The 112224-nt window shown below is 71.2% G+C and carries 105 protein-coding genes, 1 tRNA gene and 2 pseudogenes (2 of these 108 running past the window's edge); 48 read left to right on the top strand and 60 right to left on the bottom strand.

The features are described 5' to 3' along the window. Window positions 1-264, top strand: the end of a protein-coding gene (locus GWK15_RS13025; protein ID WP_168041763.1) for a DUF3489 domain-containing protein. It extends 633 nt beyond the left edge of the window; the window shows 264 of its 897 coding nt (coding positions 634-897); the start codon falls outside the window, past its left edge; it ends in the stop codon at window positions 262-264. Then, a complete protein-coding gene (locus GWK15_RS13020; RefSeq protein ID WP_168041762.1) occupies window positions 264-968 on the top strand; it encodes a recombinase family protein in 705 nt (234 codons plus the stop codon). The genes GWK15_RS13025 and GWK15_RS13020 overlap by 1 nt, the downstream gene beginning before the upstream one ends. A gap of 88 nt (window positions 969-1056) precedes the next feature. Here GWK15_RS13020 and groL read toward each other — a convergent pair whose 3' ends face one another. From groL to GWK15_RS12980, 8 genes are all read right to left on the bottom strand, one after another. Continuing rightward, entirely contained in the window at window positions 1057-2703 is a 1647-nt protein-coding gene (gene groL, locus GWK15_RS13015; RefSeq protein ID WP_168041761.1) for a chaperonin GroEL, read from the bottom strand. Between the two features lie 51 nt (window positions 2704-2754). Then, window positions 2755-3069, bottom strand: coding sequence for a co-chaperone GroES (groES, locus tag GWK15_RS13010; protein WP_168041760.1), 315 nt, complete (start codon window positions 3067-3069; stop codon window positions 2755-2757). Window positions 3070-3363: 294 nt separating this feature from the next. Next, window positions 3364-3795: a hypothetical protein gene (locus GWK15_RS13005; RefSeq protein WP_168041759.1), complete on the bottom strand. Its 432-nt coding sequence runs from the start codon at window positions 3793-3795 to the stop codon at window positions 3364-3366. Beyond that, window positions 3792-4196 carry an SAM domain-containing protein gene (locus tag GWK15_RS13000; protein WP_168041758.1) on the bottom strand — a complete coding sequence of 135 codons (405 nt, stop codon included), beginning with the start codon at window positions 4194-4196 and terminating at the stop codon, window positions 3792-3794. Before GWK15_RS13000 ends, GWK15_RS13005 begins: the two co-directional genes overlap by 4 nt. Further along, a complete protein-coding gene (locus GWK15_RS12995) occupies window positions 4183-5487 on the bottom strand; it encodes a site-specific DNA-methyltransferase (protein ID WP_168041757.1) in 1305 nt (434 codons plus the stop codon). The genes GWK15_RS13000 and GWK15_RS12995 overlap by 14 nt, the downstream gene beginning before the upstream one ends. 407 nt (window positions 5488-5894) lie before the next feature. Then, window positions 5895-8495 carry a DUF3987 domain-containing protein gene (locus tag GWK15_RS12990; protein WP_168041756.1) on the bottom strand — a complete coding sequence of 867 codons (2601 nt, stop codon included), beginning with the start codon at window positions 8493-8495 and terminating at the stop codon, window positions 5895-5897. A 208-nt stretch (window positions 8496-8703) separates the two neighbouring features. Next, a complete protein-coding gene (locus GWK15_RS12985; protein ID WP_168041755.1) occupies window positions 8704-8904 on the bottom strand; it encodes a helix-turn-helix transcriptional regulator in 201 nt (66 codons plus the stop codon). 165 nt (window positions 8905-9069) lie between these two features. Beyond that, window positions 9070-10284, bottom strand: coding sequence for a hypothetical protein (locus GWK15_RS12980; protein ID WP_168041754.1), 1215 nt, complete (start codon window positions 10282-10284; stop codon window positions 9070-9072). 295 nt (window positions 10285-10579) lie between these two features. Here GWK15_RS12980 and GWK15_RS12975 point away from each other — a divergent pair, with 295 nt between their 5' ends. Genes GWK15_RS12975 through GWK15_RS12965 form a run of 3 tightly spaced genes read left to right on the top strand, consistent with a single transcriptional unit; the run spans window position 10580 to window position 12827 of the window. Beyond that, window positions 10580-11089, top strand: coding sequence for a DUF2924 domain-containing protein (locus GWK15_RS12975; protein ID WP_168041753.1), 510 nt, complete (start codon window positions 10580-10582; stop codon window positions 11087-11089). 26 nt (window positions 11090-11115) lie between these two features. Beyond that, on the top strand, window positions 11116-12438 hold the full coding sequence (locus GWK15_RS12970) for a recombinase family protein (protein WP_168041752.1): 1323 nt from the start codon (window positions 11116-11118) through the stop codon (window positions 12436-12438). Beyond that, window positions 12435-12827, top strand: coding sequence for a hypothetical protein (locus tag GWK15_RS12965; RefSeq protein ID WP_168041751.1), 393 nt, complete (start codon window positions 12435-12437; stop codon window positions 12825-12827). Before GWK15_RS12970 ends, GWK15_RS12965 begins: the two co-directional genes overlap by 4 nt. A 140-nt stretch (window positions 12828-12967) precedes the next feature. On the opposite strand, the gene GWK15_RS12960 is transcribed toward GWK15_RS12965, so the two are convergent. Continuing rightward, window positions 12968-13522, bottom strand: a complete 555-nt coding sequence (locus tag GWK15_RS12960; RefSeq protein WP_168041750.1) for a cupin domain-containing protein — start codon at window positions 13520-13522, stop codon at window positions 12968-12970. Window positions 13523-13652: 130 nt separating this feature from the next. On the opposite strand from GWK15_RS12960, the gene GWK15_RS12955 reads away from it, so the two are divergent. Next, entirely contained in the window at window positions 13653-14837 is a 1185-nt protein-coding gene (locus GWK15_RS12955) for an alpha/beta fold hydrolase (protein ID WP_168041749.1), read from the top strand. Window positions 14838-14907: 70 nt separating this feature from the next. Here GWK15_RS12955 and GWK15_RS12950 read toward each other — a convergent pair whose 3' ends face one another. Further along, entirely contained in the window at window positions 14908-16461 is a 1554-nt protein-coding gene (locus GWK15_RS12950; protein ID WP_168041748.1) for a winged helix-turn-helix domain-containing protein, read from the bottom strand. On the opposite strand from GWK15_RS12950, the gene GWK15_RS12945 reads away from it, so the two are divergent. After that, a complete protein-coding gene (locus GWK15_RS12945; protein ID WP_168041747.1) occupies window positions 16460-16858 on the top strand; it encodes a hypothetical protein in 399 nt (132 codons plus the stop codon). The two genes, GWK15_RS12950 and GWK15_RS12945, sit on opposite strands and share 2 nt — an antisense overlap. A gap of 302 nt (window positions 16859-17160) precedes the next feature. Here the strand turns inward: GWK15_RS12945 and rsgA are convergent. The 3 genes and pseudogenes from rsgA to GWK15_RS12930 all read right to left on the bottom strand — a co-directional run bounded on the left by rsgA (window position 17161) and on the right by GWK15_RS12930 (window position 19279). Further along, window positions 17161-18078 (bottom strand): annotated as a pseudogene (gene rsgA / locus GWK15_RS25970) (ribosome small subunit-dependent GTPase A). 258 nt (window positions 18079-18336) lie between these two features. Next, the gene (locus GWK15_RS12935) at window positions 18337-18873 is read right to left on the bottom strand and encodes a hypothetical protein (RefSeq protein WP_168041746.1); all 537 of its coding nucleotides are present in this window, start codon (window positions 18871-18873) and stop codon (window positions 18337-18339) included. 331 nt (window positions 18874-19204) lie between these two features. After that, window positions 19205-19279: transfer RNA gene (locus tag GWK15_RS12930), tRNA-Gly, on the bottom strand. A 141-nt stretch (window positions 19280-19420) separates the two neighbouring features. On the opposite strand from GWK15_RS12930, the gene GWK15_RS12925 reads away from it, so the two are divergent. The 6 genes from GWK15_RS12925 (at window position 19421) to GWK15_RS12900 (ending at window position 23393) form a co-directional block, all read left to right on the top strand. Then, on the top strand, window positions 19421-20392 hold the full coding sequence (locus GWK15_RS12925) for a Bug family tripartite tricarboxylate transporter substrate binding protein (protein ID WP_168041745.1): 972 nt from the start codon (window positions 19421-19423) through the stop codon (window positions 20390-20392). Then, window positions 20393-20902, top strand: coding sequence for a prolyl-tRNA synthetase associated domain-containing protein (locus tag GWK15_RS12920; protein WP_168041744.1), 510 nt, complete (start codon window positions 20393-20395; stop codon window positions 20900-20902). It begins immediately after the preceding gene. Between the two features lie 191 nt (window positions 20903-21093). After that, window positions 21094-22032 (top strand): tetratricopeptide repeat protein, encoded by a 939-nt coding sequence (locus GWK15_RS12915; RefSeq protein ID WP_168041743.1) that lies wholly within the window; start codon window positions 21094-21096, stop codon window positions 22030-22032. Window positions 22033-22039: 7 nt separating this feature from the next. After that, window positions 22040-22705, top strand: a complete 666-nt coding sequence (locus GWK15_RS12910) for an LON peptidase substrate-binding domain-containing protein (protein WP_168041742.1) — start codon at window positions 22040-22042, stop codon at window positions 22703-22705. A 125-nt stretch (window positions 22706-22830) separates the two neighbouring features. Beyond that, entirely contained in the window at window positions 22831-23028 is a 198-nt protein-coding gene (locus tag GWK15_RS12905) for a Trm112 family protein (RefSeq protein WP_168041741.1), read from the top strand. Further along, window positions 23028-23393 carry a gamma-butyrobetaine hydroxylase-like domain-containing protein gene (locus GWK15_RS12900; protein ID WP_168041740.1) on the top strand — a complete coding sequence of 122 codons (366 nt, stop codon included), beginning with the start codon at window positions 23028-23030 and terminating at the stop codon, window positions 23391-23393. The genes GWK15_RS12905 and GWK15_RS12900 overlap by 1 nt, the downstream gene beginning before the upstream one ends. Window positions 23394-23505: 112 nt before the next feature. Here GWK15_RS12900 and GWK15_RS12895 read toward each other — a convergent pair whose 3' ends face one another. Then, window positions 23506-24528, bottom strand: coding sequence for an enoyl-CoA hydratase/isomerase family protein (locus GWK15_RS12895; protein ID WP_168041739.1), 1023 nt, complete (start codon window positions 24526-24528; stop codon window positions 23506-23508). Window positions 24529-24613: 85 nt separating this feature from the next. Here GWK15_RS12895 and GWK15_RS12890 point away from each other — a divergent pair, with 85 nt between their 5' ends. From GWK15_RS12890 to trpA, 13 genes are all read left to right on the top strand, one after another. Continuing rightward, window positions 24614-25714, top strand: a complete 1101-nt coding sequence (locus GWK15_RS12890; protein WP_168041738.1) for an ABC transporter ATP-binding protein — start codon at window positions 24614-24616, stop codon at window positions 25712-25714. A 147-nt stretch (window positions 25715-25861) separates the two neighbouring features. Further along, window positions 25862-26905 (top strand): ABC transporter substrate-binding protein, encoded by a 1044-nt coding sequence (locus GWK15_RS12885; protein ID WP_168041737.1) that lies wholly within the window; start codon window positions 25862-25864, stop codon window positions 26903-26905. 160 nt (window positions 26906-27065) lie between these two features. Then, window positions 27066-28247: an ABC transporter permease gene (locus GWK15_RS12880; RefSeq protein WP_168041736.1), complete on the top strand. Its 1182-nt coding sequence runs from the start codon at window positions 27066-27068 to the stop codon at window positions 28245-28247. Beyond that, a complete protein-coding gene (locus GWK15_RS12875) occupies window positions 28247-29032 on the top strand; it encodes an ABC transporter permease (RefSeq protein ID WP_168041735.1) in 786 nt (261 codons plus the stop codon). The genes GWK15_RS12880 and GWK15_RS12875 overlap by 1 nt, the downstream gene beginning before the upstream one ends. A 371-nt stretch (window positions 29033-29403) precedes the next feature. Beyond that, window positions 29404-31116, top strand: coding sequence for a 30S ribosomal protein S1 (gene rpsA, locus GWK15_RS12870; protein WP_168041734.1), 1713 nt, complete (start codon window positions 29404-29406; stop codon window positions 31114-31116). Window positions 31117-31325: 209 nt separating this feature from the next. After that, a complete protein-coding gene (gene sppA / locus GWK15_RS12865) occupies window positions 31326-32240 on the top strand; it encodes a signal peptide peptidase SppA (protein ID WP_168041733.1) in 915 nt (304 codons plus the stop codon). A gap of 52 nt (window positions 32241-32292) precedes the next feature. Beyond that, the gene (gene ihfB, locus GWK15_RS12860; RefSeq protein ID WP_168041732.1) at window positions 32293-32616 is read left to right on the top strand and encodes an integration host factor subunit beta; all 324 of its coding nucleotides are present in this window, start codon (window positions 32293-32295) and stop codon (window positions 32614-32616) included. Next, entirely contained in the window at window positions 32616-32924 is a 309-nt protein-coding gene (locus GWK15_RS12855) for a lipopolysaccharide assembly protein LapA domain-containing protein (RefSeq protein ID WP_168041731.1), read from the top strand. The genes ihfB and GWK15_RS12855 overlap by 1 nt, the downstream gene beginning before the upstream one ends. Then, entirely contained in the window at window positions 32924-33637 is a 714-nt protein-coding gene (pyrF, locus tag GWK15_RS12850; protein ID WP_168041730.1) for an orotidine-5'-phosphate decarboxylase, read from the top strand. Before GWK15_RS12855 ends, pyrF begins: the two co-directional genes overlap by 1 nt. A 5-nt stretch (window positions 33638-33642) precedes the next feature. Next, complete coding sequence (locus tag GWK15_RS12845; protein ID WP_168041729.1) at window positions 33643-34281, top strand: phosphoribosylanthranilate isomerase; 639 nt, start codon at window positions 33643-33645, stop codon at window positions 34279-34281. 52 nt (window positions 34282-34333) lie between these two features. Beyond that, window positions 34334-35305, top strand: coding sequence for a dienelactone hydrolase family protein (locus tag GWK15_RS12840; protein ID WP_168041728.1), 972 nt, complete (start codon window positions 34334-34336; stop codon window positions 35303-35305). Between the two features lie 126 nt (window positions 35306-35431). Continuing rightward, a complete protein-coding gene (gene trpB / locus GWK15_RS12835) occupies window positions 35432-36670 on the top strand; it encodes a tryptophan synthase subunit beta (RefSeq protein ID WP_168041727.1) in 1239 nt (412 codons plus the stop codon). Further along, complete coding sequence (gene trpA, locus GWK15_RS12830) at window positions 36667-37497, top strand: tryptophan synthase subunit alpha (RefSeq protein WP_168041726.1); 831 nt, start codon at window positions 36667-36669, stop codon at window positions 37495-37497. Before trpB ends, trpA begins: the two co-directional genes overlap by 4 nt. 122 nt (window positions 37498-37619) lie before the next feature. Here the strand turns inward: trpA and GWK15_RS12825 are convergent, their stop codons facing one another. The 8 genes from GWK15_RS12825 to GWK15_RS12790 all read right to left on the bottom strand — a co-directional run bounded on the left by GWK15_RS12825 (window position 37620) and on the right by GWK15_RS12790 (window position 45687). Then, window positions 37620-38585, bottom strand: a complete 966-nt coding sequence (locus GWK15_RS12825) for a patatin-like phospholipase family protein (protein WP_168041725.1) — start codon at window positions 38583-38585, stop codon at window positions 37620-37622. 53 nt (window positions 38586-38638) lie between these two features. After that, window positions 38639-39607: a DUF2950 domain-containing protein gene (locus tag GWK15_RS12820; RefSeq protein ID WP_168041724.1), complete on the bottom strand. Its 969-nt coding sequence runs from the start codon at window positions 39605-39607 to the stop codon at window positions 38639-38641. An 11-nt stretch (window positions 39608-39618) separates the two neighbouring features. Next, window positions 39619-41319, bottom strand: coding sequence for a DUF3300 domain-containing protein (locus GWK15_RS12815; RefSeq protein ID WP_168041723.1), 1701 nt, complete (start codon window positions 41317-41319; stop codon window positions 39619-39621). 87 nt (window positions 41320-41406) lie between these two features. Beyond that, window positions 41407-41997, bottom strand: a complete 591-nt coding sequence (locus tag GWK15_RS12810; protein ID WP_168041722.1) for a GNAT family N-acetyltransferase — start codon at window positions 41995-41997, stop codon at window positions 41407-41409. Then, a complete protein-coding gene (hisH, locus tag GWK15_RS12805; RefSeq protein WP_168041721.1) occupies window positions 41994-42653 on the bottom strand; it encodes an imidazole glycerol phosphate synthase subunit HisH in 660 nt (219 codons plus the stop codon). The genes GWK15_RS12810 and hisH overlap by 4 nt, the downstream gene beginning before the upstream one ends. 16 nt (window positions 42654-42669) lie before the next feature. Further along, window positions 42670-43047, bottom strand: a complete 378-nt coding sequence (locus GWK15_RS12800; RefSeq protein ID WP_168041720.1) for a DUF2628 domain-containing protein — start codon at window positions 43045-43047, stop codon at window positions 42670-42672. 2 nt (window positions 43048-43049) lie between these two features. Continuing rightward, a complete protein-coding gene (hisB, locus tag GWK15_RS12795; RefSeq protein WP_168041719.1) occupies window positions 43050-43664 on the bottom strand; it encodes an imidazoleglycerol-phosphate dehydratase HisB in 615 nt (204 codons plus the stop codon). Window positions 43665-43707: 43 nt separating this feature from the next. Then, window positions 43708-45687, bottom strand: coding sequence for a methyl-accepting chemotaxis protein (locus GWK15_RS12790; protein ID WP_168041718.1), 1980 nt, complete (start codon window positions 45685-45687; stop codon window positions 43708-43710). A gap of 112 nt (window positions 45688-45799) precedes the next feature. Between GWK15_RS12790 and hslV the strand changes: the two genes are divergently transcribed. Further along, complete coding sequence (hslV, locus tag GWK15_RS12785) at window positions 45800-46366, top strand: ATP-dependent protease subunit HslV (protein WP_168041717.1); 567 nt, start codon at window positions 45800-45802, stop codon at window positions 46364-46366. Between the two features lie 303 nt (window positions 46367-46669). After that, complete coding sequence (gene hslU, locus GWK15_RS12780; RefSeq protein ID WP_168041716.1) at window positions 46670-47995, top strand: ATP-dependent protease ATPase subunit HslU; 1326 nt, start codon at window positions 46670-46672, stop codon at window positions 47993-47995. A gap of 201 nt (window positions 47996-48196) precedes the next feature. Here the strand turns inward: hslU and aspT are convergent, their stop codons facing one another. The 5 genes from aspT to GWK15_RS12755 all read right to left on the bottom strand — a co-directional run bounded on the left by aspT (window position 48197) and on the right by GWK15_RS12755 (window position 56558). Next, complete coding sequence (gene aspT, locus GWK15_RS12775; RefSeq protein WP_168041715.1) at window positions 48197-49885, bottom strand: aspartate-alanine antiporter; 1689 nt, start codon at window positions 49883-49885, stop codon at window positions 48197-48199. A 24-nt stretch (window positions 49886-49909) separates the two neighbouring features. Continuing rightward, window positions 49910-51610, bottom strand: a complete 1701-nt coding sequence (locus tag GWK15_RS12770) for an aspartate:alanine exchanger family transporter (protein ID WP_168041714.1) — start codon at window positions 51608-51610, stop codon at window positions 49910-49912. Window positions 51611-51622: 12 nt separating this feature from the next. Further along, on the bottom strand, window positions 51623-54334 hold the full coding sequence (locus GWK15_RS12765; RefSeq protein ID WP_168041713.1) for an aminotransferase class I/II-fold pyridoxal phosphate-dependent enzyme: 2712 nt from the start codon (window positions 54332-54334) through the stop codon (window positions 51623-51625). 142 nt (window positions 54335-54476) lie between these two features. Next, window positions 54477-56117 (bottom strand): porin, encoded by a 1641-nt coding sequence (locus GWK15_RS12760; protein WP_168041712.1) that lies wholly within the window; start codon window positions 56115-56117, stop codon window positions 54477-54479. Window positions 56118-56321: 204 nt separating this feature from the next. Then, window positions 56322-56558, bottom strand: coding sequence for a hypothetical protein (locus GWK15_RS12755; RefSeq protein WP_168041711.1), 237 nt, complete (start codon window positions 56556-56558; stop codon window positions 56322-56324). Window positions 56559-56808: 250 nt separating this feature from the next. Between GWK15_RS12755 and GWK15_RS12750 the strand changes: the two genes are divergently transcribed. The 4 genes from GWK15_RS12750 to GWK15_RS12735 all read left to right on the top strand — a co-directional run bounded on the left by GWK15_RS12750 (window position 56809) and on the right by GWK15_RS12735 (window position 60848). Beyond that, window positions 56809-58389, top strand: coding sequence for a tetratricopeptide repeat protein (locus tag GWK15_RS12750; protein WP_168041710.1), 1581 nt, complete (start codon window positions 56809-56811; stop codon window positions 58387-58389). 149 nt (window positions 58390-58538) lie between these two features. Then, a complete protein-coding gene (locus GWK15_RS12745) occupies window positions 58539-58994 on the top strand; it encodes a hypothetical protein (protein ID WP_168041709.1) in 456 nt (151 codons plus the stop codon). 38 nt (window positions 58995-59032) lie between these two features. Beyond that, window positions 59033-59947, top strand: coding sequence for a polyphosphate kinase 2 (gene ppk2 / locus GWK15_RS12740; RefSeq protein WP_168041708.1), 915 nt, complete (start codon window positions 59033-59035; stop codon window positions 59945-59947). Window positions 59948-59972: 25 nt separating this feature from the next. Beyond that, complete coding sequence (locus GWK15_RS12735) at window positions 59973-60848, top strand: hypothetical protein (RefSeq protein ID WP_168041707.1); 876 nt, start codon at window positions 59973-59975, stop codon at window positions 60846-60848. Between the two features lie 279 nt (window positions 60849-61127). Here the strand turns inward: GWK15_RS12735 and GWK15_RS25665 are convergent, their stop codons facing one another. Both GWK15_RS25665 and GWK15_RS26680 read right to left on the bottom strand, forming a co-directional pair. Further along, entirely contained in the window at window positions 61128-61664 is a 537-nt protein-coding gene (locus GWK15_RS25665) for a transposase (protein ID WP_209442178.1), read from the bottom strand. Window positions 61665-61669: 5 nt separating this feature from the next. Further along, a pseudogene (locus tag GWK15_RS26680) lies at window positions 61670-61864 on the bottom strand (transposase); the annotation flags it as partial. Window positions 61865-62259: 395 nt separating this feature from the next. Here GWK15_RS26680 and GWK15_RS12725 point away from each other — a divergent pair. The 4 genes from GWK15_RS12725 (at window position 62260) to GWK15_RS12710 (ending at window position 66069) form a co-directional block, all read left to right on the top strand. Further along, window positions 62260-62601, top strand: a complete 342-nt coding sequence (locus tag GWK15_RS12725) for a penicillin acylase family protein (RefSeq protein WP_168041706.1) — start codon at window positions 62260-62262, stop codon at window positions 62599-62601. 317 nt (window positions 62602-62918) lie between these two features. Further along, window positions 62919-63218, top strand: coding sequence for a hypothetical protein (locus GWK15_RS12720; protein WP_168041705.1), 300 nt, complete (start codon window positions 62919-62921; stop codon window positions 63216-63218). Next, window positions 63215-64336: a hypothetical protein gene (locus GWK15_RS12715; RefSeq protein ID WP_168041704.1), complete on the top strand. Its 1122-nt coding sequence runs from the start codon at window positions 63215-63217 to the stop codon at window positions 64334-64336. The genes GWK15_RS12720 and GWK15_RS12715 overlap by 4 nt, the downstream gene beginning before the upstream one ends. Continuing rightward, complete coding sequence (locus tag GWK15_RS12710) at window positions 64333-66069, top strand: recombinase family protein (protein ID WP_168041703.1); 1737 nt, start codon at window positions 64333-64335, stop codon at window positions 66067-66069. Before GWK15_RS12715 ends, GWK15_RS12710 begins: the two co-directional genes overlap by 4 nt. Here the strand turns inward: GWK15_RS12710 and GWK15_RS12705 are convergent. Continuing rightward, window positions 65996-66868, bottom strand: a complete 873-nt coding sequence (locus GWK15_RS12705; protein WP_168041702.1) for a hypothetical protein — start codon at window positions 66866-66868, stop codon at window positions 65996-65998. The two genes, GWK15_RS12710 and GWK15_RS12705, sit on opposite strands and share 74 nt — an antisense overlap. A gap of 163 nt (window positions 66869-67031) precedes the next feature. Between GWK15_RS12705 and pgi the strand changes: the two genes are divergently transcribed. Continuing rightward, a complete protein-coding gene (gene pgi / locus GWK15_RS12700) occupies window positions 67032-68672 on the top strand; it encodes a glucose-6-phosphate isomerase (protein WP_338147244.1) in 1641 nt (546 codons plus the stop codon). A gap of 95 nt (window positions 68673-68767) precedes the next feature. Here pgi and GWK15_RS12695 read toward each other — a convergent pair whose 3' ends face one another. The 3 genes from GWK15_RS12695 to GWK15_RS12685 are packed head-to-tail and all read right to left on the bottom strand — an operon-like array spanning window position 68768 to window position 71093. Further along, window positions 68768-69478 (bottom strand): lysophospholipid acyltransferase family protein, encoded by a 711-nt coding sequence (locus GWK15_RS12695; protein ID WP_168041701.1) that lies wholly within the window; start codon window positions 69476-69478, stop codon window positions 68768-68770. Beyond that, window positions 69478-70455 (bottom strand): phosphatidate cytidylyltransferase, encoded by a 978-nt coding sequence (locus tag GWK15_RS12690; RefSeq protein ID WP_168041700.1) that lies wholly within the window; start codon window positions 70453-70455, stop codon window positions 69478-69480. The genes GWK15_RS12695 and GWK15_RS12690 overlap by 1 nt, the downstream gene beginning before the upstream one ends. Beyond that, the gene (locus tag GWK15_RS12685; protein ID WP_168041699.1) at window positions 70452-71093 is read right to left on the bottom strand and encodes a CDP-alcohol phosphatidyltransferase family protein; all 642 of its coding nucleotides are present in this window, start codon (window positions 71091-71093) and stop codon (window positions 70452-70454) included. Before GWK15_RS12685 ends, GWK15_RS12690 begins: the two co-directional genes overlap by 4 nt. 214 nt (window positions 71094-71307) lie before the next feature. Between GWK15_RS12685 and mutL the strand changes: the two genes are divergently transcribed. Next, complete coding sequence (gene mutL, locus GWK15_RS12680; protein WP_168041698.1) at window positions 71308-73095, top strand: DNA mismatch repair endonuclease MutL; 1788 nt, start codon at window positions 71308-71310, stop codon at window positions 73093-73095. 113 nt (window positions 73096-73208) lie between these two features. Here the strand turns inward: mutL and GWK15_RS12675 are convergent, their stop codons facing one another. Both GWK15_RS12675 and GWK15_RS12670 read right to left on the bottom strand, forming a co-directional pair. Beyond that, window positions 73209-74588: an ATP-binding protein gene (locus GWK15_RS12675; RefSeq protein WP_168041697.1), complete on the bottom strand. Its 1380-nt coding sequence runs from the start codon at window positions 74586-74588 to the stop codon at window positions 73209-73211. Between the two features lie 16 nt (window positions 74589-74604). Next, complete coding sequence (locus GWK15_RS12670; RefSeq protein WP_168041696.1) at window positions 74605-75660, bottom strand: penicillin-binding protein activator; 1056 nt, start codon at window positions 75658-75660, stop codon at window positions 74605-74607. Window positions 75661-75794: 134 nt separating this feature from the next. Between GWK15_RS12670 and rsmI the strand changes: the two genes are divergently transcribed. Continuing rightward, a complete protein-coding gene (rsmI, locus tag GWK15_RS12665; RefSeq protein ID WP_408891894.1) occupies window positions 75795-76634 on the top strand; it encodes a 16S rRNA (cytidine(1402)-2'-O)-methyltransferase in 840 nt (279 codons plus the stop codon). A gap of 91 nt (window positions 76635-76725) precedes the next feature. Here the strand turns inward: rsmI and GWK15_RS12660 are convergent, their stop codons facing one another. Continuing rightward, window positions 76726-77160: an anti-virulence regulator CigR family protein gene (locus GWK15_RS12660; protein ID WP_168041694.1), complete on the bottom strand. Its 435-nt coding sequence runs from the start codon at window positions 77158-77160 to the stop codon at window positions 76726-76728. 294 nt (window positions 77161-77454) lie between these two features. Between GWK15_RS12660 and GWK15_RS12655 the strand changes: the two genes are divergently transcribed. Beyond that, window positions 77455-78525, top strand: coding sequence for a class I SAM-dependent methyltransferase (locus tag GWK15_RS12655; RefSeq protein WP_168041693.1), 1071 nt, complete (start codon window positions 77455-77457; stop codon window positions 78523-78525). Between the two features lie 74 nt (window positions 78526-78599). On the opposite strand, the gene holA is transcribed toward GWK15_RS12655, so the two are convergent. The 3 genes from holA to leuS are packed head-to-tail and all read right to left on the bottom strand — an operon-like array spanning window position 78600 to window position 82735. Beyond that, the gene (gene holA, locus GWK15_RS12650) at window positions 78600-79625 is read right to left on the bottom strand and encodes a DNA polymerase III subunit delta (RefSeq protein WP_168041692.1); all 1026 of its coding nucleotides are present in this window, start codon (window positions 79623-79625) and stop codon (window positions 78600-78602) included. A gap of 4 nt (window positions 79626-79629) precedes the next feature. Next, window positions 79630-80139, bottom strand: a complete 510-nt coding sequence (gene lptE, locus GWK15_RS12645) for an LPS assembly lipoprotein LptE (protein WP_168041691.1) — start codon at window positions 80137-80139, stop codon at window positions 79630-79632. Next, window positions 80129-82735, bottom strand: a complete 2607-nt coding sequence (leuS, locus tag GWK15_RS12640; protein ID WP_168041690.1) for a leucine--tRNA ligase — start codon at window positions 82733-82735, stop codon at window positions 80129-80131. Before leuS ends, lptE begins: the two co-directional genes overlap by 11 nt. A gap of 97 nt (window positions 82736-82832) precedes the next feature. Here leuS and GWK15_RS12635 point away from each other — a divergent pair, with 97 nt between their 5' ends. Next, entirely contained in the window at window positions 82833-83903 is a 1071-nt protein-coding gene (locus tag GWK15_RS12635) for an alpha/beta fold hydrolase (protein WP_168041689.1), read from the top strand. 222 nt (window positions 83904-84125) lie between these two features. Here GWK15_RS12635 and GWK15_RS12630 read toward each other — a convergent pair whose 3' ends face one another. From GWK15_RS12630 to GWK15_RS12615, 4 genes are all read right to left on the bottom strand, one after another. Then, complete coding sequence (locus GWK15_RS12630) at window positions 84126-84686, bottom strand: DUF3576 domain-containing protein (protein WP_168041688.1); 561 nt, start codon at window positions 84684-84686, stop codon at window positions 84126-84128. A 117-nt stretch (window positions 84687-84803) separates the two neighbouring features. Continuing rightward, window positions 84804-86240, bottom strand: coding sequence for a porin (locus tag GWK15_RS12625; RefSeq protein ID WP_168041687.1), 1437 nt, complete (start codon window positions 86238-86240; stop codon window positions 84804-84806). A gap of 172 nt (window positions 86241-86412) precedes the next feature. Next, complete coding sequence (locus tag GWK15_RS12620; protein ID WP_338147243.1) at window positions 86413-87069, bottom strand: thiamine phosphate synthase; 657 nt, start codon at window positions 87067-87069, stop codon at window positions 86413-86415. A gap of 11 nt (window positions 87070-87080) precedes the next feature. Next, complete coding sequence (locus GWK15_RS12615) at window positions 87081-89117, bottom strand: tetratricopeptide repeat protein (RefSeq protein ID WP_168041686.1); 2037 nt, start codon at window positions 89115-89117, stop codon at window positions 87081-87083. A gap of 135 nt (window positions 89118-89252) precedes the next feature. Between GWK15_RS12615 and GWK15_RS12610 the strand changes: the two genes are divergently transcribed. Beyond that, window positions 89253-89927 carry a YggS family pyridoxal phosphate-dependent enzyme gene (locus GWK15_RS12610; protein WP_168041685.1) on the top strand — a complete coding sequence of 225 codons (675 nt, stop codon included), beginning with the start codon at window positions 89253-89255 and terminating at the stop codon, window positions 89925-89927. Window position 89928: 1 nt separating this feature from the next. Here the strand turns inward: GWK15_RS12610 and GWK15_RS12605 are convergent, their stop codons facing one another. The 3 genes from GWK15_RS12605 to GWK15_RS12595 are packed head-to-tail and all read right to left on the bottom strand — an operon-like array spanning window position 89929 to window position 92240. Further along, window positions 89929-91593 carry a SulP family inorganic anion transporter gene (locus tag GWK15_RS12605; RefSeq protein ID WP_168041684.1) on the bottom strand — a complete coding sequence of 555 codons (1665 nt, stop codon included), beginning with the start codon at window positions 91591-91593 and terminating at the stop codon, window positions 89929-89931. Window positions 91594-91609: 16 nt separating this feature from the next. Further along, window positions 91610-92053 (bottom strand): Rrf2 family transcriptional regulator, encoded by a 444-nt coding sequence (locus GWK15_RS12600; RefSeq protein ID WP_168041683.1) that lies wholly within the window; start codon window positions 92051-92053, stop codon window positions 91610-91612. 31 nt (window positions 92054-92084) lie between these two features. After that, window positions 92085-92240 (bottom strand): hypothetical protein, encoded by a 156-nt coding sequence (locus GWK15_RS12595; protein ID WP_168041682.1) that lies wholly within the window; start codon window positions 92238-92240, stop codon window positions 92085-92087. A 154-nt stretch (window positions 92241-92394) separates the two neighbouring features. Here GWK15_RS12595 and trpS point away from each other — a divergent pair, with 154 nt between their 5' ends. Beyond that, window positions 92395-93396, top strand: a complete 1002-nt coding sequence (trpS, locus tag GWK15_RS12590; RefSeq protein WP_168041681.1) for a tryptophan--tRNA ligase — start codon at window positions 92395-92397, stop codon at window positions 93394-93396. Window positions 93397-93521: 125 nt separating this feature from the next. Here trpS and GWK15_RS12585 read toward each other — a convergent pair whose 3' ends face one another. Genes GWK15_RS12585 through secB form a run of 3 tightly spaced genes read right to left on the bottom strand, consistent with a single transcriptional unit; the run spans window position 93522 to window position 95823 of the window. Further along, on the bottom strand, window positions 93522-94172 hold the full coding sequence (locus GWK15_RS12585) for an HAD family hydrolase (RefSeq protein WP_338147242.1): 651 nt from the start codon (window positions 94170-94172) through the stop codon (window positions 93522-93524). Further along, a complete protein-coding gene (hemH, locus tag GWK15_RS12580) occupies window positions 94169-95266 on the bottom strand; it encodes a ferrochelatase (protein WP_168041679.1) in 1098 nt (365 codons plus the stop codon). Before hemH ends, GWK15_RS12585 begins: the two co-directional genes overlap by 4 nt. A 53-nt stretch (window positions 95267-95319) precedes the next feature. Then, window positions 95320-95823, bottom strand: coding sequence for a protein-export chaperone SecB (secB, locus tag GWK15_RS12575; protein ID WP_168041678.1), 504 nt, complete (start codon window positions 95821-95823; stop codon window positions 95320-95322). Window positions 95824-96064: 241 nt separating this feature from the next. On the opposite strand from secB, the gene GWK15_RS12570 reads away from it, so the two are divergent. Beyond that, window positions 96065-97048, top strand: a complete 984-nt coding sequence (locus GWK15_RS12570) for a Bug family tripartite tricarboxylate transporter substrate binding protein (protein ID WP_168041677.1) — start codon at window positions 96065-96067, stop codon at window positions 97046-97048. On the opposite strand, the gene GWK15_RS12565 is transcribed toward GWK15_RS12570, so the two are convergent. The 3 genes from GWK15_RS12565 to pnp form a co-directional block, all read right to left on the bottom strand. Further along, window positions 97017-97982, bottom strand: a complete 966-nt coding sequence (locus GWK15_RS12565) for a glycosyltransferase family 2 protein (protein WP_168041676.1) — start codon at window positions 97980-97982, stop codon at window positions 97017-97019. The two genes, GWK15_RS12570 and GWK15_RS12565, sit on opposite strands and share 32 nt — an antisense overlap. 11 nt (window positions 97983-97993) lie before the next feature. Then, complete coding sequence (locus GWK15_RS12560) at window positions 97994-99394, bottom strand: NAD(P)H-dependent flavin oxidoreductase (RefSeq protein ID WP_168041675.1); 1401 nt, start codon at window positions 99392-99394, stop codon at window positions 97994-97996. Window positions 99395-99482: 88 nt separating this feature from the next. Next, entirely contained in the window at window positions 99483-101714 is a 2232-nt protein-coding gene (gene pnp, locus GWK15_RS12555) for a polyribonucleotide nucleotidyltransferase (protein WP_168041674.1), read from the bottom strand. Window positions 101715-102232: 518 nt separating this feature from the next. Here pnp and GWK15_RS12550 point away from each other — a divergent pair. Then, window positions 102233-102856 carry a hypothetical protein gene (locus tag GWK15_RS12550; protein ID WP_168041673.1) on the top strand — a complete coding sequence of 208 codons (624 nt, stop codon included), beginning with the start codon at window positions 102233-102235 and terminating at the stop codon, window positions 102854-102856. A gap of 7 nt (window positions 102857-102863) precedes the next feature. On the opposite strand, the gene GWK15_RS12545 is transcribed toward GWK15_RS12550, so the two are convergent. Beyond that, window positions 102864-103667 (bottom strand): helix-turn-helix domain-containing protein, encoded by an 804-nt coding sequence (locus GWK15_RS12545; RefSeq protein ID WP_168041672.1) that lies wholly within the window; start codon window positions 103665-103667, stop codon window positions 102864-102866. 57 nt (window positions 103668-103724) lie between these two features. Here GWK15_RS12545 and GWK15_RS12540 point away from each other — a divergent pair, with 57 nt between their 5' ends. Beyond that, window positions 103725-104975: an MFS transporter gene (locus tag GWK15_RS12540; protein ID WP_168041671.1), complete on the top strand. Its 1251-nt coding sequence runs from the start codon at window positions 103725-103727 to the stop codon at window positions 104973-104975. Between the two features lie 16 nt (window positions 104976-104991). Here GWK15_RS12540 and GWK15_RS12535 read toward each other — a convergent pair whose 3' ends face one another. Both GWK15_RS12535 and GWK15_RS12530 read right to left on the bottom strand, forming a co-directional pair. After that, window positions 104992-105603 (bottom strand): Maf family protein, encoded by a 612-nt coding sequence (locus tag GWK15_RS12535; RefSeq protein WP_245211623.1) that lies wholly within the window; start codon window positions 105601-105603, stop codon window positions 104992-104994. Then, window positions 105600-106496: a pyruvate, water dikinase regulatory protein gene (locus tag GWK15_RS12530; protein ID WP_168041670.1), complete on the bottom strand. Its 897-nt coding sequence runs from the start codon at window positions 106494-106496 to the stop codon at window positions 105600-105602. The genes GWK15_RS12535 and GWK15_RS12530 overlap by 4 nt, the downstream gene beginning before the upstream one ends. A 299-nt stretch (window positions 106497-106795) precedes the next feature. On the opposite strand from GWK15_RS12530, the gene hemE reads away from it, so the two are divergent. Then, window positions 106796-107854 (top strand): uroporphyrinogen decarboxylase, encoded by a 1059-nt coding sequence (gene hemE, locus GWK15_RS12525; protein WP_168041669.1) that lies wholly within the window; start codon window positions 106796-106798, stop codon window positions 107852-107854. Window positions 107855-107858: 4 nt separating this feature from the next. Here hemE and GWK15_RS12520 read toward each other — a convergent pair whose 3' ends face one another. From GWK15_RS12520 to GWK15_RS12505, 4 genes are all read right to left on the bottom strand, one after another. Continuing rightward, on the bottom strand, window positions 107859-108083 hold the full coding sequence (locus GWK15_RS12520) for a hypothetical protein (protein WP_168041668.1): 225 nt from the start codon (window positions 108081-108083) through the stop codon (window positions 107859-107861). After that, entirely contained in the window at window positions 108083-108790 is a 708-nt protein-coding gene (gene dnaQ / locus GWK15_RS12515) for a DNA polymerase III subunit epsilon (protein WP_168041667.1), read from the bottom strand. Before dnaQ ends, GWK15_RS12520 begins: the two co-directional genes overlap by 1 nt. A 67-nt stretch (window positions 108791-108857) precedes the next feature. Beyond that, complete coding sequence (gene coaE / locus GWK15_RS12510; protein WP_168041666.1) at window positions 108858-109445, bottom strand: dephospho-CoA kinase; 588 nt, start codon at window positions 109443-109445, stop codon at window positions 108858-108860. After that, window positions 109442-110281, bottom strand: a complete 840-nt coding sequence (locus GWK15_RS12505) for a shikimate dehydrogenase (RefSeq protein ID WP_168041665.1) — start codon at window positions 110279-110281, stop codon at window positions 109442-109444. The genes coaE and GWK15_RS12505 overlap by 4 nt, the downstream gene beginning before the upstream one ends. A 157-nt stretch (window positions 110282-110438) precedes the next feature. Between GWK15_RS12505 and GWK15_RS12500 the strand changes: the two genes are divergently transcribed. Further along, on the top strand, window positions 110439-112028 hold the full coding sequence (locus tag GWK15_RS12500) for an ABC transporter substrate-binding protein (RefSeq protein ID WP_168041664.1): 1590 nt from the start codon (window positions 110439-110441) through the stop codon (window positions 112026-112028). 11 nt (window positions 112029-112039) lie between these two features. Here the strand turns inward: GWK15_RS12500 and GWK15_RS12495 are convergent, their stop codons facing one another. Beyond that, window positions 112040-112224, bottom strand: the 3' portion of a protein-coding gene (locus GWK15_RS12495; protein ID WP_168041663.1) for an AzlD domain-containing protein. 136 nt of this gene lie beyond the right edge of the window; only the last 185 of its 321 coding nucleotides appear in the window; its start codon lies beyond the right edge, outside the window; its stop codon occupies window positions 112040-112042.

Genomic DNA, 112224 nt, shown 5'->3' with positions numbered 1-112224 from the left:
ACCGGCACCAAGCAGGAGAGCGTCCTCGCCCTGCTGCGCCGCAACGAGGGAACCACCATCGCCGAGATCATCGACGCCACTGGCTGGCAACCCCACACGGTCCGCGGCTTCCTCGCCGGCCTCAAGCGCCGCGGCATCACGGTCGATGTGCTTGAGCGCGTCCGCCAGGTCGGCCCGAACAAGCAGGGCGCGAGGGGTTCCTACTCGATCTACCGGATCGCAGCGGCGGATGGTCTAGTGACCGCTCCGGCTGAGGCCGGCTGATGCGCCCCAGCGCAAAGGCGCACCGCCTGGCGGTCGGGCTCATCCGGGTCTCGACCGCCGAGCAGGGGCAGAGCGGGCTGGGCCTTGAGGCCCAGCAGGCCAGCATTCGAGCCTTCGTCGCTGCGCAGGGCTGGACGCTGGTGGCGGAGTTTTCCGACATCGCCTCGGGCAAGGACGACCGTCGGCCGGGTTTCCAGGCGGCCCTGGCTCGCTGCCGGCAACTCGACGCGGTGCTGGTGGCGGCCCGCCTCGACCGCATTACACGCCGGGCGCACACGCTGTCGCAGCTGCTGGAGGACGGTATCTCGATCCGGGCGGCCGACATGCCCGGCGCGGACGACCTGATGCTGCGGATCTACGCCGCGATGGCGCAGAAGGAGCGCGAGCTGATCAGCGAGCGGACCCGGGCGGCGCTGGCGGCGGCCAAGGCGCGCGGGAAGGTGTTGGGCGGAGACCGGGGCTACCGACCTGCCGCCGTCCCTTGTGCCGCAGCGGCAGCCCGGGCACGGCGCGAGACTGCGGAGCGGGTCGCGCATCGTCTCATGCTTGAGCTTTGGCGGTTGCGCGCTGAGGGCGTGCTAAGCCAGGCAGCGCTGGCGCGAGCACTGAACGAACGCGGAATGCCGCCCCCGCGCGGCTCGGGACGCTGGACCCACACCACCGTGGCGCGGGTGCTATCAAAAGTCGTCACGTCATCCAGCTGAGCCCCACGCTGTTGATGCGCCTTCCAAACAGGAGGGGCGGGCCCTTCAACTCGCCCCTCCTCAGAACTCAGGCGCGTCCGCGCTGAAATCAGAAGTCCATGCCGCCCATCCCGCCCATCCCAGAGCCGGGCGGGCCGCCTGATGAACCGCTCCGATCCGGACGCTCCGCCACCATCGCCTCGGTGGTGATCAGCAGGGCGGCGACCGATGCTGCTCCTTGCAGAGCGGAGCGGACGACCTTGGTCGGGTCGATGATGCCGGCAGCCACCAGGTCCTTGTACTCGTCGCACTGGGCATCGTAGCCGTACTCGTAGATGTCGGTGCGCAGCACCTCACCGGAGACCACGGCGCCGTCCTGACCAGCGTTCTCGGCGATCTGGCGGAGTGGCGACTGGATCGCGCGGCGCACGATCTCGATGCCCGTCTGCTCGTCCCCGTTAGAACCCTTGAGGCCGGTAAGCTTCGCTGACGCCCGCACCAGCGCGACGCCACCGCCCGGGACGATGCCTTCCTCGACCGCGGCGCGGGTCGCATGCAGCGCGTCGTCGACGCGATCCTTGCGCTCCTTCACCTCGACCTCGGTCGAACCGCCGACGCGGATCACCGCAACGCCGCCCGCGAGCTTCGCCAGACGCTCCTGCAGCTTCTCGCGGTCGTAGTCCGAGGTGGTCTCCTCGATCTGCGCCTTGATCTGGGCAACGCGACCCTGGATGTCGTCCTTCTTGCCGGCGCCGTCGATGATCGTGGTGTTCTCCTTCTCGATCCGCACGGTTTTGGCGCGGCCCAGCATCTCCAGCGTGACGTTCTCGAGCTTGATGCCGAGATCCTCGCTGATCACCTGCCCGCTGGTGAGGATGGCGATGTCCTCGAGCATCGCCTTGCGGCGATCGCCGAAGCCCGGCGCCTTTACCGCGGCGACCTTCAAGCCGCCGCGCAGCTTGTTGACCACCAGGGTAGCCAGCGCCTCGCCCTCGACATCTTCCGCGATGATGAGCAATGGGCGAGCCGACTGAGCCACCGCCTCCAGCAGCGGAAGCATCGTCTGCAGGCCGGACAGCTTCTTCTCGAAGATGAGGATGTAGGGGCTTTCCAGCTCGGCGATCATCTTCTCCGCATTCGTGATGAAGTACGGGGAGGCGTAGCCGCGATCGAACTGCATGCCCTCGACGATATCGAGTTCGGTCTCGACGCTCTTGGCTTCCTCGACCGTGATGACGCCTTCTTTGCCGACCTTCTCCATCGCCTGGGCGATCATCTCGCCGATCTCGGTGTCACCATTGGCGGATACCGCGCCGACCTGCGCGACCTCGGCCGAACTCGAAATCTTCCGGCTGTTCTTCTCAAGATCCGCGACGACCAGAGCGACAGCCTTGTCTATGCCGCGCTTGAGGTCCATCGGGTTCATGCCGGCGGCAACCGCCTTCGCACCCTCGCGCACGATGGCTTGCGCCAGAACGGTGGCCGTCGTGGTGCCATCACCAGCCGTATCGCTGGTTCTTGTCGCGACTTCGCGGACGAGTTGCGCGCCCATATTTTCGAACTTGTCGGAGAGTTCGATTTCCTTGGCGACCGTCACGCCATCCTTGGTGATGCGAGGTGCGCCGAAGCTCTTGTCGAGCAGCACGTTGCGGCCCCTCGGACCCAGCGTCACCTTCACGGCGTCGGCGAGGATGTCCACGCCACGGATCATACGTTCGCGCGCGGAGGCGCCGAACTTCACGTCCTTAGCAGCCATGTGTTTCTACCTCTGAATTTCGTGGTGTCGGGATCGCAGCGAAGCGGCGCCTCAGGCGGCCTTCTTCGCCTCGGCGGTGCCCTCGAGGATGCCCATGATGTCGCTCTCCTTCATGATCAGGAGCTCCTCGCCATCGAGCTTCACCTCGGTGCCCGACCACTTGCCGAACAGGATGCGGTCGCCGGCCTTCACGTCGAGCGGGCGAACCTCGCCCTTCTCGTTGATGGTGCCAGCGCCGACGGCGACGACTTCGCCTTCCTGCGGCTTTTCCTTCGCGGTGTCGGGGATGATGATGCCGCCGCGGGTCTTATCTTCAGCCTCGATGCGGCGAATGAGAACGCGGTCGTGCAGGGGACGAAACTTCATGCGGCCCTCTCCTTGAGCTTCTTGTGGATTGCCCTGGTTCCAAGGGGAGCCGGGGCTGCAATGGCAGCCGCTTGGCACTCTCAGGTGCAGAGTGCCAATCAACTGGGCCTTCCTGATCCAAATGTCCATGATTCATTCGGGTCGTCATGGTGATATTGCGCGGCGACGATCGCGCCACTGGCCGATCTGCCACCGCGTTCGCTGCTGTTCACCACCGACCAACGGTCGTTGCTCGGTGTTGAACAGATGCGATGTGCTGGCGTGGCGGTGGCCTGCTGTCGGCATCGCGGCTGATCATTCCTGCTCGGTGATCGCCCTCGGCGCGTACATCGCGAGCCACTCCTCCTGGCTCGATGGACGCTGCGGCACCCGGATGACGTAGTTCTGCGTCGCCTGCACCGTCGCCTCGATCTCGTGCTTCTCCCGCCAGCCACCCCGCGCCTTCATCCAGAAGATCGCCGCCGCCACGTTGTTCTTCTGCGTCGCCATCGCGAACAGCGCCTTCGCCACCTTGCTGTTTGCCTCCACCTCCGCCTGCTCCAGCTCGTCTCCCAGCCGTGCGGCAAGCTCCGCTTCGTCCATCCGGAGGTACTTCGCGATCTGCCGCCGTGCGACGCCGAGCCCGGCCATCGCCCGCGCCGTGCGCCGCTGGTCCACGCTCAGCGGCACCGACATGGGGTCGGCGTTCGACGCCGGACCAGGATCGCCACCACCAGCGCTGCTCACCGCCCCTCCTTGGCGGCGTCCGCCTCGTCGACGATCTGCACCTCGATGCGCCTGGCCGGCACCCGCCCGCTGCGCGCGATCGCCTCCAGCTGCGCGTCGGTCAGCTGCTCCGGATCGTCGAACACCGGCTTGATCTCGACCTTCTCGCGCCAACCCGCCCGGGCCTTCATCCAGAAGATCGCGGCCGCGACGTTCTTGCCCTGTGTGGCCATTTGGAACAGCGACTGCGCCACCTTGGCGTTGGCCTCCGTCGTCCCGCGGTCGAGTTCCTCGCGGCAGTGCTTGCGCAGGGTCTTGGCGTCGATGCCGAGGAAGGTCGCGATGTCCTCGTGTGGCACCCCGAACCCGGCCATGGTCTTGACCGTCCGCCGCTGCTCGGCGGTGGGTTCATACCGGCGCATGGAAGCCGTTCCCGTCCTCAGGGCCGCCTGTGTGGCCCCCGGGCGCGCCAGCAGGGCCGAGCGCGTCGAACCGCGCCCCGTCCCCCTCCCGCACCGCCGCCTCCCCCGTGAAGGCCTCCCAGCGCGCCACGGCGACGTCGACATAAGCCGGGGAGAGCTCGATGGCGTGGCAGGCCCGCCCGGTCATCTCCGCGGCGATGATGGTGGTGCCCGACCCGGAGAACGGCTCGTAGACCGCCTGGCCAGGCGAGGAGTTGTTCTCGATCGGCCGGCGCATGCATTCGACCGGCTTCTGGGTGCCGTGGACAGTCTCGGCGTCCTCTGACCGCCCAGCGATCTGCCACAGGGTGGTCTGCTTGCGGTCGCCCGACCAATGGCCCTGGCCGCGCACGGCGTACCAGCAGGGCTCGTGTTGCCAATGGTAGTGCCCCCGGCCGAGGACGAGGCGGTCCTTGGCCCAGATGATCTGGGCGCGGATGTCGAAGCCGCAGGCGGTCAGGCTGTCGGCGACCGTGGTGGCGTGCAGGGCGCCGTGCCAGACATAGGCGACCTCGCCGGGGAACAGCGCCCAGGCCTCGCGCCAGTCGGCGCGGTGGTCGTTCTCGACCTTGCCGGTGCGACGGGTGGACCCCAATCCGGCACGGTTCCGCCAGTCCGGATCGTAGTCCACGCCGTAAGGCGGGTCGGTGACCATCAGGCGGGGGCGCACGCCACCCAGCACCGCGGCCACCACCGCCGGGTCGGTGCAGTCGCCGCAGGCCAGGCGATGCCGGCCGAGGATCCAGACGTCGCCCGGTCGGGTGACGGGGTTCTCGGGCAGGGCCGGGATCGCGTCCGGGTCGGTCAGGCCCGCGGTCGGCTCGGCGAGGAAGCTCGCGATCTCGTCGGCGTCGAAGCCGGTCAGGTCCAGGTCAAAGCCGAGGTCCTGCAACTCGGCCAGTTCGAGGCGCAGCAGCTCCTCGTCCCAGCCGGCGTTGAGCGCGAGCTTGTTGTCGGCGAGGACGTAAGCCCGACGCTGCGCCGGCGACAAATGCCCGAGTTCGATCACCGGCACCTCGGCCAGGCCCAGCTTCCGCGCCGCCAACACGCGGCCGTGGCCGGCGATGATGCCGTTCGCACCATCGGTCAGCACCGGGTTGGTAAAGCCGAACTCGCGGATGCTCGCCGCGATCTGCGCGACCTGGTCGTCGCTGTGCGTCCGCGCGTTGCGCGCGTAGGGGATCAGATCCCGTACTCGGACCGTTTTGTAGGCGGGGAAGTTTTGGGACAGCGCGGCGTGCGGTTCAGGCATCTCGAACCCTCCGTTATGGAGTGGCGTCGGGCCCATCGCCGCGACCTCAATTAGATACCGGATCGGGATTCCGCGGCACAATCGACCGCAAATGCGATGCGCTACTCGGCACTACGCTCGGCGCAAAAACCTCGGCCCATCAACCGGCGCGATGTTGCCAATGTTGCTCGCGCGCGCGAGGTACGTGAAGGAATAGCATGAAGGGGAGAGAGTCAGAACGACGCAATGTCTCACGCACGCGAGCAACATTGGCAACATTCGCCGCGCGAGAGGCTCGCGGATATCCGCTTCTCCCTCGGGAACAGCGGAAAGCCTGCGTCTTTCCGCGGCGCGCTAAGGCGCGATCGGCGGATCGGGATGCGCAGGACTAGCACATCGTCCAGGTTCGCCGCTCAACATTGGCAACATCAGGCGCTAGGCGCGCCGCGCCCGCGCAGCCGCTCGCCCATTGCCCGAACAGCCTCCGCGCGAGCCATCCGCTCAGTCTCCGCTCGCGCACTGAACTTCTTGTAGATTGCTGGGTTGATTAGCCAGGCGGAGGGCGGGCGTGCAGAATTGGCCTGGGGCTCGGGCGTAAGCCACCCCATGGCAACCAAGCTCTCCATCACATCCAGCAGTTCCCGCCGCTGTTCGGGAGCACGCAGCGGATGATAGGCCTGCACGATGTCGCGTAGCGCCAAGCGCCTCGACTCGCGCGACAGGATGTATCCTGCGATCCAGCGCGCGTCACCCGTCTGCGCAGTCGCGAACATCAGCGCCTCCGCCCTCAGCAGGTGAGGCAGTAGAACATCGCGCATAAGTGCCGCCACCCGCGCGGCGACATGCTCCCCGACCGTTAGATCGGGCTGCTGTGGCGGCTCATCATCGCGTTGACCATCGGCCGCATCGATCAGGTGGAACAGCAGCGTCAGCCTTGCAAACAGGCCGGGCCATTTTCCGAGAGCGGCCTTGAGTCGGGCAGACGTATCCGGCAACGCAGAGATGGAGCGCGCGAGGTCGTTGATATCGCCCCGATATCGATGGGCGGCCTCAGAAAGCTGCAGGACGACGGGTCCAGCCGGGGGTGCCTCGCACGGCGCGAAGCTCCAGGAGACCGGCATCGGCACAAGGCTGACCAGCGACTCAATCACTCGCTCATACCGCCCGATCGCTAGTCGATCAGGAGCCTGGTCGCGCCCCTCATCCTGCCGGGTCGCCACGCAGTAGATGAAGCGCTGCAGCAGCCCATCGTCGGCGGCCTCCTGCGCAATGCGCTGGATCGGGCCAGGTTGAATGCCACCGAGGACGCATGCAGACCAACTTGGCACAGCGAAACTCCCGCGACCAACACGGTCCACGACATAGCGGCCACCATTGTAGAGTCGGAGATACGCGCCCCGATCGCTGCCGCCTTTGCTGCCAGAACGATACCGATCGAAGCTTGCGATCCATTCGCTCATCTCATCCTGACGAATGAGGACGCGACCGGTGGGAACCTGGTGATGAGCCTGCTCATCGTCCCGAAGGACCTCAGAGAGGGCTTCGATGGTGGTGCCTTCAACCAGGTAACGCGAGCAACGCGGAGCCGGTCCCAGCGATCCTGGATCACCCCCCTCGTCCTTCAGGGTCTTGGCCGCGGTCTTGTAGCGGGCAATGGCGCTCGCGTGCTCCCGGCGAGCCTCCATCTCCAGGTGCTCAATCGGTCTGGTGCAGGCGGCGATCACGGGGGTCTTCAGAATGGAGGGATCCCCGACAATGGCCCCCCAGATGCGCGCAGCCTCTGTCCAGGTCTCGTCGTGGCGCTTCGGTTGAATGCGCCATCTCTCGTGGCTCACGCTGGAGCAGGTCACCAGAGCGGCCAGAGCCACTGCTGTCGGGTCCACGCCCATCCGCTCGGCGGTATCAAATACAAAGGCTCCTAGTGCCTCCGGCAAATGGCGCGGCCGGAGCCTCGGTGCACCGGTCAGCATGTCGTCCGACAGGAAATCGACGGGGTCCGGCCAGTCGCTGGTCTTCGCCGTCTCTGCGTCAATTTCGGCCCGCGCAGTGCGGACGGCGCGGGGAATGTCGTCATAGCGGGACTGCCAACGGCCTGGATGGGCCACATCGTCCTTGGTATCGCGGACCTCCGGCGGCACCCCCTCCATGAGGCCCCGAAGGGTCAGCACAGCCTGGGCGTCCAGCATGCCGCCTTTGAGATAGCGCATCGCCAGGGCCGTAATCGGCGCGTGGTAGTCGGTGCCGGTGACGATGGCGCGGATCAGCTCGGCAGTATCCCGCGCCTCGCCTTCGCTGGACGGCCCCGATCCTGCCTGCCCGGCTCGGCCCTGCCGCTGTCGCCGAGCCGCCCAGGCTTCGCGGAGGCGTTGCTCAGCGTCGCTGAGATCAAGCTCCGCCTCGGTCTCGGCCATGATGCGAACCAAGCGGGGCGTCGCCTTGCGATGCCAGGACCCGGGCCAGCGCATCGGATGGACCATGGGGGTGCTGGTACCGTCCGCGCCGACCAGTTCCTTCGCCATGCTGCGGCAGCTCTTGAGCTTCGCATGGTCCACCGTCTCGCGAGTCGGTTCAGTGAGGCGCCAGTGCAGATGGAGCTTGGGCTCCAACTCACCGGTCTCGGGATTGTGCCACTCGCCGCCGCTGGCGACGATGATCGTAGCCGGACCGAGCAAGCCTTCGAGCTTCATGCGCGCCTCGTCCGGGCGTTGGTCGCATTCGACGCTGAGGGCCAGGCCGTTCTCCAAGTCGGCCTCTGTCGCGCCGCGCGCGTTCGAGAAGGTCGCGATGGGCGGAGCGAACACAACCGGTCTGTCGGTGCCTGCCGCCCGGGTGGCGAAGTCCAAGGCCTCGTCGACCAATGGCGCGAGATCGGTCGAGAGCCGATGCGTCTGGATTCCGAACACCGCGTTGGCGTCGTCGTAGAATGCGCGCAGGGAGACGTAGGTTCCGTCGTCGGCATAGCGGAACAGCGCGGCGACGAAGCGACCGATCTGATCGCGGTCCGCCTGTCGAGGGCTGTCGGCGTTCATCGCGGGGGGGCGCTCTTATCGCCGGAGACTGCAGTTCCCTCTTCTGCCAGACGTCGGCGACGCAGCGCCTCCAGCAGCGCCAGGCCGAAGGTGCCGACCGATGGGCGCGTCGAGAGGGCGGATGCATCTGCCTCTCCATCAGTCCAGCGGCGGCGGAAATGCGGATTGCGGTCCGGGTTGGACATGGCCGCGGCGGTAGCGGCGTCCATCACGGCTCACCCCGCAGCTGGTTAGCCTCGAAGGCCTCGATGTCCTCCAGGCGGTAAACCACCCGCCCGCCGATCTTGAGATACCGGGGCCCCTGATGCAGCCAGCGCCAGCGTTCAAGCGTGCGCGGGCTGATCGTCCAGCGGTGAGCAAGTTCAACCTGGGTAAGGCGGATCGGCGGGAAATGAGTGGTCGTAGCCATGCGCGGCACCTCGCGGTCTGCAGTGATGCCACGCAGGTAGGCTGATCGATTGGGCGAAAATCTCCTGGCCGCAATTCAGTTGGACGCATTGGAATTTCGGCCAACGAGCGCCACAGAAAATGGGGAAATTCCGCCACTCTTGGCGCTTCTTGCGCCAGCGCTGGTTTATTGGCCGCTTTGCGATCGGCCGTCTTTTTCGGCCAGCACCCGTTCGTAGATCTTCGGCAGATGTTTACGAACGGTGCCATGTTCCGGGAACTGCTTGCCGCGCCAAAGGCGCGACGCTTCAACCCGCTTGATGAGTCGCGCTGCAAACTCGGTCGTCCTACCAGGGTGCGCGGGGGCGCCCTGCGGGAAGAGGACTTCCCAGAACTCGCGAAGGGCTTCCTCGATGATGGGCCCTACACCTTTCCTTCCGCGCTTCTGAGACGACGTGGCACCGGGCGAGGCCACCGGGGTATCACTGAACCCGTCGTCGTGCGTATCGGCGATGCTGTCGTGGACCGCACCTACATGAGTTCCGGGTCCGTGACTCACCGTGACGGCGACATACCTAGCGTCGTCGATGGTCACAGTGCCGCGCTGGAAGTCGAAGACGGAATCGGCCGCCCAGACGCCAGGCAGGATCTCAGGCTGCAGTTCACGGCGCGGCTTCGCCATGACGCCTTTCAGATGGAACTCCCCCCGAACCAGACGGGCGCGGAAATCATTCTCCAAACCACCCCACGCTGCCATGAACCTTGTGAAATCCGGCGCTCCCAGCATCCAGCGCTGATCCGACGGCTGCGCGAGATCCTGGGCCTTCGACAACAGCAGATGCGTGGTGAGCCCCGCCATCTCGAACGACGTATGCTGCCGCTCGTGACGGCACACCTCGCTCAACAGGGCGGGATCCGTCCACTCGCGAAGTGCCGCCGCCAGCGGGATGGAACCTGCTGCGTTGCGCGTCGCCCGCTGTCGCTCCTCGAGCGTCCCGGCGCTGGTCCGCGGTCCAGCCGTTACGTCTCGGTAGACGTCCGCGCGAAAAAGGACGGTGTCCCGCCGCGGATAGTACAGCAGTTCGTCAGCCCAGACCGCTGGCAGAGGCTCGGCATCGCGGCGAGCGAGCGGCCATTCCATTCGTCCCCAAAGCACGACTTCTCCCGAAGCTACCATCGTATTGAAGTGGACGAACAGCTGATACCAGGCGCGCTCGAGCGCTTGATACTGTGGGCCCACGCGATCGCGCCGTTTGTCTTTCGGGTGCAGCCGATAGTGAATCACCTCGGCAAGCCAATCGCGTTGATGCTGATCGCATTGGTCTGGGGTGAAGGGCACTGCTGCCGCCTCGACGGCACGCAGCAACTCGGGCTCGGACAAGGCGACGATGGCGTCCGCCAACGGCAGCGGCCCTTGGTGCGGTTTAGATCCCATGTCGGCGTTAGCATTGCCCCCGTCGCGGCGCTGCTTCTCGGGGTCTCCCGATGACCCAGTCGAGTCCGCCGCGTCCTGATGTGCTGCATCACCTCCCTCCACATCTCCGTGATGTGTGTCACATCCTGGCCCTGGGCCTGGTGCGGCTTCGTCGCCGCACTGCCGAGGAGTTCGACCGCGACCTCGGGGCCGGCGGCGAGACTTCGCTACGCTTCACCGCCCACCAGAGCGTGCATGCGGTCCCCTTGGAGAGGACTTCCGCATGACCCGCTACCGCAGCAGCGCCGACGCCATCGAGCCCGTGGCGCGTGCCATCCCGACCATCCCGAAGGACCAGGTCCTCGGCCGGCTCGCCTGGATCAAGACCGCGCCGATCGGCGAGCTCAAGGACGAATGGCGACGGCTCTACGGCAAGGAGCCGCCACCCTTCAGCCGCAGCTACATCACCAGCCGCCTCGCCTACCGGGTCCAGGAACTGGCCTATGGCGGCCTGAAGCCCGAGACGCGGGCACGGCTGGAGGCGCTGGGCGAACAGTTGGACGGCGGCAACGTCGTGCTGCGGCGGATCCGCGCCGACAGCCGGCCGCTGCCGGGTACCCGGCTGATCCGCGAGTACGACGGCGTGCAGCATGTCGTCACGGTCCGGCCCGACGACTTCGAGTACGAGGGCCGGCCATACCGGTCGCTGTCCGCCATCGCCCGGCACATCACCGGCACGCGCTGGAACGGCTGGGTGTTCTTCGGGCTGCGCCAGCCGGGCGGTGGCGCATGAGGCGGAAGGCACCCGCCGGCGAGGTCATGCCGGCAACCACCAGGAAGCTCCGCTGCGCGGTCTATACGCGAAAGTCCACCGACGAGGGCCTCGACAAGGAGTTCAACACCCTCGATGCGCAGCGCGAGGCCTGCGAGGCGTATATTGCCAGCCAGCGTGCCGAAGGCTGGACCCTCGTCAGGGACCGCTACGACGATGGCGGGTTCTCCGGCGGCACCCTGGAGCGCCCCGCGCTGAAGCGGCTCCTGGCCGACATCGAGCGGGGCCTGGTCGACGTCATCGTCGTCTACAAGATCGACCGCCTCTCCCGCTCGCTGATGGACTTCGCGAAGCTGGTCGAGACGATGGAGACGCACGGCGTGACCTTTGTTTCGGTCACGCAGTCCTTCAACACCACCACCAGCATGGGCCGGCTGACGCTGAACATCCTGCTGTCCTTCGCGCAGTTCGAGCGCGAGGTCATTGGAGAGCGGATCCGGGACAAGGTCGCGGCGTCCAAGGCGCGCGGCATGTGGATGGGCGGCAAGGTGCCGCTCGGCTACGATGTCGCGAACCGAAAGCTGGTCGTGAATGAGCCAGAGGCCGCGCGGGTGCGGCGCGTGTTCGAGCTCTTCGTCGAGACCGGCTCAGGCGTCGAGACGGTGCGCCGTCTGCAGGCCGAGGGCGTGACGGCCAAGTCTGGCCGGCCGCTCGACAAGGGCGACGTCTACAAGATCCTGAATCTGCGCACGTACATCGGCGAGGTCACGCACAAGGGGAACGTCTATCGCGGCGAGCACGAAGCGATTGTGCCGCGGGACCTGTGGGATCGGGCGCACGCCATCCTGCAGGCCAGCCCGCGCACCCGTGCCGCGCAAAACCAGCAGCACGCGCCCGCGCTCCTGAAGGGACTGATCTTTGGGATCGATGGCCGCGCAATGTCGCCGACGCACGCGGTGAAGAACGGTCGGCGCTACTGCTACTACGTCGCTCAGCGCGTGCTGAAGGCCGACACGGGCGTGGACGACAGCCTCGTGCGGCGCGTCTCGACCGCCCAAATCGAAGGTGCCGTGATCAGCCAGGTCCGCGCCCTGCTGCGCCAGCCTGAGATCGTGGTGGGCACGTGGCTAGCGGCGCGACGCGAGGCGCCGGACCTGACGGAGCGTGACGTACGCGATGCGCTGCATCGGCTCGATCCCCTATGGGATGAGCTGTTCCCGGCGGAGCAGGCGCGGATTGTTAGGGGGCTGGTGGAGCGGGTGGTGGTTGGGCCCGCCGGCGCCGATATCCGCCTCCGGGTGGAGGGGCTAGCAGGCCTCGTCCGAGACCTCACTGCCATCGCGCCCGCGGCGCTCAGGGCAGCGGCATGACCCAGGCGACCAGCATCACGGTCCAGGTGCCGCTGAGGATCCGGCGGCGGACGGGCCAGAAGACGGTGGTGATGCCGGCCCCGACCGCCGACGCAGGCACGGCCATCACCACACGCGCCGACCCGGCGCTGGTGAAGGCACTGGCCCGGGCGTTCCGGTACCAACGCCTCCTGGACGAAGGGCGCTACGCCTCGATCAGCGAGATGGCCGCGGCGGAGCGGGTCGAGCGTGGCTACCTCGGCACGCTGCTGCGCCTGACGCTGCTGGCACCAGATATTGTCCAGGCAATAGTGGACGGGCGACAACCGGGTGGCGGGACGCTGCCACGGCTGCTGGAGCCGTTGCCGGTGGTATGGGATGCCCAGCGAGAAGCGTTCGCAGCTAACTGAACTGGCCACCGCTGTCGTGGACAGCCGAGAAGGGCGGGAAGCTGACCTAGCGAAGCCTTAACAGCTTGGCCGAGACGCGAGATGTTCTCGACCTCGGCTTCCTGCGCCAGATCAAGACGCGCCCGTCTCAGGCGCGTTGCTCAATGTCCGGTAGTGAATAACTCCGCCAGATCGGCAGGACGGGCCGGCACCTCACCGGGTGGCGCGATCTGGCCGACCAGCAGCCGCGCCGGGGCGGCCTCGGCGTTGCGCAGCACCTGCATCGCAGCGCCGTCGAAGGAGCCTCCGGGCCCGTAGCGCCTTGGTTCGCCGTCACCCGTGTCGCGCGTGATCGTGCCTTCGAGGACAAGCAGCAGCGCTTCGCCGGGAATGGCGTGTGCCGCTGTCTCTGTGCCTGCGCCGATCTGCAGCGCGGTCAGGCGGAAGATGCGGCCATCGGGCAGGGCGACCAGCTCGAGCAACTCGGTCCGATGGGAGGACGGGGGCTCGGCAAGCGCTGAACCGCCGAGAAGCAGCGCCAACGCGACCAGCCCGAGCCGGCGCGGCCAGGTCCCCGCTGCTCCCCGCAGCGCGGCACCCGCCGCCCGCCAGACCCGCCGCTGCGCCAACCGCCGAAGCCGCGCCGCGCAGCGCCGGTGGTGGCCGAGGTTGAGCGCGCCATCTGCGTGCCGCCTGATCCTGAAGCTATCGGACATCGCCTAGCCTCCCAAGCCCCGGCACCGCGCCGCGACGTGGGCGACATCCTGCGCAGGCCCCAACCCGTCTGCTGTGAGACGCCCGCGATTTTCCCTTGAGACACGCCTGATTTTCGGCCCAGCCTGGGCCATGGGGATCCGGTTCGGCGATTGCGAACTCGACGAGGCACGGCGCGAGTTGCGCCGCGGCGGGGCGCTGGTGCCGGTCGAGCCGCAGGTCTTCGACCTTCTCGCCCACCTGATCCGCCATCGCGATCGCGTGGTCACGCGTGACGACATGATCGAGGGCGTCTGGGGCGGACGGATCGTCTCGGAATCCACGCTCTCCAGCCGCATCAATGCCGCCCGCCGCGCCATCGGCGACAGCGGCGAGGCGCAGGCGATGATCCGCACCATCGCCCGCCGCGGCCTGCGCTTCGTGGCCGATGTGACTGAATTGGCCCCGGACGCCGCCAGCCCCGTGCCCAACGCCGCGCCGCCGCGGCAGGAGGTGCGCTTCTGCCGCACCGGGGACGGCGTCACACTGGCCGTCGCCAGTTCCGGGAAGGGGCCGGTCCTGCTGCGCGCCGGCACCTGGCTGACGCATGTCGAGCATGATTGGACCAGCCCGCTCTTCGCGCCGTTGCTGCGCCGTTTCGCCGCGCGCCACCAGCTGGTGCGGTATGACATCCGGGGCTGCGGCCTATCGGACCACGATGTCGGCGACATCTCGTTCGAGGCTTTCCGCTGCGACCTCGAGGCGGTCGCGGCGACGATCGAGGCGCCGCAATTCGCGCTGGTCGCGTCGTCCCAAGGGGCGGCGCTGGCGATCGACTTCGCGGCACGCCACCCGGAGCGCGTGACGCACCTCGTGATCATCGGCGGCTTCGCCCGCGGCCGGCACCGGCGCGGCCAGCCAGCGGAGAAGGACAAGGCGCAGGCTATCCTGACGCTGATGCGCCAGGGCTGGGGCGACCCGCGTTCCGCCTTCATGCGGATGTTCAGCTCGATGTACGTGCCGAAGAGCTCGCCAGAGCAGCTTCATTGGTGGATCGACGCGCAGCGCGCTACGACGAGCGCCGAGGCCGCGGTGCGCATTCGCGAGGCCATCGACGAGATCGACGTGACCGACCTGTTGGCCTCCGTACGTGCGCCGACGCTGGTTCTGCACGGCCGCGGCGACAGCGTCGCACCCTTCGAGGAGGGGCGGCTGATCGCTGCCGGGATCCCAGGCGCGCGCTTCGTTGAGCTCGACAGCGACAACCATGTGGTGCTGGAGGGCGAGCCCGCATGGTCCCGCATGACTGCGGAGATCGAGACCTTCCTTACAGTCTGACTTGGGCGGAGAGCGATCCTTGAATGAGGCAACGACCTGTTCGGAAGCAGGCGCCGCCGGACGGGACGCGCTACGCAGGAATTCCCGCCGCGACCAGCGCGCCGATGAGCTTTTCTCGGAAGGCAGTGTCGCGATACTGACGGATCTGCACGCGGGCGGTGGGGAACAAGGCCAGCATCCGTGCCGCTGCCGCACGCGCCTCTTCCTCGCGCCCCAGCAGCCAGTTCGCGATGATCACGTAGCGGTGGCCGGGCGAGTGGTTCGGTGCGACCTGCACCGCCCGCTCCGCCCATTCAAGCGCGCTCGCGTAGTCTCCTAGTGCGACATGGACGGATGAGAGGCCCACGTGCGTTACTTCGATCGTGGGGTCGAGCGGGCTGAGCCGGAGCGCGCGCTGGAATGCCTCCAGCGCGACCCGCGGCTCGCTGTTGAAGTTGTAGACCCATCCGGCACAGGCGGCGACGACGGCCGAGTTCGGGTTCAGCAACTGAGCCCGCGCCGCTGCTGCCCGAGCGGTGGAATGATCGGCGCCATAGACGGCGAGAGCGTGGGCCGCCAGGGCAAGGGCGAGCGGATCGTCCCGGCCGCTCGCAACCGCCTCGCGCGCATACCGGGCGCCTTCCTCCTGGATCGCGTCGTCGGCCCAGGAGTTCACCGTCATGAAGGCCGTCATGCGCGCCAACTGCGCCTTGCCGAGCGCAAATTCGGGATCGAGTTGGACGGCCGCGCGGAGCAGGCGCAGCGCCTTCTCGTTGCCTTCCCTCGTCAGCGTGCGCTGCCAGTACAGGCCCTGGAGCAGCAGGTCATAGGCACTCAGGCTGCCGGTCGGCTTGGCCTGCGCGCGCCGGATCTCCGCGTGCTGCAGGCTCGGCTCGATGGCGCCCGCGACGGCCTCGGCGACCCGGTCCTGCAGTTCGAAGATGTCGTCGAGCGTGCCGTCGAACCGTTCGGCCCAGAGCTGGTGGCCGGTCTCGGCATCGATGAGCTGGCAGGCGATGCGCACCCTGCCCGCCGCGCGGCGGACGCTGCCCTCCAGCACGTAGCGCACGCCGAGGTCGCGCCCGACCTGGCGCGGATCCACGGCCCTGCCCTTGTAGGTGAAGCTGGAGTTGCGGGCGATGACGTAGAACCAGCGCGCGCGGGAAAGCTGGGTTATCAGTTCGTCGGCGATGCCGTCGGAGAAGTACTCCTGCTCGGCGTCGCTGCTGAGATTGGCGAAGGGCAGCACCGCGAGCGCCGGGCGATCGAGCGGTGCCATGGCCGGCGACGGCGCCGGGGCGGAGTCGGCCGGCGGCGGCGCCGGGTCCGCCGTTGTCTCCAGCAGGTAGCCGCGGCGAGGGACCGAGCGCAGCACCTGCCCGGCCTCGTCGCCGATGGCGCGCCGCGCCGTGCGCACCGCCTGGACGAGGCTATCCTCGGTGACGTTCACGCCGTGCCAGATGGCGTCGAGCAGCGCGTCCTTGCTGAGCGTCCGCCCAGGGTTGCGGGCCAGCATGACGAGCAGGTCGAAGGGCTTGGGGGCCAGCGCGATCTCGGCGCCGTCGGCGCCGCGCAGGCAGCCGCGCGCGGTATCCAACGTCACGCCGCCGATCCGCAGGGCCGGTCCGCTGCTCGCCTCGCCCATGGCGCTCCGGGTGGTTCAGTGCGTCATCACCAAAGCATACGCCGGGCATCGGCGCGACATCGGCGTGCGCTCAGGACGTGGGCGGGTGGTCGGGGCGATGGTTGGGTCCACGGAAGGCAGCCCGCCGACCGGACGGACCCAGGAGTTCCCGATGAGCCTGCACCTCGCCGACGCCTGCCTCGCGACACCGACCGAAACCGCCGGCCTGCCCGTCCTGCGGCGGGCGGCGATGCGCCTGCTCGGATTGGCCGGGATGCTGCGGCCGGCTGCGCTGTTGCGCGCGATGACCCCTTCGGCGCGGCTGTCGGCGCCGGATCTGCGCGATGCGGGTATCCGCGCCGATCAGATCGGCCAGGCGCCGATCTGGGGCCATGGCGGGATCATGTGGCGGCCGTGAGCGAGCGCGATGCTGTGCGCAGGGGGGCAAACCTGTTCGGGACAGGAGCGGTCCTGCTCGCACGAAGGACCGCGTCGGGTCGAAGGCTGCGGTGAAACAACGAGCCGCGAAGGTCTGCTTCTTCCCGGTCAGCGTCCGAAAGCCGCCTGTCTGCTCTCGGCCAGATCCGGCCAGTCAGCTTTGCGCCCACCTCGGGCCTGCCGCGGCTGGGGGAGCTTTCCCAGAAGCGGACATTGGCAACATCAGGCTGCACCCATTCAGCTGGTCGGTCAGGCGCGCACGCCCTAATTGCCGACAGAATTTTAGCAGCACGTATCTCGCAGATGTTTCTTTGTCGCCCGATACCCTCTCTGCAGTGCCGCCACGCGTCGACGTTCGACCTCCTGCGCTATCCGGTCTTTGGTCAGCCCGAACGCCGCCAGCTCCCCGCTCAGCTTCTGGAAGTGCGCCCAGCGGTCGGCGTCGAGGAGGCCCTCGTCCAGCGCGCCGCGGACCGCACAGCCGGGTTCGGTGGTGTGCCCGCAGTCGCGAAACCGGCAATTCCGAGCCAGCTGTTCTATATTGTCGAAGACCGTGCTGAGACCCTCATCCGCGTCAATCAGCCCCACTTCGCGGATGCCGGGCGTGTCGAGGAGTAGCCCTCCGCCAGGGAGCAAGATGAGCTGGCGATGGCTGGTGGTGTGGCGCCCCCGGGAATCCGCCGCGCGGACGTCCTGGGTTGCCATCCGCTCTTCACCCAGCAGGGCATTCACAAGTGTGGATTACCCGACGCCCGATGAGCCGATCAGCACACAGGTCTCGCCCGGCTTGATGTGATCCATCAGGGCGCGCAGTCCGAGCCCCTCACGCACCGAAACGATGAGCACCGAGCAGCCCGCCGCCAGGGTTGAGATCTCCGCGGCCTGGGCCTCGGGTCGCTCGCACAGGTCGGCCTTGGTCAGTACCACCACGGGCCGCGCGCCGCTCTGCCAGGCAGCCGCGAGAAAGCGCTCAAGCCGACGCGGATTGAGGTTAGCGTTCATCGAGGTGACGACGAAAACGACGTCGATGTTGGCGGCGATGACCTGCAGTGTCTGCACACTGTCGGCCGCCCGACGCACGAAGGCCGTGCGGCGAGGCAGGACGGCGTGGATGGTGGCTGTACCTTCGGTGGCGTTCGCAGAAACAGCCACCCAGTCGCCGGCGGCCGGATGGCTCGCCTCCCGGGCCTCGTGACGCATGCGCCCGGAGAGCTTGGCGCTCAGGGTGCCGACATCCGTGGCCACCAGGTTCGCCAGCCGCTGTTGGACGATGATGCGCCCAGGGATGTAGCCGGCTCGGGCATGCAGCTCGAATGCCAGCCGCAGCGCATCTGACCAGCCATACTGCTCGATCAAAAACGGTACCTTTACATGGGGTGGGGAGCCTAGCACCGACCAAGTGGTAAGCTGCCCCTTTTGTCGGTCCCGATCAGGCACACGCGGAAGTGCCCGTCCGATCTACCCGCACTCTGAGCAAGACATCAGTCCACGCTTCTCCCGTGCTGGCTCGATGGCATAGCCGCAGCGCATGCAGTTCGCGCGGTCGTCGGAGGCGTCGAACGGATCAGCGATGCGTCTCGCTGACTTGCGCGTCCGCGGACGGCTTGCCTCTACGGCGGACACGGCCGCAGCCACCGGCGCTTCGTCACGAACCGGCGTGGTTACCTCGACTGCAACCGCTGTCGGCTCCCACATTGGCATCACATGCTTGACCGGCTCTGCCCTCGCGGGCGTCTCTGAATCAACCATGGCCGGAAGCTGCGCCAGAGGTCTGGCGGGAAACCCGTGCTCCCACGTCGCGGCGCGATCGGTGAACGTCAAACGCCGGGGCTGACCCTTGCCCGTCGGTGTGCCACTCGATCGTACGTGCACGACTTCGACGGCCCGGCTGCCCATGGCGCTGCCCCTGCGCGGGATGCTCAGCGTCTCGCGTCGATCGGAGGCGACGGGCTTGTCGTCCTTGAAGCGGGCGAAGACGTGGTCTTTGTCGTCCATGGACGTCCAGTAATGCGGAGGTGTGGCGGCTCGTTGGCGCCGCAGTGAACCTTGATGTGCGATCAACGATTCGCAGAAATGAAAGATTGCTCGGGCGATCGGATTGCTGAAACTCAGCAGGGGCCGCTCAAAAAGGCGACTTGATTTCAACAGCTTAAGCTTGAGGGTAAGATCGGCCTACCCTCAAGGTTTGGAGACTCTTCGCTCTCTCCGGCCCGAATTTCGCGGTAGTTGCGCCTTCGAACCATCAAGGTCCAGGCGCAAACCCCGGCCAAACCTGCGCCTCGGCGCGGTCAGTCCGAAGGGAGAGACAGGTTGTACGAGAGACGATTGGAGCGGGCGAAGGGATTCGAACCCTCGACCCCGACCTTGGCAAGGTCGTGCTCTACCCCTGAGCTACGCCCGCGCTCCGTGCGGAGGCCGGGCTTCTACCATGGTCTTCCGGGATTGCAAGCCACCCCGGGGCGGATTTTCCGCAACCCCTCGACAGCCCAGGAAATCCCGCGCGATCCTGCCGCCAACGGCCCTCGCCGGGAGGACAACGACCATGAACCGCCGCCATCTGCTGGGCCTCACGGCCGGCGCCCTCGCCCTGCCCGCGCTGCGCGGCGCGAAAGCCCAGTCCCTCGACCGGCCGGTGCGCATCATCGTCCCCTTCGCCCCGGGCGGGACCTCGGACATCCTCGCCCGGCTGCTGGCCCCGGACCTCACGCGCGGCTTCGGCCAGAACGTCGTGGTGGAAAACCGCACCGGCGCGGGCGGCAACATCGGCGCCGACGTCGTGGCGAAATCGCCCCCGGACGGCCACACCCTGCTGCTGATCGACGTCTCGACGCTGGCGACCGCGCCTTCGCTCTACACGCGCCTGCCCTTCGACCTGAAGCGCGACCTCGCCCCGGTGACCATGCTGATCTACGCGCCCTACATCCTCGCGGTGCACCCGTCGGTCCCGGCGCGCAACGCCGCGGAACTCGTCGCCTACGCCCGCGCCAACCCGCAGCGCCTGAATGTCGGCCACGCCGGCATCGGCGTCGGCAACCACCTCACCGGGCTGCTGGTCACGCAGCATTGGGGCGCGGACCTCACCCAGGTGCCCTATCGCGGCGGCGCGGCGGCGCTGACCGCCGTCGCGGCCGGCGAATCCCAGATGATCATCAACGGCGCGACCGCGACCGCCCCCTTCTGCAAGCAGGGCACGCTGCGCGCCATCGCCGTCACCGGCCCCGCCCGCCTGTCGGACTTCCCCGACGTTCCGACCTTCCAGGAACTCGGCTGGCCGGCGGCGGACAGCGGCACCTGGCAGGGCATCCTCGCCCAGGGCGGCACCCCCGCGCCGATGGTCAGCCGCCTCGCGGCCGAGATCCGCACCGCCATGGCCGTCCCCGCCACGGCCGAGCGCATCACCGCCCTCGGCGCCGTGAACCGCGTGCAAGGCCCCGACAGCTTCCGGACGTGGCTCGACAACGAGATCGAGGTATGGGGGCGGGTCGTCCGCGCCAACAACATCAAACTGGACTGAATGCCCGAGACACCAGAAGGCCTGCTCGCCCGCCTCGCCGCCGCCGGCATCGCCGCCGAGACCCGCCACCACCCGCCCGTCTTCACGGTCGCGGAAAGCCGGGACCTGCGCGGTGAACTGCCCGGCGGCCACACCAAGAACCTGTTCCTCAGGCCCGCCAAGGGCGACGGCCCCTTCCTCCTCGCGACGCTCGAGGAGGAACGCCAGGTCTCGGTCAACGCCCTCGCGCGCATGGCCAACGCCGGCAAGGTCCGGATGGCGAGCGCCGAGGAACTCATCGCCACCCTCGGCGTCCCGCCCGGCTCGGTCACGCCCCTGGGCCTGGTCAATGCGCGCCCGGACCAGGTCCGCTTCGTCATGGACCGCCACCTGGTCGACGGCTTCGACCGCATCTGGGTCCACCCGCTGACGAACGCGGCCAGCACCGGCCTCGCGCCGGCGGACCTGCTCCGCTTCCTGGCGGGGCTCGGGCACGAGGCGATGCTGCTGGACTTCCCCGAAGGCGCCTGAGAGCGGCCTTCGACCGGCCCGCGCTGCCCTCGGCGGCATCGTTCCATCGTCGGCCGGCGGGGGCACAGGCCGGTGCCGGACCTCCGGATGCGCCACTCGGCGCATTCTCAAACGGGGCCTGAACCCCCTACACGGCTTGCTTCGCGGCCCGGACGGCGCATCTATGCGCCAAGACCTGAGGAATGCCTGCCATGGACGTCATCTTCGACCCCGCCCGCCAGGGCGCGCCCCCCGCCGCCGAGGGCGTGATCAAGGACGGCGACCAGAAGACCTTCATGCAGGACGTGGTCGAGGCCTCCCGCCAGGTCCCCGTCCTGGTGGACTTCTGGGCGACCTGGTGCGGCCCCTGCAAGCAGCTCACCCCCGCGATCGAGAAGGTGGTGAACGCCGCCGGCGGCCGCGTGCGCCTGGTCAAGATCGACATCGACAAGAACCGCCAGCTGGTCGCGCAGCTGACGCAGATGGGCCTGCCGCTGCAGTCCGTGCCCACCGTCGTCGCCTTCTGGCAGGGCCAGATCCTCGACCTCTTCCAGGGTGCCCTGCCGGAATCCGAGGTGAAGCGCTTCGTCGAGGGCCTGCTCAAGGCCGCCGGCGGCCAGATGCCCGGCGCCGACCTGCTGGCCGAGGCCGAGGCCGCCGTCGCCCAGGGCGACCACGCCGCCGCGCTCGAGCTGTTCGGCGCCCTGTCCCAGCAGGAACCCGAGAACGCCAAGGCGCTCGCCGGCGTCGCCCGCGCCCTGCTCGCGCTGAACGAGGAAGACCAGGCGCTCGCGATCCTCGACAGCGCGCCCGCCAAGATCAAGGACGCCCCCGAGGTCGCCGCCGCCCGCAGCGCCATCGAGCTCGAGGTCGAAGGCCGCCGCGCGCGCGCCATGCTCTCCCAGTTCGAGGAGCGCATCGCCGCCAACGCCGACGACCACGAGGCACGCATCGAGCTCGCCGTCGCGCTCAACGCCGCGGGCAACCGCGACGGCGCCGTCGACGCGCTGATCGAGGCGATCCGCCGCGACCGCGCCTGGAACGAGGAAGCCGCCCGCAAGCAGCTGCTGAAGTTCTTCGAGGCCTGGGGCTTCGAGGACCCGGCCACCAAGGCCGGCCGGCGCAAGCTCTCGACCCTCCTGTTCCGCTGAGAGGCCCATGGCCCCCTTCCACCCGCGGATGGCAGACCTGCCGGAGGAGATCGCGGTCTTCCCGCTCCCCGGCGCGCTGCTGCTGCCGCAGGGGAAGCTGCCGCTGAACATCTTCGAGCCGCGCTACCTCGCCATGACGCTCGACGCGCTGGCGAACGGGCGCATGTTCGGCATGATCCAGCCCGACCCGCGCCTGAAGCGCGGCGAGGCCGGGCCGGGGCTCTACCGCATCGGCTGCCTCGGCCGCCTCTCCTCCTTCAGCGAGACGGATGACGGGCGGCTGCTCATCACGCTGACCGGCCTCGCGCGCTTCCGCGTGATCGAGGAGCTACCCCTGGACGAGGGCGGCTATCGCCGCGTCCGGGCGGACTACACCGGCTTCGCGCGCGATCTCGACCTCGGCGCGCCGCCGCCCACGATCGACCGCGCGGAGCTGCTCGGCGCGCTGAAGCCCTATTTCCGCGCCCGCGGCATCGATGCGAACTGGGAGGCGATCGAGCAGATGTCCGACGCCACGCTGGTCACCACCCTCGCCATGGTCTGCCCCTTCGAGGTGCCGGAGAAGCAGGCGCTGCTCGAGGCGCCGGACCCGGCCGACCAGGCGGACATCCTCGTCGCGCTGATGCGCATGGGGGCGGCGGCGAACGCCCCGTCCGAGGGACGGCCCAGCTAGACGCACGCGGAGAGGGGCGCCGCCCGTCTCCGCACTTCACCCGGGCTTCCCCTGCGGCCCCCCCGCAAGGGAGCCCAAGCCAAGGGCCGAAGGGCCGTTGGAAACCACGACCGAAGGACACGACGATGAGTGAAGCACAGCCGGCGGGCGGGGCCGTCGATCCGAAGCTGCTCGAGATCCTGGTCTGCCCCGTGACCAAAGGGCCGCTGCGCTACGACCGGGAAAAGGGCGAGCTGGTCAGCGAACGCGCCGGCCTCGCCTACCCGATCCGCGACGGCATCCCGATCATGCTGCCGGACGAGGCGCGCAAGCTCGCCGACTGATGTCCGCGCCCACCGAGATCCGCCTCAAGCGCGCCGAGCAGGTGCTGGAAGTCGCCTGGCCCGACGGCGCGCGCTTCCGCCTGCCGGCGGAATACCTGCGCGTCGAAAGCCCCAGCGCCGAGGTGCAGGGCCATTCGCCCGACCAGAAGGTGATCGTCGCCGGCCGCCGCCACGTCGGCATCATGCGCATCGAACCCGTGGGCAACTACGCGGTGCGCATCGTCTTCGACGACCTGCACGACACCGGCATCTTCTCCTGGGACTACCTGCGCAGGCTGGGCCAGGATCAGGACGCGCGCTGGGCGACGTATCTCGCCGAACTCGGCGCGCGGGGACTGTCGCGGGATCCGCCGAAGCGGACGTGACGACGGGGGGAGAAGGGAACTTCTCCCCCCGAACCCCCCTCAACCTTCTTTGGCACCTGGCGCCTGAACGCTGCGGGCGGCGCCGAAAGGACGAAGAACGGAGGGGGGAGGTTCACCTCCCCCCGAACATCCTCGCGATCGCGGCCGGGTCCACATCCTCGACCCGCGCCGGCTGCCACTTCGGCGCGCCGTCCTTGTCCACCAGCACCGAGCGCACGCCCTCCACGAAGTCCGGATGCTCGTGCACCACCACGCGGGTCAGCGCGAGCTCCATCGCGAGGCACCCCGCCAAATCCTCCTTCGCGCCGCGGCGCAGCAGTTCCAGCGACACGCACATCGAGGTCGGCGACATCCGCCGCAGGATCTTCGCCTGCGCCGCCGCCCATTCCGTGCCCTCCGCATCAAGTGCCGCGAGGATCGCGGGCACGCTGTCCTGGCCGAAGCAGCGGTCGATGGCCTCGCGATGCGGCGCGAAGGACGCCTCGGGCGGCGTCACGGCGAAGCGCGCCAGCGCATCCACACCCTCGGCCACCAGCGCCGCGCGCAGGTCGTGCAGCCGCTCGCGCGGGACGAAATGCGTCGCGAGCCCGGCATGGACCGCATCCGCCCCGGTCAGCCGCGCGCCGGTCAGCGCCAGCCAGGTCCCGACCGCACCCGGCAGCCGCGGCAGCACGTAGGACGTCCCGACATCGGGGAACAGCGCGATCGCCGTCTCGGGCATCGCGATCAGCGCGTGCTCGGTCACCACCTGCGGACCCTGGTGGACCGACACGCCGATGCCGCCCCCCATGCAGACGCCGTCGATCAGGCTGACCCAGGGCTTGGGGAAGGACGCGATGCCGGCATTGACCTCGTACTCCTCGGAGAAGAAGGCCTCGACCGTCGCGCGGTCGCCGGCCATGGCCGCGGTGCGCAGCGCGCGCACGTCGCCGCCGGCGCAGAAGGCCCGCCCGCCCGCGCCTTCCAGCACGACCAGCTTCACCGCGGCATCGTCCCGCCAGGCCGCGATGGCGGCGGAAAAGGCGCGAATCATCGCCTGGTCCAGCGCGTTCAGCGCCTTCGGCCGGTTCATGAGCAGCGTGCCGGCCACCCCTTCCTTCGTGACGACCAGGCTGGGTTCGGCGGTCTCGCTCATCGGCGCGTCTCCTCTTGGCTCGGGGGGCGTTACCGGCGCGGCCGGGCGTTGACAAGCGCCCCGCCTGCGCCGGAGGTATCGCCCCATGGCCGATCCGCTGGTCCGCTTCGAACGCGTCCGCAAGACGTACGGCACGGGCGCCGCCGCCGTGCAGTCGCTCGACCTCGACATTGCGCGCGGGGAACTGATGACGCTGCTCGGCCCCTCGGGCTCGGGCAAGACCACCACCCTGATGATGCTGGCGGGCTTCGAGCTGCCGAGCGAAGGGCGCATCCTCCTCGAGGGCCGGGACATCGCGCAGACGGCGCCGCACAGGCGTGGCATCGGCGTGGTGTTCCAGTCCTACGCCCTGTTCCCCCACATGACGGTCGCCGAGAACGTCGCCTTCCCGCTCTCGGTCCGCGGCGTCGGCCGGTCGGAGCGGGATTCGCGCGTGGCGAAGGCGCTCGACATGGTCCGCCTCGGCGGCTTCGGGGACCGGCGGCCGGCGCAGCTCTCGGGCGGCCAGCAGCAGCGCGTGGCCCTCGCCCGCGCCATGGTCTTCGAACCGCCGATCGTGCTGCTCGACGAACCGCTCGGCGCGCTCGACAAGGCGCTGCGCGAGGAGATGCAGCTCGAGATCCGGCACATCCACCAGCGGCTCGGCGTGACGATGATGTACGTCACCCACGACCAGGCCGAGGCGCTGACGCTGTCCGACCGCATCGCGGTGTTCGAGGGCGGCCGCATCCGCCAATGCGCCGATCCCAAGGCGCTCTATGACCGCCCGGCCGATGCCTTCGTCGCCGGCTTCGTCGGCGAGAACAACCTCCTGCCCGGCACCATCGAGGCCCGCGACGGGGAGGAATGCAGCATCCGCCTGCGCTGCGGCCCCCTGGTGCAGGCGAGCGCGGTCGACTGCGGCGGGCGCGGGGAAGCCTGCGTCGTCGCCATCCGCCCCGAACGCATCGCCGTGGCGGGCGTCACCGCCTCCGACCTCGGCGAAGGCGCGCTGCCGGCGACGGTGCTCGAGGCGATCTTCCTCGGCGACCATGTGCGCCTGCGGCTGGGCGTCGGCGACGGGGGGGAGATCCTGGCGAAGCGCCCGGCCGGCGTCGGCAGCCTGCCCGAACCGGGCGGGCCGGCTGCGATCGCCTGGCCGGAAGGTGCCGCCTTCGCCTTCCGCGACACGACGCCCCGGGTCTAGACGGTGGTCCGGCTCGCCGCGAACGACAGCGGGACGCGCCCCGGCGCGAGGATCGTGAATCGGTCGCCGGATCCGGGCGTGGGCCGGTGCCGACCGATCGAGAATTGTTCTAGTCTGCCGGCCCGCCGGGACTGAAGGAGACGCAAGATGGACCGCCGCACGATCCTCAAGGGCGCACTCGCCGCCGCAGCGCTGCCCGCCGCCGCCAGGGCGCAGGGCCGCGACCTGACGGTGGTCTCCTGGGGCGGCGCCTACCAGGACGCGCAGCGCGAGGTCTATTTCCGCCCCTTCCAACAGCAGACGCGCAACCGCCTGCTCGAGGAAACCTGGGACGGCGGCATCGGCGTGCTCCGGTCCCGCATCGCCTCGGGCGCCAACACCTGGGACGTGGTGCAGGTCGAATCCGAGGAACTGCTGATCGGCGCCGATGAGGGCCTGTTCGAGCCGCTGGACTGGGCCGCGATCGGCGGCAAGGACGCCTACATCGCCGAAGCGGTGAACGACTACGGCGTCGGCGCGATCCTCTATTCCTTCATCATCGCCTATGACCGCGCGCGCATGGCGCAGGGCCCGGCGAACTGGGCGGATTTCTTCGACACCGCGCGCTTCCCCGGCAAGCGCGGCATGCGCAAGGGCCCCAAGACGACGCTGGAAATGGCGCTGATGGCCGACGGCGTGGCCCCGGCGCAGGTCTATGAGGTGCTCGGCACCCCCGCCGGCGTGGACCGCGCCTTCCGCAAGCTCGATTCCATCAAGGCCGACATCGCCTGGTTCGAGCGCGGCTCGCAGCCGCCGCAGTGGCTCGCGGCCGGGGAGGTCGCGCTGACCGTCGCCTACAACGGCCGCATCTCGGCGGCCAACGCGACCGATGGGCGCAACTTCGCGATCGTCTGGACCAACAACATCTTCACCCTGGATTCCTGGGTGATCATGAAGGGCAGCCCGAACAAGGCGAAGGCGGTCGAGTTCCTGAAGTTCGTCGGCCAGCCCGCGGTCCAGGCCGCGCTGCCGCCGAAGATCCCCTACGGCGTGACGGCCAAGGGCGTGAACGAGCGCCTGCCGGCCGAGGTGCTCGCGAACTTGCCGACGGCGCCACAGAACATCGCGAACGCGCTGCAGCTGAGCGACCGGTTCTGGCTCGACAACCTCGACCGGCTGACGCAGCGGTTCAACACGTGGGTGTCGCGCTGATCCGGAGGGGCCCTGCCCCTCCGGGCCACCCCGCCAAAGGCCGAAGGGCCTTTGGAAACCAGTTTCGGGGTCCCGGCGCCAGGTATCGGTTCCCAAAGGCCCTTAGGCCTTTGGCAGGGAGAGGTCCGGAGAGGGGCGGCGCCCCTCTCCGGGACGCCCCGTGAGGCGCCCCTTCGGCGCGGCCGTGCTCACCGCGCCCCTGTTGCTGTTCCTGCTGGTGACCTTCGTCGCCCCGATCGGCGCCTTCCTCTGGCGCGGCGTGACGGATGACGAGGTCCGTCCCGTCCTGCCGCGCACCGTCGTCGCGCTGGCGTCGTGGAACGGCACCGGCACGCCCGGGGAGGAAGCCTTCGCCGCCCTGGTCGAGGATCTGCGCGCCGCCCGCAGCGGCGACCGCGGCGCCATCCCCCGCGCCGCCGCGCGGCTGAACGCCGACCGCCCCGGCTTCCGCGGCCTGCTGCCGATGACCGCCCGCCGTGTGGAAGCGCCCTTCGAGGGCAGCGCCCGCGCCGCCGTCCTCGCCATCAGCGAGGAATGGGCCGCCCCCGAGACCTGGGGTGCCATCGCGCGCGCCGGCGGGCCGATGTCCTCCTTCCATGTGCTCGCCGCGCTCGACCTCCGGCAGGACGCGACCGGGGCGATCGGGCAGGCGCCGGAGGACACCCGCATCTTCCGCGCGGTGCTGCTGCGCAGCCTTTGGATATCCCTGCTGGTCACGGCGGTCTGCCTGGCGCTGGGCTGGCCGCTCGCCTGGCTGATCGCGACGGCGCGCGGCCTGCCGGCGACGCTGCTGCTGGCGGCGGTGATGCTGCCCTTCTGGATCTCCCTGGTGGTGCGGACGGCCGCCTGGATGGTGCTGCTGCAGCGGGAAGGGATCGTGAACGCGGCGCTGCAGGCGAGCGGGATCGTCGACGCCCCGCTGCCGCTGCTGATGAACCGCTTCGCCGTGGTGCTCGGGATGGTGCACATCCTGCTGCCCTTCATGGTGCTGCCGCTGGTCGCGGCGTTCCGGGGGCTCGATCCGCGGCTGCCGCGGGCGGCGGCCTCGCTCGGCGCCGCACCTTGGCGCGTGTTCCTGCGGGTGACGCTGCCGCTGTCGCTCCCCGGGGTGGGGGCGGGGTGCATCCTGGTCTTCATCCAGGCGCTGGGCTTCTACGTGACGCCGGCGCTGCTCGGCGGACCGAACGACCAGATGCTCGCGTGGTTCGTCGGCTTCTATGCGACGCGCAGCGTGAACTGGGGCCTGGCGGCCGCCCTGTCGATCATGCTGCTGGTCGCGGTCGGGCTGTGCGTGGCGCTGTACGGACGGTTGGCGGGGTTCCGCCGGCCGGGGGCGGCGTGATGGCGCGGGGGATCCTCTGGGCGCTGGGCGTGCTGGTGGCGCTGTTCCTGGTCGCCCCGATCGTGGCGATCCTGCCGCTGTCCTTCTCGGCCGGGTCCTTCCTGTTCTACCCGCTGCCGGGGCTGTCGCTGCGCTGGTACGAGGATTTCTTCGCCTCCCCCTTCTGGCTGCCGGCCTTCTGGAACTCGATGGGGATCGGCACGGCGGCGGCGGCGCTGGCGACCTTGCTGGGCACGCCGGCGGCCTTCGGGCTGTGGCGCATGACGGGCGCCTTCCGGGCGGTGGCGATGGGCATCGTGCTGGCGCCGATGGTGGTGCCGGTGATCGTGGTGGCCGTCGCGCTGCTGCTGGCCTTCGGCCCGCTGGGGCTGGTCGCGACCCATACGGGGCTGGTGATCGCCCATGCCATGCTGGGCGTGCCCTTCGTGGTGGTGACGGTGCTGGCCTCGCTCGAGGCCTTCGACCCCGTGCAGCTGCGTGCCGCGGCGGCCTGCGGGGCGGGACCGGTGCGGGCCTTCTTCCGCGTCTGCCTGCCGCAGATCGCCCCGGGCGTGGCGGCGGGAGCGGTCTTCGCCTTCGCAACGTCGCTGGATGAGGTGGTGGTCGCCCTGTTCATCGCCGGCCCGGCGCAACGGACGCTGCCGCGGCAGATGTTCTCCGGCTTGAACGACCAGATCAGCCTGACGACGACGGCGGCGGCGGCGATGCTGGTGGTGATGTCGGTGCTGCTGCTGCTGGCGGTTGCCTGGCTGCAGGCGCGCGGGCGGCGGCGCGTCCAGGGCTGAACGCGGCCTTTTCGTGCCCTCGGGCGACGGGCGCAAACCCCCGGGAGGCCGCGTTGGCCGCCGCGGCATGCCCGATGGCCGGGATCGAGGGCGGAGTCACAGAAAAAGGTGGGGGCCCAGGGGAGTTCACTCCCCCGTTCTTCTTGACTCTTCCCCCCCGGAAGCCTAAGCGCCCGCAGTCTTTCTGATTCCGAAAGACACGCCCCTTTCGGGGGGCCGGAACCGGGCGAACCGTGACGCGCCCACCCATCCGGGTCCGGATCTGCTGCCGCTGAAGGCGCGCCGGGCCAAGTCGTTCCCGCGACAGGCGGGCGCGCAAGCCGCATCCCCCGCCGCGCTGTGGCGGGAGACACCGGAAAGCACAGGACTGCATGGCCACCATTACCGCCGACCGCGCGGGCAGCGAGGATTTCGCCGCCCTTCTCGATGCCACGCTTGGCCCCGACACCGGCTTCGCCGGCTCCGTCGTCACGGGCCGCGTCGTCCGGGTGGACGATGATGTCGCGGTCGTCGACGTCGGCCTCAAGAGCGAGGGGCGCGTGCCCCTCAAGGAATTCGCCGCCCCCGGCGCCAAGCCCGAGGTGAAGCCCGGCGACCTGATCGAGCTCTTCGTCGAGCGCTACGAGGACCGTGACGGTTCCATCGTGCTGTCGCGCGAAAAGGCGCGGCGCGAGGAAGCCTGGACGAACCTCGAGAAGTCCTTCACCGCCAACCAGCGGGTGAACGGCGTGATCTTCGGCCGCGTGAAGGGCGGCTTCACCGTCGACCTCGGCGGTGCGGTGGCCTTCCTTCCGGGCTCGCAGGTCGACATCCGCCCCGTGCGCGACGTCGGCCCGCTGATGGGTTCGCCCCAGCCCTTCCAGATCCTCAAGATGGATCGCGCCCGCGGCAACATCGTCGTCTCGCGCCGCGCGGTGCTCGAGGAGACGCGTGCGGAGCAGCGCTCCGAGCTGATCCAGGGCCTCAAGGAAGGCATGATCCTCGACGGCGTGGTGAAGAACATCACCGACTACGGCGCCTTCGTGGACCTGGGCGGCGTCGACGGCCTGCTGCACGTCACCGACATCGCCTGGCGCCGCATCAACCACCCCTCCGAGGCGCTCACCATCGGCCAGCCGGTGAAGGTGCAGGTCATCCGCTTCAACCCGGAGACCCAGCGCATCAGCCTCGGCATGAAGCAGCTGATGTCGGATCCGTGGGACGGCGTGGCGCTGAAGTACCCGGTGAACGCGAAGTTCTCCGGCCGCGTGACGAACATCACCGACTACGGCGCCTTCGTGGAGCTGGAGCCGGGCGTCGAGGGCCTCGTGCACGTCAGCGAGATGTCCTGGACGAAGAAGAACGTCCATCCGGGCAAGATCGTCGCGACCTCCGAGCAGGTGGACGTGATGATCCTCGACGTGGACGAGCCGAAGCGCCGCATCTCGCTCGGCCTCAAGCAGGCGCAGGGCAACCCCTGGGAGCTGTTCCTCGAGGCGCATCCGCCGGGGAACATCATCGAGGGCGAGATCCGCAACATCACCGAGTTCGGCCTGTTCATCGGCGTCGGCCCGGACATCGACGGCATGGTCCACATGTCCGACCTGTCCTGGGACCAGCCCGGCGAAGTGGCGATGCAGGCCTACACCAAGGGCCAGATCGTCAAGGCGAAGGTGCTCGACGTGGACGTCGAGAAGGAGCGCATCTCCCTCGGCATCAAGCAGCTCGAGGCCGACCCGGCCGCCGAGGTGCTGGACCGCGTCCGCAAGGGCGACATCGTCACCTGCGTGGTGACGAAGGTCGAGGCGAACGGCATCGAGGTGAAGGTCGACGACGTGCTGACCGGCTTCATCCGCCGCGCCGAGCTCGCCCGTGACCGCGCCGACCAGCGTCCGGACAAGTTCGCGATCGGCGAGAAGGTCGACGCGAAGGTGACCGCCGTGGACCGCGCCGCCCGCCGCCTCGCCCTGACCATCAAGGGCAAGGAAGTCGAGGAGGAGCGCGAGGCGATGAAGGAGTACGGTTCGGCCGACTCCGGCGCGTCGCTCGGCGACATCCTCGGCGCGGCGATCCGCCGCCGTCGCGAGATGGCCGGCGAGGAGTGATCCAGGAACGCCTCACGGCGTGACGGCTTGGACCCCCGGGGCGGCGACGCCCCGGGGGTTTTTCGTTTTCGGGGGGCGGCACCACCCGTCGCGCGAAGCACCCCGTGATGGTTCCCAAAGGCCTTTCGGCCTTTGGTGGGGGGAGCGCGAGGGGGGCAAGGCCCCTCTCGCCCCTTGCCCCGCCCGCCGCGCATCGCCATTCAGGCGACATGTCCCTCGAAGCCGACCTCCTCGCCGACCGTCGCCGCCTTCGCCGGCGCCTGACCTTCTGGCGTCTGGTCGCGATCGCCGTCTTCTTCGGCGCCCTCGGCATCGCCGCGGCGATGCAGGCGCCCGGCGCGCTGCCCGGCGGCCAACACGTCCTGCGCCTGCCGGTCTCGGGCACCATCACCGAGGATCGCCGCCTCCTGCAGGCGCTCGACCGCGCCGCGACGGACAACGCCGTCCGCGCGGTCGTCGTCGCCATCGACAGCCCCGGCGGCACCATGGCGGGCGGTGAGGCGCTGCACGCAGCGCTCCGCCGCATCGCCGAGCGCAAGCCGGTCGTCGCCGTGATGGGCGCGACGGCGGCCTCCGCCGGCTACATGATCGCGATGCCGGCGCAGCGCGTCTTCGCGCGCGAAGCGACCGTCACCGGGTCGATCGGCGTGCTGCTGCAGTCCTTCGACATCTCGGAACTCATGGAACGCGCCGGCATCCGCCCGCTGACCATCGCCTCGGGCCCGCTCAAGGACCAGCCGAGCCTGTTCCGTCCGCTCACCGAGGAAGGCCGCGCCGCGCTCGACCGCGTGATCCAGGATCTGCATTCACAATTCGTCGACATGGTCGCCGCCGGGCGGCACATGGAGGCCGCGCGCGTGCGGACCTACGCCGATGGCCGCGTCTTCACCGGCCGCCAGGCGCTCGAAGCGGGGCTGGTCGACGCCATCGGCGGGGAACGCGAAGCCCGCGCCTGGCTGGCCGCCGAGCGCCAGGTGCCGGAATCCCTGCCCATCCGCGACGTGCAGACCCGCGGCACCGCGGAACGCCTGGTCTCCCAGGTGACCGAGAGCATGATGAAAACCCTTTTGTCGGAATGGCTTGGCGTTGACGCCCCCCGCGCCGTTTGGCAGCCTCGGCCCTGACGCGGGAAGCGCAGCGCGGCATGTCGAAGCCGCGACCGAGGGAAGGCCACGCATGACCAAATCCGAGCTGATCGCGCACCTCGCAGGTGCCAATCCCCACCTGCGCCAGCCGGACGTGGAGCTGATCGTCAGCACCATCTTCGAGGAGATCACCGCCGCCCTCGCGCGCGGGGACCGGGTGGAGTTGCGCGGCTTCGGTGCCTTCTCGATCAAGGCGCGCGACCCGCGCACCGGGCGGAACCCCCGCACCGGGGAGACGGTGGAGGTCTCCGCCAAGTCCGTCCCCTACTTCAAGCCGGGCAAGGAACTGCGCGAACGCATCAACAAGGGCGCGACGCCCCCGGCGCGGCGCGCGCCGGCGCGCGCGACGGCCTGATGCGCCTGCTCCTCTTCATCCCGCTGGCCGCGCTGGTCGTGCTGTTCGCGCTGTCGAACCGGCAGCCGGTGGAACTGCGCCTGTGGCCCTTCGACGTGACCTGGACGGCGCCCGTCTCGCTCGCCGTGCTGCTGCCCGCGGCGGTGGCCTTCCTGCTCGGCGCCCTGATCGTCTGGCTGGCGGATTTGCCGGCACGCCGCCGCGGCTGGTCGGCGCAGCGCCGCGCCACCGCCCTGCAAAGCGAGATCGACCGCATCCACGCCGCCGAGAAGGCCGCGGCCGCCGATCGCCTGGCGGGACCGGCCTGATGCTCGCGAAACCGACGGGCGGCGCGGCGCGGATCATCCCCGCGCTCGATACCGGCGACCTCGCGCGCGCCGAGGCGCTGGCGGCCGCGCTGGCGGGCCGCTGCGGCGTGCTGAAGGTCGGGCTCGAGCTGTTCTGTGCGGCCGGCGGGCCGGCGGTCGCGGCGATCGCCCGGCACGCGCCGGTCTTCCTCGACGTGAAGCTGCACGACATCCCGAACACGGTGGCGGGCGCGCTGCGCTCGCTGCTGCCGCTGCGCCCGGCGATGGTGACGCTGCATGCCGGCGGCGGCCCGGCCATGATCGCCGCCGCGCGCGCGGAAGCCGAGAAGGCCGGCGCCGACCGCCCGATCCTGCTCGCCGTGACGGTGCTCACCAGCATGGATGCCGCGGCGCTGGCTGCGACCGGCGTCGCCGACACGCCGGCCGAGCAGGTGCGGCGCCTCGCGAGGATGGCCGTCGCGGCTGGTGCGGACGGGCTGGTGTGCAGCCCGCAGGAAGCGGCGCTGCTGCGCGCCGACCTCGGCCCCGGCCCGGCGCTTGTGGTCCCGGGCGTGCGCCCCGCCGGCAGCGATGCCGGCGACCAGGCCCGCGTCGCGACCCCGGCCGAGGCGGTCGCCGCGGGTGCGGACTGGATCGTCGTCGGCCGCCCCATCACCGGCGCGCCCGACCCCGCCGTCGCCGCCGCGGCCATCGCCGCCTCGATCCCGGGCTGAACGCCATGACCGTCGAGGTGAAAATCTGCGGCATCCGCAGCGCCGACGCCTTCGACGCCGCCGTCGAGGCCGGCGCCGACCTCATCGGCTTCGTCTTCTTTCCCCCCTCGCCGCGCGTGATCCGCCCGGCCGAGGCCCGCGCCCTCTCCAGCCGCCACGCCGGCGGCCCGATCCGCACCGGCCTCTTCGTCGATCCCACTGACGACGACATCGCCGCCGTGCTGGCCGAAATCCCCCTCGACCTGATCCAGCTCCAGGGCAATGAGACGCCCGAACGCGCCGCAGCCATCCGCGCTCGCTTCGCCACCCCGGTGATGAAGGCGATGGGCATCGATACCGAGGCCGATTTCGCCGCCGTCCCTGCCTTCGCCGAGGTCGTCGACCGCTTCCTCTTCGACGCCCATCCGCCGCCCGGCAGTCTGCTGCCCGGCGGCAACGCGCAGCCGTTCGAATGGCGCCTGCTGGCAGGCCGGACCATCCCGAAGCCCTGGCTGCTCGCAGGCGGCCTGACGGCGGCCAACGTCGCTGAGGCCATCAGCACCGCGCAGGCGCCGGGCGTCGACGTCTCCTCCGGCGTCGAGCGATCCCGCGGCGTGAAGGACGCCGCGCTGATCCGCGCCTTCATCGCCGCCGCGAAGGGTTGACGCGGCCCGCGCCGCTGGAGGACCGTTCCGCCACCCGACGGAGGAACGACCGATGCGCGTGCTGACGCTTCTCGTGGCCCTGCTGGCCGCGGCCTGCTCGAGCGGCCCGCGTCCCGATCCGTTCCTCTACACGGGCTCCAACCAGCAGGCGATGGCCGGCGAGCTCTGGCTGCCCGAGGGCACCGAGCGCGTGCCCGTCGTCGTCCTCTCCCATGACGTGCGCGGCAAGCGCGACGCCCATCTGCAGGACTACATCAACGCGCTGAAGGGCTCGGGCGCGGCGGTGCTGGTGCTCGACCACTACGGGCCGCGCAGCGTCGATCCGACCTCGGGGCCGCCGGCCAACCGCGCCTGGGTGACGGCGGTGGACTTCGCCTTCGATGCGCTCGGCGCGCTCGATCGCCTGGCGGACCATCCGCGCATCGATCGCCGCCGCGCGGGCCTCGTCGGCTTCGGCGAGGGCGGCGGGGCGGGCGTGCTGCTCGCCGCGCACCAGGCGGTGCAGGCGGGGCGCCCGGCCAATGCGCCGCGCTACCTGGCCTATGCGGCGGTGACGCCGGAATGCGCCTACCGGCTCGGCAACCGGGCCATCGGCCGCACGCCGATCCTGATGATCGTGGGCGACCGCGACAACCGCACCGGCAAGCCGGCCTGCGAGGACCTCGCCTCCTACCTCCGCGCGGCCGGCGCCAACGTGACGGTCAACACCTACCAGAACGCCCGCCACGGCTTCGACGACCCGGCCGGCCCGGTCCGCGCCGACCCGCAGGGCGAGAACATCACCCGCTGCGTCTGGCAGCAGGGCTCCGACGGGCTGTGGCGGGAACGCGCCTCGGGCATCTCGGGCGTCTCGCTGTTCCGCGTCGGCGCCAACGACCAGACGATCGACGCCTACAACCGGTCACGCGCCGCCTGCCGGACGCTCGGCACCGAGACCCAGGGCGACGCCGCGCTGCGCGGCCGCGCGGTGGGCGAGGTGACGGGCTTCATGAAGACACACGTGATCGACATCCGCGTGCGGTGACAGGCCGCACTGCGCGCAGCCGCCCCGGCGCCGCCTTTCGCGCGCCGGGCGGGGCCGCGGCTATGGCCCGCCCGGGGCGGTTCCGCTAAAGGGACCGCTTCCCCGGGAACGCCGAGAGAGCCCGCCTTGAACAAGCCCCTGCCCAATTCCTACCGCCAGGGCCCCGACGGCCGCGGCCGCTTCGGCCAGTTCGGCGGGCGCTTCGTCGCCGAGACGCTGATGCCGCTGATCCTCGAGGTCGAGAAGGCCTATGAGGAATCGAAGAAGGACGCCGCCTTCCAGGCGGAATGGCGCCGGCTGCTGACGCATTACGTCGGCCGGCCGAGCCCGCTGTGGTACGCGGATCGCCTGACGCAGCACCTGCGCGCCAAGGCCGCGCCGGGCATGGGGGCGAAGGTCTATTTCAAGCGCGACGAGCTCAACCACACCGGCGCGCACAAGATCAACGCGGTGCTCGGGCAGATCCTGCTCGCGAAGAAGATGGGCAAGACGCGCATCATCGCGGAGACGGGCGCGGGCCAGCACGGCGTCGCGACGGCCACCGCCTGCGCGCTGTTCGACCTGCCCTGCACGGTCTTCATGGGTGCGACCGACGTCGAGCGCCAGCAGCCCAACGTCTTCCGCATGAAGCTGCTCGGCGCCGAGGTCATCCCGGTGACCTCCGGCGCCGCGACGCTCAAGGACGCGATGAACGAGGCGCTGCGCTACTGGGTCGCGAACGTCCACGACACCTACTACTGCATCGGCACCGTCGCCGGCCCGCACCCGTATCCGGCCATGGTCCGCGACTTCCAGTCGGTGATCGGGGAGGAGGCGAAGGCGCAGATGATGGCCGCGGAGGGCCGCCTGCCGGACGCGCTGGTCGCCGCGATCGGCGGCGGGTCCAACGCCATGGGGCTGTTCTACCCGTTCCTCGACGACGAATCCGTCGCGATGTACGGCGTCGAGGCCGCCGGCAAGGGCGTCGAGACCGAGGAACACGCGGCGTCCCTGACCAAGGGCCGCCCCGGCGTGCTGCACGGCAACCGCACCTACCTGCTGCAGGACGAGTTCGGCCAGATCCTCGAGGCGCATTCGATCAGCGCCGGCCTCGACTACCCCGGCGTCGGGCCGGAGCATTCCTGGCTGCACGAGATCGGGCGCGTGAACTACGTGCACGCGACGGACGACGAGGCGCTCGCCGCCTTCCAGCTCTGCTCGAAGCTCGAGGGCATCATCCCCGCGCTCGAGCCCGCGCATGCGCTGGCCTATGTGATGCACCAGGCGCCGGCGATGGCGCAGGACAAGATCATCGTCATGAACATGTGCGGCCGCGGCGACAAGGACATCTTCACCGTCGCCCGCCACCTGGGGGTGAAGCTGTGACCCGCATTGCCGACCGCTTCGCGGCGCTGAAGGCGGAAGGGCGCGGCGCGCTCGTCACCTTCCTCGAGGGCTACGACCCCGATCCCGCCACCTCGATGGCGATCCTGCGCGGCCTGCCCGCCGCCGGCGCCGACGTGATCGAGATCGGCGTCCCCTTCACCGATCCCATGGCCGACGGCCCGTCCATCCAGCGCGGTGGGCTGCGCGCGCTGAAGGCCGGCGCGACGCTCGCCGGCGTGCTCGCCATGGTGCGCGACTTCCGCAAGGACAACGCGACGACGCCGATCGTGCTGATGGGCTACTACAACCCCATCCTGTCCTACGGGACCGAGCGCTTCTGCACCGATGCCGCGGCCTCGGGCGTCGACGGGCTGATCATCGTCGACGTCCCGCCCGAGGAAGCCGACGAGGTCGAGCCGCTGACCAAGGCGAACAACCTCGACCTGATCCGGCTGATCGCGCCGACCACGGACGATGCGCGCCTGCCGCGTGTCCTCGCGGCGACGACGGGCTTCGTCTACTACGTCTCGATCACCGGCATCACCGGCACGCGCAGCGCCTCGGGTGCCGACCTCGCCGCGGCGATGCCGCGCCTGCGCAAGCACACCGACCTGCCGATCTGCATCGGCTTCGGCATCCGCACGCCCGAACAGGCGGCCGAGGCGGCGCGCCTGTCCGACGGCGCGGTGGTCGGCACGGCGCTGGTCGACACGCTGGCCGAAAGCCTCGACGAGAACGGCCGCGCGAAGCCGGACACGGTGCGCAAGGTGCTCGACAGGGTCCGCGCGCTGGCCGAGGCAATCCGGGCGACGCCCAAGGCCGCGTAGCGGCGCGCGCCGTCCTCTCTGGAGCCGTCTCCGTTCGCCTGCGCTCACGGCAACGTCTCCAGGCCATTGTCTGCGCGAGCATCTTCACCCGATCAGGTGACTCCACCTGATCGGGATCTGCTCTAAGCCGTGCGCCCGTCGGGGTGCACGGTGACCGATTGCGGTTCGAAGAAGTGCGCGGCGCGGTGGGCGCCGTGCGCGCGCAGCCGCTCCAGCAGTTCCGGCGACCGGTCGAGCTTCGACTGGTAGTCGAGCTGCAGGTCGAGCTCGATCTCCCGCACCGTGATCGCCGCGTAGCGCTGCGCGACCTCCGGCGAGGTCAGCCGCAGCCGGTTGAAGCGGCGGATCATGTCGATCTCCTGGTCGAGCGGCACATTCCCCGCCATCTCGTTCCGCCGGTCGTCGATCTCCGCGACCGTGGTCGGCTCGCTCGCCCGCCGCCGCGGATTGAGCCGGATCACCCACAATTCCCGCGGCTTCGGATCGAGGTCGAGCAGGTCGCGCAGCGGCGGGTTCTGGCTGAACATCCCGTCCCACCAAAGCCCGCCCCGCGTGCGCACCGCGCGGAAGATCGGCGGCACGGCGGCCGAGGCCACCACGTCGTCCAGCGTCAGTTCCTCGCCGCGGAAGATCCCGGCCTCCCCGGTGAGGACATTCGCCGCCGCGATGCGCAGCGCCGGCCCCGCGCGCCCCGCCGGCAGCGCCTCGAGCCGCAGGTGCTCGCCCAGCAGGTCCCGCAGCCGCGGCTCGGCCAGGGCGCAATAGGCATAGGGGCTGACCTGCGCCGTGACCGGCAGCCGCGCGAAGGCGAGCGACCAGTCGTTCACCACCCGCTCGATCGGGTCCGAGGCGGCGACCTGCGTCCAGAAGGCCTCGAGCCGCCGGCGCGCATCCGCGAAGCCGCCGGTCAGCAGCCCCGCCCAGGCCAGCGCCGCGCAGACCGCCCCGCCGGAGGTCCCCGACAGCCCGCGCAGCGTGAAGCGTTCCGCGTGATGCGGCCCGAACAGCGCATGCAGCGCCCCGGCGGTGAAGGCGGCATGGCTGCCGCCACCCTGGCAGGCGATGGCGACGAGCGGCGGCTGGGTCATGGGCAGGCTCCCTGCGGGGATGCAGGGAACCTGGGTTGCCCGGCGCCGCGGTTCTACTCCGCGACGCGCGTCCAGCCGGGGCCGGGATCGAACGACGTGATCGCCCGCGCCTCGCGTGCCGTATCGGGGCCGAGGTCCTGCTCGTAGACCACCCCCGCATGGCTCACCATGAAGGTCTTGATGCCCGAATTGCCGTAGGTCGCCGGCCAGGCGACGACCGCGAAGCCGCCGATCATCCGCCCGTTCACGACGAAATCGGCCGCGCCGCCGGGCGCGTTCGGCCCCTGGGCCTCGAGGATGCGGAAGAAATAGCCGTGATAGGGCTGCGGCCGGTCACCCGGCGCGCGCGCATATCCGCCCGCGCTCGCCGCCGCCATGACTGGCCCGAGCGGGCTGTCCGGCTCGCCCGGCCCGGTCGGCCAATAGAGCCCGTCGCGCTGTCCGGGCGAGGAGAAGAACCGCCGCGCATAGGCCTGGAAGGCGCCCTGCCGCCCGGCGGTGCGCGCGAAGTCCTGCTGCGCGTCGACGATGGCGCGCAGCGTCTCGATGGTGTCGAGCTCGTTGCGCCCGATCCGGCGGTTGGCGATCTCCTGCCCGCCGGCGACGGCATCGAAGCGCCAGGCGCCGGCGTGCTGGACCATCGGGATGGGCAGCGGCCAGCCATCCTCGCCGACCTGCAGCACGGCGCGGCCGGGCGATGGCCGCACGATCTCGTTCTTCCGGTCATAGGCGGCGAGGAAGCGCTCGCGCGCGGTGCGGTCGGCCACCGGATCGCCGGAGCGGATGTAGCGCGCGCCCGCGCTGCCCAGGATGCGCACGCCCTGCGCGTCGCTGCGCGCGCGCAGCGCGGCGACGAAGGCGGCGAAGCCGTCCTCGGGCGTGCGGAAGGCCTGGGGCGGGACCGGGCGCGGGGCCGCCTGCTGCTCCGGCGGAGACGCAGGTTCGGGTGCCGGGGCCTGGGCGATCGCGCCGCCGGCGAGGAGAAGGGCGGCGAGGCCGCCGAGGATCGTGCTGCGGATCATGGCCTGCCTCCTCACCGCCGGCCGCCGCGGCCACCGCCGCCGGCCGCGCGCCCGCCACCACCGCCGCCGCCGCCCGCGGGGCGCGCCGCGGCGCGCTGCTGGGCCTGGGCCCGCGCGGCCGGCTGGCCCTGGCGGCTCGCCGCGCCGCGATCGGCGGCGGCGCGTTCCCGCCCGCCATCGCCCATGCCCTGGAAGCCCTGCGGGGCCTGACGCTGCTGCTGCTGCGGCTGGAAGCCCTGCGGACGCCCCGCGGCATTGTGCTGCACGGCCGGGCGCTGCTGCGCCGCGCCGCCCGCCGGGCGTTGCGCCCCGGCCCCGGCGCCGGCCCGGTCGGCCAGATTCGCGCCGCCGGGCCGCTGGGCACCCGCGCCGCCACGGTCGCCAGGCGAGGGACGGTCGCCGGCACCCGGTCCGCGGTCGCCGAGCGCGGGGCGATCCCCGCCGCCCGGCCGCTGCGCGCCCGCGCCCCCGCGATCCCCGAGCGACGGGCGGTCCCCACCGCCCGGACCGCCGCGATCGCCGAGCCCGCCACGGTCGCCCGGACCGCCACGGTCGCCCAGCGCGCCGCGATCCCCGGGCCCGCCCCGGTCGCCGAGGCCCTGCCCGCGTTCCGCCTGGTCCACGCGCCCGCGGAACTGGTCGCGCGCCTGCGCCCGGTCGCGGTCGGTCATCGCCGGGCGGGACCCGTCCGGCCGGTTGGCGTTCACGCGGTTGCGGACGTCGTCGTTGCGATAGGCCACGCCCTGCCGGTGCGTCACGTCGTGCTGCCAGGTGTTGCCGCTGATCTGCGCCCGGTTGACGTTGATGTTGTTGTAGCGGTTCGCGTTGACGTTGATGTTCCCGCGCCCCCAGTTCGGGCTGCCCCAGCCCCACAGGGACCCGACGATCGCGGCACCCCCCGCGAAGGCCATGCCGGTCAGCAGCGCGCTGCCCAGCCCCCAGCCCACCGGCGGCGGGTAATAGGGCGGCGGATACTGCGGATAGGGCCAGGACCCGTAGACCACGTTCGGGTTGTAGGCCGGCACGTAGACCGTGTCGGGCTGCGCCGGCGCGATGGTGATGACCTGCGGCGGCGGGGCGACCACCGGCGTGGCGTCGCCCGCGGCCGGCGGCGCGACCGTCACGTTCTGCGTCACCGTCACCGTCTGCTGCGGCCCGGATTGCAGCGCGCCGTTCGCCTGGGCGCGCCCGCGCAGCACCTGGACCGCGTTCATCACGTCCTGCTGCTGCGCCAGCACCGCGTCGCCGACCTGCTGCGTCCAGTCCAGCTGGTCGTTCATCATCGTCAGCACGTCGGGGAAGGGCACCAGCGACTTCACCGAGGGATCCCAGGACTGCGCGGCCAGCGCCTGCACCAGCGCATCCCCGCGCAGCGCGCCGTTCTGCCCCTGGCCCAGCCACCGCTTCGCCTGCACCACCTCGAGCGGGTAGGTCGAGGCCATCAGCATCTGCATCAGCAGGTCGTCGGGATACAGCGCGATCGGCGCCAGCAACTGCTCCAGCTGCGGCTGCGTCAGCCGGTCCTGCTGGGGCGACACGGCGACGGGCGAGGGCGCGGGGGCGGCCGGCGGCGCACCCTGCGCGAAGCCCGGCCGCGGCGCGCCGGCGAAGGTCGCGACCCCGCCGAAGGCCATGGCGAGTGCGACCAGGGCGGCCCGCCGAGCATCGCCGCGATCCCGCGGAAGGGGTGGCTTGGGGGGGCAGGCTGGCATGGTCGTGTTCCTGGACGCCCGGCCGAAGTTTCGGCCTGCGTCATGTAAGCGCGGAACACACCCCGCTGGCCAGCGGGCTGCGCCCCCTCAGGCCGCGCCGTCGATCAGCGCGCCGGTGCTGCGCCCGCGGCCCGGTTCCAGCGTCTTCATGTAGAAGCGCCCCGCCACCGTCTGGCCGCGCACCCGCGCGTAGAAGGGATGGGTGCCCCAGTGCTGGTAGCCCAGGCTCTCGAACAGCGCGATCGCGGTCGCCTGCGTCTCCCGCACGTCGAGGTTGATCACCCGGTGCCCCAGCGCGGCTGCGCGTTCCTCGACCTTCGCCACCAGCATCCGCGCCAGGCCGAAGCCGCGCGCATAGGGGGCGATGTAGGCGTGGGTCAGCGTCGCGGCGAAGGCCTGGGCCTCGTTGTTGCGCGGCGGGCGCACCAGCAGGGCCGAGCCCACGGCATGCCCGTCCAGCCGCGCGACGAACAACTCGCGCTCCGGCACCAGCAGCACGCCGCGGAAATGGCGTTCGAGGGCGCCACGGCCCTGCGGCTCCACCCAGCCGAAGCCGCCGCTTTCGATGATGGCGGCATCGGTGGCCTCGGCGAGGTCGGCGAGATCCGCCTCCGACAGCCGCTCCACGCGCTCGACGGCGAGTTCCCGCGCGGCCTGGAGGGCAGCGGAACCGTTCACGGTTCCCACCGCAGGAAATTCGCCAGCATCTTCAGCCCCACCGGTCCGCTCTTCTCCACGTGGAACTGAAGCCCGGCGAGGTTGCCCCGCGCGATGACCGCGGTCACTGGACCGCCGTAGTCGGTGGTGGCGACGACGTCCTCAGGGTCCTCGGCCTCGAAGGCGAAGGAATGGACGAAATAGACCTGGTCGCCCGGCTTCACCCCGTCGAGCACCGGGTGGTAGCCGGCTTCGAAGGACAGCGCGTTCCACCCCATCTGCGGCAGCGGCAGGGGCAGCCCGTCCGGCCCCTTGGGGTCCATCGGCGCCACCGTGCCGGGAATCCAGCCAAGCCCCGGCGTCTCCCCGTGCTCGAGCCCGCGCGTGCCCATCAGCTGCATCCCGACGCAGATGCCCAGGAACGGCACGCCCTGCCCACGCACCCGTTCCTCGAGCGCGTCCACCATGCCCGGCAGGGCGTCGAGCCCCCGCCGGCAGGCCGCGAACGCCCCCTGGCCCGGCAGCACGATGCGGTCCGCGACGCGCAGGTCGGCGGCGGCCGTGACCACCTTCACCACCGCCTCGATCTCATTGTCCTCGGCCGCCTTCTCGAAGGCGCGCACCACCGAGGCCAGGTTGCCCGACCCCGGATCCACCACCGCGACACGCTGAGCCATGGTCGTCCCCTTCCCCTCAGCCGGCGGCCACGCGGGCCAGGTCCGGGCGGAAGGAGGCGAGGTTGAGGACGGCCGCGTCCTCGTCCCGCGCCACCAGCACCGCCTCCGGCCGGAAGCCCCGAAGTCCCAGCCACCACGCTTGCAGGTTCCGTGCCTCGAAGCCGATGAAGCATTGCAGGCCGGCCAGCGCGAAGGGCAGCGCCGCCCCCGGCAGCAGGGCGCCCAGCAACACCACCAGCGCGAAATGCATCGCCGCCAGCGCGATCAGGCCGTTCGACAGGAACCAGATCGTGGGGAACAGGAAGGCACCCCAGGAAAAGCCGTCCCGCACCAGCACCACCCTCGGCGCCTTCCTTTCGGAAGCCGGCCGGCCATGCACCGTCCAGACGCGCATCCTCAGGCCTCCAGCACGCCCTTGGTCGAGGGCACCGCGCCTGCCGCCCGCGGGTCGGGCTCGACGGCCTCCCGCAGGGCGCGGGCAGCCGCCTTGAAGCAGGCTTCAGCGACATGGTGCGCGTTGGTGCCGGCCTTCAAGGTCATGTGAAGGGTGACGCCGGCGTTGAAGGCGAGGGCGCGGAAGAACTCCTCGAACAGCTCGGTGTCCATCTCGCCCACCTTGTCGCGGGCGAAGGGGACGGACCAGGCGAGGAAGGGGCGGCCGGAGATGTCCACGGCGCATTCGGCCAGCGCCTCGTCCATCGGCAGCAGGGCGGCGCCGTAGCGGCGGATGCCGCGCTTCTCCCCCAGCGCCTTCTTCAGGCACTGGCCGAGCACGATGCCCACATCCTCGGCGGTGTGGTGGAAATCGATGTGCAGGTCGCCCACCGCCGTGATCTCCATGTCGATCATGGAGTGCCGGGCGAGGGCGGTGAGCATGTGGTCGAGGAAGCCGACCCCGGTGGACACCACCGCGCGGCCCGTGCCGTCCAGGTCGATGGCGACCCGGATGTCGGTCTCGGCGGTCTTGCGGGCGATCTCGGCGCGGCGGGGCAGGGCGGGAAAGCCATCCATGGGCGCTTCCTACGCCCGCCGGGGGCGTGCCGGCAACGCCCGGCTATGCTGCGCGTGCGAGACCCGCCCCGGCCACGATCCGCCGCACGGTGTCCGCCACCGCCGGCGCTTCCGCCGCGAAGGCGAGGCCGAGCCGCCCCTCCGCCGCCTGGACCACGCGCACGGGCAGCAGGGCGGTGTCGATCACGATGCGCCCGGTGGTGCCGGCGGGCGGCGCCGCGCCGGCCCATTCCACGGCGGCGCCGCCTTCGGACAGGTCCAGCAGGTTCACCGCCACCGCCCGCCGCCCGTCCAGTTCCAGCATGGCCCCGCGGTCGAGCGGCGTGCGCGCATGGGCGCGCCGGTCCACCTCCTCGGTCGAGGTGCGGACGATGCGGACCAGCAGCCCGCGCAGCTCGGCCACCGCGCCCTGCGCGTCCTCGGCCGCACGGGCCATGGTGCCGGCGGCCTCGGCGCTGTGTTCACTTTCCCCGGCGACGCCGGCGATGCGCGATTCCACCTCCCGCACCGCGGCGGCCGCCCCCGAGACCGCCCGCGCGATCTCCCCCGTCGCGAGCGTCTGCTGTTCCATCGCCCCGGCGATGCCGGCCGCGATGCCGTCCAGCGCCGCGACGGACTGGGCGATGCCCTGCACCGCCTCCACCGCCTCGGAGGTCGCGGCCGTGATCAGGCCGATCTGGCGGGAGATGTCCTCGGTCCGCCGCGCGGTCTGGGTGGCGAGCGACTTCACCTCCCCCGCAACCACGGCGAAGCCCTTGCCGGCCTCCCCGGCCCGCGCCGCCTCGATCGTCGCGTTCAGGGCCAGCAGGTTGGTCTGCCCGGCGATGTCGGCGATCAGCCCCGCCACCTCCCCGATGCGCGCGACCGCGTCCTGCAGGCTCGCGATGGTGCGGGTGCCGTGCTCGACGCCGCCCACCGCCGCGCGCGCGGCGCCCGCAGCCTCGTCCACGCGGGAGGCGATCTCGCGGATCGAGGCCGAGAGCTCATCCGTCGCCGCGGCGACCGTCTGCGTGGCGCCCAGCGCCTCGCGCGCCGCCTCCGCGACCGAGGCGCTCTCGGCCCGGATGCGCCCGGTCGCGGTGCCGACGCCGCCGGCCGCGCCGGTCACCGTCGCCATGCGGGCGGACACGGCGTCGACCGCCCCGCGCGTCTCCTCCTCCACCCGCCGGGCCATGCCGTCGAGCGCGGCGCGGCGCGCCGCCTCGGCGGCCTCGGCATCGGTCGCCTGCCGGGCGCGCAGGCGGGCGTTCTCCTCGCCGGCGGCGCGGAAGACGGCGACCGCGGCGGCCATGTCGCCGACCTCGTCCCGCCGGCCGGTCCCCGGGATCTCGGTGCCGAGGTCGCCGCGCGCCAGCGCCGCCATCGCAGCGGTCAGCCGGGCGATCGGGCGCGTCACCCGCGCCAGCACGATCCATCCCGCCCCCGCCGCGATCGCGAGGGCGAGGACCGCCAGCATCCCGAGGACGGCCGTCGCCCGGCCCAGCATGGCCGCCTCCTCGGCCACCGCCTGGTCGGCGGCGGCGACAAGCGCGTCGGTGGCATCGCTCAGCGCCTCGGTCACCGGGTCGATCGCCTGGTAGAGCCGCTGGCGCACCAGGGCATCGAGGCCCGCGGCATCCCGCGCGGCGGCGATGCGGCGCAGGTCGCGCAGCACCGCCTCCGCGCCGTCCCGCCGGCCCGCGGCGCGGGCCAGCGCCGCCTGGGCGTCCGGCGCCAGGTTCGCCCGTCCCAGCGCGCCCCAGGACCGCTCCACCACCCCGGCCGAGGCGGCGAGCGCCGCCGCGCCTTCCTCCCAGGTGAAGTTCCCGTTCCGCATCTTGTGGGAGGCATCGACCACCGAGACCGCATAGGCGTCCGACAGCGCCTTGAGGTCCTGCAACGGCCCGACCGTCCCGGCGCGCAGCCCGCCCACCACCGCCGCGTCCTGGCGCAGGCTGAACCAGGCGACGCCCGTGGCGGCCGCGTTGGCGAGGACGATGGCGGCCAGAAGGCCGAGCAGCAGCGGGGCGATCCTGAGGCGCATGGCGATCCGTCATCCGTGGCGGGACCCCGGAAAGGACCACGGCCGGGCCTAACGCATCGTAACCCCGACCCCCGTTGAGTCGTTCGCCGGGACTGCCCACATTCGCGGCATCATGAACTCCCCACAACACGATCCCCTCGGGTGGCACGGCACCACCATTCTCTGCGTGCGCAAGGGCGGGCGCGTCGCCATGGCCGGCGACGGCCAGGTCTCGCTCGGCCAGACGGTGGTGAAGGGCAATGCCCGCAAGGTCCGCCGCATCGCCGGCGGCAAGGTGCTGGCCGGCTTCGCGGGCGCGACCGCGGATGCCTTCACCCTCCTCGAACGCCTGGAAGCCAAGCTGGAGCGTTTTCCGGACCAGCTCGAACGCGCCTGCGTCGACCTCGCCAAGGACTGGCGCACCGATCGCTACCTCCGCCGGCTCGAGGCGCTGCTCGCGGTCGCCGACGCGAAGCGCTCGCTGCTCGTCACCGGCCAGGGCGACGTCCTGGATCCGGAGGACGGCGTCATCGGCATCGGTTCGGGCGGCAACTACGCGCTGTCGGCCGCCCGCGCGCTGCTGCCGATCGATGGCATCGACGCGGAGGAGATCTGCCGCCGGTCGATGAAGATCGCCGCGGACATCTGCGTCTACACGAACGGCAACTTCATCCTCGAGAGCCTGGACGCCCAGGCGTGACGTTCGTCGAACGAATCACGCCCAGCGGATCGCGGTCCGCCGCGATCCGGGAGCGCGCTTGCGCGACCGCGCCCAGACCGACATCGATCACCAACACACCAGCGCACGGCGCGAAGGCAAGGCCCGCGGATGCGGGCCGCCCGCCGTCTGAGGGCAACACAAACATCCGGATCGCGGCCCGCCGCGATCCGGGAGCGCAAAGCGCGACCGCGCCCAGACCGACATCGATCACCAACACACCAGCGCACGGCGCGAAGGCAAGGCCCGCGGATGCGGGCCGCCCGCCGCCTGAGGGCTAAACATATGTCCGAAGCGATCAACCTCTCCCCCCGCGAGATCGTCAGCGAGCTCGACCGCCACATCGTCGGCCAACAGGACGCCAAGCGCGCCGTCGCCATCGCGCTGCGCAACCGCTGGCGCCGCCAGCAGCTGCCCGAAGGCCTGCGCGAGGAGGTGGTGCCGAAGAACATCCTGATGATCGGCCCCACCGGCGTCGGCAAGACCGAGATCGCGCGCCGCCTCGCGCGCCTCGCCAACGCCCCCTTCCTCAAGGTCGAGGCGACCAAGTTCACCGAGGTCGGCTATGTCGGCCGCGACGTGGAATCCATCGTGCGCGACCTGGTCGAGGCCGCCATCACCATGGGCCGCGAGCAGGCCCGCCGCGGGGTGCAGGCGAAGGCCGAGCTCGCCGCCGAGGAACGCCTGCTCACCGCACTGGTGGGCGAGGGCGCCTCGGGAGAGACGCGCATGAAGTTCCGCCGCATGCTCCGCGCCGGGGAGATCGAATCCCGCGAGGTCGAAGTGCAGGTGGCCGATGCCGGCGGCGGGATGCCGATCGGCATGATCGACCTGCCCGGCGCCCAGGGCGCCCAGATGCAGAACATGCAGGACATGCTCGGCAAGATGTTCGGCGGCCGCCAGAAGCCGCGGAAGATGTCGGTCGCCGAGGCGCGCATCGCCCTGACGAAGGAGGAGGCCGACAAGCTCCTCGACCAGGATGCGCTGGTGCGCGACGCCGTCTCCAACGCGGAGAACAACGGCATCGTCTTCCTCGACGAGATCGACAAGGTCTGCGCCCGCACCGGCGAGGGCGGCTTCCGCGGCGGCGATGTCTCGCGCGAAGGCGTGCAGCGCGACCTGCTGCCGCTGATCGAGGGCACCACCGTCACGACGAAGCATGGGCCGGTGAAGACGGACCATATCCTCTTCATCGCCTCCGGCGCCTTCCACCTGGCGAAGCCGTCGGACCTCCTGCCCGAACTCCAGGGCCGCCTGCCGATCCGCGTGGAACTGTCGGCGCTGACGCGCGACGACTTCCGTCGCATCCTGACCGAGCCGGAGCACTCGCTGCTCAAGCAGTACACCGCGCTGCTCGGCACCGAGGGCGTATCGATCGACTTCACGGCGGAAGCGGTGGACGCGCTCGCCGACCTCGCCGCCGAGATCAACGCGACGGTGGAGAACATCGGCGCGCGCCGCCTCGCGACCGTGCTCGAGCGCCTGCTCGAGGAAGTCTCCTTCACCGCCTCCGACCGTGGCGGGGAGACGGTGAAGGTGGACCTCGACATGGTGAAGACCCGCGTCGCGCCGCTGGCGGGCAGCGCGGACCTGTCGCGGTTCATTCTCTGAACCTGGATCCGAGAGGGGCGCTGCCCCTCTCGGGCTCACGGGGCCCTTGAAAGCCGGTATCGGGTTCCGAGGGCCTTTCGGCCCTCGGCGGGGAGGCCTGGAGGGCCTGGACCCACTTATACCGAACCCCACTGACCCGACCCTAATCCGCAGACGCTCAGGGAACACCGACGTCCGGCCTCCGAACGTTCCGCATCGCTACTACGAGACGATCCCCACGATCACCGTCCCCCAAGTTGTTAATAAGATATGCCCAATCGGCACCGCCGGCGTATAGCCCAGGACCGCCACCGGGCTGCCCGACCGCTCCTGCACCGCCGCCATTCCCGCCGTCATCGTCTGCGCCCCGGCGAGCCCCCCCAGCAGGAGGATCGGGTTCATCCGCAACACGTAGCGCCCGAAATAGAGCCCAACGATCAGCGGCATCAGCGTCACCAGCGCGCCGCCGAAGAATAGCCCGATCCCGGCCTCGGCCAGCGAAGTCAGGAAGATCGGCCCGGCGTGCAGTCCTGTCATCGCGACGAAGGCGGCGAGGCCGAGCGCTGTCATCAGCGACACCGCCCCATCCGGGATGCGCCCGAACAGCGGGAAGCGCGTCCGCAGGTGACCCACAAGCAGCCCCGCCAGCAGCGTGCCGACGCTCGTGCTCAGCGAGATCCTCATATCGCCGATCGGCACCGTGATCAGCACGCCGGCGAGCCCTCCGAGGAAGATCGCCAGGCCGAGGGTGACGAAATCCGTCGCCGTCGTCGGCGCCACGACCACGCCGATGCGCGACGCTGCCTTGGCGACCACCGGCTCCGGCCCGACGAGCTGAACGAGGTCACCGCGCTGCAGCGTGAGGTGCGGCGCGAACGGCAGGTCCTGATCGCCGCGCCGGACACCCCGGAGGTAGAGGCTGCGGGCGAAGTCGCTCTCGGCGATCTCGTCGAGTCGCCGGCCCGCCAGGTCGCGGCTCGTCAGCAGCACGTCCACCGCGGCGACGGGTACGTCGAGGATATCGCGGTCCTCCACTTCCTCGGCACGCGGCCCCACCAGTTCCACGAGATACTCTCGCCGTCCCGAGACGGCGACGACATCGCCCACCGCGAGGACCAGGTCGGGCCCCGCTTCCAGCAATTCCCCGTTGCGCCGGACGCGTTGGATGAACAGCCGATGCACCGCGTTCCGCGCCTCGAGTGCCGCCACCGCCTGCCCGACGGCCTGCGCGTCCGCCCCGAGCCGATAGGCCCGCACCTCGAATCGGCGATAGGCGGAGACGACGCCGGGAGCCTTGCGTGCGATGCCAAGCTCCTGCTCGAGCCTCGCCGCCTCGGCGGGCAGGTCGATCCCGAGCAGCTTCGGCGCCACGACGCTGACGAAGATGATGAGGCCCGCGGCACCGAAGATGTAGCAGACCGCATCCGCCACGGCGATGTGCGCGACCAGCCGCGCACGCTCGTCGACCGGCAGCGGCAGGGCGTTGATCGCCTCGGTCGCCGTGCCCATGGCTGGGCTTTCCGTCAGCGCTCCGGAAACCAGGCCCGCCGCGAAGCCGGGGTCGAGCCCCAGCGCCTTGGCGACCACGACCGCGGTCAGCAGTCCGGTCACGCAGCAGACGATCGCCAGCAGCACGGGCTTCAGCCCGTCCCTTTTCAGCGCCTGCATGAATTGCGGTCCGACCGAGTAGCCGATGCCGAAGAGAAACAGCAGGAAGAGGAAGGATTTCGCCATGCCCGAGACCGGCACATGCGCGAACTGCCCGACCAGGATGCCGGCAAAGAGCGAGCCGGTGACGGGCCCGAGGCTGAACCCGCCGACCTTCACCCCCCCGATCGCGTATCCGATGGCAATGACCAGGAACAGCGCAAGTTCCGGATACTTCACGAGAAACGCTTCGAACCACGCCATTCCCGGTCTCCCCCGCGCCCAGATTTACTGGGCGAGAACCATCGCAAAGTATCCGAAGACCGTCAGCAGAACGCCGGAGACGGCGTAGCCGACCGGGAAGCCGATCCAGGGCACGTTGGACTGGATCTCCACCGCGGCCTCGCGGCACGGCCCCGAATGGCTGCGCGCGCCGGCCACGCCGCCCATCAGCACCGCCGGGTTCATCCTGAACACGTGGAAGCCGATGGCCCAGACGACGATGGGCGGGATGGTGCAGGCGACGAAGCCGACCAGGAAGATCTTGAGCGCCAGCACGCCGGTCAGCTGCGCGAGCAACGAGTTGCCCGCATTGATGCCGACAATGGCGACGAAGACCACCAGGCCGAGATCCTCGAGCACGTTGCGCGCCGCCGCCGGCGTATTGCCGAAGAAGCGCAGTCGCGAGGCGACGGAGGAGACGAGCACACCCGACACCAGCAGTCCGCCGGCATTGCCGAGACCGACCTTCGCCCCAAAGGCCGGGAACTCGATCTGCCCGATCAGGAAGCCGAGGATCATGCCGAGCGAGAGCGTCAGCAGATCCGTCGCGGTCGAGGGACGCACGACGCGTCCGAAGGCCTCGCCGACCTTGCTGACCGCGGATTTGAGCCCGACGACCGTCACGATGTCCATGCGCTGGAGCTTCGTGTCCTTGCCGATCGGGATCGGCGCGCCGCCGCGCTCCAGGCCCACCACCTGGATCTGGTCGACGCCCGGCAGGGCGCGCCATTGCTCGCGCGTCTGCTTGAGGATGCCGCCGTTGGTGACGAGGATCTCGGCACGGTCGAGCGGCAGGTCGAGCGCGGTCCGGTCGGAGACTTCGGGACCGATCAGCCCCATCTTCTCGGTCATCGCCTCCCGCAGGCCGCCAAGCGCGATGACGTCGCCGAGGCGCAGCGGCTCGTCCAGCGGTGCCCCGATCGGGGCACCGTCGCGCACCAAGTTCACGAAACGGTACTCCGGGTTCTCGCGCAGCATGTCGTGCATGCTCCGCCCGACCCAGGCCTGGTTCTCGAGCCGGTAGGCGCGCAGCCCGCCGGCGGTCCAGCCGGAGAAGGCCGGCGCATCGCCCGAGGCGACACCGTGTTCCTTCTCGTAGGCCTGGGCGGCCGCGCGCGCATCCACGCCCCACCATTTCGGCAGGTACTTGGTGATGAGGATGATGCCGACCGTGCCCCAGATGTAGGTGATGCCGTAGGACAACGCGATCATCGCGCTCACCTGTTCCGGCGTGCTGCCTGGCGGCAGCGCGATGGCGCCGGCGGTGACGGCCTGCTCCGCCGAGCCGATGGCCGCCGACATGGTCTGCGAACCCGCCAGCATCCCGCCCGCGGCACCTGGCGGCAGTTCGAGGAACCGGGCGCCCAGCACCACCAGCGCGAGGCCGATGATGCAGGAGACGAAGGCGAGGAAGGTGAACTTGATGCCGTCCCCGCCAAGGCTGTTGACGAAGGACGGCCCGACCCGCAGCCCGACGCCATACATGAACAGGTAGTAGAAGAGGCTCTTGGTGAAGTTGTTGAGCTCGAGCTTCTCCCCATAGACCGAGGCCCAGACCGAGAGGCCGCAGCCGACGATAATGGCCGCCGCCACCATGCCGAGCCCGTAGCCCGCGACCGACTGCCGCCCCAGCCAGACCGCGAGGCCGACCGTCACGAACAGCAGGATAAACGGGTTCGCCGCGAGGAAGTTGAAGAAGGCTGCCATGTCCGCCTCCCCTCAGCGCCGGCCGCGCGCCGCGACGGCGTCGGGCTTGAGCAGCTTGAGTCCCTTGGTCTTCTCGTAGCCGTGGATCTCCTTCACATCGAGCTTGCGCATGAAGTCGATCGTCTCCTGCGTGATCACCTGGCCGGGCACCATGATCGGGAAGCCCGGCGGATAGGGGATGACGAAGTTGGCCGAGACCATCTCGGGCCCCTCCCTGAGCCGCCGGTCGCATTCGGCGCCGAACAGCGGGACGTATTCGCAGAGCTCGGGGTGGTAGGCGCCGAAGAAGGCGCTGCGCATGTCGCCTTCGGGCGTGTCGCGCCCGGCATCGCCGCGGAAGGCCTCGTGGAAGTGGCTGAAGTTCGGCAGGTCCGGCACGTCCGTCATCAACGACTTCACCCGCGCGGCGAAGGACGCCTGTTCCTCCGGCCCGCCATCGGCCAGGCGCTTCTCGATGCCGTGGCAGATCTCGACGAGCACGCGGATGAGGTGCGCGACGTCGCTGCGCGTGTTGTTGATGTTCGACTGCAGCAGCACCGAGTTGCGCGACGTCTTGTTGAGCTGGATATCGTACTCGTTCGCCAGCAGCCCCTTGAACTGCGTGCCGTCGAAGCCGGCAGTGCCGCAGACCAGCGTCATGCGGGTGGGGTCGAGGTAGAACTCGTCCTCCCGCATCGCCTTCACCGCGTCGGCCCAGCCAGTCCCCGGCCTCGTGTAGTCCTGGAAGCCGGACTGGCGATAGGCAGCCGGGATCATCTCGTCGGCACCGAGGACCCGGAAGTATTTCGAGATCAATGGGTGCGAGTTGACCGCGAGGCGGATCTTCAGCGCGATCTCGATCGCGTTCATCACCAGGCCGTAGCCCTCGAGCTCCATCTGGCGCCGCGCGACGTCGAGGCTCGCGATGAGCTGCTGGTTCGGGCTGGTCGAGGCGTGGGTGAAGACGGCTTCGTGGAACTGCGTCTCGACCGTATGGAAGTCGACATCCTTGACCAGCAGCATGGAGCCCTGGCGGATCGCCGACATCGACTTGTGGGTGGAGTTGGTCTGGTAGACGCGCAGCCGCACCTGCCGCGGATTCGGGATAAGCCGCGTGGCGAGCAGCGCCTCCTCCGACGGCGCGTCGCCAAGGTCCGCGCGCTGCTTCTCATACGCCGCGACCGATGCCGGATCGCGCAGCCAGGCCTCGATGTCGGCGGCCGCGCCCATCGCCGTGCGCGGGCGCAGGAAGGGCGAGAAGCGCGCGAAGCCCGACCAGGCCTCGTCCCACAGGAAGATCAGGTCGGGCTTGATGGCGAGGCATTCCTCCATCACCCGCCGCGTGTTGTACATGTGGCCGTCGAAGGTGCAGTTGGTCAGGTCCAGCATCTTCAGCCGGTCCAGCCTGCCTTCCGCCTTCAGCGCCAGCATCGCCTTCTTGATGGTGGCGAGCGGCACGGCGCCGTACATCGAGTATTCCGTCATCGGATAGGCTTCGACGTAGAGCGGTTGCGCGCCCGTCAGCACCATGCCGTAGTGGTGCGACTTGTGGCAGTTGCGGTCGACGATGACGATGTCGCCCGGCGCGGTCAGCGCCTGCACCGCCATCTTGTTGGAGGTGCTGGTGCCGTTGGTCACGAAGAAGACGTGGTCGGCGCCGAAGGCGCGCGCGGCCATCTCCTGCGCCTTCTTGATGTTACCGGTGGGCTCCAGAAGGCTGTCGAGCCCGCCTGTCGTCGCGCTGCTTTCCGCGAGGAACAGGTTGATGCCGTAGAACTCGCCCATGTCTCGGATCCAGTCGGAATTGAACACCGACTTGCCGCGCGCGATCGGCAGGGCGTGGAAGGTGCCGATCGGCCGCATCGCGTACTTCTTCAGGTTGTCGAAGAAGGGCGTCTCGTAGCGAGCCTGCACGCCTTCCAGAATTGCCAGGTGCTGCTCAAGCAGTTCCTCCACGCCATAGAAGATGCGCCGGAAGCTGTCGGCCTCCGGATCGCCGGCGAGCCGTTCCACCTCCCGGTCCGACAGCAAATAGAGATCGAGCTCGGGGCGGATGCGCTTGATCGCGGAGGCAAGGAAGAGCGCAGTGTCCTCCGGGCTCCCAGGCTCGCCGAAGGGCTCGAGGACCGCACGCAGCGCCGGCGCGTCGTGGCGCGAGCGATAGGAGAAGCCCTCGGCCATCACGACGGCGCCGATCGCCGGGTTCATTGCCGCGGCGCAGAAGGCGTCCTCGAAGGACCCAACGATCACCGCCTCGTAGACGAAGGCATCTTCGGGGCGACGCAGGCGGCGGATCTCTGCGGCGAGGGCGGGCCAGCGCGAAGCCGGCTGAGCGACGACGAATAGCACCTCGAAGTATGGCCGGTGCGTCTCCCGCTCGCCGAGGGCCGGCGGCAGCACGTCGACGACCTCGCCGGCTGGCATCTCGTCATGCAGATCCCATTCGCCGGGGCGTTCGCGATAGGCGCGCGTCAGCAGCGCATTAGAGATCCGCCTGGCCAGGGTAGCGACGCCAGCGGCGTCACCGCCGGCGACCCGCTCATTGAGTGCGGCTAGTAACCGGGCGCCCGGATAGGCGTGGAATTCCTCCAACGGCGCCATTGCCGCGACTGCGGCTTCGACTGCCATCCGATCGCCTTTGCCGCGCGCCCATTCGCCAGCAAGGCTGATGAGCTCACGCCATTTGTCGGCGCGCGCCGCATGGAGGAGCAGGAACTGGTCGATGCGGCCGGTGCTGGTTGTCATGGCGGCGTTCCCCCCGATGGCCCCGCCGGTATTGGCAGGCGAAGCTCGTGTTGAAAGAAAGGCTCCGTCATTGGGCGGGCCGGGATACTGATGCACGTCAAGCGGCGGCGACGGGCGAGGGCATCCAGCGATCTCGCTCTGCCTAGAAGCGCGCAATCAGGCTGGTCTGCAGGCGCTGTTCGATGCCGTGGCCGTACTGGCCGACGCCAGCGGCGGCCGCGCCGCCCTGGATGTCGCGCCGGAAGAAGATGTACTCCACCCCGACATCGAGCCACCCGTTGGTGACGCGCCCGTTGCTCTCGCGGGCGAAGGGACTCCAGATCAGGTTCGCCACCGCCATCTGCATATCGCGGTTCGCCGCGAGCGCCGCCGAGGAGCCCGGCGTGAACTCGGACACGTAGGTCGGATTATCCTGCCGCGCGTAGGCATAGGCGAAAGTGCTGCGCAGCTGGGTCAGCCAGGCCAGGCGATAGCCCACCAGGAAGCCCCAGGCCGGCGTCGCATCCATGCTGAAGGCGGCCGTCGCGCCGGGCAGGCCAAGATTGGTGTAGGCTCCTTGGCCGGAATAGGCGGAATCGAAGTACCGGCCGATGCCCTGACCGTAGTAGGTCATGCCGATCAGCTGGTCGTTGCCGAAGCCCTCCCAGACGTTCCGCAGCGCGAGGTTGGCGTTCAGCGCCACACCCCAGCCCACGGTGCTGTCGGATCCAGCGCCCGCCGCCGCTGTGCCATTGGTGTCGATCTTCAGCTGCCTCACGACGCCGCGCAGCGATGCCTCGCCGAAATCGCCGCGATAGGTCAGCCGCCCCAGCAGGTCGGGTACCTGGTTGATCGCCGGGCTCGCGCCGCCGTCGTAGGTCGAATCCGGATAGAAGACGCCGGCAGCGCTCGTGTAGTCGGTATAGGGCGCCTCGATCGAGACCATGCCGGTCAGGCCTTCGGCCAGGCGCCCGGTCAGCCGGACCTGTGCCTGCCGCACGGCCGAGGCGTTGAGGAAGGTCGCATCCGTCAGCGTCTCGATTAGGCCGTCGTTCCAGACGCTGTTCGCCTGACCGACCAGGACGCGGAAAACGTCGCCGCCAACCTCGACGAAAGCCTGGCGCAACCGCGGCATGTAGCCGGAGGATGTGGCGGCGCCCGAGGCGCTGGGCTGGTCGCCGGCGAAGTCGATCTCGATGCGCGTGAAGACCGGACCCCAGTCCGAGGGCGTCTGCGTCTCGAATCCGATGCGCGAACGGCGCGCACTGAAGTTGAGATCGCCGCCCTGGAGATCCGCCGGGCTGCCGGCGAGCGGGATGCCCTGTACCGAGGGCGCATCGCCGCGGTCGCGCACGTTCAGCGAGCCCCACATGTTCGCCTTGCCGAAGCCGTAGAGGCGGACCGAGGTGTCCGTACCGGGAATGCGCCACGAGTTCGGGAGGCTGCCGCGCAGCGCCGCGTCGACCTCCTCGCGCGTGACGCGTGGCTGCGCGACGTCGGCTTGCGCTTGCGGGGGGGCCGGCGCGGCTGCTGCCGGCGCGGGCACGACGACCGGGGTCACGGGCGGACGCGGCGACGGAGCCGCCGCGGTGCGCGGCGCCGTCGCAGGCGCGCGGGCGGCCGCCGGCGGTGGGCGCTGGACCGTCCGCTGCGCCGCCTCAAGTTCCTCCACCCGGCGCTGGAGCGCGTCGATCCGGCGCAGCAGGTCCTCGGTGCCTTGCGCGAGCGCCGGAGCACTTCCCAGCAGGACGGCGGCGCCAGCCCCTGCCGCGAGCCATCCTTCCGCGAACCGCACCTGCCGCATGCGCTCACTCCCCAGGTTTGTGTTGGTCTTGGATGGCCTCGTCAGAGGCCAATGAGACGACGCGCGCCTTGCGCAGAAGGTCGTGACCGCGGTTCGCCCGACGGCTCACGTTGAATGCCGGCACGACCGAGGCCGCGACGATGCGCGAACCGCGCAGCGCACGCCTCGGCCCCGCGCACCGACCACTGCGCGCCACGGGCGCGCTCACGCGCGGCCTCGCGCGGCCTGGATCATGCCGCGCATCTCGGTTTCCAGTTCGCGCACCACGCGCTGGTAGTCCTGGACCTCCGGGCGCGGCCCATCCCCGCTCAGGCGCTCGAAGGCGAAGAGGCCTTCGCAAGCCAGCCGATAGTCCTCGCAGGCGCTGCGGAAGGAGTGGTCCGCAAGGAACAGACGCCGAATCAGGGCCGCGTCATCGGGGAAGGCCTGAAGGGCCCTCACGAGGTCCGGGGGGGGTGCGGCCGAGTTCGGCATCTTCGCGGTTCCGCAACGTGGAACGAACGATCGCCAGCGCGCCGCGCATCGGGGAGTACGTTACTGTCAACCGGCGCCGAGGCGCGGTCGCGAGGCGGCGGGCGCCGCGCTGACCGACAGCGCGAGCGACTGCAAATCTCTGGTTTGGGGGACCGACCGTCGCTTACGATATGTTGAAGTACGGTAGCGGGGCCTGCCTGCCCGAGGGAGGATAGTCATGAGCGGCCTCGCGCCGGGCGCGGTTCGCTTGGAACTGGAGCGGATCCTGTCGTCGGGGGACTTCGACGCCTCCCCTCGGAACAGGCATTTCCTCCGCTACGTCGTCGAGGAGACGCTCGCCGGCAGGGCCGACCGCATCAAGGCCTATGCCATCGCGACGACGGTTTTCGGTCGCGATGCCGATTTCGATCCGCAACTGGATTCGATCGTCCGCATCGAGGCCGGGCGGCTGCGTCGCGCGCTCGAACGCTTCTACCTCATGGCAGGACCGGGAGAGGGGATCCGGATCACCATCCCGCGCGGTTCATACGTCGCGACCTTCGACGCCGAGCCGCAGCCGGCGGCATCCGCGCCGGTTCCGACAGGCGAGCGCAGCGGTCCGGCCATCCTCGTCCGCCCCTTCGACGAGGAAGGCGACCAGTCGGCCTATCCCAATTTCACGCGCGGCTTCGCACGCCAGATCATCGTCGGCCTGACCCGCTACACGGAACTCTTCGTCTTCGGGGCGGATACCGCGCTGGCGGGCAATGCCGCAGGCGGGACGCTCGACGCCGACTATCTGCTGACCGGCGGGACGAGCCTCAGCGCGGACCGGTGCCACGTGGACGTCCTGTTGACCGAGGCGCGGACGGGGCGCTGCGTCTGGGGCGAGAGCTTCACGCACCGCCTCGATCCGGCCGAGATCATCGAGGTGCGCGACAAGGTGGCGTCCGCCGTCGTGCGCCACCTCGCCCAACCCTACGGGGCTCTCTACGCCCTCAAGGCACGCGAGGTGGAGGGCAAGGCGAGCAGCAGCCTGACGGCCTATGACTGCGTCATTCGCTTCTACCAGTATTGGCGGACCTTCGACCGTGCGATGTTCGGCGAACTCCGACGCGACCTCGAGCGCGTGACGCAGCGCGAGCCGGGCTTCGCGGACGCATTCGCCTGTCTGTCGCTGCTCCTGACCGATGGATTCCGGTACGGATATGCATCCGCCAACGAGCGCGACGATTGCCTCGCACGCGCACTCGTCCTTGCGCGCCGCGCTGTCGATCTGGCGCCGCTGTCGAGCCGATGCCACCACGCCCTGGGAATGGCGCATTGGTTCATGGGTGACGTCGCGAGTGCATTGCCCGCCTTTGAGGTCGGGCTCGACCTGAATCCGAACGACACGGACATCATGGCCGAACTCGGCATGCGCTGCGCGATCCTCGCCGACTGGGACAGGGCCGTGCCGCTGCTGGAAGCGTCCTACGAACGGAACCCGGCACAGCCCTCGGGCTACCGCGTGGGGCTCGCGATCTGGCACCTCTGGCACGGCCGCCTGGCGCAGGCGCTGTCGGAGGCCCGCAGGGTCGATGCGCCAGGCGTGGTCTACGGGCACGTCACCGTAGCCGTCGCGGCCATCGGACTTGGCCTTGCGGAGGAGGCTGCCAGCGCGCTCGACGCCCTGGACCGCGTCGACCCGAGCTACATGTCGCGCGCGGCGGGTGACCTGACACGGCGCCACGTCCATCCACGGCTGGTGCAGATCGTGATGGACGGCCTGGCGAAGGCGGCGGCGGTGCGGACCCTCCCCGCCATCGCGCCGGGGTGACGGGGCGGGGGCGCACGTCACTGTAACTTACGCACCTTCTCCTTTGCGCCGGACAATCCGGCGAACCGCAGTGTCATTATTGTGATTGATATTGCGCAGCCGATGCGCCGCCCTTCAACGGGTATGGCGGAAGGAAAGGCGGAGCCGACATGACCATCGATGGATCCAACCTGAGCGTCCAGGCGATCTGGGACACCATAGCGCAGTCGAAGAAGCGTGCCGAAGAGCAGCGTCGCACCGCCGAGGCTGCGGCGCAGGCAGAGCGCGACGCAATCCGCGAGTCATTCAAGGAACGCCAGGTGCAGCCCGAGGCGATGGATCGGATCGCCGCCGTGGTGCGCCGGGCCATCGAGAACGGCGAGAAGCGTGCCCTGGTCCTGCAGTTTCCCTCGGAATGGCTGCCGGACTCCGGGCGCGGCATCACCACCCACGACAGCAACTGGCACGAGAAGCTCGAGGGCTTTCCGAAGCGCGCCTACGACTTCTACGTGAAGGAACTGCAGCCCCGGGGCTTCCAGCTGCAGGTCGAGATCGTCGACTGGCCGGGCGGCATGCCGGGAGACTGCGGATGGTTCCTGACCTGGAAGCATCCCGAGGAAGGCTGAGGCAACCGGCAGCAGCAAAGCGCCCGAAGGAGGCCGCGATGTCCAAGAAGGACAAGAAGACCAAGAAGGACAGGGGTGGCCACGATCCCGCGCAGGTCGACCCGCAGTCCCGCAAGGGCGGCGCGGCGGATCGGGCGGCCTCTCCGTTCAAGCCGGACGGGAAGCTGTCGCGCAAGGCATACGAGAAGGCGCTGTTCGACCTGCATGTCGAGCTGGTGAAGGTGCAGATGTGGGCGCAGGAGACCGGCGCGCGCGTCTGCATCGTCTTCGAGGGCCGCGACGGCGCCGGCAAGGGCGGCACCATCAAGGCGATTACCGAGCGCGTCAGCCCGCGAGTCTTTCGCGTCGTCGCCCTTCCCGCGCCGACCGAGCGCGAGAAGTCGCAGATGTACATCCAGCGCTACATCCAGCACTTCCCGGCGGCGGGGGAGATCGTGATCTTCGATCGATCCTGGTACAACCGCGCCGGCGTCGAGCGCGTGATGGGCTTCGCCAACGACGAGCAGGTCCACTACTTCCTGAACATGGTGCCCGCCGTCGAGAAGGCGATCGTCGATTCCGGCATCATCCTTCTTAAATACTGGCTCGAAGTCAGCATGGAGGAGCAGACGCGCCGACTCGAGGCGCGCATCGACGATGGGCGGAAGCTGTGGAAGCTCTCGCCGATGGACCTCAAGTCCTACAGCCGCTGGTACGACTATTCCCGTGCCCGCGACGACATTTTCAAGGCGACGGATTCGTCCTGGGCGCCCTGGTACGTCGTGCATTCGGACGACAAGAAGCGCGCGCGGCTGAACATCATCCGCCACTTCCTGCACCACATCCCCTACGAGGCGCCGAAGCGCGAGAAGGTGGAGCTGCCGAAGCGCCAGAAGCCAGGCGACTACGTCGAGCCGGATTACCCCTGGAAGGTCGTCGCGGACACGGTGGGCGCGCCGCCAAGCGGCGGCTGATCCGGCACGCGGCGGACGGCCCGCCATGCAGGATCTCGACGCGCTGCTCGCGCTGGCGGTGAGGGTCTCCCTCATCGGCTTCATGGTTGGGTCCCTACTCGACATGGGCCTCGAGCTGCGCGTGCGCGATGCGCTGGCCTGCCTCGGAAACCGCCGGTTCCTGGCGCGCGCGGTGGCGTTCGGCTTCGTGGTGGGGCCTGCACTCGCCTGGGCGATCGGCCGCGTCTTGCGGCTCGACCCATCCTATGCCGCGGGCCTCACGCTCGTCGGACTGACGCCCTGCGCGCCCTTCCTGCCCGCCCTGGTTCGGCACGCCAAGGGAGACATGCGCTACGCGGCGGCGATGATGCTCGTCGCGGCGGTCGGGACGGTGCTCGTGCTGCCCGTGGTGGGGCCGCTGGTTGCCGAAGGCCTGACGATCGATGCCTGGACCGTCGCCAGGCCCATCCTGGTCCTGGTGCTGCTGCCCCTCCTCGTGGGGATGGCGGTGTTCGGCGCGGCCCCGCCGGTCGCCGCGGCGCTGCATCCCTGGGCCAGGGCGGTCGGCGGCCTCGCGGCGGTCGCGCTGCTGGTCCTCTGCGTGATCGTCTACGGCCGCAGCATGGCCGGGACCTTCGGGGAACGGGTGGTCGTGGCCGAGGTCCTGTTCCTCGGCGCTCTCACCCTCATGGCCTACCGCTCCGGCGGTGGGCTCGCGCAAGGTGAACGCAGTGTGCTCGGGCTTGGCATGTGCACGCGCAACCTGGGTGCGGCGCTGGCGCCGCTGCTCGCGATGGAGGCGCCCGACGAACGGGCAGTGGTGGCCGTCGTCTTGGCGCTGCCGGTGCAGCTGGTGTGCGCCGTCGTCGCCGCCGCCATCTTCGCGCGGGCCGCCAAATCCAGTCCGGTGGCCGAAGGTTGACGGCACGTCGTTCTGGCCGCTGTGCATCGCCGACATGGACGTGACGCGGCGTCGAAGGCGGCATCCTGCAACAATTGGAGCACGAGCTCTCTATCAAAGCCCATTGTGGAGATGCTCGAGGGTCGCGTTTCCGGCCTGTTGTTAGGATCTCATGAGACCTGTGCGCGGAAGTGCGGCGGAAGGCGATCTGAGGCTCCGAGCCCGCGCATGTGACAATGTGGTCCGGCGTGCTGTGCGGTGGGCGGTCTGTCGAGCGCGCGCGTGCAGACGCGCCCTGCCTCATGCCGGAGCGTCACGCAGGAGGGAGACCGTGCGGCGGAGGTTGTAGGCCATGGCGGCGAGGCGGACCTGCAGCCCGGCCTTGGCCAGGCCGAGCCATCGCATCCGACGCAGGCTGTAGCTGCGCTTCCAGGTGCCGAACACCTTCTCGATGCGGCAGCGGACCCGCCGCACACGGGCGTTGTGGGCCCGCAGCCGCGCCAGCGCGGCCGGCCCGCCCCAGGTGCCGGTCCCGATCACGGCGGGGACGCCGCCCTTGGCCTTGATCGCGTTGGCGGAGCGCGTGCCGCCGAAGGCACTGTCGCCGTACACCTCGCCCGGATCGTCGGGCAGCACCGCCGCGAGTTCGGCTGCGTCATGGACATTCGCCGTCGTGACCTCGACGCCGCGGACCAGCCCGGCGCCCTCGTCAGTGGCGACGTGCGCCTTGTAGCCGTGGGTGGGCTTGCGGCGGCGGTGCCCGGCCCAGCGCGCCTCGGCGCGGCGAACAGCGCCTCGGCGAGGCCACGCTCGGCGAGCGCACCGCGGAAGCGGCACAGCGTGGTCTCGTCCGGCGTGCCGTCGTCCAGGCCGAAGCCGCAAAAGCGGCGGAACGACAGCCGGTCGGCCAGCGCTTCCTCGAGGCCCGGATCGGAAAGCCGGTACCACTGCGCCAGCAGCAGCGCGCGGAACAGCGCCAGCGGCGGGTAGCCGGGCCGCCCCGTCGGCGCCCGGAGCGGGGCGAGCAGGCGCTCCATCGGCGTCCAGTCGATCAGGCCGGCGATGCGCTCCAGCCGGCGATTGGAACCGGCACCCGCCGGCAACAGCGCCTCCGCCAGGCTCCCCTGTCCGATCCGCCGCTGACCCATCACCGCCTCGCCACCGTTGCCGATCCACCGAGCGAATCAACGACAGCCGCCATCAGCAAGGCGTTTCGCAGGGATCTCCTAGGGTCAACAATGACGGATAATTAATGAAAAAATCGAATATATACAGAGAGATTTTTCAAGGAACAAAAGTATTGTTTTCTTTCTTATTGAATTTATTTACTTCGATTAAAATATAATTCACGCCGAATATTCATTTGAATGTTCGGCATCGCGCCGGATCCCAGCCGGCCAGCGATTTGCAATCCCAACAATCAGGAACCATCATGACCGAAGGGAAACCCTCCCCTCGCCAGCGCACGCTCGGCGAGTTGCTCGACGCTGCGCGCGGGCTTCACGAGATCGAGCCTGCGATCGCCCAACTGCGCGGAGTGGCCGAGATGAGCAGGAACGACCTGACCGCCCTCCAGGGCGACGAGGTCGTCGACGCCGCCGCTGCCCTGTCGTCCCTGGAGTGCCTCAACGAGGTGCTCCAGGCGACGCTGCAGGAGCTGACCGAGGCGCATGAGCGCCTCCAAGGCTTCGGGCGCCTCGTGCTGCGTGATCTCGGATCGACGGGCGCGGCCTTGTTCCGGGCCGTGCCGCCTGCCTCGGAGGCGAAGAACTGACATCGGGCCCCGCCGGAGACATCCGGCGGGGCCTTTATCGTGGGTGGTGTCGTTGGCGGGCTGATGGATGTTTTCGATCCACGCTGCGGCGCCAGCATTTTCCTGGCCTTGGGCGTTGCCGACGTCGCGTTCGACGATTTTCGGCGGCAGGATCCGCGTGCTGTTTCGTGTAGGCCATCCGCCACTACCGGCCCCTGCTGCCGAATGCCGGAAGCGACTGGCTGTTCCCCTCCAAGGCGCATCTCGACCAGCCGCGCCACAAGGGGGGCCTCGGCAATGCGATCAGCCTGGCCATCCATCGCAGCGTCGGCGTCAGGATGTCGACGCACCAGTTCCGGGCGCTCGCCGGCGCGTTCATCCTCGGCGCCAATCCGCACGCGATCGAGGATCTGCGCCTCGTCCTCGGTCACACGACCTTCGATACCTCGATGCGGTTCTACGCCTCCTGGGCGCCGAAGGGGGCGATCGCCCGTCTCACCGAGGTCCTCACCACGGAGCGCCGGCGCACCCGGTTCATCGCCGATGCGGGATTTGCCAAACGCAACCGCGGCGTGATGCCGCCACTGGCGCCGCTGCCGCCGGGTGTGGCCGGCCGCAAGCGGGGGCGCCGCCAGTGACGCGGGCGCGCGTCTGGTCCCTCGGGCTGGCGGACTGGCCCGCGGAGGACCGCGCGGCATGGGAAGGCGCGTTCTCTGCCGCTGACAGCCCGTTCGACGAGAATGGCGCCTCTCTCGAACTCGGTGACTTCGCCCGGCGCAAGATCCGCGAGGCCTATGGCGTGTGGCTCCACTACCTCCGGCGCCGCGGCGAGCTCGATCCGCTGGCCTCGCCGGCTGCCCGTGCGACCCGGGCCCGGCTCGACAGCTGGATCGCCGACCAGCGGGGGCGTGGCAATCGCGGCACCACCATCCACGGCCGCCTGCGCGACCTGCAGCGCTGCCTCGCCCTGATCGATCCCGCTGCCGATGTCGGGTTCATCCTCCAACCCGGCGGGCGCTCCCTGCGCCGCTTGCTGAAGCCGAAGCCGCGCTGGTGCGAGGTCCGCGACTCTCGCGAACTCCTGGCCCGCGCCCTCGATCTGTTCCGGGCAGGCTGCGAGGGACGGGGCTACGCCCGGGGTCGGGTTGCGGTGCGCGATGCCGCGCTGCTCGGGCTGCTCGCCGCCCACGGCCCTCGCATCCGCTCCGTCAGCGCCATGGAGATCGGCGAGAACATCGTCCGGACCGAGGCTGGATACCGTCTGCACTTCGGCGAGAAGGACACCAAGACCAAGGTGTTCATGAGCTACGACATGCATCCCGAGCTGGTTCCCGTGTTCGATCGCTATCTTTCGGACGTCCGTCCCAGCCTCCCGGGCAGCGCGTTCAGCGCCGCCGTTTGGATCGGCACCAGGGGCAGGGCGTTGTCGGCGCTTGATCTCGGCAAGGTCGTCCGCCGGCGGACCAAGGCCTGGTTCGGGCGCGAGGAGGGGCCGCACTGGTTTCGCAAGTGCCTGCGCACCACGGCCTCCATGATCTCCCCGGAACTGGCGCTCGACGCCGGGGCTGCCCTCGGGCACGACCCGCAGGTCTCCATCGACCACTACCTGAAGTCCCGCGGCACTGAGGCGCTGCGCCGCCATGGCGTCCGCATCGCTGGCCTGCGCAAGGAGACCTGGTCGCTTGCCGCCTCGCACTATGGCTGGCGGGGCCGCGCGAAGGGCGCGGCCCGGCAAACCCGCCGGAAGGCGCCATGACCGTGCGCTGCCTGATCTACGCGCGGTTCTCGAGCGACCTGCAGAGCGCCGCCTCCATCGAGGACCAGTTCCGGATCTGCCACGAGCGCGCCGCACGCGAGGGCTGGACCATCGTCGGCCAGTTCTCGGACGCCGCCATCTCCGGGGCCACGTTGCTCCGGCCGGGTTACCAGGGCCTGCTGGAGGCCATCCGCACCGGCAAGGCCGACATCGTCCTCGCCGAAAGCCTCGACCGGTTCTCCCGCGACCTCGAGCACGTCGCGGCGTTCCACAAGCAGGCGACGTTCTGCCAGGTGCGCATTGTCACCCTCGCCGAGGGCGAGATCTCCGAGCTCCATGTCGGTCTCAAGGGCACCATGGGCGCCCTCTACCTCAAGGACCTCGCCGCCAAGACCCATCGCGGGCAGGTGGGCAGGGTCCGCAAGGGCTTTGCGTTCGGCGCCCCGCCCTACGGCTATCGCAAGGTCCGCCGGTTCGACGACCAGGGCGAGCCGGTGCGAGGCCTCCGGGAGATCGACCCGGCCGAGGCTGCCGTGGTCCGCCGCATCTTTGGCGACTACGTCGCCGGCCCCAGCCCCCGCACCATCGCAGCGGCGCTGAATGCCGAGGGCATCCCCGGCCCGGCGGGAACGCCCTGGTACGACACCGGCATCCGCGGCCGCGCCCAGCGCGGCGACGGCATCCTGCGCAATCCGATCTACGCCGGCCGGCTGCGCTGGAACCGCAGCCACCAGCCACGCGATCCGCTGACCGGGCGCCACGTCCGCCGCAAGCGTCCTCCCGAGGAGGTGGTCGAGGCGGATGTGCCCGGGCTGCGCATCATCGACGACACGCTCTGGGAGCGTGCCCAGGCGCGTCTGTCCCAGGAGGTCGCCCGGGAAAGCGACGGGGCCATTCCCGCGTTCTGGGAACGCCGGCGGCCGAAGCACCTCGTGACCGGCAAGGTGGTGTGCGGCACCTGCGGGGGCACCTTCGCCGCCCTGGGGAGGGACTACCTCGGCTGCCAGCGCGCCCGGCGCGGCAAGGGCTGCTCCAACACCCGCCGGGTCCGGCGACCAAAGCTCGAGGCGATGATCATGGAGGCGCTGGGCTCCCGGCTCATGCGCCCCGACCTCGTCGCCGCGTTCTGCCGAGCGTTCGTCGAGGCGTGGAACGGGGCCCAGGCGGAGGCCTCGGCCGCGACCGCGGCGCACAGGCTCGAATTGCAAGCAATCCAGAGAAAGCTGGACAACCTCGTCGAGGCCATCGCCGAGGGCGTGCGGGCGCCCGGCGTGCAGCGGAAGCTGGAGGAACTGGAGTCCCGTCGCGGGCAGTTGCTGGCGGCGCTGAAGGACCAGCCGGCCCCGGCACCCGCGTTGCATCCCAATCTCGCCGAGGTCTACGCCGATCGGGTCGCCGTGCTACGGACCGCGATCGAAGGGCGAGAGGACCCAGAGGTGTTGGAGGCCGCCCGCGCCCTCATCGACAAGGTCATCGTCAGCCCCGGACAAGGGCCGGACGACCCACCCGAGATTGAACTGGTGGGTCAACTCGTCGAGCTGCTCCGCGCCGGCGGCGTTAATCTGACCCAGGAGGACACCACCGTCGGCGGCGTCCTCAACGCTCTGTCCACCGGTTCGGCAAAGGCGGACTCAGGGGGCAGCGCCCCTCCAGTCAGCCTCAGCCAAGCCGGCAGCGCACGCTGTACCCGGCGACCGCCGGAAAATCATTGTCCCCCACCGTCGTCACGCTGAGCGTCCCCGCCGCGCCGCCGTAGCTGTACGCGCAGAAGCCGAAGCCGGTGCCGGAGCAGTCCTCGACCTCCGGGACGCCGCGGCGGACCAGGTCGCTCACGCGGCTGTCGTTGCCGTCGCGCGCCTGCGGCGGCACCGGCGTCCAGCCGCTGCGCTGCAGGATCGCGCGCGCCTCGTTGATCGGGCGGCCGTAGACGTTGGGCACCACGGCACGGCCGCCGCAGACGCGTTCCTCGGCGGCGAGCGGCCGGACGGCGATGCCGCCATCGGCGCCGACCTGCAGGTCAGCGACCGGCTGGCCGAGGAAATCCCCGCTCCAGATCCGCAGCGCGTCGCCGCCGAAGGCGCTGACGCTGCCGATCGCGTCGCCGCCGCCCGGCGCATAGACGATGGCGACGAGATCCGTGCCGCGGAAGATCGCGACATTGCCGTCGAGCATGCGGCAGGTGCCGCTGGTCCCCGGCTCCGCGCCACGCACGAAGGAGACGGCCTGGTAGGGGCCGAAGGCGGCTTCGCGCGTCACCGCCCAGCCGGCGGCGATGACCTGGCCGCCGGCGGGCGTGCGCGCGGTGGCGAAGAGGTGCCGGCAGAAGTCGGGCCGCTCCCCGACCGGGGAGCGCGGCAGTCGCTGCGCCGCGACGATGCGCAGCGCCGCGACCTCGGAGCGCAGCCCGACGCCGCCCGAGGCCATGGTGGTGGCAGCCGGGCCCTGCGCGATGGCGGGGGCGGCGAGAAGCACCGGCGCGAGCAGCGCGGCGAGGCGGCGGAGGCATTTCGTCATCGGTTCACCGAAGATCATGGGGCGCGGGGATGGGCAAGCCACGGTCCCGCGAGAAGGCGCCGCCATGGTCGGGGACGCGGGCAGGGCGGGCGACGAAGCGCTTCACGCGCCATGGCGGCGCCACATCCGGCTGATCTCGTGGGGCCTGCGCGCGGGGCCGTGCCCATGGCAGGATGACCGCGTGACAGGAACCGCCATGACGCCCGACGCCGCCTGGTCCGCCCTCGATGCCCTCGCCCGCCGCCCCGGGGCGGCGGCGATCCGCCCGCTGTTCGACGCCGATCCGGGGCGCTTCGCGCGCATGTCCCGCCGCGCGGGGGATGTGCTGGTGGACCTGTCGCGCACGGCGATCTCGCCGGGCGTGATGGACGCGCTGCTGGACCTGGCGCGCGCGACGGATGTCGTGGGCTTCCGCGACCGCATGGCGGCGGGCGCGCCGGTCAATGCGACGGAGCGCCGCGCGGCCCTGCACATGGCGCTGCGCGGGGCCGTGAGCACGCCCTTCCGCGCCGGGGAGGAGGATGCGGCGGCGGAGGTGCAGGCGACGCTCGCGGCAATGCACGGCTTCGTGGGGCGCGTGCATGACGGGACGCTGAAGGGCGCGACCGGGCAGCGCTTCACCGATGTGCTGAACATCGGCATCGGCGGGTCGGACCTCGGGCCCGCCATGGCGGCGCGGGCGCTGTGGACGCCCGCCTGCCCGATGCGGGCGCATTACCTCGCGAATGTCGACGCCCATGCCTGGCAGGAGGTCCGCGCGCGGCTCGACCCCGCGCGCACGCTGGTGCTGGTCGCGTCCAAGACCTTCACCACCCAGGAGACGATGGCCAATGCCGCGCTGGTGCGCGCCTGGCTGGTCGAGGCACTGGGCGAGGGCGGGGCGGGGGCGCATCTCGCGGCACTTTCGACCAACCTGGCCGCGACGGCCGCCTTCGGCATCGCGCCCGACCGCGTCTTCGGCTTCCGCGACTGGGTGGGCGGGCGGTTTTCCATGTGGAGCGCGATCGGGCTGTCGCTGGCGCTCGCGCTGGGCTGGCCCGCCTTCGAGCGGCTGCTCGCCGGCGCGCGGACGATGGATGCGCATTTCCTCGCGGCGCCGCTCGCGGACAACCTGCCGGTGCTGATGGCCCTGGCCGAGGTCTGGCATGTGAATGGGCTGCGCTACCCGACGCGCGCGGTGCTGCCCTACGACGAACGTCTCGCGCGGCTCCCGGCGCATCTGCAGCAGCTCGAGATGGAGAGCCTCGGCAAGCGCGTCGGGCTGGATGGCGGCGCGCTCGCGCGGGCCTCGGGGCCCGTGGTGTTCGGGGAACCCGGAACCAACGCGCAGCATTCCTTCATGCAGCTGATCCACCAGGGCACGACGCCGGTGCCGGCGGATATCATCCTGGTCGCGAACCCCGACCATCCCTTCGCCGACAGCCATCGCAAGCTGCTCGCCAACGGGCTGGCGCAGGCCGAGGCGCTGCTGCGCGGGAAGGACGCCGCGGCGGTGGAGGCCGAGATGCGCGCCGCCGGGCGCAGCGAGGCGGAGATCGCGCGGCTGAAGCCCCACCGGGTCTTCCCCGGCGACCGGCCGAGCACGCTGGTCCTGCTGCCGCGGCTCGATGCCTTCACGCTGGGGCAGCTCGTCGCGCTGTACGAGCACAAGGTGGCGAGCCTCGGCGCGCTGTGGGGGATCAATCCCTTCGACCAATGGGGCGTGGAGCTGGGGAAGGTTCTGGCGGGGCACATCCTGCCGGCGCTGGAAGGCCAGGACGCGCCGCAGGATGCGGCGACGGCGCCGATGATCGCGGAGATCCGGCGGCTGCAGGGGGGGTGAGGGACACGAGGGGGCGCCGCCCCCTCGGACTCCCCCGCCAAAGGCCGAAGGGCCTTTGGAAACCGGTTTTCGGGAGCGCGGGCGGGGGGCCGTTTTCAGCGGGCCGCGAGGGCGCGGACCGCGGCCTCGCAGCGCTGCGCGGTCTCCTCCCAGCCGGCGCGGGTCGATGGCAGGTCCTGCGCGCGGACCGGCGCACCGATGGTCAGGCGCAGCTTCCCCGGACGCGGGTATTTCCGCGTCGGCGGCCAGGCGGCGAAGGCGCCGTCGAGGAAACACGGCACGACCGGGACCTCGGTGCCCGCCACCAGCGCGCCGATGCCGGGCTGGAAGCCGGCCATCACGCCGTCGCGGCAGCGCGTGCCCTCGGGGAACAGGATGTAGACGAGGCGATCCTGCACCAGGCGCTCGCGCAGCGTCGCGATCTCGCTGGGGCGGGTGCGCTTGCGCCAGATCGGCAGCGCGTTGACGGCATAGGCGGCGAAGGCCGAACCGAGCGTCGAGGTGAAGAAGGTGTCGCCGGCCGCGAGCGAATGCGCGCGGCGCGCGGCCTCGCCCCGCAGCACGGCGGACAGCGTCAGCGCGTCGAGGTGGCTCGAATGGTTCGCGACGATGACGAAGGGCGGCGAGGGCAGGTTCTCGCGCCCCGTGACCTCGAGCCGATGGAAGGCGCGCATGTAGCCGCGCAGCACCGTGCGCCAGGCGCGGCCAAGGATCAGGCTGCCGAGGCCGCGCTCGCGCGAGAGGCTTTTCAGGCGGTCGGCGCCCTCGAGCCCGTGGTCGCGTGCGGGGCGGAGGTCGAATTCCATCAGGGACCCGTGATCAGCCGCGCCGGCTGGCCCATGCCGAAGCCGACGAAGAACTGGATGAAGTGGAAGGCGGCCGGGGCGACCAGCAGCAGCGAGTTGAAGCGATCCAGCACGCCGCCATGGCCGGGCAGGATCGTGCCCATGTCCTTGATGCCGATGTCGCGCTTGATCGAGGACAGCATCAGGTCGCCGGCCTGCGCGCCGATGCCGACCATCAGGCCGAACAGGATCAGCCAGTGCGGCTGCGCCATCGGCGTGCCGCGGAAGATGAAGGACGCGAGCGTGGCGACGAGGATGGTCGTGACCGTCAGCGCGCCGAGCGCGCCCGAGATCGACTTGTTCGGGCTGGTCGCGGGGCACAGCTTCGGACCGCCGATCAGCTTGCCGAAGGTGAAGGCGGCGACGTCGGACAGCGCGACGGTGGTCAGCAGCATCAGCAGGATCGGCCGGTAGCCCGGCTCGTTGGTCATGAAGGACAGGTGCGCGAGGCCGGCGCCGAACAGCATGTAGGCGAGGATGCCGAGCGCCGTGCGCTGCACGTAGCCCGCCGGGCGGTCGAGCGGGATGGTGCCGATGGTGATGACGCCGACCGTCAGCGGCCACAGCGCGACGAAGAAGCCATACCAGTGGTCGAGCGCCGCGAAGTTCGCGGCCAGGATGCCGATCACCACGATGGCGGTGACCAGCGGTTCGCGGAACAGGCCGGTGGCGCGGTCGAATTCGCGCAGGCAGGCGATGCCGAGCAGCGTCACCGCGCCGATCACCCATTCGCGGCCGAGCAGCACCGGGCCCATCATCAGCGGCAGCAGCAGGCACCAGGATCCGGTGCGCAGCCACAATTCGCGCCGCAGTTCCGGCGTGCCGCGGCCGAGCAGCGTCATCACGCCGATCACGAGGCCCGCGAAGGCGAGCACGCCCGCCGTCGCGCCGACGATCGCGACGGTGACGGGATGGTCGAAGGCGGCCTGGCGGATCATCGCTTCGCCTCCAGCGCGGCGGCGGCGCGGGCGAGGCGCCGCCAGGCGGTGAACACCGACCCCAGCGTGATGACGACCAGCACGGCCCAGACCGCCGCGGGGCCGCCGATCTCGCCGGGGATGACGGCGCACCAGACGGCGAGGCCCGTGGCCAGCGCCATGCGGTGCTGCTTGGCCATCGGCCCCGCGAAATCCATCGGGGCGCCGGCGGCCTTCGCGGTGGTGCGGATATAGGCCGTCAGCATGGCGGCGAGCGCGGCGCCGATGCCCAGCGCCAGCGACCCGGCGGCCACGCCGAGCCCCATCAGCACCGCGGTGTCGGAGACCCGGTCGGGGACCTCGTTGTAGAGCTCGCCGACCGGCGAGGCGACGCCGCGCCCGATCGCGACCATGCCGTCGAGCAGGTTCGCCATCAGCCGCGCCTGGACCAGCAGGGCGCCGAGCAGCCAGAGCAGGGTCGCCACCCCCGGCCACCAGGCGACGGCGGCGAAGGCGAGGCCCGCGCCCAGGCCCGCGACCATCCCGGCCACCGAGATGCCGTTGGGCGAGGCCCCGCGCGCCACCAGCGCCGCGGCCATGCGTTGCGTCGCGCCAAGGTTGCGCGCCGCGATCGGCCGCCGGTCCGCTTCGTTCACCATGCCTCACCCCCCACCCTGCGCCCCGAAGATGGCGCAGCGCGCCCCCATGCCGGAAGGAAGCGCTGCAGGGCTGTAACATGGGCCACGCGGCGGTGGCGTGCGAAAGGCGGGGGTTTTCCGGGCGGGGTCGCCGGCCCGCGCCCCCATCACGGACACCGCGGTTGGGGGCCGGTGCCGATTCCGGCGGGTCGGAAGATGCTCTAAGAACGGACCCATGGACTCCGTCCCCCCGGCCGAGTCGCGCCCCCGCCCGGCGATCCGCCGCCTGCCCGAGACCACCGCCAACCGCATCGCCGCCGGCGAGGTGGTCGAGCGCCCGGCCGCGGCGGTGAAGGAGATCGTGGAGAACGCCCTCGACGCCGGGGCGTCGCGCATCTCCGTGGTGCTCGAGGGCGGCGGGATGGACCGCATCCTGGTCGAGGATGACGGGTGCGGGATGTCGGCGGACGACCTCGCCCTGGCGGTGGAACGCCATGCGACGTCGAAGCTGCCCGAGGAAGCGACGCTGTTCCGCATCGCGACGCTGGGCTTCCGGGGGGAGGCGCTGCCCTCCATCGGCGCGGTGGCGCGGCTGACCATCACCTCGCGGCCCCAGGACGGCGCGGCGCATCGCATCGCGGTCGAGGGCGGCCGCGTCAGCGAGGTCGCCCCGGCCTCGGGCGCGCCGGGCACGCGGGTCGAGGTGCGCGACCTCTTCTTCGCCACCCCCGCGCGGCGGAAGTTCCTCCGCCACCCGCGCACCGAGGCCGAGCATGCGGTCGAGGCGGTGCGGCGCCTCGCCCTCGCCTGGCCCGGCGTGAGCTTCCGCGTCGAGAATGACGGGCGCGAGGCGCTGAACCTGCCCGGCACCGACTGGGAGACCCGCATCCGCCAAGTGCTGGGGCCGGATTTCGCCGCCGCGGCGGTGCCGGTCGAAGCCGTCGGGATGTCGCTCGACCTGCGGGGGCTGGCGGCGCTCCCCTCCTACACGCGGCCGACCACCATGGCGCAGCATCTGGTGGTGAACCGCCGGCCGGTCCGCGATCCGCTGCTGCGCGTCGCGCTGCGCGTCGCCTATCGCGACGTGATCGAGGCGGGGCGGCATCCGGCCGCCGCGCTGTTCCTCGACGTGCCGCCCGAAAGCGTGGACGTGAACGTCCACCCGATGAAGACGGAGCTCCGCTTCCGCGAGGGCGATGGCGTGCGCGGCACGCTGATCAATGCGCTGCGGCGGGCGCTGGCGGTGGGCGCCGGGGCGGCGGTCGCGATGCCGGCGCTCACGCCCGCGGTGCCGCCGGAACCGATGTCGTCCATGGGCTTCGCGGAATCCTTCGTCCCGCTGACCCCACCACCCGCGCCGGTGCCGGTGCAGCGCGCGCTGGGCCTGGCGCCGGTCGCGCCGCCGCGGCCGGTGCTGCTGACCGAACGCGCGCCGGAGACGCATCCGCTCGGCCGCGCCATCGCGCAGTTCCTCGACACCTATGTCGTCGCCGAGGCGCCGGACGGGGCGCTGGTGCTGGTCGACCAGCACGCGGCGCATGAACGGCTGACGCATGAGGCGCTGAGCGCGCAGTTGCTCGAAGGCGGCGTGCGGTCCCAGCCGCTGCTGCTGCCAGCGGTGGTGGACCTCGGCGCGCGGGAGGCGCAACGCCTGCTGGACCATGCGGAGGACTTGGCGCGGCTCGGGCTCGAGATCGAGGGGTTCGGCGCGGGGGCGGTGCTGGTGCGCGGGCTGCCGGCGCTGCTGGGCAATCCCGAGCCCGCACCGCTGCTGAAGGACCTCGCCGAGGAACTGGCGGAACTCGGGGAGGCGGCGTCGCTGCAGAAGCGGCTCGATGCCGCGGTGGCGCGGCTCGCCTGCCACGGCAGCGTGCGGGCGGGGCGGCGGCTGACGGCGGCGGAGATGGACGCGCTGCTGCGCGCGATGGAGGCGACGCCGCGGGCGGCGACCTGCAGCCATGGACGGCCGACGGTGCTGCGGCTGGATGCGGCGGCGCTGGAGCGGATGTTCGGAAGAAGGTGAGAGGCGCCGTCCGGCCCGCTCAGGCGCCGGGCAGGCCGCATCCGCGATGGCTGGCTTCGTAGCGCGCGGCAATTCGCGGCCTCGACCCGGCGGGCCGGGACGCTGGGGGGCACTCACCCCCCCGGCAGCCACACCCGGAAGGTCGTCCCGGTGCCTTCCTCGCTCTCGATCGCCAGCGTGCCGCGGTGGCGGTTCACGATGTGCTTGACGATGGCGAGCCCCAGGCCGGTGCCCCCAGCGCTGCGCGCGCGGCCCTTGTCGACGCGGTAGAAGCGTTCCGTCAGGCGCGGGATGTGCTCGCGCGGGATGCCGGGGCCGTCGTCCGTCACCGCGATCGTCACGCCGCGGCGGCCGTCCGGCGCCGTGCCGGGCCCGGCCGCGAGGCGGATCTGGCCACGCTCCCGCCCATGGCGGATCGCGTTGTCCAGCAGGTTGCGGATCACCTGCGCGACCTGGTCGGCATCGGCGGGCGCCGCGGTGGCCTCGGCGATCTCGGGGACCAGCTTCGCCTTCCGCGCGGCGAGCAGCGGGGCCATCGCATCCGCCTCGGCCCGCGCGACGGCGGCGACGTCGGCGCGGCCGGCGGGGGCCTGGTGCTCGGCCATCTCGATGCGCGACAGGCCGAGCAGGTCGTCGATCAGGCGGCGCATGCGGTCGGACTGCTCGGCCATGATGCCGAGGAAGCGCTGCTGCGCCGCCGGGTCGTCGGCGGCGGGGCCGCGCAGCGTCTCGATGAAGCCGATCAGGCTGGCGAGGGGCGTGCGGAGTTCGTGGCTCGCATTGGCGACGAAATCGGCGCGCATGCGCTCGATGGCGCGTTCGCGCGTGCGGTCCGACAGCAGCACGATGACGCGCCCGCCATCGGCCAGCGGGGGGTCCATCGGGATGATGTGCGCGGCGACATCTCGCGCGACCGGCACCGGCAGCAACACGTCGGCCGTCGCCGGGGCGCCGGCGGCGAGCGCCTTGTCCAACGCCTCGGCCAGCGCGGGGTGGCGCAGCAGGGCGGCGGCATCGGCGGGCGCGGGGCCGGAGGGCGGGGGCCCCAGCAGCTCGCGCGCCGCGCGGTTGGCGCGCAGCGGGATGCGCGCGGCCGACAGCACCAGCAGCGGGTCGGGCAGGGCCTCGAGGATCGCCGCGTCGGCCCGGCGCAGCAGGTCGACCTGGGCGTTGCGCTCGGCGAGGCTGCGCGCAAGGCGCGTCACCCCGTCGGCGACCGCCTGCACCGAGGGCAGCAGCGGCGCAACCTGCAGGTCCGGCAGGCCGTCCCCGGCCGCGGCGGCCCGGATGCGGCGCGCGAGCCCGCCCAGCGCGCCGAGCCAGATCCGCGCGACCGCCGCCCCGGCGGCGAGCGTCACGGCCAGCGCGACGAGGCCCGGCGCGGCGGCGAGTTCGCCGGTCGCCATCAGCACCAGCAGCGCCACCGCCGGCACGCCTGCGACGACAAGCGCGGAGCGCAGCCAGACCACGGGACGGGGCGCCTCGCCGGTCATGCGGCGGGGGGCCGGATCAGGACCCGGCGGCCCCCGGCGTCGGCGCGCGCTCGACCATGCGCGGCTCGCCCGAGGGCTCGACGGCGAACAGCGCGAGGCCGCGCTGGACCACGCCGTCGGGCTGCAGGCGCACGGGCCCGTCGACGCCGTCGAAGACCTCGCCGGTGTTGGGGCCGGTCTGGCCGCGCGGGGTCAGCACCACCCGCGCGGCGACGCCCGCCGCATCGTAGGCGACGCCGGCGAGGCGCGGCGGGCGCTCCCCGAAGGCGCCTTCGTAGCGCGCATCGAAGCGCTGGCGGCTGGCCGGGTCGGGTGCCGCGAAGATGGCGCCGTGCAGCGCCGGCTCCTGGCCAAGGCCGGCATCATTGGCCCAGAGCGCATGGCCGAGGATGCGTGGCGCCGGGCTGTTCAGCCCCGCCGGGCCGAGCGCCGCGGCGACCTGGCGCGCCTGCTGCCCGGTGCTGCCGAGCATCACCGCGTCGATCCCGTTCGACCCGCGATTGGCGAGTTCCTGCGCCGCGGCCGAGGGATTGGCGCGGATGGCATGGAGCACGATGACCGGCTCGGGCAGGCCCCATTCGGTCGCCATGTGGCGCATCGAGGCGGCGAGCGCGCGGCCGAAGGCGTCGTCGGGCGCGAGAAGCGCGAAGCGCTGCGCGCCGTTCGCCATCGCGGCCCCCATGGCGCGGCGGACCTGCTGCGCGGGCGTCACGCCCATGGTCCACACGCCCGGGCCGGACTGCGCGGCGTCGTTGGTGAAGGCGATGATCGGGATGCGCGCGGCGCGGGCGGGGGCGGAGGCGGCGGAGGTCTCGGCCGCGGTGAGCGGGCCGACCATGATCCGCGCGCCCTGGCCCTGCGCGCGGCGGGCGGCGGCGGCGGCACCCGAGGCGGTGCCCCCGGTGTCCATCGGCAGGAAGTCGACCTGGCGGTTGCCGCGTTCGAACAGCGCGAGCTCCGCCGCCTGCTGCATGGCGTTGCCGAGCGGCGCCTGCGGGCCCGACAGCGGCAGCAGCAGCGCGATCCGGTTGCGCGGCGGTTCCTGCAGCGGGCCGGTCACCGGCTGGCGCACTTGCTCCGCGCAGGCCGCGAGGCCCACAAGGGCCAGGACGGCAAGTGCGGAGAGGCGGCGTGGGAGGCGAAGGCGAGGCAGCGAAGACACGGTCCCTGGATCCTCCCGGTGATCCGGCCGGACGGCCGGCCCTGGTGCTCGTCGCGACGCCGATCGGCAATCTCGGCGACATCTCGCCACGGGCGCTCGCCGCGCTGAAGGAGGCCGACGCCGTGCTGTGCGAGGACAGCAGGGTGACGGGCGGCCTTCTCGCGCGGCAGGGCATCGCGGCGACCATGATCCCCTTGCACGAACACAACGAGGCCGCGCAAGCCCCCCGGCTGGTCGAACGCATGATCGCGGGCGAGCGTTTCGCCCTGGTCTCGGATGCCGGGACGCCCTTGGTGAGCGATCCGGGCTTCCGCCTGGTGCGCGCGGCGATCGCGGCGGGGGTGACGATCTCGGCGGTGCCGGGGCCGAATGCGGCGGTCACCGCGCTCGCGCTGTCGGGGCTGCCGCCGCATCCCTTCCTGTTCCTGGGCTTCCTGCCGGCCAAGGCGGGGCCGCGGACGGCGGAGATCGCCCGGCTGCGCGGGATCGAGCGGGCGGGGCTGTCGGCGACGCTGGTCTTCTACGAGGCGCCGCACCGGCTGGGCGAGGCGCTGGCGGCGATGGCCGAGGGTTTCGGCGCGGATCGCCCGGCCGCCGTGGCGCGCGAGCTGACCAAGCGGTTCGAGGAGGTGCGGCGGGGCTCGCTCGGCGATCTCGCGGCGCACTATGCGACCGCCGAGGCGCGGGGCGAGATCTGCGTCGTGGTCGGCCCGGCCCCGGAAGAGGCGGCGGCGGGGCCGGAGGACCTGGAAGCGGCGCTGCGCGCGGCGCTCGCGACCGGGATGAGCCTGCGCGACGCCGCGGCGAGCGTGGCCGAGGCAACGGGGCTGAAGCGGCGGGAGGTCTACGCCCGCGCGATCGCCATCGCGGGCGAGGGCGGCTGACCGGTCGTGCCGCGGGGCTGAGGGGCCGGCCGCGCGCGGAACGGACATCCGATGCCGGGGCGACGAAGGCGAAGCCTTCGTGGCCGGGGTATCAGAACAGATTCGCGACGATGTCGACGACGAGGTTGTTGCTTCCGAGCAGCACCAGCGAGGTGCCGATCATCGCGTAGGAATATCCGGGGTAGACCGGCAGCTGCGACACCAGCCCGGGCGGCACCTGCTGGCGCGCGATGCCGGGCGGCAGCGGGCGGCCACGCGCCAGCTGCCGCATCTGGCCCGGCGGCAGCGGCCGCGGCGACCAGCCGGGATTGGCCACCTGCCAGTTCCGCACCAGGGAGGAGGTGTCGGGCGCGAAGCCCGGCGGGCCGCCGCCCTGGCTGCCGCGCCCCTGCCCTTGGCCCTGGCCCTGGCCCTGTCCGCCACCCTGGTTCCCGCGGCCCTGGCCGCGGCCGGGCGGCGGGTCGGCATGGGCGCGACCGGCCAGCGGCAGCAGCGAAAGGGCGAGGAGAAGGCGTCGGTCGATCATGGCGCCATGATCGCGCCACCGCCGGCCGGTCCGCAACGGCCGGTACGTGCCGCGGCACGCATCGCCCGGTTGAAGGCCGCGCGCGCCCTTTCGCCGCGCTTTCGGCGCGCCCGCCGCGCTACGTTCCGCCTGCGCGACGGCTGGGGTGCCGACACCCCGCCCGGCGGTTCCCCCGGACGGGACTTGCGCGCCCCTCCCGCCCCGCGCGCCACCACAGGCGAACGGACAAGGGAGACAGACCATGCGCGACCAGGTGCTGCGGCTTCACGGTCCCGGCGGCGGAAGTGGTGCGTCATGAGCGCCGCGGCCCCGGCGGAACCCACCGCCCTCGACCTCTTCATGGGCAAGATGCTCGCCGACATGGGCGCGGCCATGGCCGGCGCGACCATCATGATGGGCGACCGGCTCGGCCTCTACCGCGCGATGCGGGAGCTCGGGCCGACGGATGCGAAGCGGCTCGCCGCCGCGACCGGGTGTTCGGTGCGGCTGGTGGGCGAGTGGCTCGCAGCCCAGGCGACGAGCGGCTACGTCACCTTCGACCCGTCGAGCGGGATGTTCTCACTGTCCCCCGAGCAGGCGATGGTCTTCGCGGATGAGGACAGCCCGGTCTTCCTCGCCGGCGGCTACAACGTCGTCGCCAGCGCCTGGCGCGACGAGCCGCGCATCGCCGAGGGATTCCGCAACGGGCGCGGCCTCGGCTGGCACGAGCGCGACACCTGCCTGTTCCACGGCACAGAGCGCTTCTTCCGCCCCGGCTACAAGCACCACCTGGTGCAGGAATGGCTGCCGGCGCTCGACGGCGTGACCGCGAAGCTCGAACGCGGGGCGGAGGTCGCCGATGTCGGCTGCGGGCACGGCGCCTCCACCTTGATCATGGCCCGCGCCTATCCGAAGTCGCGCTTCACCGGCTTCGACTACCACCCGGCCTCGGTCGCCACGGCGCGGGAACAGGCGGCGCGCGAGGGGCTGTCCGACCGCGTGCGCTTCGAGGTCGCCTCGGCGCAGGACCTGCCGGCGAAGGGCTTCGACCTCGCCTGCATGTTCGACTGCCTGCACGACATGGGCGACCCGGCCGGCGCGGCGCGCAGCCTGCGCGGGGCGGTGGCGCGGGACGGCACGCTGATGGTGGTCGAACCCCGCGCGGGGAACTCCCTGCCGGAGAACATGAACCCCGTGGGACGGGTCTACTACGCGGCCTCGGCGATGATCTGCACGCCGGCCTCGCTGAACCAGCCGGGGCAGGCGGGGCTCGGGGCGCAGGCCGGGCCGCGCAGGATCGCGGAGGTGATCCGGGAAGGCGGGTTCGGCCAGGTGCGGGTGGCGGCGGAGACGCCGTTCAACATGGTGATCGAGGCGCGGGCGTGACGCGCGGCGGAGGGGCACCGCCCCTCCGCACCTCCCCGCCGAGGGCCGAAGGGCCCTCGGAACCCGTCACCTGACTAGGCGCGGCGGGCGCGCACCGCCTCGCGCGCCAGGCCCATCACCGCCGCCCGGGCCACGGCCTCGTCCGGCGTGCCGGTGGTCTTGGTCGCGCGCTCGGCCTCCAGCAGCGCGGCGCCCGCGCGGGCCAGCATCTCGGGCTTCCACAGCCGCAACGCGCGCTCGAAGGCTGGGCGCGCCTTGAAGAACACCATCGGCCGCAGGCCGCCCACGGCATCGGCCACGCTCGCGCCTTCCGCCACGGCCTGCGCCGCGACCTCGAGCCGCTGGACGTGGCGCAGCGCGCCGCGCACCACCTGCACCGCCGCCGCGCCCTCGGCGAAGGCCGCGTCCAGCGCCCGGTCGGCGCGCGCGGCATCGCCCTCGGTCGCCGCCAGCAGCGCGGCATCGAGGTCGAGCGACGAGCCCTCCGCGAGCGAGGCCAGCACGTCCTCCTCCGTCGCCCGCCCGCCGGCGCCGACATAGAGCGCGAGCTTCTCGCATTCCCGCCGCATCACCAGCCGGTCCTCGCCGAGCCGCTGCGCCATCCACGACACCGCGGCCGGATCGGCGCCGACGCCGAATTCGCGCAGCAGCGCGGTGATGGACGCCTCCAGCGCCGGGCCGGTCTCGGCATAGCAGGCGATCACCGCCGCCTCGGGCCCCGCCTTCTCGAGCGCCGCGCGCAGGCCCTTGCGGCCGTCGAGCGACCCGGCCTCGAGCAGCACGACGCCGGGGCCGTTGCCCGCCAGCACCGCCTTGGCGGCATTGGCGAGGCCATCGGTCGCATCGCGCACCCGCACCAGCCGCCGCCCGCCGGTCAGCGCCGGCGTCGCCGCCTCGGCGGCGAGCAGGGTCGCGTCCTTGGCCGCCTGCTCGCGCGGGATCTCGACCAGGCGGAAGGGGTCGTCGCCGGCGATGGCGCGGGTCAGCGCCTCGCCGCGCTCGCGCACCAGGCCGCCATCCTCGCCGAAGATCAGGACGAGGCGCGCGGGCCCGGGATCGGCCAGCACGGCAGCGATCCGGCGCGCATCGACCTTCGCCATGGGCTCAGCCGGCCTGCGGCGGACCGGATTCGAAGCGGACCGCGAGCCGCCGCACGATGTCCTCGGCGAGCTGGTCGACCAGCCGGCGCTCGGCCGCCTGGCGGGACGCATCGGCGGCGAAGAACTGGTTCTCGGGGATGTTGTAGGCGTCGAAGGCGCGGTCGGTGCCGGTCGCGACCAGCCGCGGCGGAACGTTGGTGTCGTAGAGGTACCACTGCGCCGTCGCGGTGATCCGCACGCGGCTCGGCGAGCCGTCGCTGCGGAATCCCTGCTGCTCGATGCCGTAGCCGAGGCCGACGCGCAGGTCGTATTGCGGCAGGCCGGTCGCGCCAAGCCGTTCCTCGAGCCGCCGGCGCAGCAGCTGCCCGTTGCGTTCGGGAATGAGGCCGACGCGCACCGACTCCAGCCCGCGCGCCGTCGCCACCGCGCGCGGGTTGTTCCCGTACATCGGGTGGAAGCCGCAGCCCGCCAGCGCGAGGACCGGCAGGCCGAGGATCGCGCGCCTAGACGACAATGTTCACCACCCGGCCCGGAACGTGGATCCGCTTGCGGATCGGCTTGCCGGCGATCGCGCGCTGCACGTTCTCCTCCGCCTCGGCGGCGGCGAAGATCGCCTCCTCGCCGGCGCCGACCGGCACCTCGATGGTCGCGCGCAGCTTGCCCAGCACCTGCACGGCGAGCGTCACGCTCTCGGCCACCAGCAGCGCCGGGTCGGCCTCGGGCCAGGCCATCTGCGCGACCAGCGAGCCATCGCCGGGGCGCAGCATCGACCAGGCTTCCTCCGCCAGGTGCGGCATCATCGGCGCGGCCAGGCGCGCGAGCATCTCGAGCGCCTCGCGCTTCGCGCCACCCGGCGCGTCCTTCGCCGCCTCGATCGCATTGGCGAATTCGTACAGCCGCGCGACCGCGACGTTGAAGGCGAAGGTTTCCAGTGCCTCGGTCACCGTCGCGATGCAGCGATGCGTCGCGCGGCGCAGCGCGCGGCCCTCGGCCTCCGGCGTCGTGCCGGCGGGCGGCAGCGACGGCAGCGCGTTCTCCACCATGCGGAAGACGCGCTGGGTGAAGCGGTAGGCGCCGGCGACGCCGGATTCCGTCCACTCCATGTCGCGGTCGGGCGGGTTGTCCGACAGGATGAACCAGCGCGCCGTGTCCGCCCCGTACTTCGCGATGATCGCGCCGGGATCGACGGTGTTGCGCTTGGACTTCGACATCGCCTCGACGCGGCCGATCGTGACGGGCTCGTTGCCGCCCTTCACCACCGCGCTGCGCGTGCCGTCCGCCGCGAGGGAGAATTCCACCTCCTCGGGGTAGAGCCAGCGGCCGTCGGCACCCTTGTAGGATTCGTGCTGCACCATCCCCTGGGTGAAGAGACCCGCGAAGGGTTCCTCGACGGACAGGTGCCCCGTTTCCTTCATCGCGCGGGAGAAGAAGCGCGAATAGAGCAGGTGCAGGATCGCGTGCTCGATGCCGCCGATGTACTGGTCGACCGGCAGCCAGGCATCGACCGCGGCCTTGGTCACCGGCACGGCGGCGCGCGGCGAGCAGAAGCGCGCGAAGTACCACGACGAATCGACGAAGGTGTCGCAGGTGTCCGTCTCGCGCCGCGCCGGCTTGCCGCAGTTCGGGCAGGCGACGTGCTTCCAGGTGGGATGGTTGTCGAGCGGATTGCCGGGCTTCGAGAAATCCACGTCGTCCGGCAGGCGCACCGGCAGCTGGTCGTCGGGGACCGGCTGCACGCCGCAATCGTCGCAATGGATGAAGGGGATCGGGCAGCCCCAGTAGCGCTGGCGGGAGACGCCCCAGTCGCGCAGGCGCCAGTTCACCACGCCCTGGCCGGCGCCGAGGCTCTCCAGTTCGGCGATCGCGCGCCGCTTCGACGCCGCCACGTCGAGCCCGTCGAGGAAACCCGAGTTGAAGGCCGTGCCGTCGTCGGTGAAGGCCTCGTTGCCCACGGCGAAGGTCGCGGGATCGGCGCCCTTCGGCAGCACGACGGGCGTCACCGACAGCCCGTACTTCCGCGCGAAGTCGAGGTCGCGCTGGTCATGCGCCGGGCAGCCGAAGATCGCCCCCGTGCCGTATTCCATCAGCACGAAGTTCGCGATCCACACCGGGTATTCCTGCCCGGTGAAGGGATGCTTCACGCGGAAGCCGGTGTCGAAGCCCTTCTTCTCGGCCTGCTCGATGACGGCTTCCGAGGTGCCCATGCTGCGGCACTCGGCGACGAAGTCAGCCGCCTTGGAATCGCGCGCCGCGGCCGCGGCGGCGATCGGATGCTCCGCCGCGACGGCAAGGAAGGACATCCCGAACAGCGTGTCCGGGCGCGTCGTGAAGACCTCGACATCCGCCATGCCGTCGACCGGCGCGGTCAGCGCGAACTTCAGCCGCGCGCCCTCACTGCGGCCGATCCAGTTGGACTGCATCAGCTTCACGCGCTCGGGCCAGCGGTCGAGGCCGCCCAGCGCCTCCAGCAGGTCCGGCGCGAACTTCGTGATGGCGAGGAACCACTGCGAGAGCTTCTTCTTCTCGACCAGCGCGCCGGAGCGCCAGCCGCGCCCATCGATCACCTGCTCGTTCGCCAGCACGGTGCCGTCCACCGGATCCCAGTTCACCCAGGATTCCTTGCGCTCGACGAGGCCCGCTTTCCAGAAGTCGAGCAGCAGCTTCTGCTGCTGGCCGTAGTATTCCGGATCGCAGGTCGCGAATTCCCGCGCCCATTCGAGCGACAGGCCCATGCGCTTCAGTTCCTCGCGCATGTTGGCGATGTTCGCGTAGGTCCACTTGGCCGGATGCGTGCCGCGCTCGCGCGCCGCGTTCTCGGCCGGCAGGCCGAAAGCATCCCAGCCCATCGGGTGCATCACCAGGTGGCCGCGCGCGCGCTTGTAGCGCGCCACCACGTCGCCCAGCGTGTAGTTGCGCACATGCCCCATGTGGATCTTGCCCGAGGGGTAGGGAAACATCTCGAGCACGTAGTATTTCTTGGCCTCGGCCGGCGGCACGTCGGGCACCGCGAAGCAGGCGCGTTCGTCCCACGCGGCCTGCCAGCGCGGCTCGGCGGCGCGGAAGTCGTAGCGGGGGGCAGCCTTGTCCTGGGAAGCGGGAATGTCGTTCATTGCGCGCGCGCGTCTCGTGCCTGGCCGTAGCGGAGAGAAGAGACGGATGCATAAGCGCTGGCGGGGCGGATTCCTAGGTCTCGCGGCCCTTTTCGCGGTGCTGGCTGCCCCCGCCGAGGCGCAGGACCCGAACACCGACTTCGCGGCCTATCGTGCGCTCTTCTCGGTGGCGAGCCTCGGGCCGGCGCGCGGGGCCTCGACCGTCACGGGCTTCACCCTCCACTACCGCGGCGCCGTGGCGCATGCGGGCTTTGCGCTCGCCTCGGCGCCCGACGGGCGTTCGACCTGGCGCTTCCTGTCCGCCCGCCCCGATGCCGCGACCGCGCAGCGCGAGCTGCAGACGGCCTGCGACGCCGATGCGGCGCGCACCCTCGGCGCCGGCGGCAGCTGCCGGATCCTCGCCCTGGACGGGACGGTCACCGGCCATCCCGGCCCCGCCTTCCGCCCGGTGGAGGCCCGCATCGGGCCCTTCCGCGCCGCGCCGCTGATGTTCCGCCACGGCCCTTCCGCCGCCGCCGGGGTGGTGCTGTGGTCGCATGGCTATGGCGGCCCCACGGCCGACCGGCGCGGCACCCCCATCCCCGGCGCGATCGCCATGCTCAACGATGCCGGCTGGGATGTGGTCCGCTTCGACCGCGACCCGGCGGAGGACACGCTCGCGACCACCCTGCCGGCGATGCTGCGCGCCCTGCCCCTGCTGCGGGAGGCCGGCTACCGGCGCATCGTGCTGGCCGGGCAGTCGCGCGGCGGCTGGCAGTCCATCATGGCGGCGGCGGAGCGGCCGGAGCTGGTCCATGCGGTCCTCGCCTTCGCGCCCGGATCGCATGGGGAGGCGGCGCGGCCGAACAACCTGCCCGCCGCGCTCGAGGATTTCCGCCGCATCCTCGCCGCGCTGCCGGCGGACGGGCCGCGGCTCGCGGTCGCGCTGTTCGAGAAGGACCCCTTCGACCCCGATCCCGCCGCCAGGGCGCGGCTGCTGGAGGAACGCGCCGCGACGCGCCGCGTGCCGACCGTGGCGCTGTTCCCGGACCTGCCGGTCGAGGGCCACAACGGGGCGGCGGATTGGCGCTTCACGCGCAACCAGGGGCCCTGCCTGCTGACGCTGGTCCAGGCGCCGGAGGCCGGGGCCGCGCGCGGGCTGCGCCGGGCGCCCTGCACGGGGGGCTAGCGCGCATCCCGGTCAGGTGGAACCGCCTGATCGGGTGACGATGCGCGCGACAACAGAAGCCTGGAGGCGTTGCCGTGAGCCACGGCGAACGGAAGCGGCTCCAGCGCCGGGACCCTTCGCCATGGCTCGGGGCGATGCCTGGGGCCCCGTGCTCCGGCCGGGCATCTTCGTCCAATGGAGCGCTGCTGCCTGGCCGGGATCGGCGCCAGGGCAGGCGGCGCCTCAGCGCGCGCCGGTCGACTGGCTGCGCAGTTCCCGCGCGCGGGTGAGGACGCGGTCCTCGAGCTCGGCGGCGGTGGAGGGGGCCACGATCGCGTCCACCCAGTTGTTGCCCTGCCGGACCTGGCGGAACACCGAGATGCGCACGCCGTCCGAGCGCAGCTGCCGGCCCATAACGTAGGCCGTCGCCTTGAAGCGCTCCGCGCCCGCGCCGGGCGGCGAATACCAGTCGGTGATGATGACGCCGCCGAAGGGGTCGGCCGAGGCCAGCGGCATGAAGGTCAGCGTGTCGAGCGTCGCGCGCCACAGGAAGGCATTGACGCCGAGCCCGCCGCCGCCCGTGTCGGCCTCGCCGGGCCGCGGGGTCCGCGCCGTGCCGAACAGCACGATGCCGTCGTCCTGCCCGGTCAGGCGGCCGCGGACGCGGTCGCGGCCACTGCCCGAGTTGTACTCGTTCAGGTTGACGTCTCGGATGCTGTCCGATGCCGAGCATGCGGCGAGCACCCCGATCAGGGCGCTGGCGAGCAAGGCGGTCCGGACGAGGGGCTGGCGGGCAACGGTCATGGCCGCGGGTTGTAGCGCCGGAACCGCGCGGCTGCAAAGCCCGGGGGGAGGCCCCTGAAAATGCGAAGGGCGGCAGGGTTTCCCCTGCCGCCCCCGCGGTATCAGCCGATCTGACGATCAGAAGGCGAGGCGGATGCCCAGCATGCCGACGTTGATCGTGCGGGTGTTGCTGCCATCGAACGAGGCCAGCGTGGTGCCCGCCGTCGCGCCGTTCGCCGGGGCGGCGAGGTAGCGCGCGTTCGACGGGGCGCCCGTCGGAATGTTCTCGTCGTTGACGTTCTGGTAGATCGCGTACAGCGCCAGGCCCGGGGCGAGCGTGTAGACCGCGCCGATGCCCCAGATGGTGTGCTTGCGATCCGCCAGGCTGCGGTACGTGGTCACGCCACCCGTGGTCGAGGACTGGATGCCGTTGTCCTGCTCACCCTGCGCGAAGTTCGCGCCGATCAGCAGCGGGCCCATCGTGTAGGTCGCGCCGACAACCCAGTGGTAGCTGTCGTCGAGGCCCGGGTTCAGAGCCGAGCGGCCCACCGAGGAACCGTTGTACTGGCCGAAGGTGTACTCGCCGCCGACCGCGAAGCCGTAGGCGGAGAAGGTCAGGCCGGCCGTGTAGGCGGTGACGTTCTGGCCGCGCAGGTTGCCCGTCGGGGCGCCGGTCGCGGTCAGGGCGCCGGAGTTGGCCCACATGCCGCCCAGGCCGGCGTTCACGCCCACCGGGCCGAAGGTGCCGCGGTAACGCAGGGCGGCCGACATCTCGTTCTCGAGCGAGGTGCGGTCACGCTGCTGCGCCAGCGTCGAGGTCGGCTGGTCCTGGCGCTCACCCTCGTAGGAGTTCTGCGCGTAGGACAGGCCGAAGTCGAAGCCCGCGAACTGCGGCGACAGGTAGATGACCTTCGTCGCGTCGTTGCCGTCGTTGATGCCCGAGGCGATGTAGGCGCCCGAGAACAGGCCGGCGGTCACGATGAAGTCGTACCAGTCGCCGTCCGTGCCGACCAGGCCGGCCGACGGAGCGCGGACCTGCAGCTGGGAGGCCGCGTTGTCCTGCTGGCCGAACTGCAGCGTGCCGAGGTTCGGGAAGGCGATGTAGCCCCACGCCTCGTCGAGGTCGACGCCCGAACCCGAGCCGTTGGACCCGGCGACGTTGGCGCCGCCCATGTTGTCCATCTGGAACTCGAAGTTCGCGCCGTAGGTCATCCCGTTGGCGGCGCGGCCGTCGACGAAGATGTACAGCTCGAGGTCGTTGCGGAAGTCATAGCGCGAACGACGCTGGGCGTTCGGCGCGCCGCCGTTGGCAGCACCGCCCTGGATGCGCGACCGGGCCTGATCCCAGTCGTCGTAGATCATCGCGGCGGAGAAGTCGAAGTAGCCGCCGATGCGGACCGCGAGGCCGCTCGCCGCCGCAATGGCGGGCGAGGGGGCCGTCACGCCCTGCGTGCCAACCTGGTTGTTGCCGGCCAGGCTGCCCGGAGCCGTCGTCACCGGTGCCTGGGCGAAAGCCGCCGGCGCCAGCAGGGCGGCGCCGGCAACGGCGGTCGTCCCCAGCAGAATCTTGCGCATTCTAGTCCTCCTCATCGCCGGCGAACCGGCAGTTCCCTGGGCCGCCCTGCCCCCCCGGACAAGGTCCGCCGCCGCTTCCCCCAATGAAGACGGAAGGACAGCGTCGTGGCCTGGGCCGAATATGTCCCGGCCTCTGCCCGGGGGGCAACGGCGCAGAGGCCGCGGCCGCGACTTACCTGAGACAGTGTGGCGAGGCGGCCACAGCCTGTTGCGCCAGCCCGCCGATCGCGGCGAGGCCCGCGGCGCCCCGCGGCGCGCGCCGCGCCGTCCCCGCCGCCACACCGCCCAGCGCCGCCGCACCCACCCCGGCCGCCCGGCGCAGCGCCGCCGCCGCCGCCAGCCAGCGCAAGGGCCCCAGCACCGGCGCGCCCGGATGGCTGGCGGTCGGGAACAGGGGCGACAGGAAAACAAGGTCGGGCCGCAGCCGCCGCGCCCGCGCCGCCGCGCGCGCCCCGCCATGCGCCGCGAGGGTCAGTACCGCCCCCGGCCGCCCGGCGCGCCGCGCCGCGAGGAAGGGCAGCACCCCGGCCGCGTCGCGCCGGTCGGGCAGGTGCAGCCCGCCGCCCACGGCCAGGGCCGCCCTTCCGTCGCCGCCGACCAGCAGCGCCAGACCGCGGCGCCGCGCGACCTGCGCCAGCCCGGCCAGGACAACGGGCATCGCGCCGCGCGCGACCACCCCCGCCCCGCGCGGCAGCGCCGCCGCCGCGTCGCGCGGGTCGGGCAGGCGCACCGGATCGGAGAACAGCCACAGCGCGGGCAGGCGCCGCCCGCGCCGGGCGGGCGGGCGGCAGGCGCGCGCCGCGGCGGCGATGGACGGGGGCAGGGCCACGGCCCGCCCCCTCAGCGCCGCGCGCGGCGCAGCACCAGGTCGCAGAAGGCGGCCGAGATCCGCCCCAGGTTCGGCAGCAGGTAGTCGAAGCCTTCCTTCGCCTCGGCGAACATGGCCCGCATCGAGGGATTGGCCTCGAAGACCAGCAGCCGGTCGTCGGGCAGCAGCGCCGCGTCGACGCCGAAGAAATCGAGGCCGAGACGATCGGCCATCTCCCCCAGCGCCACGAGGCGCGGCAGGCCGATCCGCTTCTCGAAGTTCTCGAGGTAGTCGCGCTCGCGCGCCTGGTCCTCGGGGTGCGCGCCCATCCAGGCGCGGGAGTTGCGATGGTGGATGTTCCAGTGGTCGGCCGTCGCCCAGTGCTCGGGCATGACCCGCCCGCCGATCACCAGAAGACGGGTCTTGCGATACAGCCCGTCGGCGTCGCGGTAGTCCACGAACTCGGTCAGGAAAAGGTCGGTCGACGCCGGCAACTGGGCGAGATCCTCCTCCTTCTCCAGCAGCAGCATCCCCTCGCCGGTATGCGTCCCGGCGGGGCGGGAGATGAGCGGGAAGGCGAGCCCGCCCTCGGCCATCGCAGCCCGCACCGCGGCCGCAGTGTCGGGCGCGGCGGCGACGCGGGCGGTGCGCGGGACCACCAGCCCCTCGATGCCGGCGAAAATCTCCGGGGCGAGGTCGCGGGCGACGCGGGGCACCTCGGCCGGGGGGTTGATGACCGGCAGGCCGAGCCGCGCGACCGCCATCGCCGCGAGCTCGAGCCCGCGCTTCATGCCCTCCGGCTCGGTGATCGCGTTGTAGACGACGTCGCAGGGCGGCAGGCGGTCGAGCACGCCGGGATTGGCCTCGAGTGCATCGACATACAGGTGCACGCGCGCAAAGCGCGCGGGATCGAGATGGTCCGAGGCGTTGTTGTGCCCCTCGGGCAGCTTCACCCCGCCCGGAGCGGGCTGGAAATGCCCCTCGCCCAGGGCCTGCAGCACCAGCACCGTCGCTTCCGTCGCACCCTGGGCGGGCACCTGCGTGAAGGGCTTGAGCCGCACCGCCTCGCGCGAGGCCGCCTGCGCGGCAGGCACGTCGCCGCGCGCGGCGGCCGCGACGGCGGCGGCGATATGCGCCCGGTCGTCGGCCGGGGCGAGGGCGACGGCGCGCTCCGCCGCCTGGGTCGCCGCCGGCGCCTCGCCCAGCCAGGCGAGCAGCAGGGCGAGGTTGGTGTGGCCCTCGGCGAGGCCGGGCTGCGCGGCGATGGCGGACCGGAACGACACCAGCGCATCGGGCAGCCGCCCCTGCGCCCGCTGCGCGAGGCCGAGGCTGTTGAGCGCGGAGCCCGCCTTCGGGTCGCGCGCCGTGACCTGCTTCAGTTCGGCCTCGGCTTCCGCGCCGCGGCCGGCGGCAAGGAGCAATTCGCCGAGGCGCTGCCGCGCCAGCCCGAGGCCCGGGTTGAGCGCCAGCGCCTGGCGCAGCGTCGCCTCGGCTTCCGCCGCCTGGCCGAGCGTGGCGAGCGCGCCGCCGAGATTGGCATGCGCCTCGGCGAAGTCGGGCTTGGCCGCGACGGCCTGCCGCCAGGCGGCGGCCGCGGCGAAGGGATCGCCCGCCTTGTCGTGCACGTTGCCCAGCGCGAGCAGCGCGGTCGGATGGCCCGGCCGCGCGGCAAGCGAGGCCTCGATCGCCTGGCGCGCTTCCTCATGGGCGCCGCGGCCGGTCAGCAGGATGCCGAGGTTCAGCAGGACGACGGGATTGGCCGGTTCGCGGGCGAGCACGCGGCGGAAGGCGGCCTCGGCCTCGGCGGCGCGGCCGGCCATGGCTTCGGCATTGCCGTGGGCGACGATCCAGGCGGTCGGCGCGTCCGGCTCGGCCGCGGCGCTGGCGAGCGGCGCCAGCGCCTCGGGCAGGCGGCCCAGGCGCAACAACCCCATCCCGCCCATGTGCTGGACGGCAGGTTCCATCGGGGCGGCGCGCATCGCGGCGCGCAGGGCCTGCTCGGCCTCGGGGCCGCGGCCGGCGCGGAAGGCGGCTTCGGCGGCGCGGAGATGTTCGGCGGCTTCGCTCACCGGTCTGATCCTGGAACGGAGGGGAAGGCGCAGCCTTCGGGGCGGTTGCTCTAGCGTGGCGCCGCCGCGCCGGGCAAGGAGTGTGGGGGTGTGGACCCCTGCCGCCCGCGGCGATTTCCACCTACCTTCCGCGCCATGTCCGACATCGCCGCCAACCTCGCCGCCATCCGTGCCCGCATCGACGCCGCCTGCGCCCGCGCCGGGCGTCCCGCCGGCTCCGTCAGCCTCGTCGCCGTGTCCAAGACCCATCCGCAGGAGGCGGTGGTCGAGGCGCTGGCCGCCGGGCAGCTGGTCTTCGGGGAAAACCGCGTCCAGGAAGCCCAGGCGAAGTTCCCCGGCCTGCGTGCCGCGCATCCGGCGATGCGGCTGCACATCATCGGCGGGCTGCAGACGAACAAGGCGCGCGACGCCGTGCGCGTCGCGGACGTCATCGAGACCATCGACCGCCCGAAGCTCGCCGCCGCCATCGCCGAGGCGATGCAGAAGGAAGGCCGCCGCCCCGATTGCCTGGTGCAGGTCAACACCGGCGACGAGACGCAGAAATCCGGCGTCTCCCGCGCCGAGGCCGACGCCTTCATCCGCGCCGCGCGCGAGGCGTACGGCCTGCCCGTCACCGGCCTGATGTGCATCCCGCCCGTGGACCAGGACCCGCGGCCGCATTTCGCCTGGCTGCGCGACCTCGCTGCGAAGCATGGCCTGCCCGTCGTCTCGATGGGCATGAGCGCGGATTTCGAGATCGCGATCGAGGAAGGTGCCACGCTGGTGCGCGTCGGCACCGCGATCTTCGGCCACCGCCCCGCGCCGGCCTGAGTCAGACCAGGACTTCCACCACACGGCGGTGGGGCTCGAGCCCGCCGTCGTAGCCCGCCTGGGCGAGCGTCGCGGCCTCGGTGTCGCGCAGCCCGGCGAGGACCAGCGCGATGCCGCGTTCCGCCAGCGCGCGGCGCAGTTCGAGGAACATCTCCGCCCCCGGCAGGTCGATCGCGGTGACGGCGGTCATGTCGAAGACGACGCGGTGCACCGGGTCGGGCCGCGCGGCGAGCAGCGCCTGCGTCGCGTCCATCACGTGCTCGGCGTTCATGTAGAGCACGGCGGACCGGCAGCGCAGCACCAGCACGCCGGGCCGCCGCTCGGCATCCGGGCGGTGCGCCAGGTCGGCGAAGATATCGGTGCCCGGCACGCGGCCCAGTTCGGCGACCGCCGGGCGTAGCGCCGAACGCAGCATCAACACCACCGACAGCGTCGCGCCGATCAGCACCCCCTGCAGCAGCCCCGCCGCCAGCACGCCGCCGAGCGCGGCGAGCGCCACCAGCCCTTCCGAGTGCCGGAACCGCCAGGCCCGCACCAGCCCCTTGATGTCGATCAGCCCCGTCACCGCGGCGAGGACCATCGCCGCCAGCACCGGCTGCGGCAGCGTCGCGAGCAGCCCGGTCAGCGACACCGCGACCACCAGCAGCACGCCCGCCGCGAACAGGCCCGAGAGCGGCGTGCGCGCCCCGGCCTCGTCGTTCACCACCGATTGCGAGGACCCGCCGCTGACCGCGAGGCCGCGCCCGAGCCCGGCCGCGAGGTTCGCCGCCGCCAGCGCCAGCATGTCGCGCCCCGCGTCGTAGCGCTGGCCTTCCCGCCGCGCGAACATCCGCGCCACCGCCGAGGTCTCGACGATCGCGAGCAGGAAGCAGGCGAGCCCGACCGGCAGCGTGTCACGCAGGTCCGCGCGCGAGACATCGGGGAGGCCGGGCATCGGCAGCCCCCGTGGCACCGTGCCCACCAGGCTGACCCCGTGGGGCGCGAGGTCGAGCAGCGCGCCCGCCACGATCCCGGCCACCACCACGATCAGCGCAACCGGCCGCGTGGGCGCCAGCGCCTTGCCGACCAGCAGCCCCGCCAGCGCCACGGAGCCGATCAGCAGCGAGGCGAGGTTCGTCTCCCCCACATGCAGGACGAGGTGGACGACGCGGGCGAAGAAGTCCTCGCCATGCCCGGCGAAGCCGAGCAACTTCGGCAGCTGCGCCGCCGCCAGGTGCAGCGCGAGCCCGCATTTGAAGCCGAGCATCACCGTTTCGGAGACGAAGCGCGCCAGCACCCCCGCGCCGAGCGCCCAGCCCAGCGCGCCGAAGACCCCCGCCCAGAGCGTCGCCGCCGCAATCAGCGCGGCATGGCGCGCCGGATCGCCGCCGGACATCTCGGCGACCGCCTGGCCGAGCAGCAGCGACAATCCGGTGGTGACCGTGACGACCGTGCGGCTCGACCCGCTGAACAGCCAGAAGACGGCGCCGGCGAAGATGCAGGCATGCAGCCCGGCCTGCGGCGGCAGCCCGGCGATCGCCGCATCCGCCAGCGCCGCCGGCACCATGTAGGCCGCGAGCATCAGCCCCGCGACGAGATCCGCGCGCAGCGTGGCGCCGGTGACACTCCTCAACCAGCCGGGCAGCACCATGGCGGCATCCTCCGCCCGGGCCGCCGCGTCGGCCAAGCGGAAATCGCGACCGCTATGCCGCCGGCGCCGGCAGGCCGAGCAGCCGCGCGAGGCCGCCGCGCGAGCGGCCCACCAGGTCCGCCAGCGTGTACCGGTCCAGCACGGCGAGGAAGGCGTCGAGCGCCTCGGCCAGCACGGGGCGCAGGCCGCAGGCGGGGGTAATCACGCAGTCCCCGGTGCCGAGGCACGGGGCGAGCGCCATGCCCGGTTCGGTCCGCCGCACCACCGTGCCGATGCTGATCTCGCTCGCCGGCCGCGCCAGCCGCAGCCCGCCGCCGCGCCCGCGCAGCGTCTCGACATCGCCGGCCTGGCCGAGCAGCAGCACCACCTTGGTCAGGTGGTTCTCCGCGATGCCGTAGGCCTCCGCGATCTCGGCGATGGTCGCGCGCCGGCCTTCCTCGATCGCGAGGTAGATCAGCGTGCGCAGCGTGTAGTCGGTGAAGGCGGTGAGCTGCATCGCGGCCAGGCTGGGGTCGGGGCAGCCGCGGTCAGTAGACCATCACCACGATCAGCACCACGACGAGGTTCCACACCAGCATGTTCACCAGGGTGCGGATCATCATCCGGTCGTCGCTCGCGCCCGCGCCGAGCAGGTCGCTCACGATCTCCCCGGGCAGGAGGAACGCCTTGGTCAGGGCCGTCATTGCCGTGCTTCCCATGCTGGGTATGGGGGCACCCTGGACCTCCGGCGTGGTGAAAGCAAGATTTTAAATCTCTCTTTTACGTCACCCGCCGCCTTGACGCGCCCGCCCGCAGGCGGGATCACGCGCAGCAGCCATTGAAACGGTGCCTTTCCCGATGACCCGCGTCTTTTCCGGCATCCAGCCCTCGGGCGTGCCCACCCTCGGCAACTACCTCGGCGCCATCCGCAACTGGGTGCCGCTGCAGGACCAGCACGAGGCGATCTACTGTGTCGTCGACCTGCACGCGATCACGGTCTGGCAGGACCCGGCCGACCTGCGCCGGCAGACGCGGGAAATGGCCGCGACGCTGATCGCCTGCGGGCTCGACCCGAAGCGCTGCACGCTGTTCGTGCAGTCCCACGTCCGCGCCCATGCGGAGCTCGCCTGGATCTTCAACTGCGTCGCGCGGCTCGGCTGGCTGAACCGCATGACGCAGTTCAAGGACAAGGCGGGCAAGGACCGCGAGGCCGCGTCCTCGGGCCTCTATGTCTACCCGAACCTGATGGCGGCCGACATCCACGCCTACCACGCGACCAAGGTGCCGGTGGGCGAGGACCAGAAGCAGCACCTCGAGCTCGCGAACGACATCGCGCAGAAGTTCAACCACGACTACGGCGTGGAGTTCTTCCCCAACATCGAGCCGCTGATCCAGGGCGTCGCCGCGCGCGTGATGTCGCTGCGCGACGGCACGAAGAAGATGTCGAAGTCCGATCCCTCGGACCAGTCGCGCATCAACCTCAACGACGATGCGGATTCGATCGCGCAGAAGATCAAGCGCGCGAAGACCGACCCCGAACCGCTGCCCGAACACATGGCCGGCCTCGAAGGCCGGCCGGAGGCGCGCAACCTGGTCGGCATCCTCGCGGCCGTCACCGGGACCCTGCCGGAGAACGTGCTGCGCGAGCATGGCGGCCAGGGCTTCGGGCAGTTCAAGAACACGCTGACCGAGGCGCTGGTCGATCACCTGGCCCCGATCCAGGCGGAACTGAAGCGGCTGCTGGAGGATCCGGGCGCGCTGGACGCGGCGCTGCACCTGGGCGCGGAGCGCGCCAGCGCGATCGCGGAGCCGATCGTCGCCAAGGCGCGGGAGATCGTGGGGTTCCTGCCGCGGCGGTGATCGTTGGAGGGGCTCTGCCCCTCCAAGCCTCCCCGCCAAAGGCCGAAGGGCCTTTGGAAACCGGTTTGGGTTCCGAGGGCCTTAAGCCCTCGGCGGGGTGGTCCGGAGGGGCGGCGCCCCTCCGGTCAGCCGACCCCAAGCAGCGCCGCGAGTTCCCCCATGGCGCCGAACGGCTCCGCCCCGTGCGCCGCCAGCACGCCCGCCGGCGTCTCGTGTGCGAAGCCCAGCACGCGGCAGCCGGCCGCGCGGCCCGCGCGCACGCCGGGCACGCTGTCCTCGATCACCACGCAATCCTGCGGCGCGGCGCCGCAGGACGCCGCCGCCGCGATGTAGATGTCCGGCCAGGGCTTGGGACGCGGCACGTCCTCGAAGGAGAAGACGCGCGCGCCGAAGGTCTCCGCCAGGCCCAGCGAGCGCAGCTTCGCCATCAGTTCCGGCCGCGCCGAGTTCGACGCGACGGCCACGGGGATCCCCGCCGCGACCACCGCGCGCACCGCCTCCACCGCGCCCGGCACCGCCGGCGTGTTGCGCGTCATCTCGAGCGCGAGGAGCTCCGAGATCTCCTGCGCCCAGCCATCGGGCAGCGGGCCGACCCGCGCCTCGATGCGCGGCACCATGTCCGGCAGGGACAGGCCCAGGAAGGCCTCGCGCGACTGCGAGGGCGTCATCGGCCAGCCCAGCGTCGTCAGCTGGTCGGCGACGATGGCGTTCACCAGCATCTCGGAATCCGCGAGCACGCCGTCGCAGTCGAACAGGACGGCGGCCGGTGGCCTCACGCCACTTCCTTCACGCGGGCACGGCGGTCGTCGGCGGCCAGGCGCGCATGCGGGCAGTCGCCATGCTGCTTCGGGCATTGCCGCCCGCCGGCGAAGGAGCACAACGCGCGGCCCGAGCCGAGCGCGCCGCGCACCAGCGCCGCGAGCGCGCCGATGAAGGCCGGGTCGCTGTTCTGCGCCGGGACGCGGAAATAGCCGGGCACGCCGAGCTTCTCCGCGACCTCGCGGTATTCGACGTCGAGCTCGACCAGCGTCTCGGAATGCTCGGACACGAAGGCGATCGGGCAGACCAGCAGGGCGACCTTGTCGTGCGCCGCGCGCTCGAGCTCCTCCTCGGTCGAGGGGCCGATCCACTTCTGCGGCGTCACGCGCGACTGGTAGCAGACGGTGTGGTCCAGGCCCTCGATGTGGAGCCGTTCGACGACCGCGGCGACGCTGCGCTCGACCTGCCACTGATACGGGTCGCCGGCGGCGACGATGCTCTCGGGCAGGCCGTGGGCGGAGAACAGGATGCGCAGCGGGATCTCGGCCGGCAGTTCCGCGCGCGCCTTGGCATAGGCGTCGCGCACCAGGGCGGCGGTCGCCTCGGCGAAGTCGCCGTCGGAATGCCAGCAGCACAGCGTGGTGGTCGGCACCGACAGGCCGGCCTTGCGGCAGGCCTCGTCCCAGGCCGCGATGGAGCTGCCGGTCGTGGTGGTCGAATACTGCGGGTAGAGCGGCAGCAGCAGGATCTCGTCCGGCGCCCAGTCCTTCACGGCGCGCGCGGCGGCGTCGCTCATCGGGTGCCAGTAGCGCATGCAGACGAAGGAGCGGACCTCGATCCCCGGATCGCCGGCGAGCGCGGCATCGAGGGAGCGTCCCTGCTCCTCGGTCAGTTCCAGCAGCGGGGACCGGCCGCCGAGGATGGCGTAGTTCTCCATCGCCGGCTTGGTGCGCCGCCAGGCGATGATGCGGCCGAGCCAGGGCCGCACGAAGCCCGGCACGCGCAGGATCGCCGGGTCGGTGAAGAGGTTGACCAGGAAGGGCCGCACGCTTTCCGGGCGGTCGGGACCGCCCAGGTTGAACAGCACGATGGCGATGCGGCGCTTGGTCATGGATCTGGCGCAGATGACGGCGGGGGACCCGGAATCAAGCCCCCCGCACTGTCTCAGGCATTCGCGACCGGCGCGCCCATGGGCTGGCCCCGGCGCTGCTGCCACAGCTGCACGAAGTCGATCGGCGCCAGCAGCACCGGCGGGAAGCCGCCGTCGCGGGTCACGTCGGCGAGGATGTTGCGCGCGAAGGGGAAGAGCAGCCGCGGGCATTCGACCAGCAGGATCGGCTCCATCATCTCCGGCGGCACGCCGTTCAGCGTGAAGATGCCGCAGTAGACGAGCTCCGCGATGAAGGCGGTCTGCCCGGCCGCCTTGGCGTCGGCGCGGATGTTGAGGGAGATCTCGAAGGTCTCCTGCCCTTCCTGCAGGCGGCGGGCCTGGACATCGAGGGCGATGTCGATCTGCGGCGCCTCGCGCAACGTGAGGAAGATCTGCGGCGCGCCCGGCACCTCGAAGGAGAGGTCCTTGGTGAACTGCAGGTTCAGCACCACGGGGCCCGTGGCGACGTTGGCGCCACCATTGGCGCCCGGAACGGGCGGAATCGGCTGGTCGGACATGTCGGGACCTTCTCGCAGGGGCGCGGCGCGGCGCCTGACGGTTGGCGCGGCGGTTAGAACCTTTTCCGCTCTTGCGCAATCGGCGCGGGCGCCGGGCGGCCCATGGGGGCATGCGGGCCGGCGCCGCCCGCCGCAGGCGCGCGGGCACGCGCGGCGGGTTTGTCTCGCCTCCGGCCCGTGCCTCCGCCTAGGCTTCCGGGCCACGGCCCCCGCCAGAGGGGCCGCAAGGGAGGAACGCCGCATGAGAGGATCGACGCCCGGCCGCCGGGCCGTGCTGGGGCTGGCCGCGACCGGGCTTGCCGCGCCGCGCATCGCGGGCGCCCAGGACGCCTGGCCGTCCAAGCCCGTCCGCTACATCTGCCCCTATGCCGCCGGCGGGCCGACCGACACGCTGTCGCGCCAGTTCTGCCAGAAGATGTCCGAGGTCACCGGTCAGCAATTCGTGGTCGAGAACCGCACCGGGTCGGGCGGGGTGGTCGGCAACCTCGCGATCGCGCAGTCGACGCCGGACGGGTACACCATCGGCATGGGCGGCATCGCAACGCATGCGATCTCCCCCACGCTCTATGCCCGGCTGCCCTTCGACCCGCACCGGGACTTCACCTTCATCACCGGGCTGTGGCAGCTGCCGAACCTGCTGGTGATCAACAACGACATCCCGGCGCGCTCGGTCGCCGAGCTGATCGCCGTGCTGAAGGCCAATCCGGGGAAGTATTCGTATGGCTCGGCCGGGCCGGGCACGACGCTGCACATCTCGGGCGAGCTGTTCAAGATGAAGGCCGGGGTGGACATGGCCCATGTGCCCTATCGCGGCAGCGCGGCGGCCTATCCGGACATCATCGCCGGGCGCGTGCACATGATCTTCGACAACATCCCCGGCGCGCTGGCCCAGGCGCGGGAGGGCAGGGTGCGGGCGCTCGGCGTCACCTCCGCCGCGCGCAGCCCGGTCGTCCCGGACGTGCCCTCGATCGCGGAGACGCTGCCCGGCTACGACATGTCCTCCTGGACCTGCCTGTGCGGACCGGCCGGGGTGCCGCGCGCGGCGATCGAGCGGATGTCCGCCTTCGCCCGTCGTGCGCTGGAAGCGGAGGACCTGAAGCGGCAGTACCTCGACCAGGGGTCCACCGCCTGGTGGACCACGCCCGAGCAGGTGGCCGATTTCCGCGCCGCCGAGGAACAGCGGCTTGCGCCCATCATCCGGGCGTCGGGAGCGCGGGCGGAGTAGCGGGCGCCTCCCAGGCCGGGATGGCGAGGTAGGCCATGCGCCTCGCCTCCTGCCGGCCGCGGGTGACGTTGTCGAGGATCAGCCCGCAGGTGAACGCCAGGCTCGCGAGGATGCCGAGGCCGGTGGCTAGGATCGCCGTCGGAAAGCGCGGCACGAGGCCGGTCTCGAGGTAGGTCGGGATCAGCGGCAGGGCGATGCCGATCGCCGTGGCGGCCAGGATCGCGCCCACGGTCGAGAAGAAGGCGAGCGGCCGTTCGCGCTGCACCAGCAGCAGGATGGTGCGCAGGATCCGCATCCCGTCCCGCCAGGTGCTGAGCTTGCTGACCGATCCGTCCGGCCGTTCCTTGTAGTGCGTGCGCACCTCGGCCACCGGCAGGCGGAGCTCGAGCGCGTGGACGGTGAACTCGGTCTCGGTCTCGAAGCCGGAGGCGATCGCGGGGAAGGACTTCACGAAGCGGCGGGAGAAGACGCGGTAGCCCGAGAGCATGTCCCCGATGCGGTCGCCGAAGACCCAGCGGACCATGCCCGTCAGCGCGACATTGCCGAAGCGGTGACCGGGCCGGTAGGCGGCCGCGGCATCGGCGTCGGTCACGCGCAGCCCGGTCACCATGTCGAGCCGTTCGGCCAGAAGCCGCTCGACCATGCCGGCCGCGGCCGCGGCCTCGTAGGTATCGTCGCCGTCGACCAGGACATAGGCGTCCGCCTCGATGTCGGCGAACATGCGGCGGATGACGTTGCCCTTGCCCTGCAGGGGCTCGCGGCGGACCACGGCGCCGGCGGCGGCCGCGACCTCCCGCGTGCGGTCGCGGGAATTGTTGTCGTAGACGTAGACGGTGGCGCCGGGCAGCGCGGCGAGGAAGTCCGCCACCACGCGGGGAATGGCGACTTCCTCGTTGTAGCAGGGGATGAGGACGGCGATGCGCGCAGGGGTCATCGCCGCGCCGATCACCGCCCCGTCATGATCCTCTCGACCAGCTGCTTCACCGACGGCACGAAGCCGTTCGAGTAGAAGGGGTCCTGGCCGAAGCGGTAGGCGTTGTGCCCGGCGAACATCAGGTTCCGCTCGAGCGCGCCGTCATGGCTGATGTCCTGCAGCGTCTTCTGGATGCAGAAGGACCGCGGGTCCGCCTTCTTGCCGTTCGAGAATTCGGGCTCGTGCTGCGACCAGTTGCTGAAGCGGCACTGCGACAGGCAGCCCATGCAGTCGATCTGGTCCTGCACGATCTCCTGCGACTTCTCGGGCGTCACGAAGATCAGCGTGTTGTCGGGCGTGCGCATCGCCTCGACGAAGCCCTCGGCCTCCCACTGGTTCACGCGCGCGAGGTCGTGCGGGGCGAGCCACACCTTCCGCTTGCGCGGGCCGACGCCGTATTCGGCGATGTGCTCGCCGACCGGCTCGGTGGTGTAGGCGACCTGGCGCTCGTTGCGTTCCTCGAGTTCATGGAGGAAGTCGTTGCGCACGGCCGAGGAATAGAAGCCCGTGGGGGAGAAGGGCTGCAGCAGCACGTCGCCGGGCTGCAGCGTCATCAGGCGCTGCTTCCACGCATCCGAGATCGGGCTTTCCTTCGTCACCAGCGGGCGGGTGCCGAACTGGAAGGCGACGGGGCCTAGGTCGGGATTGTCGATCCAGTCCTCCCATTCCTCCAGCCACCACACGCCGCCGGCCATGATGATCGGCACGTCGTCGAGGCCGAATTCGCGCATCTGCTGGCGCAGCTTCAGCACGCGGGGGAAGGGATCCTCGGGCTTCTTCGGATCCTCGGAATTGGACAGGCCGTTGTGGCCGCCGGCCAGCCACGGGTCCTCGTAGACCACGCCGCCCAGCCATTCGCGCGTCTTGTGGTAGGCGCGCTTCCACAGTGCGTTGAAGGCGCGCGCCGAGGACACGATCGGGTAGTAGTGCACGCCGTAGTCGCGGGCGATGTCGGCCAGGCGATAGGGCATGCCCGCACCGCAGGTGATGCCGTGGATCAGGCCCTTGGCCCCTTCCAGCATCCCGCGCGCGACGCGCTCCGCACCGCCCATCTCCCACAGGATGTTGGCGTGGATCCGCCCCTTGCCGCCGGCCACGTCCCAGGCACGCTTGGCCTGGGTGATGGCGCCGTCGATGGCGTAGCGGACGAGTTCCTCATGCCGGTCGCGGCGCGTCTTGCCGTGATAGACCTGCGGGATCGGGTTGCCGTCCGCATCATAGGAATCCGCATTGACCGCGGAGAAGGTGCCGACGCCGCCGGAGGCCGACCAGGCCCCGCAGGACGCGCCATTCGACACCGAGACGCCCTTGCCGCCTTCCACCAGCGGCAGGACCTCGAAACCCCCCATCCGGATCGCGTTGATCGCCTTCAAGACCGGCCGCTCCCAAGCAACTACGTGACAGGAATATGGCACCGGCCGGGGCCCCTGTGCAGGGCCCCGGCCGGTCCGTTCCGGATGGTTACTCGGCGGCCTCGCCGCCGCGGTCGGACCGCTCGCCACGGTCGCGGCGGGGGCCGCGATCGCCACGGTCACGGCGCTCGCCGCGCTCCTCGCCCTCGGGGCGGGGGCGCCGGGCGCCGACCTGCTCGGTGATGTCCGCACCGGTGGCCTGGTCGACCACGCGCATCGACAGCTTCACCTTGCCGCGGTCGTCGAAGCCGATGACCTTCACCTTCACCTGGTCGCCTTCCTTGACGACGTCGGTGGTCTTCTGGACGCGCTCATTCGCCAGCTCGGAGATGTGGACGAGGCCGTCCTTGGCGCCGAGGAAGTTCACGAAGGCGCCGAACTCGGCGGTCTTCACGACCTTGCCGTTGTAGATCACGCCGACCTCGGGCTCGGCCACGATGCCCTTGATCCAGTCGATCGCCTTCTGCGCCGCCTCGGTCGAGGTCGCCGCCACCTTGATCGTGCCGTCGTCCTCGATGTCGATCTTGGTGCCGGTCTGCTCGGTGATCTCGCGGATCACCTTGCCGCCCGAACCGATGACGTCGCGGATCTTGTCCTTCGGCACGTTGATGACGGTGATGCGCGGCGCGGTCGCCGCGACATCGGTGCGGTGGCCGGTCAAGCCCTTCGCCATCTCGCCCAGGATGTGCAGGCGGCCTTCGCGCGCCTGCTCCAGGGCGATCTTCATGATCTCGAAGGTGATGGACGTGATCTTGATGTCCATCTGCAGGCTGGTCACGCCGGCTTCCGTGCCCGCCACCTTGAAGTCCATGTCGCCGAGGTGGTCCTCGTCACCCAGGATGTCGGACAGCACGGCGAAGCCGCGGTCTTCCTTGATCAGGCCCATGGCGATGCCGGCGCAGGGGCGCTTCAGCGGCACGCCCGCATCCATCAGCGAGAGCGAGGTGCCGCAGACCGTCGCCATGGACGACGAGCCGTTGGACTCCGTGATCTCGGAGACGACGCGCAGCGTGTAGGGGAACTTCTCCTTCTCCGGCAGCAGCGGATGGATGGCGCGCCAGGCGAGCTTGCCGTGGCCGACTTCGCGGCGGCCCGGGGAGCCCATGCGGCCCGTCTCGTTCACGCTGTAGGGCGGGAAGTTGTAGTGCAGCATGAAGTCCTCACGGTACTCGCCCGTGAGGGCGTCGATGATCTGCTCGTCCTGCCCGGTGCCGAGCGTCGCGACGCAGAGCGCCTGCGTCTCGCCACGGGTGAACAGCGCCGAACCATGCGCGCGCGGCAGCACGCCCACTTCCGCGACGATCGGGCGCACGGTGCGCGTGTCGCGCCCGTCGATGCGCTTGCCGGTGTCGAGGATGTTGTTGCGGACGACGTCGGCCTCGAGCTCCTTGAGCAGGCCCTTCGCCGCGGCGACGTCCGCACCCTCGGCCTCGAGGGCCGCGACGACGGCCTTCTTCACCGCGCCGACCTTCTCCTGGCGGAGCAGCTTCTGCGTCTCGGTGTAGGCGACCGCCATGTCGGCACGGCCGAGCTCGGCGATGCGCGCCTTCAGCGCCTTGGTCGCGTCGGATTCCTCGGGGAGCGCCCAGGGCTCCTTCGCGGCGACCTCGGCGAGCTCGATGATCGCCTGGATCACCGGCTGGAACGACTTGTGGCCGAACTCGACGGCGCCGAGCATGACCTCCTCGGTCAGCTCGCTCGCCTCGGATTCCACCATCAGCACGCCCTCGGCCGTGCCGGCGAGGACGAGGTCGAGCGCGCTCGCCTTGCGCTCCTCGGCGGTCGGGTTCAGCACGTACTGGCCGTTGACGTAGCCGACGCGTGCGCCGGCGATCGGGCCGAAGAAGGGAATGCCCGACAGTGTCAGCGCGGCGGAGCAGCCGACCATCGCGACGATGTCCGCCTCGTTCTCCATGTCATGCGACAGGACCGTCGCGACGACCTGGACCTCGTTGCGGAACCCATCGGGGAACAGCGGGCGGATCGGACGGTCGATGAGGCGCGAGACCAGCGTCTCGAACTCCGAGGGACGGCCCTCGCGCTTGAAGAAGCCACCGGGGATCTTGCCCGCGGCGAAGGCCTTTTCCTGGTAGTTCACGGTCAGCGGGAAGAAGTCCTGGCCCGGCTTCACCGAGCGGTTGCCCACGGCCGTGCAGAGCACGATGGTGTCGCCGAGGCGCGCCACCACGGCGCCGTCGGCCTGGCGGGCAATCTTGCCGGTCTCCAGCACCAGGGTCTTGCCACCCCAGGCGATTTCCTTGCGGAAGTACTTGTCGAACATCTGTCGTCCTCTCGTGCCCGGCGCCGGATGCGCCGCGCGAACCGCGCCCGCCCGTCCATCGCAGGCAGCCACGCGGCATGTCAGGCCCCTTGGGACCCCAAAGAAGCGACAACGGTGGGCGGAACAGGTCGGGACCGAGGGGTCCAGGACAAGGGGCCGGTATGCTCGGCGTCTCGGGCGGCATGGGGTGGGCCCATCGCGGATCTCGCGACGGGAAGGCCGCCCATGTGGCCGGAAACGCCGCGGCGGTCCGATCCCGGGTCCCGCGGCTTTCTCTGTCAGCCCGCCGCAGCCGCGGCGGTCGGCCATGCCCCCGGGGCGCAGCCAGGGCGGGTGTATGGCGCGGTTTCCAGGGAAACGCCACAGGAAAGTCCCCAGGGGAGGGCGCCACCCTTCGGGGGGCCACCCGGGCCCGGGGCGAGGGCCCTCAGGAAGCCTGTCCCGGGTGGCGGCAATCGCATTGCGAACTGCGCAGGAATGGTGATCCTGGGTCGCGCCGCGCAGGGGGGGAACCGCCAATGCCCATGACGCCGATCGCCAAGGCCGCCAAGGATCTCGGCTACCTCGTATACGGCTACTCGCAGGGCGATCCGGAGTACAACTACAAGGATATCGGCCCCTGGGGCGACGTGCGCAACGGCTACTGCGCGGCGCTCGGCTTCCTCTGGATCAAGGCGCGGCTGGCCGGGGGCGACCTCGCCTTCGACAAGGGGACCATGATGGCCGAGAAGGCCGACTGGCGCGTCACCCGCCTGCACAACCTAACCAAGCAGCTCGGCTACGGACCGGTGATGACCGAGCTGGGGCTGAAGGGGCATGGCGCCGTCACCATCGGCAGCAACGCCGACGCCGCCATCATCTTCGCCCATATCAGAGACGCCGACTACGGCTGCTACCGGCTGTCCTACAAGCGCGACGGCGGCGGCCACCTCGTGGTCATCCAGAAGGATGCGCGCGTGCACGGCAGCGGGCCCTTCACCTCGCTGGTGCCGAGCTACCGCTACTTCGATGCCAATCACGGCCATTTCCGCTTCCAGAGCGGCGGCGCCTTCCTGTCCTGGTACCGCGACTTCATGACCGCATCCGGCTACGCCGCGCGCTACACGAAGCCGATGATCGTCGAGTTCGTCACCCGCATCTGAACGCGGGTCAGAGCCCCGCGCCGGGCGTGGCACCGAAGGCAGCCCGGAAGGCTGCACCGAAAGCAGGCGCGCTGGCGTAGCCGACCGCCGCTGCGGCGCGGGCCGGCGGCGTGCCGTTGGCGAGCATCGCGGCCGCTTCCGCCAGGCGCAGCGTCTGGCGCCAGCGGGCGAATCCCATGCCGGTCTCCGCGTGGAACAGCCGGCGCAGCGTGCGGGCCGACGCGCCGGTTTCCGTCGCCCAGTCCTCGAGGGTGAGGCTGCTGGCCGGATTGGCGGCGAGGGCGGCGGACAACCGCAGCAGCCGCGGGTCGCGCGGTTGCGGCACGCCGAGCGGCAGGGTCGGCGCGCGGGCGATCTCCTCGAGGATGAGGGCCGCGAGGTGCCCGCCGCGCCCCTTCTCGTCCCATTCGAGCGGCTCGGCGCAGGCCGCGAGGATGAGTTCGCGCAGCAGCGGGGAGACCGACAGCACCGCCGGATGGGCCGGCCCGGCATGGGCGGCGTCGGCGCGCAGGAACAGCGCCCGCATGGCGAGGCCGCGCGGCATGGCCACGGAATGCGGCAACCCGGCCGGCAGCCACAGGGCGCGCGCGGGCGGCAGGGTGAACATCGCCGCATCGGTCGTGACGCGCATGATGCCGGTGATGGCGTAGAGCAGCTGCGCCCGGTCGTGGCTGTGCCGGGGCACGGCCTCGCCTTCGGCGTAATCGCGCGCGAAGGCGCCGAGCGGCCGGTCGACCCGGTCCTGGGGGATGTCGCGGCGCGGCGCCGAGGCCTGGCCGTTTGGCGACAGGATTTGGCCTGACGTCTCCATGCGGCCGAGCGTAGCCTCCCGGGACACGGCGGCGCCAGCCGCCCGAGAGGAATCGCCATGACCGCGGCCCAGCGCCAGGTGGTGTTCATCAACGCCGCCCATACCTTCACCCATTACTGCCTGCTCATCCTGGCCACCGCCGTGCTCGCGATGGTCACGCAGGAACGCGATCGCTTCGGCGCGGATTACGGGCCGATCCTGTCGCTCGGCACCGCGATGTTCGTGACCTACGGGCTCGGTGCGCTGCCGATGGGCTGGCTGGCGGACCGGGTGGGCCGGCGGGCGCTGATGATCGCCTTCTTCCTCGGCACAGGCTTCTTCATGGCGGCGGCGGGCTTCATGGACAGCCCGGTCGCGATCGGCATCTGCCTGGGGCTGATGGGCTGCTTCGCGGCGATCTACCACCCGATCGGGACGGCGATGCTGGTGGAGGCCGCGGGCAGCCGGGTCGGGCGCGCGATGGGCATCAACGGCGTCTTCGGCAATTTCGGCGTCGCCACGGCGCCGATCGTGACCGCCTTCGTCGCGGCGGCGCTCGGCTGGCGCTGGGCCTTCATCCTGCCGGGCGTCGCCTGCGCCGTGGTGGGGCTGTTCTATGCGCGCGAGCCGGAATTCGACGCGGTGAAGGCTGGCGGCGGGGCGAAGCCCTTCCCTGAGATCCCGCGCAGCGTCGTCCGCCGCGCGGTGGTGATCCTGCTGTCGATCGCGGCGGTCTCGGGGCTGGTGTTCAACGCCTATACCCTGCTGATCCCGAAGCTGATGGAGGAACGCCTGGCCGGCAGCCCGGACCTGCTGCCGGTGGTGGGCCTGCTCGCCTTCCTCGCGACGATCTGCGGCGGGCTGACGCAGTTCACCGTGGGGCGGATGATCGACAGCCGCACGCTGAAGTCGGTGTTCCTGCCGCTGGGCGTCGCGGTGGTGCCGGGGCTCGCGGCGCTCGCGTTTCTCGATGGCTGGCTGGTGCTGCCGGTGGCGGGGCTCGTCGCCGCCTGCGTCTTCGGCCAGGTGACGGTGAACGAGACGATGACCGCGCGCTACGTCGCCCCTGAATTGCGGGCGAAGCTGTATTCCATCCGCTTCACCATCGGATTCCTGGGTGCGGCGATCGCCTCGCCCCTGATCGGGCTGCTGCATGAGGCGACGGGGTCGCTGTCCGTCGCGATGCTGGTGCTGGCAGGCGTGGCGACGGTCACGCTGGTCTGCGCCTTCGCCTTCCCCAACCGGCCGGAGGAGTTGCGGCCGGAAGCCTGGGCGAAGGCGCCGGAATTCCGCGAAGGTCGCGGGGCGGCGCCCGTCGCGGCGGAATGATGCTGTCGCGCGGGCTTCAGGTCGCGAGCACCCCGTGCTGGCGCAGGAAGGCCAGCAGGGGCAGCAGCGGCACGCCCAGGATCGCCGGCTGGTCGCCCTGGATGCGGGCAAAGAGCTGCGCGCCCAGGCCCTCGAGCCGATAGGCGCCGACCGAGCGGGTCAACACCTCGCCCTCGGCCGCGAGATACGCATCGAGGAAGGCGTTGCTGAAATCCCGCATCGTCATGCGCGGCACCGCCACATGCTGCCAGACCCGCCCGCCATGGCGATGGCAGACCACGGCGGTGACGAGGTCGTGCGTCCTGCCGCGCAGCGCCTGCAGCTGCGCTCGCGCGGCAGGGAGGTCCGCCGGCTTGTCGAACCAGACGCCCTCGCAGACCAGCAGCTGGTCGCAGCCGATCACCAGCGCCTCGGGGTCGCGGCGGGCGATGCGCTCGGCCTTGGCGTCGGCGAGCATCAGCGCGGCGTCGGCCGGGGGGATGCCCTCGGCCTGGGCAGCGGCCTTGATCTCGGCCTCGTCCACGGCAGCGGGCAGCGCCTCGAAGCGCAGGCCGGCGGCTTCGAGCACCGCGCGGCGGGCGGTGGAGGCGGAGGCCAGGACGATCCGCGGCAGGTCTGCCTGCATCATGCGCCGTGCCGGCCCAGCACGGCGGCGGCAGGATCCTCGGGGCGATGCGGGGCGAGGTTGTCCTTCCGCCGCGCGTGCCAGGCTTCCATCAGCTGCAGGATGGTCGCCGCCGTCTCCTCGATGCTGCGGCGGGTCACGTCGATCACCGGCCAGCCGCGCGCGGTGCAGAGCCGCCGCGCGGCGACGATCTCGGCCTTCACCGCCTCCGGATCCACGTAGTCGGTCGCGTCCTGGCGCACCCCGCCGGCGCCGATGATCTTGAGGCGGTGGCGCCGGATATCGATCAGCGCGTTCACGTCGATATGCAGGCCGACCACCGGGCAGGGCGGGTTCTCGAGCGCGTCGGGCAGCGCGGCGCCGGGCACGATCGGCACGTTCGCCGCCTTGATGCCGCGGTTGGCCAGGTAGAAGCAGGTCGGCGTCTTGGACGACCGCGATACGCCCACCAGCACCACGTCGGCATCGCGGATGCCGAGCGTGCCCTGCCCGTCATCGTGCGACAGCACGTAGTGCATGGCATCGATCCGGCGGAAATAGTCGGCGTCCATGACGTGCTGGGCAGCGCGCTTTTCCTTCGCCCGCGCGCCGATCTCGCCCTGCAGCATCTCCATCACCGGATCGAGCGGGGAGAAGCACTGCACGCCGAGCCTGCCGCAGGTCTCCTCCAGCGCCAGGCGCAGGCTGGAATCGACCAGGGTGTAGAGCACCGGGCCGGGCTCGTGCTCGATGCCTTCCAGCACGCGGTCCAGCTGCAGCCGGGACCGCACCAGGGACCATCGGTGATGGATCACATGGTGGTCGTCGAAGCGGGCGAGCGTCGCCCGCGCGATCGAATTGAGCGTGTCCCCGGTCGAATCCGACACGAGGTGGAGGTTGATGGTTCTCTGGGGCATCGCGGGAAGGATAGCGTGAATCCGTGTGGATAACGGGGGTGGATTCCAGCCCGGGACGCCTGCCTGGGGAAGCCCTGCACGACGGGCACGCCTTCGGGCAGCGCCGGACGGTTCTCCCGAAAACTTTGCCGGAATCGTGGACAGGTCGGCCAATGCCCCGTCCCGCCAGCCGAGGAGGCCCCCCGGACCCTGTGGAAAGGTCTGTGGGACGACGCCGGATCACCTGCATCCCCGTCATCCACAGGCCCAACAAGCCTCTATCACTTCCTAGAATCCTTTTTCTTTGCGAAGGGTAGGCGATGGAGAGCGAACGTCCCGCCGTGCCGGCCAAGCCCCTTCTGCGCGCCCTTGCGGGGGAGGCCGTCTGGCCACCCCCTGCCTGGCTGATGCGCCAGGCCGGGCGCTACCTGCCCGAATACCGCGAGGTCCGCGCGCAGGCAGGCGATTTCATCGCCCTGTGCACCACGCCCGAGCTGGCGGCGGAGGTGACGCTCCAGCCAATCCGCCGCTACGGGATGGAAGCCGCCATCCTGTTCTCGGACATCCTGATGATCCCCTGGGCGCTCGGGCAGCCGCTCCGCTTCGCGGAAGGGGAAGGCCCGCTGCTGGAACCGCTGCGCACGGCCGAGGCGATCGCGGCACTCGACCCCTCGGTCGTCGTGGCGCGGGCGGCACCGGTGATGGAGACCGTCTCCCGCGTGCGCGCCGGGCTCGCGGCCGAGGCGCCGCGGACCACGCTGATCGGCTTCGCCGGCGGCTGCTTCACGGTCGCCTGCTACATGCTCGAGGGAAAGGGCAGCAAGGAGTTCCCGGCGGCTCGCGGCCTCGCCTATGCCGACCCGGCGCTGTTCGGGCGGCTGATCCGCACGCTGCAGGACGCGACCACGGAATACCTGGTGGCCCAGGTCGAGGCCGGGGCCGAGGCACTGATGCTGTTCGATTCCTGGGCGGGGATGCTCTCGCCGGGCCAGTTCCGGCGCTGGGTGATCGAGCCGACGGCCTCCATCACGCGCAACCTGCGGCGTCGCTGCCCCGGGATCCCGATCATCGGCTTCCCGCGCCTGGCGGGACCGTTGCTGGCGGACTACGCGGCGCGCGCCGGGGTGGACGCGACGGCGATGGACACCTCGATGGACCCGCGCTGGGCGGCCCAGGCCGTGCCGGCGACCATGGCGCTGCAGGGCAACCTCGATCCCCTCGCGCTGGTCGCCGGCGGCGCGGCGCTGGAAGCCGAGACGCGGTCGATCCTCGCCGCCATGAAGGGCCGCCCCTACATCTTCAACCTGGGCCATGGGATCGTGCCGCAGACCCCGCCGGAGCACGTCACGGCGCTGATGCGGATCCTGCGCTCGGCCTGAGGCGTCAGCGCCCGGCTGACGGCGCCCGCCGCGCGCCGGGAATGCTGAGCACCGCCCTGGCGATCCCCCCCAACGGGCCGAAGACGAAGGCGGCGCCCATGTCGTAGGCGCCTTCGCGGTTGCTGACGCCCAGTATCCCGCCAAGCGCGATCAGCACGGCCGCCGTGCCGACCCATCCCGCCACGAAGCCGGCGAAGGCTCCGCCGGCGCCGAGCAGGACGGAGCGCATCAGGCGGTCTCCCCGCCATCGGCAAAGGGCGGCTTCAGCCACAGCGCGTCCTTGACCTTCGCCTTGACGAAGGCGGCGTGCGCGGCGGCCCGGTCCTCGGGCACGGCGATCGGCGTCGCGGTCCAGGCCACCGCCTCCCCGGCCGCCAGCGCAGCGCGGCTGACCGCGAGCGACGCCGCCAGCTCGAAGCCGGGCTGCTTGCCGCCCATCAGCTCCAGGTAGACCTGAGCGAGCAGTGTGCAGTCCAGGATCGCGTTGTGCGCGGCGCGCATGGAGTTGTCGACGCCGAGCCGCCGGCACAGCGCATCGAGGCTGTTCGGCATCCCAGGATAGCGCTGCTTCGCGATCACCAGGCTGTCGACCATCCGCGCGCGGTCCAGCGCGGGCTTGCCGCAGCGCTTCAGTTCCGCGTCCAGGAAGCCGAAGTCGAAGGGCGCATTGTGCGCGATGATCGGCGCATCGCCGAGGAAGTCGAGCATCTCCGCAGCGATCTCGGCAAATTTCGGCTTGCCGGCGAGGTCGCCATTGGTGAAGCCATGGACGCGCGTCGCCTCGGCGGGGATGTCGCGCTCGGGGTCGACCAGGCGATGGAAGGTCGCGCCGGTGGGCAGCAGGTTGACCAGCTCGACCGCGGCGACCTCGATGACACGGTCGCCCAGGGCCGGGTCCAGGCCGGTGGTTTCGGTGTCCAGGACGATTTGGCGCATCGAGGAACAATAGAGCAGGGGCGCCGCCCCTGCACCCCGCCGAGGGCCGAAAGGCCCTCGGAACCCGTTACTTTAACAACGATCTGACCAGGCGGTGGATGGCGGCCTGGGCGAAGCGGCGGCTCAGGCCGGTGAAGACGACGTGGTCGGCGCGGCGGCGCTTCTCGCGGTCGGGCATCTGGCGGGCACGGATCGAGGCCAGGCGTTCCTCGGTCATGCCAGGGCGGCGCAGCACGCGGATGCGCTGCACCGAGGCCGGGGCGGAGACCACCAGCACCCGGTCGACGCGGCCCTCGCCCCGGGTCTCGAACAACAGGGGAATGTCGAGCGCCACGATGCGCTGCCCGTCGCGCCGGGCACGGTCGAGAAAGCGGCGCTCCTCCATCCGCACCAGCGGCCAGACGATGGCCTCGAGACGCTTCATCGCCTCGGGGTTGCCCAGCACGGCGCGGCGCAGCGCCTCCCGGTCCACCCTTCCGTCCACCACCGTTCCCGGAAAGACCTCCCCGATCGGCCGCACCGCCCGGCCACCCTTGCCCTGCAACTGGTGGACGGCGGCATCCGCATCGAAGACCCGCACGCCGAGCCGCCGCAGGGTCGTCGTCGCGGTCGACTTGCCCATGCCGATCCCACCGGTCAGGCCCAGCACGATCATCGCTTCGGGATATCCGCGGCCACCACCTCGCGCAGCGCGGCATCGACCACCGGCGCGGCGCCGAACCAGGCCTCGAAGCCCGGCCGCGCCTGGTGCAGCAGCATCCCGAGGCCATCCACCGCCCGCAGCCCGCGCGCCCGCGCGGCGGCGAGCAAGGGCGTCTCCAGCGGCACATAGACGATGTCCGAAACCACGGCCCCGGCGCCCAGCGGCGCGAGGTCCACCTCGAGCGGTGGGTGCCCCACCATGCCGAGCGATGTCGTGTTCACCAGCAGCGCCGCGTCCTCGAGCGGCGGCGCATCGGCCACGGCGACCGGCCCGCCGAGGTCGCCAGCGAGCGCCTCGGCCTTGTGGCGCGACCGGTTGACCAGCGTCACCCGCGGGCAGCCGGCATCGATCAGCGCCGCGGCGATCGCCCGCGCCGCCCCGCCGGCGCCGAGCAGCACGGCCGGTCCGGCACCCGGCTGCCAGCCCGGCGCCTGGTCCTTCACGCTTTCGAGGAAGCCGTAGCCGTCGGTGTTGGACCCCTCGATCCGCCCGTCGCGGAACACCAGCGTGTTCACCGCCCCGGCCCGCCGCGCAGTGGCGTCCACCACGTCGCAGACCTCGAAGGCCGCGAGCTTGTGCGGGATGGTGACGTTGGCCCCGCGGAAGCCGAGATCCGCCAGCGCGCGCACCGCCGTGGCGAAGCGGTCCGGATGCACCGGCAGCGGCAGGTAGGCCCCGTCGATGCCGAGCGTGGCGAGCCAATGCCCATGCAGGCGCGGCGAGCGGGAATGCGAGACAGGCCAGCCGAGGACCCCGGCAAGGCGCGCGTGACCGGTGAGAAGGCGCATCCCCGCAACAAGCCCAGCACGGGCGCTTCGCGCAAGGGGTCCGTCCCGCGGTCGGCGGCCGGAATTCGCGCCCCGGGTCGCCAGCGACGGCCCGACGTGGCTAGAGTTGCCGCAAGAACGCTCGCGGCACCGGCCATCCCGACAGGAGTCACCGAGAATGCAACGACGCTCCATCCTGCAGGCCGCCGGCGCCGGGCTGGCGGCCTCGGTCGCCGGTCCCGCGCTGGTCCGCGCGCAATCGGCCTCGACGCTGCGCTTCACGCCGCAGCAGGACCTGGTGACGCTCGATCCCGTCACCACCACGGCCTACGCCACGCGCAACCACGGCTACATGGTCTTCGACACGCTCTACGGCATGGACGCGCAGTTCCGTCCCTCGCCGCAGATGGTCGAGGGGCATCGCGTCGAGGATGACGGGAAGCGCTGGGACCTGACGCTGCGCGAGGGCCTGTTCTTCCACGACGGCGAGAAGGTGCTCGCCAGGGATTGCGTCGCGAGCCTGCGCCGCTGGGCACGGCGCGATCCCTTCGGCGCGACGCTGCTGGCGGCGACCGAGGACCTCTCCGCACCCGACGACCGCACCATCCGCTTCCGCCTGAAGCATCCCTTCCCGCTGCTGCCGGTGGCCCTCGGCAAGGCGTCGGTGCCGGTCTGCGCGATGATGCCGGAGCGGCTCGCGAACACGGATCCGTTCCGCCAGGTGACGGAACTGATCGGCAGCGGGCCCTTCCGCTTCAAGGCCGATGAGCGGGTGCCGGGATCGCTCAACGTCTACACGAAGTTCGAGCGCTACCAGCCGCGGCAGGACGCGCCGCGCGGATGGACCGCCGGCGGCAAGGTCGTGCATTTCGACCGCGTCGAATGGCGCGTCATGCCCGATCCGTCGACCGCCACGAACGCGCTGATCGCGGGCGAGGCGGACTGGCAGGAATACGCCTATCACGACCAGTTGCCGCTGCTGCGGCGCGCGCGGGGCGTGACGACGCGGGTGCTCGACCCGACCGGCTTCGTCTGCATGGTGCGGATGAACTTCCTCCAGCCGCCCTTCAACAATCCGGCCATCCGCCGGGCATTGTGGTACGCGCTCGACCAGCGGGAATTCATGCAGGCGATGGTGGGGTCGGAGCGCGATCTCTACCACGTGCCGCTCGGCTTCTTCTGCCCGGGCACGCCGATGGCCTCCGATGCCGGGCTCGAGATCCTGACGGCGCCGCGCAGCGTCGACCGCGCGCGCCAGGCGCTGCGGGAGGCCGGCTACAACGGCGAGACGGTGCTGCTGATGATCCCGTCCACCTCCTCGGCCGGGCCGCCGCTCGGCGCGGTGATGGAGGACCTGCTCAAGCGCTGCGGCATGAACGTCGAGGTCTATTCGGTCGAGTTCAACGCCATGCTGCAGCGGCGCAACCGCAAGGGGCCGGTGTCCGAAGGCGGCTGGAGCCTGTTTGTCACCAACTGGTCGGGCTCGGACTGGCTCGATCCCGCCGGGCACATCGCGCTGCGCGGCAACGGGGAACAGGGCTATGCCGGCTGGGCCACGCTTCCGCGCATCGAGGAGTTGCGCGACGCCTGGTTCCGCGCCCCGGACCTCGTGGCCCAGCAGGCGATCTGCCGCGACATCCAGCTCGAGGCGATGAAGGAGGTGCCCTACTACCCGGTCGGGCAGTTCCTGCAGCCGACGGCATGGCGGAACACCCTGACCGGCATCCAGGAAGGCTTTGCGACCTTCTGGAACGTCCGGCGGGCCTGAGGGGGGCGCGGCTACAGCACCGCCCTGACGACCAGCATCGCGAGCAGCCCCGCCACCAGGGCGGGCAGCAGCCGCCGCCGCATGGCGAGGCACGCCGCGACGCCCACCGCGAGCCCCGCGAGCCGGGCCACCAGCGGCACCTCCGCCATCGCGCCGGCCGGCGCGACGATGGCCAGCGCCACGAAGGCCGCGAGCG

It is taken from the genome of Neoroseomonas oryzicola, assembly GCF_012163135.1.
Classification (GTDB): domain Bacteria; phylum Pseudomonadota; class Alphaproteobacteria; order Acetobacterales; family Acetobacteraceae; genus Neoroseomonas; species Neoroseomonas oryzicola.
This window is presented reverse-complemented; position numbering and strand designations above follow the sequence as displayed.

Bases quoted from the DNA above. Each gene is read 5' to 3' on its own strand.
- GWK15_RS12705 (WP_168041702.1), bottom strand. From the start codon at position 66,868: ATGATCTTCGGTGAACCGATGACGAAATGCCTCCGCCGCCTCGCCGCG.
- GWK15_RS12710 (WP_168041703.1), top strand. From the start codon at position 64,333: ATGACCGTGCGCTGCCTGATCTACGCGCGGTTCTCGAGCGACCTGCAG.
- GWK15_RS12815 (WP_168041723.1), bottom strand. From the start codon at position 41,319: ATGCCAGCCTGCCCCCCCAAGCCACCCCTTCCGCGGGATCGCGGCGAT.
- GWK15_RS12840 (WP_168041728.1), top strand. From the start codon at position 34,334: ATGCGCGTGCTGACGCTTCTCGTGGCCCTGCTGGCCGCGGCCTGCTCG.
- hisB (WP_168041719.1), bottom strand. From the start codon at position 43,664: ATGGATGGCTTTCCCGCCCTGCCCCGCCGCGCCGAGATCGCCCGCAAG.
- GWK15_RS12685 (WP_168041699.1), bottom strand. From the start codon at position 71,093: ATGGTGAACGAAGCGGACCGGCGGCCGATCGCGGCGCGCAACCTTGGC.
- ppk2 (WP_168041708.1), top strand. From the start codon at position 59,033: ATGTCCAAGAAGGACAAGAAGACCAAGAAGGACAGGGGTGGCCACGAT.
- groL (WP_168041761.1), bottom strand. From the start codon at position 2,703: ATGGCTGCTAAGGACGTGAAGTTCGGCGCCTCCGCGCGCGAACGTATG.
- GWK15_RS12885 (WP_168041737.1), top strand. From the start codon at position 25,862: ATGGACCGCCGCACGATCCTCAAGGGCGCACTCGCCGCCGCAGCGCTG.
- GWK15_RS12540 (WP_168041671.1), top strand. From the start codon at position 103,725: ATGACCGCGGCCCAGCGCCAGGTGGTGTTCATCAACGCCGCCCATACC.
- GWK15_RS12630 (WP_168041688.1), bottom strand. From the start codon at position 84,686: ATGACCGTTGCCCGCCAGCCCCTCGTCCGGACCGCCTTGCTCGCCAGC.
- GWK15_RS12530 (WP_168041670.1), bottom strand. From the start codon at position 106,496: ATGCCCCAGAGAACCATCAACCTCCACCTCGTGTCGGATTCGACCGGG.
- GWK15_RS12910 (WP_168041742.1), top strand. From the start codon at position 22,040: ATGGCCCCCTTCCACCCGCGGATGGCAGACCTGCCGGAGGAGATCGCG.
- GWK15_RS12760 (WP_168041712.1), bottom strand. From the start codon at position 56,117: ATGCGGCAGGTGCGGTTCGCGGAAGGATGGCTCGCGGCAGGGGCTGGC.
- hisH (WP_168041721.1), bottom strand. From the start codon at position 42,653: ATGGCTCAGCGTGTCGCGGTGGTGGATCCGGGGTCGGGCAACCTGGCC.
- leuS (WP_168041690.1), bottom strand. From the start codon at position 82,735: ATGAACGACATTCCCGCTTCCCAGGACAAGGCTGCCCCCCGCTACGAC.
- GWK15_RS12535 (WP_245211623.1), bottom strand. From the start codon at position 105,603: ATGATGCAGGCAGACCTGCCGCGGATCGTCCTGGCCTCCGCCTCCACC.
- hemH (WP_168041679.1), bottom strand. From the start codon at position 95,266: ATGACCAAGCGCCGCATCGCCATCGTGCTGTTCAACCTGGGCGGTCCC.
- holA (WP_168041692.1), bottom strand. From the start codon at position 79,625: ATGGCGAAGGTCGATGCGCGCCGGATCGCTGCCGTGCTGGCCGATCCC.
- GWK15_RS12725 (WP_168041706.1), top strand. From the start codon at position 62,260: ATGACCGAAGGGAAACCCTCCCCTCGCCAGCGCACGCTCGGCGAGTTG.
- GWK15_RS12990 (WP_168041756.1), bottom strand. From the start codon at position 8,495: ATGAACGCCGACAGCCCTCGACAGGCGGACCGCGATCAGATCGGTCGC.
- GWK15_RS12825 (WP_168041725.1), bottom strand. From the start codon at position 38,585: ATGACCCAGCCGCCGCTCGTCGCCATCGCCTGCCAGGGTGGCGGCAGC.
- GWK15_RS12950 (WP_168041748.1), bottom strand. From the start codon at position 16,461: ATGGGCGAGGCGAGCAGCGGACCGGCCCTGCGGATCGGCGGCGTGACG.
- GWK15_RS12690 (WP_168041700.1), bottom strand. From the start codon at position 70,455: ATGATCCGCCAGGCCGCCTTCGACCATCCCGTCACCGTCGCGATCGTC.
- GWK15_RS12545 (WP_168041672.1), bottom strand. From the start codon at position 103,667: ATGGAGACGTCAGGCCAAATCCTGTCGCCAAACGGCCAGGCCTCGGCG.
- pyrF (WP_168041730.1), top strand. From the start codon at position 32,924: ATGCTCGCGAAACCGACGGGCGGCGCGGCGCGGATCATCCCCGCGCTC.
- GWK15_RS12820 (WP_168041724.1), bottom strand. From the start codon at position 39,607: ATGATCCGCAGCACGATCCTCGGCGGCCTCGCCGCCCTTCTCCTCGCC.
- GWK15_RS12855 (WP_168041731.1), top strand. From the start codon at position 32,616: ATGCGCCTGCTCCTCTTCATCCCGCTGGCCGCGCTGGTCGTGCTGTTC.
- pnp (WP_168041674.1), bottom strand. From the start codon at position 101,714: ATGTTCGACAAGTACTTCCGCAAGGAAATCGCCTGGGGTGGCAAGACC.
- GWK15_RS12875 (WP_168041735.1), top strand. From the start codon at position 28,247: ATGGCGCGGGGGATCCTCTGGGCGCTGGGCGTGCTGGTGGCGCTGTTC.
- ihfB (WP_168041732.1), top strand. From the start codon at position 32,293: ATGACCAAATCCGAGCTGATCGCGCACCTCGCAGGTGCCAATCCCCAC.
- GWK15_RS12945 (WP_168041747.1), top strand. From the start codon at position 16,460: ATGGCGCTCCGGGTGGTTCAGTGCGTCATCACCAAAGCATACGCCGGG.
- GWK15_RS12655 (WP_168041693.1), top strand. From the start codon at position 77,455: ATGAGCGCCGCGGCCCCGGCGGAACCCACCGCCCTCGACCTCTTCATG.
- GWK15_RS12905 (WP_168041741.1), top strand. From the start codon at position 22,831: ATGAGTGAAGCACAGCCGGCGGGCGGGGCCGTCGATCCGAAGCTGCTC.
- groES (WP_168041760.1), bottom strand. From the start codon at position 3,069: ATGAAGTTTCGTCCCCTGCACGACCGCGTTCTCATTCGCCGCATCGAG.
- GWK15_RS12745 (WP_168041709.1), top strand. From the start codon at position 58,539: ATGACCATCGATGGATCCAACCTGAGCGTCCAGGCGATCTGGGACACC.
- coaE (WP_168041666.1), bottom strand. From the start codon at position 109,445: ATGATCGTGCTGGGCCTGACCGGTGGGATCGGCATGGGCAAGTCGACC.
- GWK15_RS12695 (WP_168041701.1), bottom strand. From the start codon at position 69,478: ATGGAATTCGACCTCCGCCCCGCACGCGACCACGGGCTCGAGGGCGCC.
- GWK15_RS12960 (WP_168041750.1), bottom strand. From the start codon at position 13,522: ATGTCCGATAGCTTCAGGATCAGGCGGCACGCAGATGGCGCGCTCAAC.
- GWK15_RS12995 (WP_168041757.1), bottom strand. From the start codon at position 5,487: ATGCCTGAACCGCACGCCGCGCTGTCCCAAAACTTCCCCGCCTACAAA.
- GWK15_RS12660 (WP_168041694.1), bottom strand. From the start codon at position 77,160: ATGATCGACCGACGCCTTCTCCTCGCCCTTTCGCTGCTGCCGCTGGCC.
- hslV (WP_168041717.1), top strand. From the start codon at position 45,800: ATGAACTCCCCACAACACGATCCCCTCGGGTGGCACGGCACCACCATT.
- GWK15_RS12895 (WP_168041739.1), bottom strand. From the start codon at position 24,528: ATGAGCGAGACCGCCGAACCCAGCCTGGTCGTCACGAAGGAAGGGGTG.
- GWK15_RS12935 (WP_168041746.1), bottom strand. From the start codon at position 18,873: ATGGACGACAAAGACCACGTCTTCGCCCGCTTCAAGGACGACAAGCCC.
- GWK15_RS12770 (WP_168041714.1), bottom strand. From the start codon at position 51,610: ATGGCAGCCTTCTTCAACTTCCTCGCGGCGAACCCGTTTATCCTGCTG.
- GWK15_RS12920 (WP_168041744.1), top strand. From the start codon at position 20,393: ATGCCCGAGACACCAGAAGGCCTGCTCGCCCGCCTCGCCGCCGCCGGC.
- GWK15_RS12750 (WP_168041710.1), top strand. From the start codon at position 56,809: ATGAGCGGCCTCGCGCCGGGCGCGGTTCGCTTGGAACTGGAGCGGATC.
- GWK15_RS12675 (WP_168041697.1), bottom strand. From the start codon at position 74,588: ATGACCGGCGAGGCGCCCCGTCCCGTGGTCTGGCTGCGCTCCGCGCTT.
- GWK15_RS12975 (WP_168041753.1), top strand. From the start codon at position 10,580: ATGACCCGCTACCGCAGCAGCGCCGACGCCATCGAGCCCGTGGCGCGT.
- GWK15_RS13000 (WP_168041758.1), bottom strand. From the start codon at position 4,196: ATGCGCCGGTATGAACCCACCGCCGAGCAGCGGCGGACGGTCAAGACC.
- GWK15_RS12565 (WP_168041676.1), bottom strand. From the start codon at position 97,982: ATGACCCCTGCGCGCATCGCCGTCCTCATCCCCTGCTACAACGAGGAA.
- GWK15_RS12550 (WP_168041673.1), top strand. From the start codon at position 102,233: ATGCCCATGACGCCGATCGCCAAGGCCGCCAAGGATCTCGGCTACCTC.
- secB (WP_168041678.1), bottom strand. From the start codon at position 95,823: ATGTCCGACCAGCCGATTCCGCCCGTTCCGGGCGCCAATGGTGGCGCC.
- GWK15_RS12890 (WP_168041738.1), top strand. From the start codon at position 24,614: ATGGCCGATCCGCTGGTCCGCTTCGAACGCGTCCGCAAGACGTACGGC.
- GWK15_RS12520 (WP_168041668.1), bottom strand. From the start codon at position 108,083: ATGCGCTCCGTCCTGCTCGGCGCCGGCGGAGCCTTCGCCGGCTTCGTG.
- GWK15_RS12965 (WP_168041751.1), top strand. From the start codon at position 12,435: ATGACCCAGGCGACCAGCATCACGGTCCAGGTGCCGCTGAGGATCCGG.
- sppA (WP_168041733.1), top strand. From the start codon at position 31,326: ATGTCCCTCGAAGCCGACCTCCTCGCCGACCGTCGCCGCCTTCGCCGG.
- GWK15_RS12570 (WP_168041677.1), top strand. From the start codon at position 96,065: ATGAGAGGATCGACGCCCGGCCGCCGGGCCGTGCTGGGGCTGGCCGCG.
- GWK15_RS12505 (WP_168041665.1), bottom strand. From the start codon at position 110,281: ATGCGCCTTCTCACCGGTCACGCGCGCCTTGCCGGGGTCCTCGGCTGG.
- trpS (WP_168041681.1), top strand. From the start codon at position 92,395: ATGACCCGCGTCTTTTCCGGCATCCAGCCCTCGGGCGTGCCCACCCTC.
- GWK15_RS12955 (WP_168041749.1), top strand. From the start codon at position 13,653: ATGGGGATCCGGTTCGGCGATTGCGAACTCGACGAGGCACGGCGCGAG.
- GWK15_RS12765 (WP_168041713.1), bottom strand. From the start codon at position 54,334: ATGACAACCAGCACCGGCCGCATCGACCAGTTCCTGCTCCTCCATGCG.
- GWK15_RS12925 (WP_168041745.1), top strand. From the start codon at position 19,421: ATGAACCGCCGCCATCTGCTGGGCCTCACGGCCGGCGCCCTCGCCCTG.
- GWK15_RS12900 (WP_168041740.1), top strand. From the start codon at position 23,028: ATGTCCGCGCCCACCGAGATCCGCCTCAAGCGCGCCGAGCAGGTGCTG.
- GWK15_RS12600 (WP_168041683.1), bottom strand. From the start codon at position 92,053: ATGCAGCTCACCGCCTTCACCGACTACACGCTGCGCACGCTGATCTAC.
- GWK15_RS12790 (WP_168041718.1), bottom strand. From the start codon at position 45,687: ATGCGCCTCAGGATCGCCCCGCTGCTGCTCGGCCTTCTGGCCGCCATC.
- GWK15_RS12720 (WP_168041705.1), top strand. From the start codon at position 62,919: ATGTCGACGCACCAGTTCCGGGCGCTCGCCGGCGCGTTCATCCTCGGC.
- GWK15_RS12500 (WP_168041664.1), top strand. From the start codon at position 110,439: ATGCAACGACGCTCCATCCTGCAGGCCGCCGGCGCCGGGCTGGCGGCC.
- hemE (WP_168041669.1), top strand. From the start codon at position 106,796: ATGGAGAGCGAACGTCCCGCCGTGCCGGCCAAGCCCCTTCTGCGCGCC.
- GWK15_RS12985 (WP_168041755.1), bottom strand. From the start codon at position 8,904: ATGGCTACGACCACTCATTTCCCGCCGATCCGCCTTACCCAGGTTGAA.
- GWK15_RS13020 (WP_168041762.1), top strand. From the start codon at position 264: ATGCGCCCCAGCGCAAAGGCGCACCGCCTGGCGGTCGGGCTCATCCGG.
- GWK15_RS12735 (WP_168041707.1), top strand. From the start codon at position 59,973: ATGCAGGATCTCGACGCGCTGCTCGCGCTGGCGGTGAGGGTCTCCCTC.
- hslU (WP_168041716.1), top strand. From the start codon at position 46,670: ATGTCCGAAGCGATCAACCTCTCCCCCCGCGAGATCGTCAGCGAGCTC.
- rpsA (WP_168041734.1), top strand. From the start codon at position 29,404: ATGGCCACCATTACCGCCGACCGCGCGGGCAGCGAGGATTTCGCCGCC.
- dnaQ (WP_168041667.1), bottom strand. From the start codon at position 108,790: ATGCGCCAAATCGTCCTGGACACCGAAACCACCGGCCTGGACCCGGCC.
- GWK15_RS12595 (WP_168041682.1), bottom strand. From the start codon at position 92,240: ATGACGGCCCTGACCAAGGCGTTCCTCCTGCCCGGGGAGATCGTGAGC.
- GWK15_RS12800 (WP_168041720.1), bottom strand. From the start codon at position 43,047: ATGCGCGTCTGGACGGTGCATGGCCGGCCGGCTTCCGAAAGGAAGGCG.
- mutL (WP_168041698.1), top strand. From the start codon at position 71,308: ATGGACTCCGTCCCCCCGGCCGAGTCGCGCCCCCGCCCGGCGATCCGC.
- GWK15_RS12625 (WP_168041687.1), bottom strand. From the start codon at position 86,240: ATGCGCAAGATTCTGCTGGGGACGACCGCCGTTGCCGGCGCCGCCCTG.
- GWK15_RS12610 (WP_168041685.1), top strand. From the start codon at position 89,253: ATGTCCGACATCGCCGCCAACCTCGCCGCCATCCGTGCCCGCATCGAC.
- GWK15_RS12845 (WP_168041729.1), top strand. From the start codon at position 33,643: ATGACCGTCGAGGTGAAAATCTGCGGCATCCGCAGCGCCGACGCCTTC.
- GWK15_RS12915 (WP_168041743.1), top strand. From the start codon at position 21,094: ATGGACGTCATCTTCGACCCCGCCCGCCAGGGCGCGCCCCCCGCCGCC.
- GWK15_RS12970 (WP_168041752.1), top strand. From the start codon at position 11,116: ATGCCGGCAACCACCAGGAAGCTCCGCTGCGCGGTCTATACGCGAAAG.
- aspT (WP_168041715.1), bottom strand. From the start codon at position 49,885: ATGGCGTGGTTCGAAGCGTTTCTCGTGAAGTATCCGGAACTTGCGCTG.